Below are 115,343 nucleotides of genomic sequence, written 5' to 3' on the forward strand. Positions count from 1 at the left end.
AACAACCCGCAACATCTTTATACAAAAAGGTTGATGGCGGCCATTCCTGAAATGGATCCGGACAAGCGTTTGGAAAAGCGATATCTTCGTCAAATGATCCACGAAGCCTACCGAACAGAGTATGACCGTTTTTTCAATAAAGATGGACGGGTGTTTGATTTGAAGAAAGTATCAACTACACATTCCGTTGCATTGCAGTAAAGGAGGAGAACGATGACATGTTGACTTTTATGATAAGAAGATCATTGATGATGATTCCGCAGCTCCTCCTTCTCAGTATCGTCATCTTTGTATTAGCAAAAGCGATGCCAGGGGATGCGGTGACGGGTGCATTTATCGGCAATCCGGATGCATCCCCGGAAGAGATGGAAAAAATCCGTGACAAATTTGGATTGGATGAACCGTGGTACGTCCAGTATGGTTTGTGGATCGGGAAAGCGGTGCAAGGCGACTTTGGGATGTCCTATGTTCATCAGCAGCCTGTCACTTCGCTTTTGGGGAGTCGAATTGCCAATACGGTCCTGTTGTCGTTTTTCACATTGGTCGTCACCTATCTGATCGCCATTCCGCTCGGCATTATTGCCGGACGCTGGACGGACTCCTGGGCGGATAAACTCATTGTCACGTATAACTATTTTGCCTTTGCCACACCTACTTTTGTCTTTGCACTGCTCATGCTATTTTTGTTCAGCTTCGTGCTCGGTTGGTTTCCGACGGGCGGAAGTGTCGATATACGGGTGGAGGAAGGTACATGGGATTATGTCGTCAGTAAAGTGCAACATTTAGTGTTGCCGGTCCTATCGGGCGCCATTCTCTTTACATTCGGGACGATCCAATATTTACGCAATGACATGATCGATACGAAATTGAAAGACTTTGTCAAGCTGGCCCGAGCAAAAGGGGTGCCGGAATCAAAAGTGTATACACGTCATATTTTAAGGAATTCCCTGTTGCCGATTGCCGCTTTTCTCGGGTACGAAATTACCGGTTTGATTGCCGGTTCGGTCTTTATTGAATCCATTTTTAGCTACCCTGGAATCGGACAGCTTTTTATTCAATCCATCAGTTCACGTGATTTTACAGTCGTTACGGCTCTCGTCATGATTTCAGGTGCAGCGGCGATTGTCGGGACGATGCTGTCGGATATTATTCTGAGCATGGTCGACCCACGTATCCGCATTGATTGATGGAAAAGGAGGGGAAGTAGGAGTGGTTGCTGTAGATGATAAGAAAGTAATGAAAAAAGTAAAAAAGAGTTATCCATCTTTTATAGAAACAATTTGGCGTGAAATCAGGCATGATAAAACGGCACTCGTCTCTCTGATCCTGTTGCTCATCATCTTGTTTTTAGCCTATCTCTCTCCCTTTTTCATCGATATGGTCCAGCTGATGCGTATCGATTTTTTTAAAATGTACCAACCGCCCTCTGCCATACATTGGCTTGGAACGGACGACGGGGGAAGGGATGTATTTGGCCAGTTGCTGATCGGGACACGAAACTCCTTTACCATCGGCATTTTGGTAACACTGTTATCCGGCTGTATCGGACTCGCCTATGGGCTTATTGCCGGTTTCTATGGTGGCGTTGTCGATTCGATCATGATGCGGATTGTTGACTTTCTTATGGTGTTGCCTTCGTTGATGTTCATTATCGTTTTCGTTGTCGTTGTTCCGCATTATACCGTGTGGAGTTTTATCCTCATGATGAGCGCTTTTTCATGGTATGGGAAAGCGCGGCTCATCCGTTCCAAAGGACTGGCCGAGCGGGAAATGGATTACATTCATGCTTCCAAAACTTTTGGGACACCGAGTTGGAAAATCATGCTGTTCGAAATGTTTCCCAACTTAAGTTCGCTCGTCATTGTCAATATGACGCTGACACTTGCAGGGAATATCGGGTTGGAAACGGGGCTGACATTTCTCGGCTTCGGCCTTCCTGCAGGAACGCCTTCTCTCGGCACATTGATCAGCTATGCTAAAAATCCGGATATTGTCCAAAATAAGTGGTGGGTATGGTTGCCCGCGGCTTTGCTTATTTTAGTCATGATGTTATGCATCAATTACGTCGGACAAGCGGTGAAACGCGCTTCGGATGCCCGCCAGCGATTAGCCTAGAAGAAGGAGGTTTACAATTGAAAAAGCGACGAATGCTTCTTATGAGTTCACTTCTTGTTATCGTCGCGAATTTAGCTGCCTGTTCAATGCAACGGGGTCAAGCGGAAGAGAGACAGGTGGCTCCCGAATTCCCTTTGAAAGTGAGTAACGTATTGCCCGCAATGGAAGACGGTGAGTTAACGTATGCCCTCGTTTCGGACACGCCTTTTGAAGGAACGTTGAATCGCGTCTTCTATTCGGGCAGTCCGGATGCGACGGTGATGCAGTTTTTTGATGAAAGTCTGCTTGCGACGGACGCGGAATTTTTGATCACGAATGAAGGGGCAGCAACGTATGAGATTTCGGATGACAATAAAACAATCACATTGACCATTAAAGACGGCGTGAAGTGGTCGGATGGGGAACCGGTCAAAGCATCCGATCTCCTGTATACGTATCAGCTACTCGGGCATCCCGATTACGTAGGGACCCGCTATACGTTCATGGTGTCCAATGTCGAGGGCATGCCCGCTTATCACAATGGGGAGACGAAAGAAATTTCCGGCATTTCCGTGTCAGAGGATGAAAAAACGATCGCCATTACATTCACGGAAGCGACACCGTCCATGCTGTCGGGGATTTGGACGGTTCCGACTCCAAGGCATCATATTGGCGATGTCATGACGGGGGAAGTGACCATCGAGGACATCGTGTCTTCTGACAAGATCCGGAAAAATCCAATCGGTTTCGGTCCGTACAAAATTACGAAAATTGTTCCGGGGGAATCCGTCCTGTATGAGCGGAATGAAAGCTATTGGAGAGGACGACCTGCCTTGCAATCGATTGTCCTGAAAGTGGTCAGTTCCGCATCCATCCTTGAAGTGTTAAAAAAAGGGGAAGCCGATATTGCATCCATTCCGGCGGATCAATATGAGAACGCGAAAGCGATCGATAATATTGAAATCCTTGCTGATGTGGATACATCCTATACGTATATCGGGTTTAAACTCGGTAAATGGGATGCGCGTACAGGGGAAAATCGACTGGATCCAAATGCTAAACTGGCGGATAAGCGTGTCCGTCAAGCGATGTGGCACGCGATGGATACAAAAACGATCGGCGAAGTGCTATACCATGGGCTGCGTTTTCCGGCTACATCGTTGATCCTTCCGATCTTCAAAAACTTTCACGATGCCAGTGTGAAAGGTCGTCCGTACAACCCAGAAAAAGCAAAAGCGCTGCTAGATGAAGCGGGATTTGTCGATGTGGACGGTGATGGTTTTCGTGAAGATGCGGAGGGCAATAAGCTTGTCCTGCATTTCGCATCCATGTCTGGTGGGGAAATGGCGGAACCGATTGCCCAATATTATATTCAAAACTGGGCGGATGTCGGGCTGAATGTAAAATTGGTGGACGGGCGCTTACACGAGTTCAACTCGTTCTATGACCGAGTGCAAGCGGATGATCCGAAAATCGACCTATTCCAAGCCGCATGGGGAACCGGGACAGACCCCGATCCTGCAGGCCTATACGGACGGCAAGCGGCATTCAATTATAGTCGCTACACAAGCGCAAAAAATGATGAACTGCTTGCGGCAGGAACATCTGAAAAAGCATTTGACATCAACTATCGCAGAGACATTTACAATGAATGGCAACAATTGATGTGGGAAGATGTACCGATCGCTCCGACAGATTACCGCTATTCTTTGATTGGTGTGAATAAACGTGTCGTCAACTTCTCCATCGACCCCGCTTCCGACTATAGTCTGCCGTGGGTTTGGGGAGTAGCGGAATAAGTTCAATGAACAGGCGTCATCTGGGGAACCGGGTGGCGTTTTTTAGGTGAGTTCGCCGATAAGTGAACGAGGAACGCCGATATATAGGTGTTGAGCGCTGATAAAGGGGTGCCGAACGCCAATATTTACATAGTAACCGCCGATAAGTGATTAGCAAGCGCCAATATATAGAAAGGTGGGATTTACTTTGGTATTCGGTCCAAGGCGTGATTGATCTACTTACGATAAAAGGACTTCCGGGCAGAAGTAGAGAATGTATACAAAATGGGCTACTTTACAACGGACTAAGATCGAAAGGGTTGTGTATTAATATGAAAATAAGGCCACAGCGTTTGCAACAAGGAGATACGATTGGTATTATTGCGCCATCGAGTCCGCCGAATCAGGAAAGTCTCGAAAAATCACTCGCATTTCTTGAACAACTTGGATTGAAATGGCGTTTTGGGAAAAATGTCAAAAATGTACACGGCTTTCTTGCAGGAACGGATGATGAGCGCTTAGCGGATTTGCATGACATGTTTGAAGATCCGACGATTAAAGGCATCATTTGTGCAGGCGGAGGCTATGGATCTGCACGTTATACGGATCGGATCGATTTACAGCTCATGCAGGAAAACCCGAAAATCTTTTGGGGATTCAGCGACATTACGTTCCTACATACGGCGATGGGGCTTTATTCGAATTTGGTGACATTCCATGGTCCGATGCTTGCCTCATGTGTGGGGAAGGAGTCGTTCCATGAGTTGTCCGCGAAAATGTTTCAACAATTGTTCGAGCCGATGGAACTTCATTATACAGAAGCAATTACTCCTCTTGAAACAGTGGCGGGTGGCATCGCAAGAGGCGAACTCGTCGGCGGGAATTTATCCTTGCTCGTCAAAGGGATGGGGACGAAATTCGAGTTGGATACAAAAGGGAAGCTTTTGCTGATCGAAGATGTCGGTGAGGAACCTTATCGAGTCGATGGCATGTTGAACCAGCTGCGCATGGCCGGTAAACTGGCGGATGCTGCGGGAATCATCATCGGCGATTTTGCGGATGCGGAACCAAGGAAAGGAAAGGACTCTTTGACGCTTGCTGAAGTATTCGACCATTATTTTGGAAATCTAGGGATTCCTGTCGTCAAAGGCTTTCAAATCGGTCATTGCCAACCCCATTTCGCTGTGCCGCTCGGCGTCGACGCCCAGTTGGATGCGAATGAACGGACCTTGACCATTTTGCCGGGGGTTGAATAAACAAGCGAACTGCATCGTTGAAGAAACGGACTTTAGGATCCATGCGTAGTGGAATTGGATCCTAAAACCCTTCTTTGTTTGATAACCATTTTTTCAGGGTATTTTGTTATGGGAATAGATTTGATTTCAGATGGCAAAAATGGATGTATGATTATTGACTCGAAAAGAAGAATAGATGATTGGAAAACGAGTAAGACGATGCTTTGCAATGCATAAAGTTGAAGAAATCGGCGTCAGGCTATATAATAGATTAGTCATCGACAAACCTCGACAAACTCTTCTTAAGCCCGATTCCATAGGGTTCCAACCGACCGGACAACAGTTCCGAATTGCATGCTCATGCAACTATATAAAAAACATTAATTAAAAAAAAGAAAACGAAGTACGTGAATTATCTGAATCAAAAGAGATTTGGATTTTTTATCTTTATTCAACGGGTATCCAACCAATCCTTGAATAAGAAAAGGCAGGTTAAGTTCGCTACATCCTAAAAGGAAAGTGTCTTAATTTCTGCAAAGATCGCAGCAATACGGCAAATCGAACCCTTCACTGTTCGATTGGCAACGCCTGTATTTAGGCCTCAAGCGCAATGTTGGACGCAATGATGCCGTAGCATAATTGAATAAATAAAAAAGAGGTGCTTAGAATTGAAGTTATCGCCAGTTGAACAGGAAAAATTGCTGTTACACGTTGCAGGTGAGCTTGCATTGAAGCGTAAAGAACGCGGTGTGAAGTTGAATTACCCGGAAGCGGTTGCGCTCCTCAGCCATTACATCATGGAAGGCGCGCGTGACGGGAAAACGGTTGCGCAGCTGATGAGTGATACAAAGCATGTGCTGACAGTGGATGATGTCATGGAAGGCGTTGGCGATATGATCAGCGATGTACAGATCGAGTGTACGTTCCCGGATGGCACAAAACTCGTAACCGTCCATAATCCGATTCAATAATAAGGAGGTCATTTTTTTGATTCCAGGAGAGATTAGACCAGCAGAAGGCTTCATCGAAATAAACGTCGGGCGCCCGGTTAAGACAATCCGTGTGTCCAATACAGGCGATCGTCCGATACAGGTTGGTTCACATTTTCACTTCATCGAGGTTAATAAGTTTCTTGAGTTCGACCGTGAACAGGCGGTCGGGATGCATTTGAATATTCCATCGGGGACGGCCGTGCGTTTTGAGCCGGGTGAGGAGAAGGAAGTCGAGTTGACGGAGTTCGGTGGCAAGCGACATGTTTTCGGTTTGAACAAGTTGACGGAAGGCTCTACGCATAATAAGGATGAGATTTTGGATAAAGCGATTGAGGGTGGCTTTAAAGGAGCTGAGGATAGTAAATGAGAGTAACACATGATCAGTATGCAAAAATGTTCGGTCCGACAGTAGGAGACAAAGTGCGTCTTGCGGATACGGACCTGTGGATCGAAGTTGAAAAGGATTACACGACGTACGGTGATGAAGGCGTTTTCGGTGGTGGGAAATCTTTGCGTGTCTCTATGGGGCAAAACGGCAAAAACGTCCGGGATGAAGGTGTGCTCGACACAGTGATCACGAATGTAGTGATCATCGACTACACAGGGATTGTTAAAGCGGATATTGGCATTAAAGATGGCCGCATCATCGGCATTGGTAAAGCCGGAAATCCAGACTCCATGGATGGCGTGGACCAAGATATGATTATCGGGGTCGGAACGGAAGTGTATGCAGGAGAAGGGCTGATCGCGACAGCGGGTGCCATCGACACACATATCCACTTCATCAGCCCGGAGCAGGTCGAGACAGCACTTAACGCTGGAACAACAACGTTTATCGGCGGTGGAACCGGCCCGGCAGCGGGCTCGAAAGCGACCAGCGTCACACCGGGCGTGTGGCATCTTCACCGGATGCTACAAGCGGTTGAAGATTTGCCGATCAACGTCGGTCTTCTTGGGAAAGGGAGTGCATCCGTTCCTGAACCGATTGTTGAGCAAGTCCGTGCCGGCGCGATCGGCATGAAAATCCATGAAGACTGGGGTGCGACTCCAGCTGCACTCGACCAGAGCCTTTCGGTAGCGGATGAGTATGATATCCAAGTGGCCTTGCACTCCGACACGCTCAATGAGGCTGGTTTCGTCGAAAATACGATTGAAGCGATCGATGGTCGTGTCATCCACATTTTCCATACGGAAGGAGCGGGCGGCGGTCACGCACCTGACCAGTTGAAATTGGCAGGGCATCCGAATATCTTGCCGGCATCCACGAATCCGACAAAACCGCTTACGACGAATACGATCGACGAGCATTTGGACATGCTCATGGTTTGTCACCATTTGAAACATGATGTACCGGAAGACGTAGCGTTTGCTGATTCACGTATCCGTCCGGAAACGATTGCAGCAGAGGATATCATGCAAGATCTGGGAATCCTCAGCATCATGTCATCCGACTCACAGGCAATGGGCCGTGTTGGAGAAGTGACGATTCGTACGTTCCAAACAGCAGATAAAATGAAAAAACAGCGTGGCCCACTTCCACAAGATGAAGGAAAAGGGAATGATAATTACCGCGTTAAGCGTTATATTGCAAAATTAAATATCAACCCTGCGATTGCACAAGGGATCAGCCACGAAGTTGGTTCACTTGAAGAAGGAAAACTGGCGGATATCATCCTTTGGGATCCGGCATTCTTCGGCGTGAAAGCGGAAGTCGTCATTAAAGGCGGTATTGCTGTCTATGCGATGACGGGCGACCCGAACGCATCCATTCCGACACCACAACCGATGATGGGGCGCCGCATGTACGGCTTCCATGGTAAAGGGCCGCAAAACGCAGCGATGACATTCCTGCCGAAAATCGCAGTGGAGGAAGGTCTTCCTGAAGAACTCGGCTTGAAGCGGATGATCGGCACAGTGAAAAACTGTCGGAATATCGGCAAGAAAGATATGAAGCATAATAGCGAAACACCGGACATCGATGTTAATCCAGAAACCTATGAAGTGAAAATAGATGGCGAATTGGCGACTTGTGAACCGTTAAGCGTTCTGCCAATGGCGCAACGTTATTTCCTATTTTGAGCGAATTATTAATTACCATTTGAAGTAAAGGGACGCGAATCACCCAGAAAAGACAGGTGAAATGACAAGTAGAAGATTTCACCTTGTCTTTTCGAATATTGTTGTGAAGGAGAATGCACAATGCTGATTACAAAAGTCATTGGAAATATCGGTACGGAAGAAGAAGTTGCAGGTAAAAAGACAGAATGGCTTGAACTCGACTGGGAAGAGTTGAGTAAACGCATTTTGCGCAGGGAAACAGATCATGGCACGGATATTGCGCTGGCGCTCGAACAATCTCATGAAGATCAAGAACACGATCATGACCATGATGACCACGACCATGATCATGGAGACCAAGGTCACCATCATCACGAACGCCAAACCTTGCAATATGGCGATCTTTTATATGAAGATCACGAACGTCGTATCGCTGTGCGCACGAAAATGGAGCCGGTCATTGTCATCCGTCCGAAAAATATGACGGAAATGGGCAAGACAGCGTTCGAACTCGGCAACCGCCATACACCTGCACTTATTGAAGAAAATGAAGTGATTGTACGTGCAGACCATACGCTGAACAAATTATTGGACGAAGTGGGTGTCGACTATGAAACAACTGAAAGACGCTTCAAACAACCGTTCAGATATCGCGGACATTCCCACTGATTCCGCGTTGCTACGCCTGTTCCAAATTCATGATTCCGCCTTTCCAATTGGTTCGTACACCCAATCATATGGGATGGAAACGTATATCCAGGAAGATCGAATTCGAACGAAGGAAGATTTGATTAACTATTGTACGTCCTTTCTTTTCCATAACTTGGTATATGGGGACGCGATTTTAATCCAGGCGGCATACGCAGCAGCCGAAGAGCGGGATATTGAAAAACTGCTTGAACTGGAGCAGCTTTGCGGGGCAATCAAACTGGCGAAAGAATCACGCGATGCCAGTGTGAACCTTGGCAGGCAATTTATCCGGACGGTATCACCGCTTGGTACAGATGATTTCCTAGCTCAGTGGAAAGAACGGATGGAAACAAAAGAAATCAAGGGACATTATGCTGTCCTTTACGGCATATACAGCGCGACGACAGGTGTGAGTGTCCATCATGCGGTGTTGACCTATCTGTTTGCTTCATTAAACGGGCTCGTTCAAAATGCGGTCCGTGCGGTACCTTTCGGGCAAAACACAGGTGTCCAAGCGATGTATGAATTGATCGATCGCGTGACGGAAGCGGCTGATTTGGTGTCAACATTGACAGTGGATGACCTTAGCAATAACGCGCTAGGCATCGAGCTTGCTTCGATGAAACACGAGTATTTATTCTCAAGATTGTTTATCTCTTAATTTTGGAAGGAGTTTTTCAATATGAAACCAGTACGTATCGGCATCGGTGGTCCAGTAGGATCGGGGAAAACATCACTCGTCGACCAACTGACACGTGCGATGCATAAAGACTATAATGTGGCGGTTATCACGAATGATATTTATACACGTGAAGACGCTCAGTTCCTGATCAACAACGGTATACTTGAAGAAAATCGTATTTTAGGGGTTGAAACAGGTGGTTGTCCACATACGGCCATCCGTGAAGACGCATCGATGAACTTTGCGGCGATCGATGAATTGAAAAATCGTTTCAATGACCTTGATATTATTTTCGTAGAAAGCGGCGGCGACAACTTGTCCGCGACATTCAGCCCGGAACTCGTTGACGGTTATATTTATGTTATTGACGTGGCAGAAGGTCAGGACATCCCGCGTAAAGGCGGTCCGGCATTGACGCGCTCTGATCTGTTGTTGATCAATAAAACGGAACTTGCTCCGCATGTCGGTGTTGACCTTGAACTGATGGATAGCGACGCTAAAAAAATGCGCGGTGGTCGTCCGTATATCTTCACAGACGTCAGAACGCAGAAAAATATCGATAAAGTCGTCGACTGGATCAAGCACAGCATGTTATTGGAAGGTGCGGGCTCCGCTGGTTCCGATGATTAAGCCGTCGCGTGTCAACCATCACGGCAAGCTCGATATAGCATTTGAGCCAAGACGGGGCTACACGCGCATGCCGCATGTATACCAGCAACCCCCGTTGAAAGCGAGTCGGGAATTGTACGAAGGTAAAGACCCGACAGCTACCGTCTACATCATGGAATCATCAGGCGGGATGGTTGCGGGAGACCGCAATGATATTACAGTCAAACTCGCGCCGGATAGCCAGGCGCGTCTCGTTCAACAATCCGCATTGAAAATCTATCCATCCCATACAGGCGATACATGCTTCTTGACCATCGATGTTGAACTGGGAGAACGCTCGCGTTTGGAATGGATGCCGGAAGTGCTCATCCCGTTCGAAGATGCCAAGTTCCAGGTGGACACCACCCTTCGCATAGCGGGAGATGCCACGGTCATATGGGGTGAGATTGTCGCGCCGGGACGCGAAAAACGCGGCGAAATCTTCGCCTATCAATCATTCCGCTCCAATTTCAAAATCCTAGTCGAAAACGAACTACTCGCTTTTGACACGCTCCATTTTTCACCACGCGATGTGCCATTTGCAAGCATTGGCGTTTTGGAAGAAGCGATGTACGTCGGCTCCATCTGGCTCGTCTCCCCGAAAGCAGACGATATCGATGTGCGTGCACTACAAGAAACATTGCGTGTCGAAAAAGGCTTAAAAGCAGGGATTACACGATTGGAAGGAAACGCTATCCATTGCAGATGGCTTGCAGTGGATCAGTGGACGATGCAAGAAGAAATGAAACGGCTATACGCGCAATTGGCGAGTATGGTATGAAGGGCACTCCGGTTAGGGGTGCCTTTTTTGAAATGGTGGCGTTATGTTATTTAGTTTTTGGAAACGATCATTTTTTCCAGATTTTCATTAAAAAATTGGTTGCCCATCCATAGCAAGATGAAGCAATGAAAAGCACAACGATCAGATAAGCATAGCGTAGGAAAACTGGGATATGGTGTTCTTTCATGAAACTGGCCGAAGTCAGTATAATAATGACCAGCATCACAATCAATGGAATAAAAAGACCAATTTGTATAACCAACTGGCGAAAAGACGTAGCCCGGATGGTGTCCCGAAATTTCACTGCCTTAATTAAAAGAAAAGAAAATAAAACAATCGAAAGGTATTCCTTTGCTATAAAAAATAAGATAACCCCCAAAAATATGAGGAGCCAAGTAATTTTTTCATATTGCGTGTCGATGAATTTTAGCATGGAGGGCCTCCCAATAGGTATATACTATATCTACGGAATACTTTTGCTAAAGTTTCCTTTATCATCAAGAGATACTGTAATGCTACGAAGGAGAGAGTTATATGTCAGAAAGTAGACCGATGAGCCAATCGCGCACCATCCAGACAAAACTGGTTTTACCGCTGGATTCGAATCACTTGCAAACGATCTTCGGAGGGAAGGTGCTCGCCTATATTGATGAACTTGCCGCAATCACAGCCATGAAGCATTCTAACAAGGCAGTGGTCACTGCCTCAATCGACTCAGTCGACTTCCTCTCATCTGCTCATGTAGGAGACATCCTTGAACTCGAAGCAATCGTTAGTTCTACGGGCCGTACCTCAATGGAAGTGTTTGTAACTGTCCAGTCCATAAATCCAGTTTTAGGTGAAACAAAACGGACAACCGAAGCATTCTTAACGATGGTTGCGATGGATGAAAACAATAAACCGGCACCAATTCCTGCCGTTTTTCCTGAAACGGAATATGAGAAGAGTTTGTTCGAAACAGCTCCTGCACGCCGCGCACATCGGAAGTTGCGGGGAGAGTTGAAGCATTGATTTTAAAAAGCCTGCAATAAATTGTGGGCTTTTTAAATTTGCAGAGATTTAAGTCGAGTAATTTTCTTTTAAATTTTTAATTGACTTACCATTCTATTTGTCTTACAATATGATAAAGTGATAATTAGTAAAATACAGAAGATTGGAAAGGGTGGTTAGCTAAAAAAAGTGCGAAGCTAAAAGTGATATAAGCTTAGAGGGAGGGAACGCTTATGAATTATGAAGAAAAGCTTGAAAGTATGGGGTATAAACTTTCGGCACAAGCAAATAAACGTATATTTGAAGATGGCGTTCGTATTGGCAATTTAATTTTTATATCTGGCAACGCAGCAAAGGTAGATGGAGTCTTAAAGTATCAAGGAATTGTAGGAGATACAGTTTCGATGGAAGAAGCACAAGATGCGGCCAAAATTGCGTTTGTTAATTGTCTAGCTACCGTGCGAAATATGATGGGAAGTCTCAACTCTATTAAAAAAATAGTCAATATAAAAGGTTATGTGGCGAGCACACCAGATTTCATAGAGCAACCGGAAGTGATGAATGAAGTGTCCGCTTTTGCATTAGAAGTCTTCGGTGAAGTAGGGAGACATAGTAGAGTTTCGCTGGGCGCAAGTTCGCTTCCCGGAGGGACTCCTGTAGAAGTTGAAATCATTGTGGAAGTGGAATGACCGGCTAGAGGGAATGGATTTGAAATAAAAATGAAAAGGGGTATCGAATGATGGAAAATGTATTAACAAAAACGAGAAAAGAACTGTTGGAAGATTTACCACTAGGGATTAAACAGTTATTTACAAGCATCACGCATTTAAAAGAAGGAGAAAAGGTGCTTGTAATTACCGATGAAAATAAAAAAGAAATCGGAGAATTTGTTTATAAATATGCAAAGGAATTCTTTGAAACGACTATGATGGTAATGCCGACAAGAGAAGGCCATGGAGCAGAGCCGACTGAAGCTGTTCGGGCAGCAATGAATAATTGCGATGTGGCTTTCGGAGCGACAACTTATTCGATGTACCATTCAAAAGCGCGTTTGGATGCGAGTAAAAATGGGAGATTGCGTTGGGTTGGGCTACAGGATTACGCTCTTCATATGTTTGAAAAAGGCGGCCTTACAGCTGATTTTGACGAGGTTAAAGAGGTCATTGATCGAGTTTCTGAGTACTACCAAGGTAACACATTTAAACTGACTGCTCCTGGTGGTACTAATATGGTGTGCAGTGTTAAAGGGCGTAAACCTGTTTTCGATTATGGAACATCGAGAGAGCCTGGTTCAGCTTCATTTCCACCCAATGCAGAAGTGGCTCTTGGTCCAGTCGAAGGTACAGCAAATGGTGTATTAGTATTTGACGGAAGTATTCCTCATCCGCTTTTAAATTTACTTGATGAACCTGTTATATGCAAAGTTGAGAACGGTTTCATTACAGAGATTACGGGCGGGCGAGAAGCAGACATTCTCCGGAAAATTTTGGCTGATTTCAATGATCCGACGGTGTATAATATCGCAGAACTTGGCCTCGGATTAAATAAAGAAAATTATTTGTGCGGGCACATGGCTCCAGATGAAGGTTCACTTGGAAATATTCATATTGGGATAGGGAAAAACTTGAACTTTGGAGGACATGTAGATTCCCCGCTGCATCTTGATTTGGTCATTAAAGATGTAACAGTTGTAATCGATGATTGTAGCCTCATGAAAGATGGCGAATTATTGGTCTAACCGAGCTGTTTTGAAAAGCTTTTTATAGGCATGACGAATAAAGAGGCAGGAAGGGAGGGAGGCCCCCCTATATTGTAAGGGATTGTATTAAAAAACATCCATCCACATTGTTACAACGTAAAAATTCTGTCCATAGCTGGATAAATTAAGTTATGGAATAAAATTACTTGTCGGAGGGTAAGCGCTTACAGATGAGTGGTAGGCATTTTAGCCATATTAATATGTAAGGGACAACCTTAAAACCAATAATTCATTTTATGAAAGGAATAATGAATGAATGTTCATTATAAAAGGTGATTAAATGGAAAAGACGAAAAAATTGATCCCTCTTATGATAAGTATTGCCTTGTTGCTGTTGTTAATCGGGTGCTCTGCTACGGCTAGCACTGATACGGGTAAAGCTAGTGGTATCGGAGACAAACGGATTATCAGCATTGCAACTGTACAGACCGATGACCATTCAATTACTAAAGCTCTATACGAATTTAAAGATTATATTGAAGAGAATCTTGGGGATAAATTTGAAATTAGAATTTTTAACAATGCTGTAATGGGCGGAAATACAGAGGCAATTGAATTGCTACAAATGGGCAGTCTGGATATTGTTGCTACAAGTGGAAGCAATCTAGAGTCCTTTGCTAGTGAGTACAAGATTTTTGGTTTACCGTACTTGTTTAATGATGAAGCAAGTTTTCGCAAAGTGATGAATGATGAAGACTTTATAAAGGAAATCTACAACGCTACTATTGATGACGGTATTCTAGGTGTAGCCTGGTTTGCCAATGGGGTCAACAACTTTTACTCTTCTAAAAAAATTGAAAGACCAGAAGATTTGAAGGGGTTGAAGGTACGCGTACAGTCCAGTGAGGCAAATGTTAAGATGGTCCAAGCTTTCGATGCTGCGGCAGTTGTGATGGCCCATGGCGAAGTATATACTGCGTTGCAAAATCGTGTGATTGATGCCGGTGCTAACCCAGAGGTTGCGTTAGTAAGCTTGAAGCATGGTGAGGTTGCAGATTTTTATTCACGGACGGAACATCAGATATTTACAGACATGCTCGTAGTTAATTCGAAATTTATGGATTCTCTTACGAATGAAGAAAAAGAAATCTTTCAAAATGGTTTCAAGGCAACTACTCAAGTTCAAAATGAAGCATGGGATAAACAGATACCAGAATTGATAGAAGAAGCAAAGAAGATGGGGGTTGAGTTTGTTACCGTCGACAAAAAGCCCTTTGAAGAAATATTAAAACCGGTAAGTGAAGAGTTGCTAGATGTGTATCCGGAATTAAAGCCTTTGTATGACAAGGTTCAAGAGATCCAGAACTAAATTAAGGGAGAGAATAAGATGAAAAGGTTCAAAAAAACTCTGGATAAGGTACTTTCCGATGTATGTGTTGGACTTCTTGCTTTTATGACACTCATTACCATTTACCAGATAACGATGCGGTATGTATTTAATAGCCCAAGTACCATTTCCGAAGATATATTGAGTTATTCATTTGTCTGGGTTTCGTTGTTGGGAACAGCATTGGTTTTTGGTCAAAAAGATCATATGAGGTTATCTTTTTTTTCCGATAAGGTGAAAGGGAGAGGGCAAATAGCACTGTCCATTTTTTCCGAATTGCTTATTTTAACAATAGCGATTAGTGTCTTTTTAGTCGGAGGAAAAGCGGTGATGGGGGTCGGAGCTTTACAGATCTCTCCTACTTTGTACATTTCCATGGATTGGATTTATATTATCCTTCCTATTAGTGGAATTTTGATTCTTATTTATAGCTTGATTAACATTATCCAATCTATACAGGAATTTAATGAGAGTGGAAAGGGGGAATGGCAATGAGCATAGCACTATCAGCAGGTCTCCTAATTTTTGTTACGCTAATAATATTATTGTTGCTGGGCATTCCGATTGGAATCTCACTAATTATTGCATCCATTTCAGCCATTATTCACTCTTTAGGTTTTTCAGCTGCGATACCAGCATCGGCTTTAAAAATGTTTCAGGGGATTAATATCTTTACACTGTTGGCCATTCCTTTCTTTATTTTAGCAGGCAACATCATGAACAAAGGTGGTATTGCAGTCCGTCTTATCAATTTTGCAACCGCATTAACTGGAAGAATTCCAGGCTCATTAGCTCATACTAATGTAGTAGCTAATATGCTTTTTGGATCCGTATCAGGTTCGGGAGCGGCGGCCGCATCTGCAATGGGTACAATTATTGGTCCGATCCAAAAAAAAGAAGGATATGATGAGGACTTCTCGGCAGCCATTAACATTGCTACGGCTCCTACAGGGCTGTTAATACCACCTAGTACTGCTTTGATTACGTATGCCCTAGCAAGCGGGGGTACCTCCGTAGCAGCCCTATTCCTGGGTGGAGTCGTACCTGGAATCTTATGGGGCTTAAGTTGTATGGTTGTCATATTCTTCTATGCAAAAAAGAAAGGTTTTGTTGCTAAAAGCTCCATAACAGCCAAAGACTTTTTTAAAGTAGTCATAAGTGCAATACCAAGCTTGCTGTTGGTTTTTATCGTTATTGGGGGGATTGTGGCCGGTGTATTTAGTGCTACTGAAGCTTCTGCCATAGCAGTGGCTTATAGTTTATTGTTGTCCATGTTATTTTATAAAACGATAAAACTGAAAGATTTATATACTATTTTGCTAGACAGTGCCAAATTATCGGCAATTATCATGTTCTTAATTGGTGCATCCAACATAATGGCATGGGTAATGTCATTTACTGAAATTCCTTCTCTACTCGCTAATTCCATACTCGGAATTTCAGATAATCCAATTATTATTTTGCTGGTCATTAATTTACTACTGCTATTTGTGGGTACTTTTATGGACCTTACACCTGCAATTTTAATTTTCACGCCAATTTTACTACCTGTGTGTACAGCGCTAGGAATGACACCGTTACATTTTGGGATTATGCTCGCATTTAACTTAAGTATTGGGACGATTACACCCCCAGTGGGCAACATCCTCTTTGTAGGTATAAAAGTAGCCCAAAGAAAACTGGAAAGTGTCATGCCATACTTATTTAGATTTTATGTAGCGATTTTCGTTGTACTTATGCTGATCACATTTGTTCCTTGGTTCTCAACATTTTTGCCAAAGTTGGCAGGTTATTCATAATAAGAGTTGTTGAATTACTCCGCCATTCGTCTGAACGAAATAGGGTAAGTGAATAAGTGTTTTCAAGCTTTTAATTACAGATCACACTGTATTTTGAAATGGAAATACGATTTTCATTAAACATATAAAAGAAGTTTAACAAAAAAAAGAATTCAAATGAATATGTGATTTGAAGTCAAGGAAATGATTTTACTAGATTGCACAATAGTTAAGGAGGATTAGCAATGAATAAATTTAAAAAAGCGCTAGATAATAATCAAGTTGCTTATGGTATTTTTTCAGCTTTAAAAGATCCGGCAATTATAGAAATATTGGGATATGCCGGTTACGATTTTGCTGTCATTGATTTAGAACATTCTACAGTGGATTTGTCAACAATGGAGCATATGATTAGAGCAGCACAGGTTGCCAACATATCATCCGTAGTTAGAACTCCTCAGGACGATTACGGTACTATTTTGAGGGCTGTAGAGGCAGGGGCAGATGCAATAATGGTGCCGCATTTAATTTCAAAAGAACAAGCTGAACAAATAGTGGCAATGGCTAAGTATCAGCCAATTGGTCAACGCGGGCTCGATACTTCAACGAGGGTAGCTAAGTTCGGCGGCATAAATGTGAAAATTGAAGACCATATGCGAAGTCAGAATGAACGATTACTAGTGATCGGTATGATCGAAGATGCAGAAGCGGTTTTGAACATTGATGAAATTGTCACTGCAAAGGGTTTAGATCTACTATTTATCGGTGCAACTGATTTATCTGGATCCCTTGGTTATCCGGGACAAGTTACACATCCAATTGTCCGTGAAGCAATTCAAGAGGTAATCGATAAAGCAAATAATGCTGGAGTAAAAGTGGGCATTCCGGCTTTTAAACCAAATCAGATAGGAGAAGTAATAGATATGGGTGTTAGTTATCTTACAACACCCGCTGTAGATGCCTCATATTTAATGCAAAGTTTAAAAGCACATCTTGAATCTGTCAAATTAAAGACAAATACTAATAAGGGGTTGTCATAGTAATGGACATGAATCAGAGAGTACTAATGTTATTTAAATCCAATAAGATTGATAGCAGATATTTTGATTTAGATGCCTTTAATGAAGAGGCAACTATATTTACAAATAAGGTTCAGGATGTCAAAGCGAAAAATCCATTACTTAACTATGAGCCTATATTCTCAATTAATCAAGTTAGAGGTGAATCCGACAGATGAGCAAATTAAATTATTTAGAATGGAGTATCGATCAGCTAAGTGAAAGCATTAAGGAAAAAGAAATTTCCCCTGTTGAAGTGGTTGAGACAAGCCTAAACTTGATCTCTTCAAAAAATAAAGAGTTGAATGCGTTCGTTACTATAATGGAAGATGAATCAAAAAAAGCTGCTAAACGAGCTGAAGAAGAAATTATTAATGGTAATTATAAGGGGCCGCTTCATGGCATTCCTATTGGATTGAAGGACTTGATTTGCACTGCCGGTGTCAAAACTACATTTGGTTCTGAAGTTTATAAAGATTATATTCCTAATTTTGATGCAGAAGTTGTCACGAAATTAAAGGGAGCCGGGGCTATATTAATTGGAAAATTAAATATGCATGCATTTGCATATGGAACGACAGGAGATCGATCGTTTTTTGGACCAGTTAAAAACCCGCATAACATTCAGAAGATAACAGGAGGGTCGAGTTCTGGATCTGGGGCAGCCGTAGCTTCCTTTCAATGTTATGGTTCGGTTGGATCGGATACTGGGGGATCGATAAGAATGCCTGCTTCGATGTGTGGAATTATAGGAATGAAACCCACATTTGGAAGGGTAAGTAAGTATGGATCCATACAATTGTGTCCAACATTAGACCATTTAGGTCCTATGACCCGAACGGTTACCGATAATGCCCTTATGTTAAACGTATTGTCTGGTTTTGATAAAAAAGATAGCTATTCTGCTTATTCGAAAATTGAAGACTTTACCGAGGGGATTAATAGGGGTATTAAAGGTAAAAAAATTGGAATACCTACTAACTTTTATTTTGATATTATTGACACTGAAGTTCGGCGTGTATTTGATTCGACTGTCAGAAAACTCCGTGAACTAGGAGCTAACTTTGTCCCTATTGAACTTCCTGGCATGGACGATCTTCTAACGGCACAGCAAGTTTTATTGGCGACTGAAGCATATACATCATTGGAGAGAGATTTAATAAATAAACCTGAACAGATTGAAGAAGAAGTAAGGTCACGAGCGATTGCCGGGATGCTTACTCAAGCTAGTGAATATATTCAAATGCTGCAAATCAAACACAAGGCAATTGATATGCATAATGAGGCTTTAAAAAAAGTTGATGTGATTTTGACGCCTACTTTGCCAATGGTACCTACTAATATTGAACAAAGAGTGACAAATTCTTATGGCTTACAAGAGCATGTCCGTATTTTTGCACGATTAACAGGTCCGAGCAATACTACCGGTCTCCCTGCCATTTCTGTTCCGGGTGGTGTATCAGAATGTGGATTGCCGATAGGCGTACAATTTATTGGAAAGGCCTTTGCAGAAGCTGAACTTTATCAATTTGCTTACGCATTAGAACAAACCGAAATATACCGTTCAGCTCTGTCCTTAAATAGATTTGAAAATTCCAATTTAGAAAAGGTAATGGAGTAGGCTAATTAACTTTGTATTAACTTATTTTTTAAAAGAACATAGTCATATTTATAGAAAGCAAAAATGATTAAGCTTTTTGCGACAGAAATAGAATACCGAATTAATTCAAGAAGCATTGATTGTGCATGTATGGAGGAATTTTGTCTTACTTATGGTTACTTGATGGAAGGAGAAAATAATGGGGATTTTTATTCTGGGTGATAAAAAGTATCAGGTGAAAAGGGATTGGCTACAGTTGCCACAAAGTAAATTGTTAACTAATATTTCAGGGATTTCTACTGATAATAAAGGACGTATTTATGTGTTACAACGAAGCAATCCATTTATGCTAGCTTTCTCACAAGACGGTGAACTCGTTGATGAATGGTTCGATGAGACCCTCTCAGATGGTCATTATTTTAGAATAACAGATGATGGTAGAGTATGTGTAGTCGATAGAAACCATCATAGGATTGTAATTTTTAATAGTTCTGGAGAGGTTCTTCAAGTTATTGGCGATCAGCAGAATCCGGGTGGTTTAGGTGTACCATTTAATCATCCTACAGATGTAACGGTGAATGATAAGGGTGATTTCTTTGTTTCTGATGGTTATGGAAACTTTTCTGTACACCACCTAAATCCAAGTGGTGAATTAATCGATACTTGGGGAGGACCAGGAAAAGGAGAAGGAGAATTTACAGTACCCCACTCAGTTTTGGTAGATCAACAGGATCGTGTCTTAGTTGCTGATCGTGAAAATAATAGAATTCAAATTTTTAATCAAAAGGGAGAGTATTTGGAAGAAATCAAGAATCTTTATCGCCCGATGAGTATCTATGAAGATAAGGATGGTTTCATTTATGTAACTGATCAGTCACCAACATTGAATCTATTTAATCCGAATGGTGAACTTCTCGGCAGGTTCCTTACCTTGGGAACAATTGGACATGGTGTAACTGTTGACGAAAATGGTGATATATATATCGCTGAAATGTTTCAAGACATGATTATTAAATTTATACTTTTAAATTAAAGAACTTCAAAAATAGAGAGCCAGTGTGTAGAGCTATTTCATCGCTGACACATTGGCTCTTTTCTTTTCACTATAAGTAATAAGTTAGAGAGTTAAAAATGACGGATTGTTAAAATTTAGGTGGGAAATTGCTTTATTGGGTTCACAAAATTTCCGAAAAATTATGGTTCCGAAATCACTCACTGACGTGCCAGATCTATAGAGTTTGATAATTCTTTGATTGAATTCTATGTTATAACTTTTTTGTTTCATTCGGATGATGTTTTTTACTTCTTAGGATTGAGATGTTATAAATTTGCTTTATTCCTATATTTAGTAACTCTTGACATCCCTTAAATTCGTCGCTTGTTCATTGATATTACTATTTGTCTGTTACCTATAGCTTTTATTGAAGGGTAAGTGCATATAGATAAAAATTAATCCATCCCAATGGTCATTAAGAATCACCAGTCGGTGATGACAAAATTTTAGAAATTACTATACCAATAGAATGGAATTTTTACATTTGACAGAACTTTATAATTGTAATACAATAAGACATATAAATTGAAAGACTATTTTGAAAGGTGGAATTTACATGACGACAAATCGTAGGAAGGCACCAAAAGGGATTTTAGGATTTCCAGTTGCACCGATGGATGCTGAGGGGAAATTGGATTTAGAAGGACTGGGGAAGAATATCGAGTTTTTAGTTGAAGAAGGGTTATCTTCCATTTTTGTTGCATGTGGAGCAGGCGAGTTACATGCAGTCAGCAACGAAGAATATAGAGCGATGGTAGAAGTGGCTGTTGAAAAGACGAAAGGAAAAGTTCCTCTCTATACGGGTGTTGGCGGAAATATCACACATGCGTTGGAGCAGGCGAAAATTTCTGAAGAGCTTGGTGCAGAAGGGTATTTGATTTTACCACCGTATTTGATCGATCCATCACAGGATGGCATTTACAATTATTTGAAAGAAATCATTCAAAGCACGGACTTGAATGCGATCGTCTATCAACGTGATAACTGTATTTTTGAAGCGGAAACACTTCAGAAACTATGTGAACTGCCACAGCTTGTCGGCTATAAAGATGGCATCGGCAATATGGAAAAGAACGTGGAGTTTACACACTTGATTGGGGATCGGCTAGAGTGGATCAACGGGATGCCGTTAGCGGAAGTGACAATGGCGTCGTATGTGAACCTTGGTTTCACGTCCTATTCATCGGCGATTTCCAATTATATACCTCATATTTCAGCCAAGTATTACGAGGCATTGCTCAGCGGCAATAAAGCTCTGGTGAATGAACTATACGAAGATGTCATTTTCCCGATTCATCGTATTCGTAAGCAGAAGAAGGGTTATGCGGTATCGTTGATTAAAGCGGGCATGCAAATCGTCGGTCTTCCTGTGACGACGAATGTTCGCGCACCGATCGCACCGGTTGAAGAATCGCATTATGAAGAGTTGAAAGTCATTATTGAAAAGGCATTGGAAAAGTATCCTGCTAAAGTAGCAGCGGTTTAAGAGGAGGACATTATGGCAACGACAACTGAAGCAAGAACAACAACCTACTTGAATTATATTAACGGTGAATGGGTCGCGTCTGAAACAGGGAAAACAGGCGTCAGTAAAAATCCGGCGCGCAAGGACGAAGTGGTTGGAGCCTATCAACTTTCCAACAGCAATGATTTTGACAAAGCTGCTACGGCAGCAAGAAAAGCGCAAAAAGCATGGCGCAAACTGGCAGGGAATGTGCGGGGCGATTATTTGCTAAAAGCGGCGTCCATTATGGAAGAGCGAATCGATGATATCGCAACGGCGATGACGCTTGAAATGGGGAAGACTTTTCCGGAAGCGAAAGGTGAAACGGCACGTGGTGTAGCTATTTTACGTTATTTTGCGGGCGAAGGGATGCGTACGATCGGCGATGTGATCCCTTCGACGGACAGCGAAGCGTTGATGTTCACGACGAGAGTGCCTTTGGGGGTTGTCGGTGTTATCACGCCTTGGAATTTCCCGGTAGCGATCCCGATTTGGAAAATGGCGCCGGCTCTCGTTTATGGGAATACAGTCGTGCTAAAGCCGGCCAGTGAGACGGCTGTTACGAGCGCAAAAATCATCGAGTGTTTACATGACGCGGGTATCCCTGCCGGTGTCGTAAACTTGGTGACAGGTTCGGGTGCTTTGATTGGAACCGAAATGGCGAACCATAAAGAAATCGATGCCATTACATTCACAGGTTCGAATGCGGTCGGGAAGCAACTGGCGCAAATTGCTGTTTCAAGAGGTATTAAATATCAACTTGAAATGGGTGGGAAAAACCCGGTCATCGTTGCCAACGATGCAGATTTGGAGTTGGCTGTTGAAGCGACAATTAGCGGTGGATTGAAATCATCCGGCCAAAAATGTACCGCCACGAGCCGCGTCATCGTGCAACAAGATATTTATGAGACATTTAAAGAGAGATTGCTTGAAGAAGTGGCAAAAATCACAGTCGGAGATGGCATGGATGCAGGCACATGGATGGGACCGAGTGCAAGTCAAGGTCAGTTGGATACAGTCCTTTCCGCGATTGAAAAAGGAAAAGCAGAAGGTGCTACACTTCTCCTCGGTGGAAACGAAGTGAAAAGAGATGGTTTGAATGGCTACTTCGTGGAGCCGACTGTCTTTGAAAACGTGTCTGCTGACATGGCGCTTGCAAGAGAAGAAATTTTCGGTCCAGTGCTTGCGCTAATGAAAGTGGAGACGATCGAAGAGGCGTTGGAACTGGCAAACGACTCAGAGTATGGGCTAAGTGCTTCCATTTTTACGACAAATATTAGCAATATGCTGTCGTTCATCAATGAAATGGATGCAGGTCTGGTACGTATTAATGCTGAAAGTGCGGGGGTTGAACTGCAAGCTCCATTCGGTGGCATGAAGCAATCCAGCTCCCATTCCCGTGAGCAAGGGCAAGCAGCAAAAGAATTTTACACGGCAATTAAAACTGTGTTCATTAAATAAGATGAAGGAGCGGGAGTTATGCGATGAAAAGCTTAACTCCTTGTTTCGATAAGGGGAGAACCGTTGCAGGACAGACCAGCGAAAATCGTTGGTCTCTCTTCTGTTTATCTTCATTCAGCAAATGTTTTTGTACTGAAAGGAATGTGCCTTAATTTCTGCAAAGATCGCAGAAATACGGCAAATCGAACCCTTCGTCGTTCGATTCGCAATTCAAAATCTCGACGCAATCACGCCGAGGCGTGATTGATAATGATATTTGGGAGGAATTAAGATGCGTTTCATTGATGAACAAGAAATTAGAAGTTTGGTTACCGTGAAAGATATTATCGATATAATTGAAGAATATTATTTGAATGATGGCGAGGAAAGGTCGCTCGTACCAGAACGGTTATTCATCAATGATGCCGACAATTCTGCGCTTTTAATGCCTTCTTTTTATGAAGATTATTATGGGGCAAAAGTGATTGGGATCGCACCGGGAAATGCTGCAATTGGGGAAGCGACGTTGCGTGGCATTTTTCTGTTGAATGACAGGCAAACGATGAAACCGCTTGCGATATTGGATGCGCGGACGATTACAGCGATGCGGACCGGTGCTGTTAGCGGCCTGGGGATGAAATACTTGGCGGCCAATGATACGGATACCATTGGTGTGATTGGTACGGGCGACCAAGGATGGAGTCATTTGGAGGCGGCATGCGCTGTCAGACAAATTAAACGGGTTTTGGTGTATAATCGTAGTCAGGAAAGACTTCATCCGTTTATGGAGAAAGCGAAGAAGGCATTTCCATCGATCCGCTTTGAAATTTCAAATCCAGAAACGATTTTGACAGAAGCACAACTGATCATTACAACAACGACGTCAATCGATCCGGTCCTCCCTTATGATGGCAAGGTGGATTTGACTGGAAAGCATTTTGCAGGATCGGGAGCATTCAAATCGTTCATGCAGGAAATTCCCGACGCAATTATCAAAGAAGTGGACCATCTCTATGTTGATACGCACGCGGCATTTTCCGAGTGTGGTGAACTGATGAATGCCAGGGCATTTGGACATAGTGAGAAGACGGTTCCCGAACTGAAAAGCCTTGTACAAGGCGGGGAAAATGAGGAAATGAAGCGAAAAACGACCCTTTTCAAATCGGTTGGTGTCTCGATTTTTGATATTCTGACTGCGAAATTGGTCTATGAACGAATGACAAGCCGTATTCGCATGTAAAAACCAGTAAGAGAAGAAAGGAGGGATTGGATGAAAGAATATAAAATGGATACAGTCCGCAGAAGCACGCTTTCCCAACAAGTGTTGGAACAGATTGTTCAACTGCTTATGAGTGGACAATTGAGACCGGGCGATAAATTGCCGGCGGAAATGACGCTGATGGAGCAATTTGACGTGAGCCGACCTGTTTTACGTGAAGCGCTCAGTTCATTGGAAACATTAGAAATCATTACGAGAAAACCGCGCGGGGGTACATATGTCAATGAAAGAGTAGGTAGCAATCCATTCAAAGTGATGCTTGCCTTATCGATCAATAACGTTTCCGCCGTCATTGAAGCGCGTATGACGTTGGAGTTAGGGCTTGTTACGATTGCTGCCGAAAAAATATCGGACGACCAGCTGGAGCAATTGAAGGAAACGATTGATAGTATCCAAGCCAATCCAGACAGCGACTACGGTCGATTAGACAAGGAATTCCATCGCATCATTGCACAAAGCGCCAACAACCCAGTTGTTGAAGGGATGATTGAATCATTGTTGATTGCCCATGAAAAAACGGATAGTCTCATTCCTTTCCGTGAGCCTGGCGTCACCGTGGAACATCATTTAGGGATTTACGAAGCGCTTAAAAACAGAGATCCTTACGCAGCCTTTCAACAGATGTATAAGCATTTGAGCTTTGTTAGAAAGAAACTGCTGGATGAACCTGTAAAAGATCAGTGAAGGGAAAAGCTCGCAACTTGTGCGGGCTTTTTAACTTGATTCAGTAGAGGTTCACCACTTCCATAATTAGCAGGATGAATGTCAGTATTCGTTTCAACTCAGAGGAAGTCCAAATACCTGCTGATTCAAAATCTGGACGGAATTACGCTGAGGCGTAATTGATTGTTAGACCATTGTGAAGTTCATGCAAAATGGAATAGTCCAAACATTTATTGATTTCGATATTGACATTCTATTCTAGCACCTGTATTGTAGTAGTTATCAACCGAATACGTAACTTTCTTATCGAGAGAGGTGGAGGGACTGGCCCTTTGATACCTCAGCAACAGACTTCTATGAAGTACTGTGCTAATTCCAGAAGCTGTGGCATCTTGCCGTGGGCTTGAAGATAGGAAGAGAATCTAGCGAAATTGCCAAAACCTCTTCTTATCATGGAAGGGGTTTTTTTATATCCCTTAAAAAACAACTAGAAAGAAGGAATAGACAATGACAAACCAAACAAAGACAGTAGCGACAGCACCATTTAGAGCCGATCATGTAGGAAGTTTATTGCGACCGGCAAATTTACATACAGCACGCGCCGAGTTCAAAGAAGGCAAAATTTCTGCGGAGCAATTGCGCGAAGTGGAGACGCAAGAAATTAAGCGCATCGTGGAGAAGCAACTTGAAGTGGGCTTGGAAGTGGTGACGGATGGTGAGTTCAGACGGACTTGGTGGCACTTCGACTTTTTGGAGCATTTGAATGGCATAGAAGGCTATGTATCAGAGAAGGGTCGCCCGTTCCAAGGGATTGAAACAGAGCGGTACAATGTCCGCAATACCGGAAAAATTTCCTTCAATCCGGACCATCCTTTCATCCGTGATTTTATTGAACTCAATGAAATTGTCGGAGGACGTGCAGTGGTGAAGCAGACGATTCCGAGTCCGAATCAGCTGTTCCCGAGCGAAATTCGCAACAGAGAAATTTACCCGAATATCGAGGATTACGCGAACGATATCATTCAAGCGTACCGGGATGCGGTGAAGGCATTTTATGATGCGGGTGTCCGTTATTTGCAGTTTGACGATGTCTATATCGCGGGGCTTTCAGCGGAAAAACTACCACATAGTGACGATGAATTTACAAGGGAAGAATTAATCAATTTGGCGTTACGTGTCGTGAATGGCGTGTTGGAGGATAAGCCGGAAGATTTGATTGTCACAACGCATTTATGCCGTGGAAACTACAGATCGACTTGGTCATTTGAGGGTAGCTATGCGCATATTGCACCTACTTTATTTGCCAAAGAAAAGGTGGACGGTTTCTTCTTGGAGTATGATGACGACCGTTCAGGAGACTTCGGGCCGCTTGCACATATTCCGAACGGCGGTGCGAAAGTGATTCTCGGCGTTGTCACATCGAAAAACGGCGAAGTAGAAGACAAAGAATTGATCAAAACGCGTATTGAAGAAGCGACACAATACGTACCGTTGGAGCAATTATGCCTAAGCCCGCAATGTGGCTTCTCTTCCACGCATCACGGGAATGAGCTGACGGAAGAACAGCAATGGGCGAAGTTGAAATTCATCGTAGATGTCGCGAAGGAAGTTTGGGGATAACCGATAGACCAATTGAATAGATGATTTTCTTATCCAGAGGGGTGGAGGGACTGGCCCATTGATGCCCCGGCAACAGACGTTTACGAACTGTGCCAATTCCAGAATCATGATGTATGTGGTTGAAGATAAGAAGAGCGAAAAGCGATTATGCGGAAACCTCTTCTTACTACGAGAAGAGGTTTTTTATGGAGGAAATGAATGAAGGAGAGATACGTATGGCAAACGAATTGATCAATGCGATTCAATTATTGAAGGAAAAAGAGTGGGTCGATTTGACGCATACGTTCGGACCCGATTCACCGCATTTTTCAGCATTCGATGCGGCGGAATTCACGACATTATTCGATCATCAGGACGGTTTTTTTGCACAGCGTTTTGCATTTGCTGGGCAGTATGGTACACATATTGATGCACCGATTCATTTTGTACGGGATACGCGGTATTTGGACGAACTAGGGTTGAAGGAATTGGTATTGCCACTTGTAGTTATCGATAAATCGAAAGAAGCGGCTGCCGATCATGATTTTACGTTAGCTGTGGAAGATATTTTGGCGTTTGAAGCTCAGCATGGACGTATTGAGGAAGGCACATTTGTCGCATTGCGAACTGATTGGTACAAGCGTTGGCCAGATAACGAGGCGTTTTGCAATAAAGACGCCGATGGCAATAACCGCATCCCAGGTTGGGGGCTTGCCGCTCTCCAATTTTTATTCGAAAAAAGGCAAGTGAAAGCAGTCGGACATGAAACGTTCGATACAGATTCGGCCATCGACTTCCAGAAAAACCAAGCGCTGCTCGGCGAATATTATGTGTTGGACCAAGATACGTACCAAATTGAGTTACTGAAGAATTTGGATAAAGTGCCTGCAAAAGGTGCTGTTATTTTCAATATTGTACCGAAGCCCGAAAAAGCTTCTGGCTTTCCGGTTAGATCGTTTGCAATCTTGCCTTAAAAAGACAGTGTTCAATTGATTTCTCACAAAAATAGATAGGGAAAGAAGGAATTTACCATGACAAACAAACCGGCTACAGCCATACAAGCACCTTTCAGAGCGGATCATGTAGGAAGTCTCCTGCGTCCGGAAAACTTGCACGAAGCACGGAAGGAATTCAAAGAAGGCAAAATCACGGCTGAACAATTGCGTGAAGTGGAAACACATGAAATCAAACGCATTGTCGACAAACAAATTGAAGTTGGCTTAGAACTCGTCACGGACGGCGAATTCAGACGCACTTGGTGGCACTTGGATTTCATGGAGCATTTGAATGGATTTGAAGGCTATGTGCCGGAGACAGGTTACAAATTTGATGGTGTTGAAACGGAAAGATACAACGTTCGTAACACAGGCAAGATTTCCTTTAATCCAGACCACCCATTCATTAAAGACTTCATTGAGTTCAATGAAATCGTCGGTGGCCGTGCCGTAGCCAAACAAACAATTCCGAGTCCAAACCAATTCTTCAATGCAGGAATTCGTGATGTGAATATTTACCCGGATCTCGAAGAGTACGCAAATGATGTTATTCAGGCGTATCGCGATGCACTACATGCATTTTACGAAGCAGGTGTGCGCTACTTGCAATTGGATGATGTGTACATCGCAGGACTTTCTGCTCCGGACATCCCATTCAACGACGGTGCGTATTCAAGAGAGCAACTGATTGACCTAGCGCTCCGTGTCATTAACGGCGTATTGGAAGGCAAGCCAGAAGATTTAGTGGTCACAACGCATCTGTGCCGTGGCAACTACCAATCGACGTGGGCATTCGAAGGAAGTTATGCACTGATTGCACCAACGCTATTGGCAAAAGAAAAAGTGAACGGTTTCTTCTTGGAGTATGATGACGACCGTTCAGGAGACTTCAAACCGTTAGAATATATTCCGAACGATGGCGCCAAAGTCGTTCTAGGTGTTGTCACATCGAAAAACGGTGAAGTGGAAGACAAAGAAGCAATCAAAGCACGTATCCAAGAAGCAACACAATACGTCCCACTTGAACAACTATGCCTCAGCCCGCAGTGCGGATTCGCTTCCACGCACCATGGCAATAAACTGACGGAAGAGCAACAATGGGAGAAATTGAAATTCATCGTCGATGTAGCGAAGGAAGTTTGGGGATAAATCATAAGATGGGCAAAGCTTACGTTTGTAGGCTTTGCTTTTTTTTATGTTAACGCAAAGTTGTGGATAAGGTGGTGGATTGTTATTTTTCGTTTTCACTTACCCACATGTGGATAATTTGATAGTTGTTCCTTGAAACTTTAGGATGTGGATTGCCGTATATAGTAAAAAGGGGTGCGGACTATGAGACAGGATATACACAAACGGCAAATGGACTTGACGATGTTGCGGACGGAGCGCAACCGGGTAAAGCGTCGACTTGATGGCACGGAGGCGCAATTGAAGGATGCGCGTGCTTTGCGCGATCGGTTGCAGAAGCAATTGACGAAAGAACAGCAGGACGTGGTACAGCTTGGGAAATTTTCTTTTATGAATAAAATAAAAGAGTGGACGGGCAAATGGGATGAGCAGATGGAGAAGGAAATGGCCGAAGTGGCGGAAGTAGAACTGCAATATAATGAAGCGGAAAAAACGGTGACGGATTTGGAGGCGGAAGTCGGACGCCTACGTGAAGCGATGAAAAATCCGGAATTTGCTTATATCGATGAGGAATGGGCGGATTTTCTGCAGGAGAAAGAGACGTGGATTCGGCAGAATGATTCCGTTGCCCATGCGACGTTGCAAAAGATTGCGGATGATCGAGTACGCGTCCGGTCGATGCTACGCGAAATCGAGGAAGCTCGGGATGCAGGGAGCAAGGCGATCCGTGCGCTGAATGCGGCGCTCGATAAGCTTGGATCGGCGGAAGGAATGTCGATATGGGACACATTTCTTGGAGGTGGGTTGGTTGTATCGGCGTTGAAATACTCTGAAATGAATAGTTCAGATGATCTCGTCCATCGTGCGCAGCGCGCGCTTCGTCATTTTGAAACGGAGCTTATGGATGTTCAGAATGCGGCGACGGAATCATTTAAGGTGAATAACAATGATATTTTCACTTTCACGGATGTGTTTTTTGATAATATCTTTTCGGATTGGATGGTGCATTCGCGGATTACGGACGCCAAAAGTAAACTGAACGTTGTACTTCAGGATGTACGACGTGTTCAAGATCAGCTTGCAAGGAAGCGCGATGAGATGGAGCATGAATTGGGACAGCTTGATGTAAGGGAAAAAGAGATCATTGAAGCGTGAACACCAAGATGGATTTTTCTTGGTGTTTTTTGTGGGTGAAATTGCGGGTAGATAGTCCTGAGTTGCAATCAAATCTGACTTGAATGCAAGCAAAGGCGGTTTGAACGCAATCAAATCCATCGCAAGTGCAATCAAAACAATTTTATTCCCCGGAACTCCTCCCTCTGATGATTTTGCTTTACAACTCCCTTATCTATAGTGTACTATTTAACTAATACACCGGTACAGGAGGAGGTACGCTGATGAAACAATGGAATGGATTGGTGTGGAAAGAGTGGGTGACGATGAAGTGGCCACTTCTTGCGAGTGCGCTATTGGCAATTGTTGTCATGTTATTTTTTCCACTTCTGATTACTCGATTGATCGATGCTGACATGCATGTGTTTGAAGTTGCGCTTGTCATTTGCTTTCTATGGGCGGGTGCGAGTGTACTTGCACCGATTGTTGCTTTGCTTACGATGTTGGGCAGGGAGATGAAGCGACCTGATGTGTGGCTACATTCAAATGCGTCCATTTTCAAGTTAATTGGGACGAAAGTCTTTTTGGCAGCGATGATTGGGGCCGTCGGATTGCTCATTCCGACCTTGGCGTTGGCGATTCACTATATTTTTTCTAAATCAGGCATTTTTTCGTTCAATGAACTGCTTTTCTTCGGAATCATTTTCATCGTCATGCTTTTTGCAATTTCGCTCGTTTTTATGAGTCTCGGTTTTTTCTTCTGGGTGATCGATCGCTTGTTGAAGCCGTATATAAAGGGGTTTTCAATGGTTGTGACTTTCGTTTTGTTCGTGCTGTTGTCCCGGCTCTATGGAGAATTTATTGTCTCGGACTTCTACAAGCAGTTCGTGCGGATTGGTCCAATCGATTTAATGGCCATCAAAAACCCGATGATCACAACGGATTTTGTTTATTTCCAGCATACAAAGACGGTATTTTACACGGGTGAGATCCTGTTCGAGACAATCTTCACAATTGCACTATTCATCGTTGCAGCTGTCCTTTTTGAGAAGAAAGTGAGGTTGTAAAGCTTATGAAAAGATGGAGAGGTTTAGTGCAAAAAGAGTGGGCACATATGAAATGGAGACTTGTCTTCTTTGTGTTCTTGAATAATCTATTGCTATTCTGGGGAGTTTCTCATCTCTTTTTGGGCGCGCCGGAAGGGTTCCTCACTTCCATCCAACCGATGATTGGCATTTGTTTTACGTTGCACATGATCATGGCGATCACTTTGCTTTTCGATAGTTTAGGAAAAGAGATAGGTAAACCGGATATTTGGCTTCATTCGCCTGCATCGATACGACAGCTCGTGGGGGCAAAGTTTGTCCTCGTTACTCTGACGGTAGTCTGTTCGCTCGTCGTATATGGGATCGTTGCAGGCATTGCCTATGTTTTCGGCGGATTTGTTTTCCTTTGGGCTGATGTCGATCTCTTGTTGACCGTCGGCGTTGTCATTTTATTGAACGCGGTCTATGTTATGGCGATCGTGTTTTTCTTCTGGTCCATTTATCAAGTATTCCGTTCTCGGATTGGCTGGTTTTCGATCCTCGTCATGATTGTCTTAGTGAACGTCTGGCTTTATGGATGGGCGCTTGTCTGGTTCACGGAAGTGTTCCAAACAGTCATGGATATGGGACCGATGTATGGTCCAATTCAGACGGTGGATCTATTAATGTTTAACAACTACATTATTCCTGGTGGAACGATTTTAACGGTGGGTAGCCTTGTTCTCTATGGATTGCTGACCCTGTTTTATTTCGTTATGGGATCCATGTTGTTTGAAAAGAAAGTGAGGTTGTAAACGATGGGCATTGATTTTCTTCCAGATAAACCAATTTACCAGCAGCTCATCGACCGGATCACGGGAGCTATTATTCGGGGGACCTTGCAGCCTGGGGAAAAATTGCCGTCGGTTCGTGAATATGCGGTGGAAGCCGGGGTTAACGCGAATACGATGCAGCGCGTCTATAAGGAGCTGGAGCAGATGGAAATCACGGAAACAAGACGGGGGCAAGGATCTTTTGTGACAGGAGATGAAGCGAGAATTGCGATGCTTCGGGATGAAATGAAAGAGCAACTGGTGACATCATTCCTCCAAAACGTCGAAGCGTTCGGTTTTACGACAGCGGAAATCGTGGAACATCTACAGAAACGGGGTGACAAACGATGATTGAATTGAGAAATATTACAAAGAAGTATGGCACTCGCAAGGCGTTGGAAGACATTACATTGACGTTGCCGCATGGGAAAATCATCGGTCTTGTCGGGGAGAACGGCAGTGGGAAAACGACGCTGCTGAAGCTAATGTCCGGATTGTTGACACCGAATGCGGGGAGCGCGGTGTTGGATGGGAAGCCGATCACGCGTAAGGTAGCCACAAATATTGCGTATATGCCCGATGCGGATATGTTTTACCCGTACTTTACAGTTGGTCAGTTATTTGCATTTTATGAGTCGCAGTTTACCGATTTTAATCCGATAAAGGCAAAGGAAATTGCACAGTTTTTGAACTTGGATCTTAATTCGAAACTGAAGAATTTGTCGAAAGGGAACCGGGGAAGGGCAAAAATAGCGGCAACACTTGGAAGGGAAGCGGATTATTATTTGTTGGATGAACCGTTCTCCGGCTTGGATCCAATGGTTCGGGATGATATCGCGAAAGGGCTAATCCGTTTCACGGACCCGGAGCGGCAAACGGTCATCCTATCGACGCACGAATTAAAAGAAGTGGAGCCATTGCTCGATGAGATTATCGTACTAAAGGGAAGCCGTCTGATCGCGCATGAGGCGGTGGACGAAATACGGGATACGTATGGGCAAGATGCGACGAGTTGGATGGTGTCATTGTTTAGGGAAGGAAAGTGATGTGGGGAAGGATTTGACCAAAAAGAGTTCAATAGGGTTCAGTTTGTTTGCAGTTCTTTTATGGTGGGGGATCCTCTATTCATTTTCTTTTATCATTAAGTTAATGTTACAAGATGGTCAGTCTTCTACTATGTATATGATGTATTTTTATCTCTCCGTTTTGGTGTTTTTCCTAATTTGGTATTTGGCCTGTATACCTAAAATTTTGAAAGTAACAGGGGGACAATACTCATCTTATTTGAAGTTCTTGGGGCTAAAAGGGTCTAGGAAAGGGTATATTTATACGCTATTCTTCTTAGTTCTTTCAATAACTCAATATGTATTATTGCCATCGAATTTACAATCGCCTGTATCAGAGTTAATTTGGTCCATCCAGCCACCGATTGTGGAAGAAATTATATTTCGGGGATTCGTTTTAGGTGTTTTATTAAAAAGCTTTTCAAAACCTTTTTCAATCACAATTTCATTATTGTTGTTTATTAGTATACATTTCTTAAATGGCCCGATGGGGATGCTTAGTGCTACTATTTTTGGTCTGATTTTGATTGGAATAAGGTTACACACAAATAGTATCCTACCTGGAATAGTCATACATTACTTTGTTAATGAGCAAATTCTCGTATTAGCCTTGCCTATCGCTTTGTACTGTCTCTTTATCATTATAAAATCTATAAGAAGACAGATGATACAAAAGCAAAATAAAAAAGCTCATCCATCATGTTGAATAGGTGGGCTGAACGAGTACTTTGAAAAACGATAAGAGTCATTAATATATGGGAACTGTTATTTGATGAAATTGTGGTGTTAAAGGGTGAGCAGATCATCGCGAAAGAGAGATGACATGAGTTGGATGGTGTCATTGTTTAGGGAGGGAAGATAACGTGGAAATGAAACCAGTCGTGGAATTGAAGAATTTAACGAAAACAATTGGTCGGAAAAAGATTGTCGACAACTTGAATTTAGCGTTATATCCGGGGCAAATTACTGGATTTCTCGGTCCGAACGGGGCGGGGAAAACGACAACAATCCGGATGATGGTCGGGCTGATGGAACCATCGGGTGGAGATGTGATCATTGACGGAATTTCGCTGGCGGACGATTTCGAAGGAGGTCTGTCGAAAGTCGGGGTCATTGTTGAAAATCCGGAGATGTATAAATATATGTCGGGCTATAAAAACTTGGTTCACTTCGCTCGCATGCATGAAAACGTGTCGAAAGCACGCATCGATGAAGTAGTTCAGCAAGTCGGTATGCAAAATCGGATTCACGAGAAAGTGTCGACGTATTCACTGGGGATGCGACAACGTCTTGGGCTTGCGCAAGCATTATTGCATCGTCCAAAGTTTTTGATTCTAGATGAGCCGACAAATGGGCTGGATCCTGCGGGCATCCGCGAGTTTCGGACGTATTTGCGGAGCATTGCAGAGAAGGAAGACGTGTCGATTTTTGTTTCAAGTCATATGTTGTCCGAAATCGAACTGATGTGTGACCGGATTGCGGTTATTCAGAATGGTCAATTGATTGATATCCGCGATATGGCGGAGGCACGGGAGTCCCACTATTATATTGAGGCATTGCCGACGGAAGCGGCGGAGGAGATGTTGAAAGCGGAAGGGTTCGCAGTGGAAGCGTATAACGGAGGGTTTATTATCAATGCGGAAAGAGCCCGTATCCCTGGACTTATCCAGGAGATGACCGATCAGAAATTGCAATTGTTTGCGGTCCAGCCGCATCGGAAAACACTCGAAGATCAATTTTTGGAAATGACAGGGGGTGGCCAAATTGCCGAAGCTCATACAAAATGAATGGATGAAGTTATGGAGTAAAAAAGGGACATGGGTGATGACGGTCCTGCTTGTCGCCATGATTGCCGGGATGTTCGGGTTAACGAAATGGATCCAGACGATGAATGACTATGACAAACCGGACTGGAAAACGGTCGTGCAAGGCGAGCTGACGAACGTCCAAGAACAACTTGGGAATCCGATGTTGTCGGATAGCGATAAGGAACGACTGGAAGGCAAGGAAAAGATTCTCGACTATCGCCTCGCAAATTCCATAGCACCGCTGGACGATCATAGCCGGGAAAAAATGATTATGGACTCCTCAGGAATCGGATCCATCGTTGTGTTGCTGACCGTCATTGTCGCGGCGGGCATTGTGGCTGCCGAATTTTCACAAGGAACGATCAAGATGTTATTGTCCCGGCCGGTGAAACGATGGAAGATTTTGACGTCCAAATATGTGACGGTTATGCTGTTTGGTGCTTTACTGATGCTTGTCGGATTTGTGGTTTCCATCGTCTGCGCCTATCTTTTCTTTCAATCGGGCAACGGACAGGAACTTGTTTGGAATGGCAAAGAAGTTGTGGAAGCGTCGGTTTGGGGGAAAGGGCTTTACATGTTGCTGTTGTCATTTGGGAATGTCTTCATGACGGCAACATTCGCGTTTATGATCGGTAGCGTCTTCCGTTCCAGCTCGCTGGCAATCGGTCTGTCATTGTTCATTTACTTCATGGGCAATACGGTCGTCATGATTCTGTCGCAGTATGAAATTGTAAAGTATATTGTCTTCACGCATATGGATTTGACGATCTATGAATCGGATTTCCGAATCGTCGAAGGCATGACGATGCCGTTTTCACTCGCGGTGCTTGCGGTTTACCTCATTGTGTTTTTGGTAATCAGTTATACGACGTTTGTAAAACGGGATGTGACTGCTTAATGAAAAAGCCCTCCATTGGCGGAGGGCTTTTTTGTGATTATTTATGATTGCTGAAAGTCATTGCAAGTCCTGCAACTGTACCAACGATAACGAATGCGAATAAAGCGAACATAATGTATAGGAACCACATGAGCCAATCACTCCTTTTATACAATATCCTATCTAATATTGTACCATCTCGGTGTAGGCCAAGCAATGGCGGCTGACCGCGCAATTGTGACGGAGTTGGATCGGCGGGGAGGTGAAAGTCCTGAGTTGCCGATAAATTACCATCGGGCGTCGATATCTGATTGGTGAACGCCGATAAATGTGTCCCAAGCGCCGATATTCGACTTGTAAACGCTGATATCTGGATTTCATGCGCCGATAAATCCGAAAGCAAACGTCGATACTCGTGAATACTTTTTTGACATAAAACCTGCAAAATTGAAAATTGAGAAGTGGAAGGAAATTATTAAACTCACGCTAAACTTGCTTTACGCTAAAAATGAAGATATGGAAATGGAGATTTGCAGATTAAAAACAGTATAAATTCCAATTTTCAGATAATGTATAGGCATACCTACGAGTCTGTGATACGCTCGAATAAAGGAGGGGATAGGGTTTGATACTGCGAAAAGAGTCGATTCCATATAAATTATTCGGCTTAAAGGCATTGGAGAGAAGATTGCTTTCTAGTTCGGGAAAAAGAGAGTGGATTGTGGAAGAACTACGGGTTGTGCAGGCGGGGGTGAATGGAGAAAGAAAATTGAGATCGATTTTTGAGAAATATACCTTTCCATTTGAGTATTATGTTTTCCATGATCTCCATCTACAGTCAGCAGGAAAATTTCAAATTGATACGTTATTCTTATCTCGGTTTGGAGCAGTTATTCTGGAAATGAAAAACATTGGAGGTCAACTCCATTTTCCGGAAGATCGATTTCAAATCGTTCGCACTTTGGAGGATGGAAAAACCGATTCATTTGAATGTCCATCTGTTCAGCTCGAACGCAATAAGATGCTTTTGGGAGACTGGTTGCATGTTCGTCAGATCTCCATGCCAATTCAGGGTGCCGTTGTATTTGCAAGGCCACAGCAACAATTTGCTAATACACGTAAAGGTTTACGGATTCTGTTTCCATTAGAAGTGCCGGGTTATTTGCGAAGTTTGGAAAACTCTTCGAAATGCATAGATGCGACGGCTTTAAAAGAGACTGTCACTGCACTTTTGGCAGCCAATCGGGCGTATAACCCATTTCCAATCTGCTCTACGTATCAAATAGATCCACGCCATATCGCAACAGGTGTTTTGTGTAAGACTTGTGGTTTATTTGGGATGATCCGTATTTCCCGTGGCTGGGTGTGTGAATCATGCGGACATATTGACCGTCATGCTCATCGCCAAGCAATTGCTGATCGATTCATGTTGCTTGGGGGAGTGTTAACGAATCGGGAGTGCCGTCAATTTCTCCACATTCAAGATTCGGATGTAGCGAAGCGATTGTTGAAAGGCATGCCTATTTCTTATCAAGGGACGAATAAAGGAAGGAAATATTGGATGGAACTAAAGGATATTGAAGAGTGTTTATCGAAATGAGGGATGCTGAAAGTCCCGATTCGCTGATAAATGCTCGTTGAGCGCCGATATCCGATTGGTGAACGCCGATACATGTGCCTCGGGCGCTGATATCCAACACGGAAGCGCTGATAAACTCCATCACCTACGATAAGCCTTTCCTCCCTTTCTCCATTGGAAATGAAACCAAAAATAAGAAGATTTCGTATACATACGAATAGAAATGGGGGTGTTTTCGATGAAAAAAATCATTGCGATCCTGACAATCATGTTGTTTGCGATGTTACCCAATACGATTGCGCACGCGAAATCATTTACGATCGATGAAGTGCAAATCAAAGGGTGGGTTCAACCCAATGGCGATATGTTGGTGAATGAAATTTTCACGTATACATTTGATGGTGCCTTTACACAAGTGACACGTTCATTCCCGGAAAGGCATTTGGGGCAAATCGACGGTTTTGAGGCGCATCTCCTCAATGCGGAAAATCCGGTTGTTGGGGAAATTGAGGATTCGATGTTGACGCGGTTGAATGTGACGACGAGTGGTGAGACACAGAAGGCGGCAATAAGTGCAGAGAATCAAACGATGACCGTTTTTTACTTATATTACATGCGTGGTGCGGTGAAATCATACGATACATATAGCGATCTAGATGTGACATTCTTTGAGAAATATGACAACCACGATACTAATTTGAACAATGTCAGCATTACCTACCTGCTCCCGGGAGATGCCGGGGACCGCAATATTCATGGGTTCATGTATGACAGAATGGGCGGCATTGAAAAAGTCTATACGAACGGCATCATTTTCAGGACACCGACATCCGAAGCGTTTGGATTGACTGCAACTCGAGTCTTTTTCCCGTCTACCATTATGACTGAGCAGCAAAAAGGGGCGGCTCCAATTCCACTTGGCGAGGCGATTGAGCAGGAAGAGAAGCGCTTGGATGCATTTACTGCAAAGTTGGCGCTTCTTCCAACGGCGAAAGAAACGGTAAAGGTGATCGCGTTGGTTTTCTTTTTGCTGGCGGTATTCGTCTGGCTGTTACGCCAACGGTCCCTTCCGTTTTTCGGGAGTGTTCACCACGTTCTGCAAACAGATCCGCTTTATTTATCATTTGTAGATCGCAACGGTGCTCGGCAACCGAAAAACTTGTTGGCAGGCATTTTTTCTATGGTGGAGAAAGGATATGTCGATTTTCAGTTGGAGCCAAGTGCAGCACGATTTAAAAATCAACCCCAAGCACCTGAGAAGACATTCGCTTTTCATTTGAATCAATCGTCGCCATCATTATTGCCTTTTGAAAAGGAACTCGTCACATGGCTTTTTAAGCCCAAATTGACGACCCGTAAATTCCATTTGCACGATATCGCCGGTTCGGCGAAAAATGAGAACACAGGAAAGAAGACTTATGCAAGAAAACAACGCCAATTCGAACGGCAATATGAGGAATGGCATACACAAGTGAAGCAACTGATGACGGAAGCGGGAACTCTTTCGGATAAAGTACCGGGATTCCTCAAGCGAATCGTCTGCCTCGTACTCGCCTCGGCAATCGCCTTTGCATTGTATGCGGATGGGGGCGGCAATTTTGAAGTTGCGTTGCCGTTCATCGTAACGGGTATCATGCTGTACTGGAATTGGCGAAGACCTTATAAATTATGGTTGCCGATTGTTTATTTTATCGTCATGTTCTTTGTCGCGGGGCTAGCAGTGGATCAAGAATTGATAGATACGCTTCTTTGGCTCGTCATCGCCAGTGTAGTACTTTACTTCGTGACGCCGCACTCCATGATTACTTCCCTGAATGCTCTTTACACAAAAATGAGCATCGCAAAATTCAGGGCGCAAATCAGAAGTGGGTTCCCTTCACATTTAACACAAGAAGAGCAGGAACGTTGGCTGACGCGGGCGTATTTATTGAACAAATCGAAGTCGAAGCTTCCTCGCTTGCAAGGTCCATTGCCGACAATGCTGCCAATCGCTGCATTATTTGCGCTGGAAACGGACCCGCTCCATTTTGTCCAATCGACATGGGGACCGACCAAAATCGCCAAGGCATCCTCGGGAGGCGACTCCTATTATTCAGATAGTGGTGGCGGATATGATGGTGGAGGCGGATTCGACGGCGGCGGAGCAGGGGCGGATTGATCGAGAATTTCAAAAAGGACAACACCGATAAATATGGTGTTGTCCTTGTGCCTATCCTCTTATAGCTTTTTTTCTTCTTTCAGCAAATCGCGGATTTCCCTGAGCAGTTCTTCCTTCGTGTCGATTTCGGGCACGACTTCTTCGACCGCTTCTTCTTTCTTTTTGAACTTTGTCAATAAACGAATGGCCATGAAGATTGTGAAGGCGATGATGAGAAAATCAACAACGTTTTGAATGAATACACCATACTTAATTTCTGCATCCATCACTTTAATGCTTAGCTTGGAAAAATCATACCCGCCTAAAAGAAGTCCAACGAGAGGCATAATAATGTTATCGACGAGGGATGAAACGATTTTCCCGAATGCCGCTCCGATTACGACGGCAACAGCCAGGTCCACTACATTGCCTTTGAGCGCAAATTTCTTAAATTCTTTCCACATATCTTACCTTCCTTATCTATCCATATTTTCATTGTGGCTGCAAGGCACCGTTTGATAATACCCTCTTCCCGTCAACGATAAACCTATTTTTGTAGATTCATGCAAATGGTTTTACATCATAAGCGTCTAAAATGTACTTTGGCACGAAGAAGCGAGCTGTCATAAGTGGATCGACGACTTGGCTAATTTGTGTGTCGCCTGCTGCACTCATGAGCATCGTCAGTTCCGCAAGCGTCATATCGGTATGCGGAAGGAGGAAATCAATCGCTTCTTCTACAGCCGTTTTCACCGCTTCGTCGAGTGTCGCTGCGGAAACGATAAAGGCGATCCCTTCTTCATTTACAAGCACGGGATGACGTAGGGAAGTGCCTTTCACAATATCAAGCGTCACGGTTGTTTTGCCGGGAACTTCGATGCCGGACACACCGATCTCACCGTCGCCCATTGCCGCGTGGAAATCGCCAAGTGCAAACAATGCTCCTTCGGTAAATACCGGAAAATAGAGCGTCGCGCCTTCGGTAATCAACTTCGTGTCCATATTGCCACCGTGAGCACCTGGTGTCCCGCAAGACACAGGCTCATCTTCAGGAGCCACCCCAATGACGCCGATCATCGGATTAAGCGGTACCTTCACTTTGTCGTTAAATAAAGCAAAACCGTCTTCAATCGGGATGATTTTTGAAACGAGTTCATCAAGTCGATGTCCCATGACGCCTAGTTCCGGCCCCGTTGCCATTACACCTTGTGAACGGATTTCCAACTTGTCGATGGCCACTTTTAACACATCACCGGGTTGTGCACCATTGACAAAAATCGGTCCAGTGGCCGGGTTGATTCGATCCCAATCAATGCCTGCAATTTTTGTCTCCGCAGATTGTACTTGGTTTTCAAAGCAGTCGTATGTTTCAATTTCAATCGTTGTACCAGGCTCTACATGTTTTACGGGTGCATGATCTTTGCTGAATGCGTAAATGACGTCTTTGCATGTCAATGTTTGTGTCAATGTCGGTTCCCCCTCATTCATTTTGCTAATAGTCTACCAATGAAAACAGCTAGCCGCCAATAACTTGCTAGAGAGCGCCAATAAAGTAAGAATGAAAGGTTCACCATCCCTCCGCATCAGGCGAAAACCAGCGATAAACCTTCAAATCGATCTTTTCATTTTTAAAAAGGATCCCTTCCGCTTCCAGCAATTCGCGCTGATCACCGGCGGTAAACGAAATTTCCCCTTTGGCATTGATGATGCGATGCCAAGGCAACCCATGTTTAGCGCTCATCGAGTGAAGGATTCGTACGACTTGCCTCGCGCCCCGCGGATTTCCGGCCGCGGCCGCAACTTGTCCGTAAGTCATCACATGCCCTGCAGGAATTCCTTGAATAATGCGAATGACCCGTTCGGTGAATACGTTCAAAAGCGTAACCCCCTTGCATGAACTCATTGTATCAAATCATCAATTGTAAAGACCGTTGGACGTCAGTGAGACGTTGAACGGTCTGTTCCTTTCTCGCGTTTGTTCTGAAAATAGGTATCAATGACAATGGCAATGATTACCCAAAAACCGCTTGCTGCATAGCCTCCAACGATATCACTCGGGTAATGGACGCCGAGGTAAATTCGGCTCGTTCCGATCATCAGGATCATGAAGGCGGCGAATAACACAAGAAGAATACGATTCCCGGTCCTTTTTACATGATGCCAGAAGATAAATGCCATGATGCCATAAAGGGCAAGCGCCATCATGGCATGTCCGCTTGGGAAGCTGAACCCGCTTGCATCCGCGATACGGTAGATTTCCGGTCGCTCTCGCTTGAAAACGTGTTTCAGCACACTGTTCAAAATGATGGAACCGGCAACTGTGCCAATCAAAAGCCATGCCTGTTGGCGGTGACGCAGTCCGAAATAGAGGAAGGTAAACATGAGCATAGCAATCGGCGTAACGCCATAACCGGTACCAATCCATGTGAAAATTTTCATAACTGCAGTGAACCACGATGTTTCCCAACCTTGGACAACTTCAATGATGCGTGTATCAAACGGCCCCATCGGCTGATTGCCAATTGAGAAAGCGATAGAACCGAATGTAACGCCAAAAACAATAAGTAAAAGTAATACCGATAGAAGGCGAATTGATCGTCCGCGCATTGCGATTTCCCCTTTCGTTTGGACATTAGTGTATCCGATTTTGGAGATTAAAAATAGAGGGAAAGGAAACTATTTATCGAAGTTAATTTGTAGCAACTTATCTTATGTAAAAAGGATGAACTATGACGCTATTTCTATTATTGGCAGGCGTATATATGCTTGGAAATATATTGACAGCCCCTTTGATCAGTCAGCTGTTTTTCAAAGGGAATATTCGATCGGAAGGAAGCGGGAATCCCGGTGCGCGCAATGCGGGTAGATTGTTTGGCAAGAAGGCATTTGTGGCGACGTTTGTCGGGGATGCCTTGAAAGGGGTAATCGCGGTTGGGGTTGCAAGGTGGCTTGATTTCGGAGCGGCTATTGAACTGCTTGCGTTAGTTGCCGTCATGTTGGGTCATGTGTTTCCTTTGATCTTGAAATTCCGTGGGGGAAAAGGGGTTTCCACATTTATCGGTGGGCTTCTTGTCTTTAATCCTCTACTATTCGCTGTGTTTGTGGGTCTATTTTTGCTCGGTTATCCATTCCTGAAAAGTTTTACACTCGCAGGACTCGGTGCCATTGGCTTCCTACCGTTGATCGTACTTGGCTTTTCCTATGGGATGCCAGCGGTTAGCGTAGCTTGTTTAGTGACTGCATTGCTGTTTGTCGCCCACCGAAAGGACATCAGACAGAAACTTATGCCGGAAAAGAGTTGAGAAAATGACGTACCTGTATAAAATTGCGGACACCTCTGCAGAGTTCGAACAGATCCATGCACTCAATTACCGTACATTTGTGGAGGAAATTCCACAGCATGAACGGAATGACTCCCATAGGCTTGTCGACAAATTCCATGATGAAAATACATATCTCATTTGCAAAAAGGATGACCAGCTCATTGGCATGATCGCCATTCGGAGTAAGCGTCCCTTTTCATTGGACGGAAAAATCGGTTCCGTGGAAAACCAGTTACCGATGCAAGTTGATAATCCGGTGGAAATCAGGCTTTTGGCCATTGAGCCCGACTATCGGAACGGCCGCGCATTCCTCGGGTTGACGCAGGCGTTGGTGCAATATTGTTTAAAAGCGGGATATGATGCGGCACTTATTTCAGGCACAGTTCGGGAGCAAAAGTTGTACCGGCAGCTCGGATTTCAGCCGTTTGCACAACTGACAGGGACAGCTGACGCAGCATTCCAGCCGATGTATTTAACGAAAGCGACGTTCGAAGCGGGCATTGCAGGCCGGATTTCAAAACCGCCTGTCAATTTTCTCCCAGGACCCGCAACAATTGCCGATGAAGTTCGCGAAGCGATGATGGCAACGCCTTTTTCTCATCGTTCGTCCGCATATGCGGGGCTGTTGAAGCGTGTGAAAAATCGTTTGACGGCATTGACGGGGGCGAAAGACGTCCAATTGCTACAAGGGACGGGAACGCTCGCGAATGACGTTGTTGCCGCACAGTTAAGCACTATTGGCGGCAAAGGGCTTATTCTCGTCAATGGCGAGTTCGGTTCAAGGCTCACTGATCACGCCAACCGTTTTGGCATGGCTTTCGATACGATGGAAACGGAATGGGGCGGTACATTTGATGACAAGGAGATCGAAGAAGCATTAAGGTCTGGAAAATACAGCTGGGTATGGACCATTCATTGTGAAACATCGACTGGGGTACTGAACGACTTGGATCTCCTGAAAAAATATTGTTCCCAAGCGGAAACGGTGCTTGCTGTCGATTGTATCAGTACGATCGGGACGGTGCCGGTCGATTTGACTGCGATCGATTATGCTTCAGGCGTGAGCGGCAAGGGCTTATTAAGTTATTCAGGTCTGTCATTTGTCTTTCACAATGGGGAAGTAGCCAAAAACGATGCATTGCCGCGTTACTTGGATTTAGGCACGTATGCGGAAGCGGGCGGAATCCCGTATACTCAATCGTCCAACCTATTGTCCGCCTTGGAGGTGGCGTTACGGAAGTTCGAGCAGTCGGAGGAAGTGTATGCGCACATTGCAAAACGTGCTCTTCGGGTGAGAGCGGTGGCCGAACAGGCGGGCTTCATCATCGTGGCGCCGCATCAAGCGGCATCACCGACGATCAGCACGCTCTGCATGCCAGAAGGCTTTTCAGCTGTGCGTCTAGGGGATTATTTGTTTTTGAACGGATTCAATGTCCATTACGAAAGTGTCTACTTACGCGAACGGAACTGGCTCCAAATCTCCTGCATGAACGACATTGCCGACAAAGAGTTCGAAAGAATGCTACAAGTGTTACGTTCGTTAGCGCCTGCGTGTTTAGCGCAACCTATTTTAGGAAAATAAATAAACGGAGGAGAGGATAATGATGATAGAACTTCGATCTGTGAACGAATGGTACGATGTGTTGGAAAAGTCGAAAGAGGAACCGTTGCTCGTGTTGAAACATAGCACCACTTGCCCGATCAGCGCGGCGGCTTATCAGGCATTCGGCGCGTCGACAGCCGATGTCCCAAAATATTTCTTGAAAGTGCGGGAAAGCCGCCCCATTTCCAATGAAATCGAAGAAAATCTGGGCATACAACACGAATCGCCCCAATTATTTTTATTGAAAGACGGAAAAGCAGTCTGGCAGGCGACACATCACGCAATTCGACAATCGGAAGTCGACAAAGCCGTGGAAGAATTTGTTTGAGTTTTAGGGGAATACTTCGCAAATAGGCATTCCTTCAGCCTGATTGAAAACGCTTGTCAGCCTAGGCGCGAAGTCGAGCGAAACGCGAATAGAACTAAGGTTCATAAGCGGACGAGCGAGTAAGGAAGGCATCCTAAGGACGCCGCGTCCTAAAAGAAAGTGCCTTAATTTCTGCAAAGAGCACAGAAATACGGCAAATCGAACCCTCTGCTGTTCGATTGGCAACGGATGCATGACCTACTTCCTGTAGGCCTCAACAACGGATGCGAGCGTTTGTCAACAGGCTGAAAGCAGGTACTCCGTTTCGATGGAGTACCTGCTTTTTTAGAGTACTTGAAGTTCTCTCGGGAAGGAAGAAAGTACTTCCACTTTCCCTTCTTCATTAATATAAACAGTGTCTTCAATGCGCACGCCGCCATGTCCGGGGATATAAATGCCCGGCTCTATTGTGAAGACAAGTCCCGCTTCGGCAATTTGCTCATTGTTTTGATGGACGGAAGGCTCTTCATGCACTTCAATTCCTAATCCATGTCCTACGCGGTTATTGAAATACTCACCATAGCCGTTGTCACTAATGACATTGCGGGCAGCGATATCGAATGTTTTCAATGGTACGCCGGCTTGTACAGCGTTGATGCCCGCTTGGTTGGACTTGCGGACGATATCGTAAATCTTCTTCTGCTCGTCCGAAGCTTCCCCGACGATGAATGTCCGTGTCGTATCAGAACAATAGCCATCTTTCACAACCCCGAAGTCGATCAAGAGGTAATCACCTTTTTGAATTTTACGTTCGCCAGGCGACCCGTGTGGCAATGCCGCTTTTTCTCCGGTCAAGACGATTGTGGAGAAGGAAGGTGCGTCCGCGCCGAACTTCCGCATCAAGAATTCCAATTCGGCCGTCAATTCCGCTTCGGTCATGCCGATCTCCACTTTTTTAATTCCTTCCGCCAACACCTTTTCAATGATTTCAATCGCTTTTCGTAGGTGAGCGATCTCTTCTTTGGATTTTTTCATGCGTTGTGTGTTGATGAAGGGTTGGACATCGACGACTTCAACTTGCGGGAAAAATGTAAGCAAGCTGTTGTATCGGTAATAACTGAGCACTTTCGCTTCGATGCCGACCGATTTAGCTATGCTGTCGATCGTATTTTTGACGACTTCGAAAGGCTCTTCCTGATCCGAGATGGGAATGATCTTTGCGATATCGGAATCTTGAATGGCCGCGTCTTTATCCAATGCGGGAACGAAGAGAACCGTCTCATCAGCATTTGTATCGATAACGAGCGCCATGAAGCGTTCATGGGGATCAGAATTGAAACCCGTGTAATAGTAGACATTCGCCGGTGAACTGATCATCGCCGTGCCGATGTCGTTGTTTGTCAGATAAGCCTTTAACTGCGCCCGTCTTTCTTCATAAATGGAACTCAAATGGATCCCTCCATAATTTTAGTATGCAAGCATTATGTCATATCTTTCCCGTGTGTGAAAGGAAGCTACCTCTTTGTGAATTAATTCACAAGAAGTGACAGTTGTCATACGCGTCATCATGACATTTATGTCTTCTGCAAAGTTAGAAATTTCTTTAAGATGAATCTAACGAATAAAAGAACATGAGATTGAGGGAGGATAACATGAGTAAAGAAAAAACAAAGCAGTTGCATAAAGATGTTGCCCCATTTGCGAAGTCCGACCGGAAGAAAAGTATCATGCAACTTGTTAATACAATACCCCCGTTTTTCATTTTATGGTTTTTGGCTTATCAAAGTTTGTCCGTGTCCATTTGGTTGACACTTCCGATAGCAGTCGTCGCAGCAGGGTTTGTTGTTCGGATGTTTATCATTTTCCACGATTGTACGCACGGTTCGTTTTTCAAAAATAAGAAGGCGAATGACATTTTTGGAACGATCACAGGTGTTTTGACATTGTTTGCTTATGAAAAATGGAAACGCGAGCATTCGATTCACCATGCAACAAGCTCGAACCTCGATAAACGCGGTGTGGGCGACATTTGGGTGATGACGATCGATGAATATGTCGAAGCGTCCAAATGGCAACGTTTAGCTTACCGTCTATACCGTAATCCGCTCATCATGTTCGGTTTGGGCCCTCTTTACTTGGTCCTCATCTCAAGTCGATTTAACCGGAAAGATGCACGGAAGAAAGAGCGGTACAATACGTATTTGACGAATGTCTTGCTCGTAGTCCTCTATACGGGGATGATATTGCTCGTCGGCTGGCAAGCATTCCTGATCGTCCAAGGGTCTATCATGTTCGTTGCAGGCGCACTCGGGATTTGGTTGTTCTACATTCAGCATACCTTTGAAGATTCGTACTTTGAAGAGGAATCGGAGTGGGATTATGTTAAAGCGGCAGTCGACGGCAGTTCGTATTACAAGTTGCCGAAAGTATTGCAGTGGGTGACGGGTAATATCGGTTTCCACCATGTCCACCACTTGGCGCCGCGTGTGCCAAACTATAACTTGGAAATGGCTCATGAATCGACGCCACCTCTTCATCAGGCAACGACGATTACGATTAAAACAAGCTTGTCATCGATTCGCTTTCGTTTGTATGATCCGAAACATAAAACATTCGTGACGTTCAAAGAAGTGAAAAACTTATTGAAATCGGCACGTCCATCCATTGACCTTAAACCGAAACGCACAAGTTTTGAAGGAAAATAAATACAGAGGAAATGGCGTGGGTGCCTGGCACTCGCGTCATTTTTTGCTACAATGGAAATAACAGACAGGACGGTGAATGCACGACATGCATAGTTGGTATAGTATTTTTCCGAAAAATCCATGGCTTAGCATTTATGCATGGGTGATCTTTTGTTTATTGCCTTTCTTTTTCTTCTTCCGTTCTTCTTCGCCGCTTGAAATTGCTGTCGGCATTTCATTATTGCTCTTGTTTTTCCTGTCCTACCGTTTTTCATTCAAATCGAAAAGCGGACTTGTCTATATGTGGCTCAGTTTTGAAATTGTCATCAATATTGGGATGACATTGTTATTCGGGTACGTCTATTTGTCGATTTTTACGGCTTTCTTTATCGGAAACATTCGTAATCCGGTCGGTTTTTTCATCATGTATGGGCTACATATTGCATTTACGGTCGGTGCCATTGTCGGCGGCTTTTTCATTGAAATCGAATTGTTTCTTCCGCAAGTCCATTTCATTTTAGTCACGGTTATTGGGACGGTGCTGTTGCCGTTCAATTTGTATAACCGCAACAAGCGTGAAAACTTGGAAGGGCAGTTGGAGCATGCGAAGGAACGGATTTCGGAACTGATCATTGTGGAGGAAAGACAACGGATTGCCCGTGATCTCCATGATACGCTTGGTCAGAAATTGTCCATGATCGGTTTAAAAAGTGATTTAGCGAGTAAATTGGTCAAGCGGGATCCTGAAACGGCTATCAAAGAGTTGCAAGATATCCGTCAAACGGCAAGGACGGCTTTGAAGGAAGTGCGTGAACTGGTGGCGGATATGCGCGCTGTCAGGCTTGAGGATGAATTGGTGCGGATTCGGCAAATGCTGAAGGCAGCTGAAATGGATTTCACGATGGAGGGCGACCCTCAATTCACCAATATCCCGACCATTGTTGAAAACGTGCTAAGCATGTGCTTAAAAGAGGCGGTCACAAATGTGGTGAAGCATAGTTACGGAACGGCTTGCCATGTTTCGTTCGAACAACTGCCAAACGAATTTGTCATTACGGTTGAGGATAACGGAATCGGGATTACGCGGGGCGGAGAGACCTCGCCGGGAAGCGGTTTGAAAGGGATGCGGGAGCGGTTGGAATTCGTGAATGGAAATCTTACTGTAGAAGGTGGGGACGGGACGAAGTTGACCGTTCGTGTGCCTGCCGTTCTAACACATATAATGGAGTGATGGACATGATACGCATTGTCATAGCGGAAGATCAGGGCATGCTGCTCGGGGCACTCGGTTCGTTGTTGAACTTGGAAGAGGATATGGAAGTCGTCGGCAAGGCGAAAAACGGAGAGGAAGCTGTGGCGTTGGTGAAAGAGCACCAGCCTGATATTTGCATCATGGACATTGAAATGCCGGTCATGACAGGGCTGGATGCGGCGGAAGCATTGCAGGCCAGCGATTGTAAAATCATTATCCTGACGACATTTGCGCGGTCCGGTTATTTTGACCGTGCCCGGAAAGCGGGCGTGCGCGGGTATTTATTGAAAGATAGCCCGATTGAAGAATTGGTTAGTTCCATCCGGACGATTATGGACGGCAGGCGGATTTACGCGCCTGAACTCGTCGATATCGCGTATGGCGAAGATGACGAGACGGAAAATCCATTGACGGAGCGGGAAAGCCAAGTGCTCGGGCTGATAGCGGAAGGGAAGACGACGAAAGAGATTGCAGGCGAACTCTTTTTGACGCCGGGCACGGTGCGCAATTATATTTCTACGATTCTTGATAAGCTTGGTGTCGGCAATCGGATTGAAGCGATTTCGAGGTTTAAGGAGAAGGGCTGGTTTAAATAGGATTGGGGATGCCGACAGAAATGTCGGTTTTTTTGTGTGGTTGGAAAGTCCTGATTCGCTGATAAGTTGCATGCGAGCGCCGATATAAGGTCAATCACCGCCGATAAACGACTGGGAAGCGCTGATATCCGGTGTATGACCGCCGATAAAACAGTCTATCTCCCTATTCCTTGTATGGTATGCTTTATATAAATACTGAAAATTCATACGGATGAATTGGGTTGAATAGCATTGATTATGCAAAGGAAGTGGGCGCGAACGACGGCCTGACGAAGTAACGAGACGAGTTTTATTTACTAAAAGATACGACCTATATGGATGAAAAATTCGAGAATAAAAGGGGATTGGTCGCATGAAAGGGGAATGGATTGATATTTCACAACCGCTTTATAATGGCATTGCGGAATGGCCCGGAGACTCGCCATTTTCGTATGAAGTGGCGTTTTCAAAAGCGGAAACGGGCTCGGTTAATATCGGCAAGCTGACGACGAGTACGCATATGGGGACACATATTGACGCGCCGTTTCATTTTGACGATCAAGGGAAGCGAGTGCTTGATTTGCCGATTGACGTCTATATTGGACGCGCGCGTGTCATTGACGTGACAGGCGTTGAACGGATTGGGCGTGCGGAATTAGAAGGTATCGATTTCGGTGGGGCGGAACGTATTTTATTGAAAACTGGAAGGCACTCGGATACGGATGTGTTTCCGACCAGCTTCGCTGTACTGGGGGCAGATCTCGGTCCTTTATTAAAGGAGAGGGGGGTTCGGCTCATTGGCGTTGATACGCCGTCTGTCGATCCAGAGACGAGCAAATTGCTGGAAGCGCATCATGCACTCCATGACAATGATGTACTGATTTTGGAAAACATCGTGCTAACCGAAGTGGAACCCGGCGATTACGAGCTCATTGCCTTACCGCTCCCTCTCGTGGAAGGGGATGGCAGTCCTGTACGCGCGGTATTGCGGAGGTGGGAGGATGACTGAGAAAGGGATTCACACGGATTTTCGGGACAATATGACGTATGGGGAATATTTGCATCTCGATCAATTGTTATCGAGCCAGCAACGCTTGTCCGGACATCATGACGAAATGCTATTCATCATCATCCACCAAGTGAGCGAATTATGGATGAAACTGATTTTGCATGAGCTGCATACGGCAATTGATTTGATTGAAAAAGATGAACTGCCGGAAGCGTTCAAAATGTTGGCACGCGTCTCGAGAACGCAGTCGCAGATTATCCAAGCATGGGATGTGCTGGCAACCTTGACGCCTGCCGAATATATGGAATTCCGTGGGAAGCTGGGCAGGGCATCCGGATTCCAGTCCTATCAAAATCGCCTCATCGAGTTTGCACTCGGTTACAAACAGCCCCATATTTTAAAGATTTACGAGAAAGACGCAGCCCTTGCCGCTGAGCTTCAAGCCGCCTATCGGGCACCGGGCATCTATGATGTTGCCATCCAAGCATTAGCAAGAGCGGGCTTTCCGATCAACCCCGATTTGCTAATGCGCGATTTTTCCATCACATATAAAGGGGATCAGACGGTGGCGGATGCTTGGCTTGTCGTCTATCGCAACGTTGACGATCACTGGGATTTGTATCAGCTTGCCGAGAAATTGGTCGATATCGAAGACAGCCATCAGCAGTGGCGATTCCGCCATATGAAAACCGTGGAGCGCATCATCGGCTTCAAGCAGGGGACCGGGGGCTCGTCCGGTGTGAACTATTTGAAATCCGTGCTCGACCACCGTTTTTTTCCTGAGTTATGGGATGTGCGGACGGCATTATGAAAAGGACGCTGGAGAAATGAGAGACTGGATAAAATGGCTCCTCGTCGTCATATTGGTCGTTTCGGCATGTTCATTATTAAAAGTGTATACAGTCGGTTATGTGGCAGAAGCGCATCTTGCCCGTGCCATGCCGCTTGCAGTCGTCACGGGGCTAAGTGCCATTGCTTTGGCGATCCATTCTAAAAGATGAACCATAACAGAGGACACCTGTAAACTTCTTACAGGTGTCCTCTTCGATAGAGTTCTTGAATTATCCCCGCAACTAACCATTTTTTGTGCGGACGTAAATCGCGGACGCTATGTGATGCCAAAAGCAGTCAGTCCATTCCGCAAAGGCGGGTGTGCCGGCAATGAACCCGTCGATGTGATTGCCCATCGACAGTAGGAACGCCTCCTCGAACCGCTGTGGTTCATTGACCCAACAAGATTGTCGATCCTATGCAAAATCGGACCGCCAAGTACTGCGGGCAATATTATTTTCATCACCACCGTCTTTGAATCATTACTGTATACTATTCGCATAAAACGATTATGGTGTGTGCGGATGGAGGTTGGCATCTGCCCGGGTTCATTTGAACAGCGTTTGGTATTTGTGGAGAAAACTTAAGAAATTCTTCAGAAACACACTACGAGATTCTTCATGATTATCACGCATAATAAGCATTAATGACTAAAAAGGCGTGAGAACTATGAAGAAATTGATCTTTCTACTATTTATCATCGTGCTCGGTTTCACTTTCGTCCTGAAAGAAAAGGATTGGAAGACGGAAGCGATTGATCCACATGTCAATGCTAAAGCAGTGCTGCTGATCGAAGCTGAAACAGGCAACGTGCTCTATGAGAAAAATAGTAAAGAATCGTTACCCATCGCAAGCATGTCCAAACTGATGACGCAGTACCTTGTATTAAACGCTATCCAAAACGGAACAATGTCGTGGGAAAGTACGTATGAGCCGAGTGATGAGGTGCAGCAACTAATAGGTAAAGCGGCCGCAACGAAACTCGGTATGACAACAGGAAATACCTATTCAGTCCAAGAATTATTCGCCGCCATGACCGTCAACTCAGCAAATGATGCCGCAATGGCGCTTGCGGAAATGGTGAGCGGAACGGAAGAGGCATTTGCAAATTTGATGAATGAACAAGCTAGGGAATTCAAGTTAAAAGAGACGACATTCTACAATGCAAGCGGGCTTGATGGTGAATACATCGGAAAAGGAAAAGAACAAACGAATCGTGCCTCAGCACGGGACGTTGCGACGATTGCCCAAAAATTATTGGAAGATCATCCAGAAGTACTGGATTTCACAAGGTTGACAGACTTTACAACAGGGGATGGTGTGCGGGTATGGAGTACCAACCTGATGTTGCCGGGTATGCCGCAAGCTTTCCCGGGAATCGATGGACTAAAGACTGGCTTTACAGAGGAAGCAGGAGCCTGTTTTGTGAGCACAGGTATCTTTGAGGGGAAACGGATTATCACAGTCGTGATGGATGTCGAAGCGAACGGGACGGATACCGTCAACCCACGATTTGAACTAACCCGCGAATTGATTGAACGTGTTGTATTACACTAACAGCAACAAAATTCGGCATGTTATACTACTTGTACAACATTCTGAAAAAGAGGGATTTATCATGAATATAAATGAAGTGAATAAATGGAAAGCGGAACTGCCGCTTATCGGACCAATGATGGAACGTGAAGAAGTCCTTTGGCTGAATCCGCAGGTAGAATCAACAGCAACAGCTCTTCCCAAAACAAGCGTCACCGCAAAGGATGTGCAGGATGCGTCTGACCGGCTCAAACGGTTTGCCCCTTACATCGCGCATGTTTTCCCGGAAACGACAGCATCGAATGGCATTATCGAGTCGCCAATTACAGCGATCCCACAAATGAAAGCCGCCTTGGCGAATGAATATGGAGTAGAAGTTCTAGGGGAACTGCTATTGAAAGAAGACAATGCTTTGCCGATTTCAGGCTCCATCAAAGCACGCGGTGGCATTTATGAAGTGCTGAAGCATGCGGAAACGCTTGCGCTGGAACATGGCTTGATCACGGCAGAAGAAGACTATGCCAAGTTTGCACAACCGGAATTCAGTAATTTATTTGCCGAACATAAAATTGCAGTCGGTTCGACGGGGAACTTAGGCCTCAGTATCGGCATCATGAGTGCGAAACTTGGATTCGATGTCACCGTACATATGTCAGCAGATGCCAAACAGTGGAAGAAGGACATGCTGCGGGAAAAAGGCGTGACGGTTGTCGAATATGCCGATGATTACAGTAAAGCGGTGGAAGAGGGGCGCCGCCAAGCAGACGCGGATCCGCTGTGCCACTTTATCGATGATGAAAATTCACTTGACCTCTTTTTAGGATATGCGGTGGCTGGGGAACGAGTTGCTGCGCAATTGAAAGAGCGAGGCACACTCGTCGATGCCGATCATCCGCTATTCGTTTACTTGCCATGCGGTGTCGGCGGAGGACCGGGAGGCGTTGCGTTCGGCTTGAAACTGGCTTTTGGTGACCACGTCCGTTGCTTTTTTGCAGAGCCGACACATTCCCCATGCATGCTGCTCGGCATGATGACGGGCTTACATGACCAACTTTCCGTCCAAGATTTCGGTTTGGACAACAAGACCGCAGCAGACGGTTTGGCTGTCGGAACAGCTTCTGGCTTCGTAGGAAAGACAATGGAACCGTTCATGACCGGCTGTTATACCATTGGGGATGAAACGATGTTCAAACTTCTGAAACTGATCACAGATACGGAAGGAATCCGACTGGAACCGTCCGCACTTGCCGGAATGACAGGCCCCGTGAATGTTATTCGTGAGAACGTCGAGTATGCGGATTCCGCAAACGCGACTCATCTTGTCTGGTCAACAGGCGGCAGCATGGTACCTGAAGAGGAAATGGCTACTTATTATGCAAAAGGTGCTGGGCAATAATAAACAAGGAAAACCTCGTAGAGAGATGCGGGGTTTCTTTAGTGTGAGGGAAGTCCTGAGTTGCAATCAAATGGTGAGTGAATGCAATCAAACAAGGCATAAGTGCAACCAATTGCTTAATGAATGGCACCAAATACTGCAATTTGGTGCCATCAGGTTCAAAGTGGGAATATTCCGGGAAATAATACGATTATTTCCCGGGAAATCGACAAAAGGCGGGAAATAATGTGCGAAGAGTGGGAAATTTCATTGAAATTGTGTTTTTTTGTTGATGTGAGAGAACGTTATGAAGTAAGAGTGAACCGTTGTTTGCATGAGTAAAACATGGTTTTATTTCCCCAGTGCGTTATGAACTTACTAGGCATTCCACGTGAAAAAGCCGCCCACAGTGGACGGCATTCATCTCATCTCCTTATGCATAAACGGACATTTTCCTACAATCGGTTTTGCATCATCTCCGATGAAAAACTGTTTCCACTCATTATGAGTAGGATCGCCAAAATGGCTGATATCGGGATGTTTCGGCAACTGGTCCCAGACGGCAACGCGTTCGCGGACTTTTTCACGCGACATGATACCGCCTTTTTCAGTCCCTTTTAGCCCTTCAAATATTCGACGTGGTTGAAAGCCGAGCACCATCGCCTTTCCCAAGTCTCTCGTTTTCCGTTGCTTATAAGCCGGTGCATTGCCAAAAACGAAAATGGGCTCCCCGTGAAAATGGAAATCCCATAGATAATGATCGGGGTCTCTTGGACTTTTCAAAGGCCACTCCACTTCATCTACTTGATGCAAATACTGAAGAATTTCCCAAAATTGCTGTCGATATTCCTCCAAAGAACCTTCCACTTCAAACGGTTCCACAAAGACAAAGAGCCCGTGACGTTTATGGGCAGGATTATCGAATAAGGCTAAAAAAGACTTCAACGCCTTCGGTAAGTTTGACCAATCATCCTGTGTCACATAACCATAGCGCAATTCACCTTTCAATTGACCTCCCATTCCGAAATAACACGGAAATGTTTTATTCGTCACTGTCTCATGAAATGTTTGGTATGCATCCAATAACCAATCCGGTAAATCTTTACGCTGTGCAAAATCCTCTTTTGTCAATAAAGCCTCACCTGTTTGAATCATCGTTTTGCCTCCTAAACTTTTGTACTTCCATTCCCTTTTAGAGAGAGGTGAAACAGTATAGTTTGAGATGATAAAAATTGAATGTTTACATCAATTGAAACAGGGGATTATAAAGAAGATATCAACTTGATTCAGCAAATCTTTTTGTACTGAAAGCGAAGCGTCAGCTACAAAAGTCCCCACTTCCATAAGTGGCGGGATGAATGCCAGAATGCATTTCAATCAGAGGGAGTCCAAACTCCCCGCTGATTCAAGTTGAGCCTCCGGCGGATGTCACAGATTTTGAAAGGAGTTAATTGCGCTTGTCTAAGTGCCTTAATTTCTGCAAAAAAACGCAGAAATACGGCAAATCGAACCCTTCGCTGTTCGATTCGCAACTCAAAATCTGGACGCAATTACGCCGAGGCGTAATTGATAAAATGGAGGTTGAAAGATGGATTTCCCTATGAAAGAAACAGCAATCACCCAATGCGATACAGAATATGATACGCTGCGCCGTGTCATCCTATGCCCGCCGAAGTTCATGGCGATTGAAGAAGTGATCAATGATGTGCAGAAAAAGTATGAAGATGAAAATATAAATGTGGAACTGGCGATGAAACAGCATGAAGAATTTGAAAGAACGTTGAAAGAACACGACGTCGAAGTGATCAAGTTGCCGGCATCCGAGCAGTTTCCAGAGCAAGTTTTCACCCGCGATATCGGTTTCACGGTCGGGGATGAACTTTTTGTTTCCGAAATGGCGAGCGAGATTCGTCAAGGGGAGGAAGAGGTACTGGAAGACTGGTTGGAAGAAGAGGATATCCCGTTTCAAACGACAACGGATCGGGTAGAAGGAGGCGATGTCATCGTCGACCGCCAGACCGTCTATGTTGGCATTAGCAGTCGGACTTCGGAAGCGGCGGTCCGTCAATTGAAACGCGATCTACCTGATTATGAAATTGTCCAAGTCCCTTTCGATGAAAAATATTTGCACCTGGACTGCGTATTCAATATTCTTTCGCCGGAAGTCGGGCTGATTTTCCCGAAAGCGCTAGATCCAAAAACGATTGACATGCTTGCAGATCGAAAATATAAATTGATCGAAGTGTCCGAAGAAGAACAGTTTACTATGGGCACAAATGTCTTATCGATCGGTGACAAAAAAGTGTTCAGTTTACCTCAAAACAAAAACGTCAATGCAGCAATGCGCGCTCACGGATTCGAAGTGATCGAAGTCGATTTTTCCGAAATTATTAAATCGGGCGGATCCTTTAGATGTTGTTCGATGCCGGTCGTTCGGGAATAGAGCGGATCGAAACCTCACGATACAGTGGGGTTTTTTCGAGTTGAAAAAGATCATTGGCTTTGAGCCGGTCATAATGTTTTCCAAGCCAGTCATAAATTGAAAAAGCACCCCTCAAGGATGCTTTAGTCTACAAATACTCCGTTCAACTCAATCGCTAATTCCGAAAAAGTGAATGAGGATAACGTATCTTCATGTCCGAAAACTTGCCGTTTCCGGTACTTGTCATCCGCCAATCCGTATACTTCAATCGTTCTATTGAGGGGATCGACTAGCCAATATTCGCCGACACCCGTTCGCTCGTATAAATTGAACTTTTGATTACGATCTTTCAGGGCAGTAGCCGGAGATAACACTTCTATTATGAGATCGGGTGCACCTTTTGCACGCTTTTCACCAATTTGATCCGGATTGCAGAAAACAGAGATATCAGGCTGGACAATCGTGTATTCATTCGTTTCATCAATTTGGACATCGTATGGAGATACAAATACAGAACAGCGATCCCCCAAAAAATGTGTACGAAGTGCGAAAAAAAGTTCCCCGACAACGTGTTGATGCGCTGTGGAAGGAGCCGGGGTCATATTGTAAGGAATCCCGTCAATTAATTCCCAATTACCATCCCATTTGCTCATCTCCGAAATCGAGATTCGTCGGTTTGCTTTTGATTCTGCCATCAAAATCCCTCCAAATCCTTTTCCTTATTATAGCATAGAAGGGTTCTTACAACGTTTCCTCACACGGTAAACCGAGCCATATCATTCTGCAATGTTTCCGCAAGTTCGGCGAGGGTCTGCGCGCTTGCCAATATTTCTTCCGTTGTGGCCAGTTGTTCTTCTGTGGCGGCACTTGCTGATTGGGCTTCCGCAGATGATTGGACGGCCAGTTCTTCAATGACGTTTGCTTCGCCCAACACGTTATTGGTAATGGTTTGAATATGGGCAATGGCAGCGGACACGGTGGCTAGCTTCATGCGCATATCTTCTGTAGAAGATTCAATCTGACTGAAAATGGTGCTTGTTTTTTCGGTGACGACAAGCCCTTCATTCACTTGTACGTTGCCTTCTTCGATGCTTGAAACGGCTTTGTCCACATTTTGCATCATGACATCAATCATCCGACCGATATCTCCAGCGGATTGCTTGGATTGTTCGGCGAGATGACGCACTTCTTCTGCGACAACCGCAAAACCTTTCCCGTGTTCACCGGCTCTTGCAGCTTCAATTGCCGCATTCAAAGCCAATAAGTTCGTTTGTTCCGCAATCGCCGTAATGAGTGAAGTCACTTTGCGAATTTGTTCAGATTGCGCCGCCAGTTGACGGATCGTATCGGAAGATTGCCCGATTGTAGAATTGATCGTCTGCATTTGATGGGTGGAATAGTTCATCAGTGTGGCACCGTCCTTGACGAGCTGTGCCACTTCTTCAGACGACTGAAGCAAGGCATTGTTGTCGGTCGTCATTTGAGTAATTCCGGTACTCATTCCCAGGATGGAAGCCGCTGTTTCTTTCACAGAAACGGTTTGGTGCTCACTGGCTGTCAAATTGCGTTCCGTAATCGCAGCAACCGTTTCGGAAGCGGCTAAGCTTTCCTCCGAACTGGCGGCCAATTCCTCTGCCTGCACAGCGAGTTGGGTCGCAGACTGTCTCGCATTTGTAACAATGCCGCGAAGATCGCCAAGCATGGCATTGAAAGCATTCGCCATCGTGCCAAGCTCGTCGTTGCTCCTAATATGCACGGGTTCTACCGTAAAATTCCCCCTTGCAAGTTGCTGGAGGGCCATTGTCATTTTTCTGACAGGGCGCACAATACTTCGGCTCATGGCAGTAGCAATGACAACCGTAATAAGGACGGCAATGACAATGAGCACCGCGATGACTGTTTGAATGCCCATCAATACTTGCTGCAGCTCATCTTCAGTCTTGGCTTGCTCGCTTTCTTGAAGTTCAATCAATTTGCGGATGTTTCCATTAATGGCTTCTTCGTAAATTTCCCCTTCAGCCGCGATTTTTGCTGCGGTTTCAAAACTGCCCTCCTGGACATCCCGTATGACAATTTCGCTAATATCCTGATAACTGATAGAAGCCTCTTTCACCGCTTTTAGCATGTCGCGTTCAGCGTCCGTCTGCACTCGCTTCGTCATTTCATTCAATGTCTGTTTGAATGAAGCAAGAACAGCCTCGTGGTTTGTTAGGTAAGATTCTTCGTGGTAAATGATAAAACCATGGACGTTTTTAGCATTTTCATTCTGGCTGGCTAATAATTGTTCGAGCAACAAAACGTTATGCATATTTTCATCGATGAGGTGTCGGTATTCCGTATTCAATTTGGTTGAGGCCCATAAGCCAGAAGCACCAACCATCAATAAAATAACGAATATTAAAGAGAAACCTGCCCATAATTTCCTGCCAACCGTGAGTTTCATGTCGAAAGTCCCCCTATGCAATCTAGCTAAATCTAATTATAGGACGTAGGTGAAAAGTTTTATGTAATAGTATTGTAAAAATTGTAAAGGGAATATGAAGGGATTTCCTGAAGCGCAGAGATTGACATATGGCGCCACCTATATTAAAATTATCTTGAATTCGAGATAAATGATTTTGGGTATAGATACGAATAATGAGACCAAATTGAATATAAATAGGAGGAATACACATGAATCATTTAAAAGGAATGCACCACGTAACCGCGATTACGAGCAGTGCAGAAGAGAACTACAAATTTTTCACGTATGTATTGGGCATGCGTTTAGTGAAGAAAACGGTGAACCAGGACGATATTCAAACGTATCACTTATTCTTTGCTGATGATAAAGGGAATGCCGGGACGGACATGACATTCTTCGATTTCCCGGGCATCCCGAAAGGCTCGCATGGTACAAACGAAATCTATCGGACCGCTTTCCGTGTGCCGACGGATGCAGCATTGGACTATTGGAAGAAACGCTTTGACCGTTTGGACGTCAAGCATGACGGCATCCAAGAACAGTTCGGCGTCAAAGTGCTCTCCTTCGTCGATTTCGACGACCAGCAATACCAACTGATTTCAGATGAAAACAACAAAGGCATCGTATCGGGCACTCCGTGGCAAAAAGGGCCGATCCCATTGGAATACGCCATTACGGGGCTCGGACCGATCCATATCCGAATTGCTCAATTCGATTACATGAAAGAGGTTTTGGAAAAGGTTCTGCTATTCAAAGAGATCAGTCAAGAAGGGGACCTGCACTTATTTGAAGTCGGAGAAGGCGGCAATGGCGCACAAGTTATCGTCGAAAAGAACGTCGTACTCCCGCAAGGTCGCCAAGGCTTCGGTACTGTTCACCACGCAGCTTTCCGCGTGGAAGACCGTGCCGTACTCGACGAATGGACGAAACGCATCGAAAGCTTCGGCTTCCAAACATCCGGCTTCGTCGACCGTTTCTTCTTCGGCTCCCTATATTCTAGAATGGCACCGGGCATCCTCTTCGAATTTGCAACCGACGGACCGGGCTTCATGGGAGACGAACCATACGAAACACTCGGTGAAAAACTATCGTTGCCACCATTCCTCGAACCAAAACGCGAACAAATCGAGAAAATGGTCCGCCCAATCGACACGGTCAGAAGTACGATCGAATTTGTAAAAGAGTAAAGGGAAGGCCTTTCATACGTCCAATGGGCGTGTGGAAGGTCTTTTGTTCGCTGACTATGAATATGATCCATTTCATTTGCACAAAAAATAACCCATCCTCGCGTTGACGGCTGAGATGAGTTATTTCTTTTAGTTAAACTTATTTTTTTTCGGCAATTACACCATCGAAAGCTGCTTTATAAATGGTATAAATGTCTTCTTTGCCTAAAGGCATTGGGCTACGTGCTAAAATACGTTTTTGCTCAATCGCATCATTCGTTAGATTTTCCAATGCTTCCACAGGAATGTTAAAGCCTTTAAGCGTTGATGGAATGTTGACATCTCCTACTAAGCGTTCTAGCTCTGCAACACATTTATATGAAGCTTCTTCTTGTGAAAGGTTTGCTGAGCTAAAGCCCATCGCATCATATATGTCTTTCATTCGTTTTTCACAGCTTTGGCGAATATAACCCATTACATACGGAAGTAATACCGCATTTGAGTCACCGTGTGCAATATGGAATTGACCGCCAAGCGGGTAAGCTAGGGCATGAACGCCAGCTACACCTGCATTGAAAAACGCAAGGCCGGCAAGATAACTTCCATAGCTCAAATCTGTACGGGCTTGTCTATCGTTCCCGTTCGATACGGCTGTGCGGATCGAGTTACTAATTAAGCGAATAGCTTGTAAGGCAAGTGCATCGGAAACAGGACTCGCATTTTTAGAAATATATGCTTCTACCGCATGTGTGAGCGCATCTATCCCCGTTGCAGCTGTTACTTTAGGTGGCAATGAAATCGTTAACGCAGGGTCGACGATGGCAACGTCTGCTAATAAGTAATCATGCGTGACAACATCTTTTGTTGTTTCCAATGATAATACGGAAATATTGGTCACTTCCGAACCTGTACCTGACGTAGTCGGGATTAAAATCGTAGGAAGTCCTTTTTCCGTAATTTGCTTTGTGCCCGTTAAGTTTAAGTAGTCTGCAACAAGCCCTTCATGCGAAGCTAATACCCCTGCAAGTTTGGATAAGTCTAGCGCACTACCGCCGCCAACCCCAATGACCATATCGAATGCATTGTCGCGCGTGTATGCAACTAGTTTTTCCCCAATTGCAAGCGGCGGTTCCGGTACTACTTCTGTATACAGTTCAGTAGAGTATCCCGCATTTTCCAGAGGCACGGCGACTTTATCAGTCAACCCGATCTCCTTTAGTAAAGGGTCTGTCACGATAAGAATTTTTTTCACGTTAAAACGATTTACCTCATCTAAGAGATGGGATAGTGAATCCCATCCTGTATAGCTAATCGGTGTGAAAGTAATTTTTTCAGACATGCTGGTCACTCCTTAATTGTTATTCCAAACGACTAATTTGGTTTCGGTCATTTCATGAATGGCATATTTTAAACCTTCTTTACCTGTACCACTTTCTTTCACGCCACCGTATGGCATTTGGTCGACACGGTATGTTGGAATGTCGTTAATCATAACGCCACCAACTTCTAATTGTTTAGAAGCAGTGAAAGCTGTTTGGATGTCGTTCGTAAAAATTCCCGCTTGAAGCCCATAATTGGAATCATTAATCGCTGCGATCCCTTCTTCAATGGAAGAAATACGGTTAACAATAACAATTGGTGCAAATACTTCTTGGCATGAAACTTTTAAAGTAGGGGATACATTCGTTAAAATGGTTGGCATGAAAACCCCGTTGTCGATTGAGCCACCTACAACAATTTCTGCTCCTTGCTCGACAGCTTCATTGACCCAATTCACGGCACGCTCCTGCTCACTGGGATGAATCATTGCAGAAATATCCGTCGTTTCTTCCAATGGGCTTCCAACGACTAATTGCTTAGTTAACACAGTGAATTGTTCCAAAAACTCTTCAAATACATCATCCATAACATACGCACGTTGAAGGGATATACAAACTTGCCCTTGGTTTGAGAAGGCTCCCATGACACATTTAGGTACAATGTCGGACAAATCGACGCCCTTGTCGATAATTAACCCAGCGTTTGATCCTAATTCCAATGCTACTTTTTTCAAGCCCGCCTTATTGCGAATACCAATGCCGACAGCAGGGCTACCGGTGAACGTGATCATTTTCACTTTGTCACTTTCTACTAACGCATCGCCAACTGTTCGACCACTACCCGTAATGACATTGAAAGCACCTTTCGGTAAAGCGGTTTGGTCAATTAATTCAGCTAAAAAAAGTGCTGACAGTGGCGTTTGTGATGCTGGTTTCAACACAATCGTGTTTCCAGCTGCAATTGCAGGTCCTACCTTATGTGCGACTAAGTTTTGTGGGAAGTTAAAAGGTGTAATGGCACCGATTACCCCAATTGGTTCTTCTATTGTATAGCCGAACCGATTCGCTCCATTTTTCGCGGCATCCATCGGAATCAGTTCACCCGTTAACCGTTTTGCTTCTTCCGCAGCAAATTTATAGGTTTCGATTGTGCGATCGATTTCGCCTAATGCATACTTCATCGGTTTTGCTGCTTCCAAGGAAATAATTTCCGCAGCTTGTTGACGGTTGTCGATAAAAAGTTGGGCAATATGCTCTAAAATAGCAGCACGCTCATAGGCAGTGAGCGTAGCCATTTGTTTTCTTGCGCCATCAGCAACCTCAATGGCTTGCTCTACTTCTTCGCGAGTAGCTTGCGGAATATGCGCAATGACTCCCTTCGTGTGGGGAGACTGAAGTTCCGCAAAATCCATAGAAGACTTCCATTCACCATTTACGTAATATTGTTTGTTCATCGAATCATCCTCTCCAGTTATACTTTTTCAGAATCTGCTTGCTGATCTTTTACAAACGTTTGATCAACTTCACCTTTGAAGAAATCTTTACCGAAAACTAAGAAGCAAAGTATGATTCCTACTGCAAATCCCCATGCAGCACCTTTAATGCAAAGGATAGCCCCGATAATACCCGCGATTCCTAAATCACGTTGGCTACGTGCTTCCAAAATACCAACTTTTACGCTGACATATCCTTGGATTAACATTGTTAAGGCCAAAGCCACCCCTAAAATGGGTTCCACTAAGCTCACTACAGGTAATAAAAGTAAGCCTGTATTCGTACCCCAACGGAAGGAACCAACACCACCAAAGAAAGAATCCATCGCTTTACGGCCTTTTTTGAAACGTTCAACCATGACCACTTGCATAGCGGACCATAATGGACCACACATCGTTACGTCCGGTCCTAAAATACTCATGGCACTGTTACGTATTCCGAAAATCAAGTGTGCACGACTTGGATTGTACTCCACTTTTTCATCAGGACGTGTTGCTGCCCCGTCTTCCACTAAAGCTTTGGTTTGTAGTACATCACCGAATAATACGATATATGCGGCTAGTACAGTAGGCAATCCTGTGATGAACATCATAATGGGTGGGAATCCTAACCCAAAAATTGTGTATTCATTCCACAACGTAATGAAATCCGGAGACGAGAAGCCCCATTGAATCGTTGGCCAAGCTGCCTCGCCAAATAATGGTGCAACCACGACTGCTATAATAATGACTGGGAAAATCCCCAATTTAGCGACTGTCCCCCAAAAGGGATTGCGATTTTGGAAAGTTGCAAAATGCTTGGAGAATAACAGATAGAACCCAATCCCGATTGCAATCGTAATGGTCCAAGGGAAGCTATCAAATCTCCCTCCTATTTGAAAAACCGAAATGACTGCTGCAAGACCCGCACCAAGAATAACCCCTGACTTGATCGCAGAAGGGATTAACCCGACAACTTTTGCGGCTAAGCCTGTGGCACCCAAGAGAACTGAAAGAATTCCGAGTGTCATCTGGAATGCGATAAGCGCATGTACGCGTTCAGGTCCTTCAGGGAATTGCTGACAATACAGCATGATTAACGGAATTGCTGGTGTAATCCATCCTGGTACAGCCGGGTCACCAAGCAAATGATGTAGCAAATAAAAGAACCCGTTTAGGATTACAATGGCTAAAGCGACTTCAAATGGCATCCCTAAAAGCTCAATTAAAAGTGGAATTGCCGACAAATCGACTGCACACATAAGTAGACCTTGGACATAGTCCGGCCATTCAAACCGATAGTGAATAAAAGGTAAGCGAATTTTAAAAGGTCCAGCTGGTATGTATGGTGATTCTTCCCCGTATTTCCTGTCTTTCCATTTCATAAACTTTTTTCTCCCCCCTGCTAATAAATGCAACCCCTTACAAAACTGAATAGAAAGATATACCTGGATGCCAGGCGAAATGAATACGTAACCATTCGTGGATAAAAAAATACTTTTAAAAAATGGTTACGTATTCATTTTGTTGGAAAATATAAAACAAACCGTTTAAAAGTTTGTTTATATTTTCCGTGTTGTTCTTCTATCGAACACTTTAACAGATTCGGTAATTTGAATGCAACTGTTTTTTTTGTTTTCAATCATTTCAATTAGTTTTTGGATCGCTAAATAGCCAAGATTTTGCTCAGAAATGCTGCCAACAGTCGTCAGTTGGATTAAGCCATGACTACTCAACTCTACGTTATCAATGCCAATGATACTAATATCTGCAGGCACGGAAAACTTATTTTGAATAGCATCGTCTATTAAAAATAGTGCAAGTGAATCTGCTCCCGCACAAATGGCAGTAGGACGTTGTTCAAGCGCCATGAGTTCCTGAAAAGCACTTGAAATGGCTTGCTTGGAAGTATCTGTATTTATAAGATAAGGTTTTGTGTAGGGGATCTTATAATCTTCCATCGCTTGAAGAAATCCAAGATAACGGTTGTTGAAGGTACTAACGGTCAAATGACCGCCAACCCATGCAATGGCTGTATGACCTTGTTCGATTACATGTTGTGCTGCTAAATAGCCTGCTTTGAAATTATCAATTTCTACAAAGTAATCATTGTTTTTATGTTTTCGATTATAGGTAATGAATGGAATATCCATGCGGATAAGCTTTTCAAATATAGGATCATCGAGTAAGATACATGATAAAATGACGCCGTCTACTTTGTGTTCAATAGCGGTTGCATATGCTTCATTTAATTTTTGATCATTGACGAATTGAACGTTCACGCGGTATCCCATTTTAGTGGCATAGTTAACAATAGCTGATGTTGAATCGACAAAAAAGGGGTTGTGCAGTGGTCCTGATAGAAGAGCAATCGTATTCGTTCGATTTTGAACAAGGGAACGTGCATGTCCATTCGGTATGTAATTTAAATCGTTGATCGCTTTCATAACCTTGTCAATCGTAGCTTGTTTAACAGATTCCGGAGTGTTCAATACACGTGAAACAGTCGTTTGGGAAACGCCTGCATGTTTTGCGACATCTTTCGATGATACCAAAACGATTCCTCCTTTTGTGTATAGTCACGTTAAGTCGATCATACATCATGTGAAATGAAGTTGCTATATTTGACTACATATAAAGAGGTGCTAGGATCTTCTGTTTACTTAGAGAGACTTGAAAATACTTCCATAGTTGCACTAATTTTAGCTTGTGTCTCAATCACTTCTTTTTGAGATTTTTCGGTGATGTCACTAACGACAACGACTTCTTTCGCGATACTTTCTGCATTCGAATGCACTTTTTTAATCGCCATATCCACATTGCTCGCCAATTTTCGAACTTCTTCCGCCACAACTGCAAAACCGCGTCCATGTTCGCCGGCCCGAGCCGCTTCAATTGCCGCATTCAACGCTAAAATATTGGTTTGCGAAGAAATATTCCGGATCGATTTAGCCGTATCACTGATGACATCCGTCTGCTCCTTCAAGGTATGAAATGCTTTCATATTCTCCACCGAGTTCTCATTTACCATGTTCCCAAAACTTAAAGACAATTCCTCTAACTGCGAAACGATATCTCTCACTTTATTTTCCCGTACCGTAATATCCGTGGCAATTTTAAGGATGCCATTGACGTGACCACTATCATCGAGGACAGGCATATAAGTCGCCTCAAGCCAAATTAAATTCCCTTGCTTATCAACCCTCTGAATTTTTCCTTCGAACTTGATTCCCTTTTTGAGATTCACCCATAACGCATCGTACTCTCTACTATTTACAAACGCTTCGGTGCAAAAATGTTTATGGTCCTTATTTTTAATCTCACTGACCGTATATCCCAAGGCTTTCGCAAAATTGTCATTCGCCCAAATAACCTCTTTGTTAAGATTGAATTCAATCATTGCCAAATTCGCCTCCAAGGCGGCCAACACAGATGATCCATTCAATACTTGCGTGCTTTTATCCATACCTGAAGAACTTTTCATGTTAAAAACTCCCTTTTACTTAAGAATGTACTTCTTCTCATTGTAGAGGGTATTTTGTCCTTTGTTAAGATATAAAGGGTTATGTCTAAATACTTTCTATCATATATTAATAAAAATAGTCATTAAGAACTACGTATGGAAAGCTTTTACATTAATATCTGCTTTAAGGACAATTGTTTAGTTCGTTTTAAAATAATTTACCTTTTGGAATATTCGAAAATAGGATATGATTAATGAAAATACTAACAAATTAGGTGAACGCTATGAATATAGAAGATTACCCCAATAACTCGCCTTGGTTAGATAAGTTACCATTTGATTGGTCTTTGCTTTTAACGGAAGGTGAATTGACACGGGTAAAGAAGAATACACATTTATATCATGTGGGGGAAATAATAGATGTCGTATATATCGTGCTAGAGGGACGAGTTCGGTTATATTTGATCAATGAAGAAGGTAAAGAAAAGACAATTGCAATTATCGGAGAAAATGGCCTACTCGGAGAGTATAAAATGCAGAATAGAAATGCTTATGTGACGAGTACAGTTACTGTTTCAGAAACAAAATTATTAAAAGTGAAGAAGACCCATTTTGAAGATTTACTGCTCCAACATCGACAACTTGCTAAACAGCGTATCGAAATGCTTTCAATGAAAGTGGAGTTACTGGCTCATTCATCCCTGCATTTGTCGTTTGGGAATTCTCAGGAGCGGATTGTTCAAACATTTTTGCAGCTGGCGTCAATGTATGGAGAAATAGAAAACCAAAAGGCTGTAAAGATTTCAATCATATTCACACATCAAGAAATTGCTGATCTTGTAGGGACGACACGTGTAACAGTTGTAAATGTTGTGAAAAACTTGATGGAATTAGGGTTGATTGAGAAGAAGGGACGTTATTATTACATTTCTGATGTACAGAAATTACGTGACTATCATTGAAACTACCCGCATTCCACATAATCGGAAGCGGGTAGTTTTTCATATTGTGTTGTATACAAGTTCGCCTTGTTTATAAACTTGTTCGACTTTCCCATGTTGCAGGATGGTGATATCATCAAGTGGATTACCATCTATTACAATAAGGTCGGCTATATAGCCTTCCTTGAGCATCCCTTTATCCTCAAGTTTCAGCGCTTCTGCTGCCACTCGGGTCGCGGCATGAATGGCTTCCATCGGAGTCATCCCTGCTTCAACGAGACATTCGAGTTCATATGCATTTTCTCCATGCAAGTTGAACGGTGTCCCAGCATCGGTACCTGTAATGACTTTCACACCAGCATCCAGTGCTTTCCGCAAATTGATAAAGTGGGCATCTTTAAAGGCTTGTACTTTTTTTAGATGGTATTCTGGAACACCACCTTCTTTTCCATACTTTAATGTTTTGAACGCTGCAAGGGTAGGGACGAGATAGGCTCCGGTTCTGTGAATGATTTCGATTCCTTTGTCGCTGATATAGGTACCATGTTCAAGCGTCCTCACTCCGGCCTCTAGTGCATTATTGATGCCTTCTTCTCCTATGGCGTGCGCGGCTGTAAGCTTCCCGTATTTTTCGGCTTCTTCTATAGCAACCCGCATTTCGGCAATTGTTAGCTGAGAAATTCTAGCGTCACCCGGTGACATTCCGCCACCGGTTGCCATGAGCTTAATATTATCGACCCCTAGTTTTAACTGTTTTCTAGTTGCAGTTCGTACCGCGTCTTCACCGTCTACAATCGTTGCAATACCGTCAATCTCAATATCTCCTGGAAACATGTCACCATGGCCGCCAGTGATCGTAATTGCTTTGCCGCTCGCCAAAATATTGGGACCGACGATCACGCCTTCTTCAATCGCCTTTTTAATGTATACATCGATTTGCCCTTTTTCACCAAGGCAGCGAATCGTTGTGAATCCAGCATTCAAAGCCTTTTTAGCTCGCTCAATGCCTTTAATAACCGTTAACTTCGCATCTTCCATAATTAAGGTGTGCAAGTAGCTCGGTTCCCCAGCTAAAGTTAAATGGACATGTGCATCGATCATTCCGGGCATGATCGTTTTCCCACTTAAGTCGACTACCTGTGCATCCTGATAATGTTCCAAAATCACTTCATCCATTTTACCGCTGTAGACAATCGTCCCGTTATCGATAACGACAAGTCCGTCTTGCAAAGGCTTATCTTGATACCCATCAATTACTCTTCCATGTTTAAAAACTATTTTTTTCATCAAAATCCTCACCTCTATTTATGAAATCAAAAAGGTCCCCATTGAATTGCCTGAGCAATAACTAAGAATATACAACCCAGAACGGTCCAAATAATAAGAAGTGGCATGATGAATTTCACCCATGTAAAATAAGGGACTTTAGCATAGACCAAACTGGCCATCAGCACGCCGGACACTGGGAATAAAATATTCGTAATTCCGTCGCCCAGTTGTGTTGCGAGTATAGTTGACTGTTTCGTAATTCCGACCATCTCCGCGACTGACGACAGGATTGGCATTGTAATCATGACTTGACCGCTTCCAGAAGGAACGATCAGATTGAAAATGGACTGTGAGATGAAAATCCCGATTACACTAATTGCATGGGGAAGTCCGTCAATCATAGCGACTAACGCCATGACAATCGTATCGATGATGCCGCCATTTTCAATAATAATTACGATACTTCTTGCCAAACCAACAACAAGAGCTGCTAATAACACGGATTTAGCCCCTTCAATAAAATGATCCGTGATCGTATCGAGCGACATTTTCGATAATAAACCGCTTACAATTCCAACTATAAGAAAAACCGCGCCAATTTCAAACATGAACCATCCTAATTTTAAAACTCCGTAAACAATTAATGCAAAAGCGACAATGAGAAGAGCCCCAATATATTTATGTTCTTTTCGATGCTCTAGCACTTCACTTTCTTTATACGTTTTGATGAAATTTAAATTTTCTTCATAGACAAGGCTCTTCCTTGGATCTTTTTTCACTCTACGTGCATAGAGCAGCACGTAAAGAATACCTACGCCTAGAAAAACCGTCAGCACAATCAGTCTGTATCCGATTCCTGAGTAAAGCGGAAGACCTGCAATTTGCTGAGCCAAGCCAACAGTGAAAGGGTTTGTCAACGAAGCTGCAAAAGCGCCTCCGACCGAAACTAGCGAAATTCCTACAGCCGTCAACACATCTAGACGCAATGCCAGACACATCGCAATCATGATTGGAATATAGACGATTGCGAGTTCCATTGCCCCAATGAATGCAGCGATTGAAGCGAAAATAAGCATCATGATCGGAATAATAATGACTTCTCTTTTACCAAGCTTTGTTACCATATTTTCGATTCCTGCTGAAATGGCGCCTGTTGCATGCAAAACCTGCCATGTGCCTCCGATAATTAGAATCGCCCAAGCGATCATTGCCGCTTCTGTTAATCCTTGAGGAACTGCTATGAACACATCGAATATGCCAACTGGAGTAGAGTCGGATACCGTATAGGAATCCGGAACAACGACCATTCTGCCGTCTGGACCCTCAACACGATCATAGGATCCCGACGGAACAACCCAAGTTGCAATCATAGCCATAAACATCATCGCGAACAAAATGACAAATACGTTTGGCATGGACAGCTTCAGTTTGGATTTCGCTTTTTTCTCGGAAATAACATTTTGCGTCATGTAGGAACACTCCCATCCTTGGTTTTAGGAGTAGTATATAAGAGGCAAATTTTAAAAACAGTAAAGTTTTTTACTTTTCCAAAAAATTATTAGTTTTACTAGTAAATATTATGTAAAAACCTTTACAGATTTTAGAACTTCTAGCAACTATACTGGACAAAAGCGGTCAGAAAGGGGAAAGATGCAGTGGAAAACATACGTGAAATTAGGGAGCAGTTCCCTTCGTTGAAAAAGAATATTCAACTGTCAAGCTGTTCGCAAAGTGCAATTCATATCGATGTAAAAAACAGCGTGCAAGACTATATGCACTCATTGGAAGAACGTGGAACGGACTGGGGATACTGGATGGATGCGTGTGAAGAAAGCCGGAGGAAGTTTGCGGAAATGATCAATGCTGACGTAAACGAAATAGCAATCGTTTCTTCCGTCTCACATGCCATTTCTGCAGTTCTAACAAGCCTTGAACCACACGCATTGAAAAACGAAGCTATCTTATCTACATCAGATTTTCCATGTATCGGGCACGCAACACTTTCTCAAGGCAAGTATGACGTGAAGTACATTCACCCGTCCACAAATACTTATGAAAGAAATATTACCGATAAAACACTTTTAACATCCGCGCCACATGTATCCTTTTATAATGGAGAGCGACTCGATATTAAAGGAATCACGGAGATTGCACATAGAAATGATAGTCTAATGTTCGTCGATGCTTATCAGTCTGCAGGTCAGATCGATATTGATGTGAAAGAACTCGGCGTTGATTTCCTCGCCGCCGGAATGCAGAAGTATATGCTCGGAATGCCTGGAATTGCATTTCTTTATGTGAGAAAAGAGATTGCAAATCATCTAGTTCCAAGAATTACCGGTTGGTTCGGTCAATCCAATCCATTTGCTTTTAACAGCCAGGAAGTGGAATATGCGGAAGGCGCAAGAAGATTTGATTCAGGCACATTTCCGATGATAAATGGCTTCGCTTCAAAAAGCGCCATTTCAGTCCTGTTAGACGTGGGCATCCCGAATATCGAACGCTATCTTCGTGAGCTGTCCGCATACACATTGGATTATTGCCGAGAAAAAGGCTTAGAAGTTGCAAGCCCCTTACAAGCTGAACTAAAAGGTTCTAACACGGCAATCAAGGTTCCAAATGCAAACGAAATCGAACAAAAACTGAAAGACCGCCAGATCATTATGTCAGCAAGGAACGACGTTATCCGCATCGCACCACATTTTTACAACACGAAAGAAGATATTACACTAGCGATCGATGAACTGGCTAAGCTAGTTCCAATTTCATCTCGGTAAGGGTTTTTTCTGATAGGTATCTAGTTCTGAAACGACTTTGAGTTGTCAAGAACTAGATACTTTTTTATATGGTTTAATCGGATACATAAGTAGAAGAGAAGACGAGCGATTGTGCTCGGAATACGGCATACCGATATTAGAAGTATTCTACATAATCTAAACCGTAGATTACTTATTCGCGTTGAATATGACTTGATTGAACACATTCTCCGCTACGGGCTATTCCAATCATGCAAACAAATCATTCAATGCTTCGCTCATCGATGGATGTGTGAAGATAGTATCTCGTAAAAATGTGTAGGGTAATTTCGCTTCCATGGCGACGCGAACAATATTAATCATCTCACTCGATTCTGCACAAAACAGTGTACAACCTAAAATTTCTTTGGTTTCAGGATCCACGAGTGCTTTTAACAAGCCATCTGTTTGCTGAACAACCCGTGCACGTGGAATGGCTGCCGCCGGAAGGGAAACCACTTTGTAGTCGATGCCTTGTTCCTTCGCCATGTTTTCATTCAACCCCACATGCGATAAAACAGGATCAATGAATACGGAGTACGGCACATTGCTACGTTCTTTCCGTGTATAACGCCCATCTCCAAATAGCTGGTCTTTCACAATCCGGAAATCATCCAACGAAATATATGTGAACTGAGGGCCGCCATTGACATCCCCTAACGCCCAAATGTGATCAGCTGTCGTTTTCAAATTATCATCGACTATAATGGCCCCTCGCTCATTCACCTCAACGGACGTATTTTCAAGGCCAAGACCTTCCGTATTCGGCTTTCTCCCCGTGGCTAATAACAGCGCATTTCCGTAGGCTTCTGCATGCTTAGAATCGTTTGATTGATAAGAAACAACTACACCGCCATCGCGATTTTCAACAGATTTTACTTTGCTATTGACGACAAAGGTGATCTTTTTCGCATCCAGCACTTTCTTTACTTCCTCCGCAATATCCCGATCTTCTCTCGGTAAAAACTCCGGAGAGCTATCAATGACCGTAACTTCAGATCCGAAATTCGCATAAATCGATGCAAACTCCAGGCCGATATAGCCTCCACCAATGATCACCAACTTTTCAGGGAGCGTCACCAGCTGTTGCAACGTCGTCGAATCATAGACAAAAACAGCGTTCTCCAGTCCATCGATCGGTGGTGTAATCGGCAAGGAACCTGTATTAATAAAGAATTTATCAGCTGTTAACTCAAGCGTCTCATCAGCCGTTTTCACCTGAATCCTGCGGTCATCTACAAAAGTGGCCATCCCGGTAATGACCGTCACCGCCTCCTGATCATCCAGCATATGAAAATTCTTGTTGCGCAAAAAAGCCGTCAACGCATTCTTTTGCGCAATCGCATTCATATAAAATTCCTCTTTTGGAGTGCTTGATAATTTACGTTCATTCGATTGATGAACAAGTGATTTCGTTGGGATACAAGCAATGTTAATGCAAGTTCCACCATACATATCCGCCGATTTTTCAATCACTGCGACACGCTGCCCACTCTTGGCAAGCGTTGAAGCCAATGTTTTACCACCTTTACCAAACCCAATAATGATTGCATCAAACTTCTTCATTTGTTCAACCTCCTTGTTCATCTATTTCCTTGATGGGGGAAGTGTAAACGGAGTACGTCTGTTTACTTATAGGCCGCAAAGGTATTCACTGAATGGATTGAATAGTCAGTTATAATGGTTGGATATACGGAATTTTTGTTCTGTAATGAAGGAAAAGAAGCGGCGGTGCATACATTGGTCTCTATTGTACGCGAGGAACAGAATATCTACGGTGCCGAACTTTTGGATCTTCGAAATGATTTTGTTTTCAAAGCTTTTTTTACAGATGAGCGAAACAATGGTTTGCTACTTCAGTTTCTCAAAGCAGTTTTAGGAAATACAATTACTTCGGTCAAGTTAACAGATTCAACAATTGAAATTGCCCACGCTAAGGATAAGCTACCTGTGATGGATTTGCGTGTCATAACGAATGAAGGAGAACAAATTAACGTTGAGATGCAATACCAAGGACATTAGGCGTTTCCAGAACGCATGCTAATGTATTGGGCAAAAATGTATGGCAGTCAAGATAAGGCGGGTAAATCATATCGGGAATTAAAAAAAGCCGTTCAAATTGTAATTGCCAATTTTGAGCTATTGTCAAAATCTCACTATCATAGTATGTTTCAATTAATGGATCCGGAAGGCGGTACAGCCTTTTCATCTCATTTAGAAATGCATGTATTGGAGCTACCAAAGTTACGGGTGGAATCGTTGACAGAAGCAAATGACTTGGAAAAATGGCTGTTGTTCATGAAATGCGATAGAAAAACAAAGGAGGCGTTGGCGATGGACAGTTCAACATTGAGAGAAGCACTTTCCGAGATTGAACGACTAAGTCAGAATCCTGAAACCGTTAGAATGGCAATTTCTCGAGAAATTCACTTAAAAGACCAGCTACAGCGTGAAGAGGATGCGGAGTTTAGGGGAATAGAAAAGGGAATAGACGAGGGGAAACATTTGCAAAGCCAAGAAATCATCCTCAATATGCACGCGGAAAATGTACCTGCAGAAACCATTGCGAAACTAACCAAAATCCCAATTGAAAAAGTGATGAGGATCATTGAATTGAATGGACAATAACGAATATAGATACCTAGTTTTGAGACAATAAATGAAGGTAAATGATTTTGCCGACAATCCGAATCTTATTAATGTAGCGGTCTCTCGGGCCGTGAATCAATTGATTGTTGTGGTCGCTGAAGGTAGTGATAAATGGCATGGAACCAATATAGGGGATCTAGTAACGTACATTAGATATAATAATTTTGAAATAGTAAACAGTGAGATTCATTCTGTTTTTGACTTACTTTATCGTAGATATTCAGATAAATTGTTAGAGGTAATAAATAACGCAAATAAAGTTTCCGTATATCATTCCGAGAACCTTATGAATATTGTTGTTAAAAAAGTATTGTCTCAACCCGCGTTTAAAGACCTTAGCTACATACTTCATCAACCTTTGCGAATGCTGATAAAAGATCCTAGTAAATTGACAAATGATGAACGCAAATATGTAATGAATGTCTTAACACACACAGATTTTGTTATTTTTAATAAAATGGATAAGCAACCTATCCTTGTTGTTGAAGTAGATGGACATGCGTTTCATGCCAATAATCCAGCCCAACTTAAACGTGACGAAATGAAAGATCAGATATTGGGTAAGTATGGAATACCTGTTCTGCGAATGAAGACTACAGGGAGTCAAGAAGAAAAAGTACATCAAAAAAAGCTATTAGCAGTGATGAGGTTGTGAGTAAAAAGCATTTTGGCTTATGTCCGATAGACATAAAGTCGGGTTATAACTAGATTTTTGTTGAATTTGCAAGTTCAGTTCAGATGTTAAAATGAAGTGTGTATTGTTTATCCGTTCATGAAGCAATTACTAGCATAGGATTTTTATAACCTAAAATAGATACTTCACGGTGAGCTGTATCATAAGTTTGCATGGAAGGTTTTCGGAAGTTACCGGATTACTTCATTATCAGGAAAATAAAAAATGTATTCTCAGATCAAATTTTCCTTCTAACTCCCCTCTAACTTCCTATTAACCTTCCTCTAAATCAGTCCCAAATCCCCAGAAACCCTTCCTCTCCGTCCCACGTAAATAATAGATACAAAAAGTACGCAATCCAAGGGGGAGGGGAAGATTATGTTCATTCATAAGAAAATCCAAACAGCATTCTTACTACTCTTCAGCTGCATCATCCTGGCAGCCTGCTCAGACCAGGCCAAACCGGAAGTTACAGCCGAAGAAGAAACAGCAGAAAAGACAAAAGGGAAAGAAACAGCAACCGAAACCGATGAAATTCCAAAAGCATCACTAGAACTAGAAGGAATAATCGCCCAGAAGTCCGGTAAATTGGTGGAGCAGCATATGGCGCCTGAAGTTGAAGCGGCGGAGACGAAGAATTTTTGGACGTATCATAATTTCTATGAGGACACGTTTGAGCCGATTATGCAGGAGGAGCTATCGAATTATTTCCTGGAAAATAATAAGCTGGATGCGGATCAGATCTATGATTATCTGGTGTATCAGCTTGGTTCGGGACAATATCAATCCTACTATGACCAGCTCGTTTCCTATCATCATGGTTATGAGATGCCAGAGTTGCCGGATGGGAAGGATGAGATTGAGGTTGCGAAGGCGCGGAAGACAAATATTGTTATTTTGATGGATGCGAGTGGCAGTATGAAGGCTGAGGTGGCGGGCGGTGTGAAGATGACGCTGGCTAAAGAGGTGATTGAGGCGTTTACGGGTGAGTTGGAGGATGGTGCACATGTTTCCCTTCTGGCTTATGGTCATAAGGGAAGGGGCGTTGAATCCGAGAAGGAGCTTTCTTGTAGTTCGATTGATGAAGTGTATCCACTTGGTGCGTATGAGGAGGCTACTTTCCATGAGGCGATGGATTCGTTCCAGGCAAGCGGATGGACGCCGCTTGCGGGTGCGATGGAGAAAGCGGGGGAATTGCTTGCTCCTTACGGGAATGAGGAGTACCGGAACGTTGTGTATATTGTGAGTGATGGGATCGAGACCTGTGGAGGGGATCCTGTCGAAGCGGCCAAAAAGCTGCATGAAGGGAATATCGAGGCCAAGGTGAATATTATTGGTTTTGATGTGGATGATGAAGGTCAAAATCAGCTACGAGAGGCGGCGGAAGCCGGGGGCGGCAAGTATGCGACTGTGCGTGATAAGTCAGGGTTTGAGGATGTTCTGTTGAAGAAATGGAAGCCGAGCCACATGCAGGTGTGGAGTCAGCAAGGGGTATCCCTAAGGAATTTGGTCGATCAAATGGAGGAGCTCCAAGAGATTTATGGCCGCCTTTCGAATGTTTCAGACCGGGAAGCGGGTCGTGTCTATTCAGCGGCACGTTTTCTCAGGGGAGAGAAGCTGATCAGCGATGAGGATGCGCAGATTGTCATGGATCGTGTCGAGGAAATGAAGGAATTGAGAGGGAATCATTTCAGAGAACTGTATGACGAGAAAAGTACAGAAGCGAAGCAGGCGAGAGATGACATCGATGCGGCGGTCCAAGCTTGGAAAGATAAGTGGTATGAGGAGTTGGAAAGTGAGTAATCGACATAGGTACCTAGTTCTGAAGCAATCTACATTCGGAGCGAAGAATTGAGGAGCTTGTCTTTGAAGTATTAAAAGCGATAGAAGCTTCAGGATCCTCGTAAAAGCTGACTAATTCATTCAGCTAAAAGTTTGCATGCATGTAGCGATAAACGAATTAGATAGACTGCCATACTCTGAAAATTAACGGAGTATGGCAGTTTTTTGAATGAATTTTTATAGGAATTTAGAATAATTAGTTTGAAAAAAGGATATAATGACTTTATAATTAAAAAAACACCTGATTTTTAAAAAATGAAGAGGTGATTTTATGAAGTATGAGAGATTAACTAAGCTTTTTTATAAACTGGATGATGTTGCTTATCGGGATGAAGTGATTAAAAGGAAAAATAGTTATGGAAGCTATTCAACATCGTTAATGATTCGTGGTTTCCGAAAAGAGCATCTTACAGACGATTCGTTTGAATTATTTTATGTAAATACCCATGATTTGATGAATTTAAATAACGAAGTACTATTAAATAGTTCCAAAATATCCTCACTTATTAGTAAACTTCCCGACTTTGTTGTACAACCTTATTTCAATAAGTTAATTATTAATGAGGCGCAAAGTAATAACGAAATTGAGGGGATTCGTAGTACGAAAAAAGAACTGAAAGAAGCCCTTAGTGAATCAGAACTGTCGGAACCTAAAAATAAGCGATTTGTCGGTTTGATGAAGACATATCATTATATAGAAAAAGTTAAGCTGTTTGAAAACGTTCAGGATTTTAGAACCTTATATGACAACTTAGTGGCAGATGAAGTTAAATCAGCAGATGCTCCAGACGGTAAAATGTTTAGAAAAGGATATGTAGAAGTGAATGATGGTAATGTGACGACTCATATTGGAATCAGTACAGAAGAAAAAATTATTGAGGCATTAGGGGCTTTAATAAAGTATCTACAAGATGAATCGCATCCTGCATTATATCGTTATATGGTAGGTCATTATTACTATGAATATATTCATCCATTCTATGATGGTAATGGTCGAACAGGGCGTTTGATTGTTGGGAGTTATTTATCGAGGTATCTAGACAAATATTCGGCTATCACTTTTTCCTATGCGGTAAATAAAGATAAAGCGAAGTATTATAAGGCGTTAGAGGAAATACCATCGCCTTTGAATTTAGGAGATATGACATTCTATTTAATAAGCATGTTAGAGCTACTTTCGACGGGACAAAGAGGAATTATTGAAGATCTTGAGCTTAATCTAATGAAGCTGGAACGAATAAAACAGTACATTCAAAAAGAGAAATGGGAAAAGAATAAAGAAGAACGTGACTTATTGTATTTAATGATTAGTATTAATGTCTTTGTAGATGATCAAGTCATTTTGTCTGTGCAAGAGCTGATGAGATTATCAAGTAAATCTAGGCATATTGTTAATAGGGTGATGGATTATTTAGTGCAGGAGGGATATGTTGAGCTTGTGAGTAAAAAACCGAAAGCGTATAAAATTTGCGATGATTGTTTAGAAAGTATATTACCTTCTTAAGGCTCACTTAGCACAGTTATCGAGAGTCAAAGTTATTTTTAGCAAACTTCTGCGGCGGTCCAAGCTTGGAAGGATAAGTGGTATCAAGAACTAGGGGAAGAGTAATCAAAAAAGTACCTGGTTCTGAATGATTTAGAACCAGGTACCTTCGTTTAAAGGTATACTTACTATTCAAGCTCTACCCCTTTTGTTTCCGGTATTAAAAAGATAAAAGCAAGAGCTGATAACAGATAGACCCCAGAGATAAGGCCTAGTGCATAACTTAAAGAATGGGCTAAAGAAAGATAACCAATAATTAATGGAGCAAAACCAGCGATTCCTCTACCAATATTGAAAATGACGTTTTCAGCTGTCGATCTAACTTCTGTAGGATAATGTTCAGCAAGAAGTGCACCGTAACCCCCCATCATGCCATTTACAAAAAAGCCGAGAAAACCAGCCAGAATTAAAAGACTTGTTATTGAAGTTTGCTGAAAGTAAATCCAAACAATAGCGGATGCGGCCACCAAAAACATGATGTACGAAGGTTTTCGTCCGATTTTATCACATAGGAAACCAAAAACCATAACCCCTATAAGCATCCCTACGATTGTGATGACCGTCCAAACGGTAGTACCATTTAAACTTAAACCAAGTTCCATTGCGAGCATAGTAGGCATCCATGTCATAATCCCATAAAACCCGAAGTTCTGGACGCTGGTAGCAATGATGAGTCCAATTGTTGCCTTCTTGGTTTTTGTTGATGAAAAGAGCTTACCAATAGCAACTTTGTTTTTATTTTCACTTTTAAGCTTCTTCCAGACATCCGGCTCTTCAAGGTTCCTTCTTGACCAGTATGCGAAAATTGCTGGTAGGACTCCAGCCAAGAAAACCCCCTGCCAACCAAACTTTGGTGCTAAAAACAAAACAGTCAAGGTAGCTAATACGGTACCGAATTGAAAGCCTGTTGCAACAAATGCAGTGGCTCGAGCTCGATATTTACTATGCCATGCTTCACTTACAAGTGTCATACCAATTCCGAATTCTCCTCCAAGCCCAAGTCCAGCCAGAAATCTAAATAGAGCAAAGGTTTCCATGTTTGGTGCGAATGCACAAAGACCGGTGAAAACAGAGAATATTAAAATAGTCCAAGTAAATACTCTTACACGTCCGTATTTATCAGCCATAACCCCAAATACTAATCCTCCGATGACTGCTCCAAGGAGTGTAATAGTTGATAGACTACCAGCCTCTGCTGCATTAATTCCATAGAAGGCAATAATAAGCGGCATTGTGAAGGCTAAGATCATCATATCCAGTCCATCCATTGCATACCCAATCATTGAGGCCCATAACGTTTGCCATTGATACTTTGTTATTTTCGGTGCTTCTTCTTCAAAAGTAACACCTTCTGCATGTTTCTGCATTTTGTTACCTCCCTTTTACCATTTTACAACCATCAAATGCAAATTCCACATACGTCCAAATGAAAAAGGTGGAAGTGTGAAAGGGCTTACAATACGAACTCTTCTGGTTGCTAGAATAATCATAAGTTTGTTTTTAGAAAATTGGAATACCTATTAGTTACAATATAATTCGTTTATTTATATCCGAATCGACAATTGATTTTTTTAAGACTTCATTTTTGGGAATTGGTAAACGTTATTCAATACATATAACCGGAAAAGTATTTCCACCCTACTGATTATTCTGATAAGCTAATAAAAAAGGAGTGATAGGGTTTGGATAAAGAAAAAGCTTTTGTAGATTTGTATGAGCTATTGATTTTCTTTTCGGAAAATAGGGATTTGCCTGTCCCCGACGGTTTTCGTTTCCATGATGAAATCAAAAAGAATTGTACAATTCTCGGATTGGACTATGAAGTAATTTCCAAAGAATTTAATCTTCGCTAAGAGGTTAGCTAGCACGTTATAGGGAGGAGAAGCTTGTGGGGATTGAATTACGAGATGTGCTGAAATTAGGGGGCTTCTCTGAGTGCCGGGTAATTGCTGGACATGGAGGATTGAATCGTGAAATTGATAGTATTACTGTGCTGGAAGTCCCGGAAGTCGCGAAGTGGGTGAAGGGAAACGAATTAATTCTTACTTCCCTATACGCTGTGAAAGAAGATCTAGAAGCACAAAATACCTTGATCGAACGTTTACATGCTGCAGGAGCCACTGCTTTAGCCATAAAGCCTTCCGATTTTCTGAGGGAGATTTCCAAAGAAATCATCGAAACTGCCAACCGCTTGAACTTTCCTATAATAGAAATACCGAATCATATTAAATATGTGGATATTATGGTACCGGTGATGCATGTTATTTTTGATAAAAAGGTTGTCTTGCAAGAGGATTTAGAGTACGCCATGAAAATTTTAAACGAGCTATCCCTTGTAGAACAGGGGATAGAAGTGTACGCGAAAAATATCGAATTGATCATTAAAAATGAAATAACAATTGAAAGTGAATTGCCGACCGTCGCTTCCTATTCGATGGGAGTAGACATAGATTTGCTGGATACTGAAAAGAAAAGAGAGCTTTCTATCATTCAAAGACCACTTCAGATGAAGCGGGTTTACAAGGGACAAGATGTTTCCTGTGTGGTCGTCCCAATCATTGTAGAAGGCGAATACTTAGGAAATATTACGAGTTGGGGTCAATATGACCAACATTTGTCGGTAGATTTAGCGATCCTTGAGAAAGCGGCAACATTGCTGTCGTTTGAGTTTTTAAAGATGAAAGTCAAGATTGATATTGAGCAGCAATATGAAAGTGATTTTATCAGAGAGCTACTATTTAGCCACAGTATTCGTGAACAAAGTGTCATCGAGTGGGGTGGCAATTATCGCATTACAAAGAACAGCCAATATGTCTGCCTGCTTTTTAGTGTACAAGATAGTAAGACATCTTCTAAACAGTATCAACTATTGAAGAATTATAAACTGACCAATATTCTTAAAAGCATTGAATCAACGGCTTTGATCGGTTCCATTCAAAATGGCATCTGTATCATTCTTCCGGTTCCAAATGGCGAGGACATGAGTCGGCTCGCAACCGAATATTATAACAAAATTGCGGGACAAATCGGCAGCACGTACAAATTGTTTTTAGGGATCGGTAGGGTTGAAACTGGCTTAAAGGGAATTCAGGAAAGCTTTTTACAAGCAGAGAAAGCTCTCTACTTTAGCGAAAAAGCGATTGTGTCAAGCCGGATTGTTTCTTATGACGCACTTGGCGTCTACCGATTGATTTATTCCATCAATAATGATGTGGAGTTGGAAAACATTTATAATGAAACGTTGGGAGAATTAGTTAATGCGGATGGTAGCAGTGAACTTTTGCATACGCTCAGGACGTTTTTTGAGTACAATGAGGTGTTGAAAGACACATCAGAAGCCCTCTTTATTCACGTCAATACATTGAAGTATCGTTTAAATAAAATTGAAGAGTTGACAGGGTATTCACTGAGAAAGTCGGAAGAGAAACTAAATTTGTTCATTGGCTTAAAAATTTATGATCTATTGCAACCAGAAAAAATGGAGTTCTAGGTCGTAAATCAAAATGGGACATTCTATATAAGATGAATAATTTCAAGACCTTGTACTTTTGGGACTCCACGGTAACGCGCATAGCGCAAACCGTGGAGTCTTTTATCTTCATTCAGCAGAATACTCCCACCTCACAGGTGGCGAGATGAATGCAGTTTTGTTTCCTGTTCAGCGGGTGTTCAAACACCAGCTAAACGAAGATAAAGCCTCCGGCGGATGTCACAGATTTTGAGGGGAGTGAATTGAGCCTTGCTCAATTCAAAATCTGGACGCAATTACGCCGAGGCGTAATTGATTATGTGCAAAATGTTGCCAGCCATATAGGGAGTTGTCTGAATAGACGAGGAAAACCTTGAACTACTGTCTTTATCGCCGTAAACTTTCAGACCCTTCCTATAATACAATAAAGACAAGATAAAGCTTGAGTGAGGGGGAGTGTACTGTGAATTTAAAACGCTTACAACAATCCATCGAGAAAATTGCAACTTACTCAGACGCAGGAGTTGGCATTAACCGACTTGCATACACAAAGGCTGAACAAGATGCGAAACGCTATTTGATCCGGCAATTTGAAGACGAGGGGTTAACGATACGTGTAGATGCGGTTGGAAATGTCATTGCACGCAGAGAGGGGCTCCGTACAGAGCTTCCAGTTGTTGCAATGGGTTCGCATATTGACTCGGTCTATGATGCGGGAAAATACGATGGTGTTATCGGTGTGATGGCGGCACTCGAAATCATCCGTTTGTTGAACGAGGAATCGATCCAAACGCTTCATCCGATTGAGGTCATTATTTTTTCTTGTGAGGAATCCGCACGCTTTAGTATCGCTACAGTGGGGAGCAAAGCGATGGCAGGTGTGCTACCAGCAATCGACCTACATGCTTTAACGGATCGGGATGGGATTACAATGGCAGAAGCCTTTCGAGAAAATCAATTGGATCTTGAACAAGTCGAACGAGCGGTTCGGCGACCTGCATCCTTTAAATCATATGTGGAATTGCATATTGAGCAAGGGCCGATTTTAGAAGGTGAACGGCTTGATATTGGAATCGTCTCTGCCATTGCGGCTCCGACTCGTTACCGCATATCCATTTCAGGACGCGCTTCCCACTCCGGTACAACCCCGATGAATTATCGAAGTGATGCACTACTAGGGGCTGCAGAAATTGCACTGGAAATTGAAAGGGCGGCGAAGGCTGAAGCGCATAAAGGCACAGTTGGAACAGTCGGTGTGCTCACAATTCAGTCAGGTAGCATGAACACGGTTCCTGGTGAAGCATATTTAGAAATTGATATTCGCGGGACGGATGGTTCGTCCAAGCAGATGGTCATTGAGCGGCTTCAGGCTGTCATTAGCCGAGTTGAACAGGAAAGGGATTTACAAATTTCATGTACATTATTGTCGCATGAACAACCGGTTCATATGCATCCCGACATCGTTCATGATTTTGAAGAAACCTGTGAGGAAAACAATATCCGCTATAAAGTGATGCCAAGCGGAGCAGGGCATGATGCTATGAATATGGCAGGTCTATGTCCAACGGGCATGCTGTTTGTACCTTCGCAGGATGGCTTGAGCCATAATCCAAAGGAATACACGTCCATTGAGCAAATTGGCATCGGTACACGACTACTAAAAGATTTCATTCTGAAAAGTGCTATTGTCACAACGAACGCTTTGCAAAATAAATGCTTGCGTTCAAGCTAAAAATACAACTGGATCGTTTAATTGAGCAGAGGAGCTGAACGCAACATGGAATTAAATAAATTAGCTATTCTATCCAATATTCAGGTAAGTGCAAGGTATTGGCATATGATCGTAGCTGCACCTGGTCTGGTCAATCGAATTGAACCTGGTCAATTTTTTAACATCTTATGCGAAACAACTTTCCCTTTTTTAAGAAGACCCTTTAGTATTTACCGGATTAATAAGGCGGAAGAAACCATTGAATTTCTCTATCTTGTTCAAGGAGCAGGAACGAAAAAGATGACCGAATTCAAAGCGGGAGAGCGGCTTGATGTATTTGGTCCGCTCGGTGTTAGCTTTACGTTAGAAGAGGATTGGGAAACGGTCCTCCTTCTAGCGCGAGGCGTGGGGATCGCAACGCTGACAGCACTTGCACAAGAAGCGGTGTATAACAACAAAAAGTGCATCGCCATTCTAAGTGCTAGAAGCCATAATGATTTGTTGGCAACGGAGGCGCTACAAAGCATGGGCGTTGAAGTACACAAGGTAACCGAAGAGGACGGCACAAGTGATGTGAAAAGTGTCGAAAAGTTAATTGAGCAAATCATTTCTAAGCAACGGGTAGATGCAGGTTTCACATGCGGTTCCAAGCGCTTGTCGAAGCTACTGCAAAACGTTGCAAGTAAGCATTCCATTCCATCACAAATTGCTCTTGAAGAAAATATGGCTTGTGGAATGGGTGCCTGTTTTGCCTGTGTGTGTGATATTCAGAATGAAAATGAAACCTTGTCCGTCCGTGTATGTACTGAAGGACCTGTGTTTGATTTGGAAAAGGTGGTTATGGCATGACAAATACCCAAGTGAAGTTAGGCGTGGATATTGGAGGACTCAAGATCAAAAATCCAATTATGCCTGCATCTGGCGCATTCGGTCATGAAATGGAGAAAATTTTTGATTTTAATAAATTAGGAGCGCTCGTTCCGAAAAGCATTACAAAATACCCTCGTGGGGGGAATTTAACGCCAAGAGTCTGTGAAGTTTTCGGGGGGATGATTAACTCCATTGGGATTCAAAGTAAAGGGTTGGACTATTATCTGCAAGAGATCATTCCTGCTTACAGTAAATATGAGGCACCACTCATTGCAAGTATTTCTGGCGATACCATCGACGAATTCGTTGAAATGTCTCAAGTGATTGGCGGTCATCCAGATGTAGCGGCGATTGAGCTGAATATTTCCTGTCCGAACTTGGAGCACGATGGAAAAGCATTTGGGATGGATGCCGGCATGTCTTATGAGCTGATTAAACAAGTGAAGGCTGCGACAAATGTGCCAATCATTGCTAAACTCACACCGAATGTCACGAGCATCCAAGAGATTGCGATTGCCTGTGAACGTGCGGGAGCAGACGCATTAACGGTGGCAAATACGATTTTAGCTATGGCGATTGATATTCACACAATGAAGCCGAAAATTGGTAACGTCATGGGCGGTATTTCGGGTCCAGCCATTAAACCCATTATCGTACGTATGATTTACCAAGTTCACCAAGTGACAAACCTGCCAATCATCGGTTGTGGTGGTGTCATGAATGCGGACGACGCCATTGAAATGATCCTTGCGGGGGCAACTGCTGTGCAAGTAGGAACGGCAAACTTCATTCATCCGAATGCCATGATTGAAATTATTGAGGGCATTGAGCACTATATGCAGAAAAAGGGCATTGCAGATATTCAAGAGTTAGTTGGTGCGGTACAAGTAGAGCGACCTGTCAGTTTATGTTAGTAAGCACAACTCGAAAGGGTGACCACTATGATATGGGATCATGTAATTGTTAATGGCAATATTGTGACGGAGGATCAAAGCTATCCCGGGAATATTTACATTAAAGACGGAAAAATTGTTGCTGTTACGAATGAACAATTAGCGGGAGACGCAATGAAGACGACAGATGCGACGAATTTGTTTGTTTTACCGGGTTTAATTGATACGCATGTGCATTCGCGTGACGGCGGCGCGACGCATAAAGAGGATTTTTACCATTCGACGCAGGCAGCTGCCGCAGGTGGAATTACAACCATTTTTGAAATGCCCAACACGAATCCGCCGATTAGCAACAAAGCCAATTTCGAACAGCAGGTTGCAAACTTCAGTTCAAAGGCGAATGTCAATTTTGGTGTGTGGGGGATATGTCTCGGTGATTTGAATAACGATGATTTACAAGAACTCAATGAGCTTGGGGTCATCGGTTTTAAATACTTCTGGGGCTACGCGGTGAACAAAGAAAACTATCAACTTGTCTACAACTATGAGGTAGGAATGGACAATATCATCCCTCCTTGTGATGATGGCGAAGTCTATAAAATGTTTGCGGAAGTGGCGAAAACAGGCAACATCATTGCAATTCACGCAGAGAATAGCGAGCTCATCAATCATTTGACGGAAGAAGTGAAGGCGGCAGGGGGGAAATCCTATGAGGATGCTCTACGGGCTCGACCTGCCCTGGCGGAAGAGTTAACGATCGGCACAGCAATTGCGTTTGCAAAGGATACGGGCGCACGCCTCCATATTTTACACGTTAGCGCTGGTTGTAGTGTAGATCGGATTGCACAAGCCCAACAAGAAGGGGTGTCGATTACAGCGGAAACTTGCCCGCATTATTTATTTTTAACGAATGAAGATTTTGAAACGAAAGGTTCGATGATGAAGGTCTATCCTTTAGTGAAATACAAAGAGGATCAGGAGCGGATTTGGGCTGGTCTTGATGAAGGTGTCTTCAGCTTGGTCTGTTCAGATCATGCACCGCATACGCCGGAGGAAAAACAGTTAGATATTTGGAATGCGCCTGCAGGTATGTGCGGTGTGGAAACCCTTGCACCGCTTATGCTGAACCAGGTTTCGGAAGGTAGACTGAGCTTGCAACAAGTTGTGTCGTTATTGTCGACGAATCCAGCGAAGCTATATGGAATATATCCTCAAAAAGGGTCCATTACGGCGGGTGCGGATGCTGATTTAACGATTGTTGATATGGACAAAGTGCATACAATCCGAACGGAAGAGTTGCACAGTAAAAGTAAAGTGACGGCGTATGACGGGGCGACTGTCAAAGGAATGCCTGTCATGACGATTGTTAACGGCGTGACAGTAATGAAAGACGGAGAAATTACTGCGGAACCGATGGGGAAACTGGTCACTCCAAATCGCTAAACGACGAAATACATGATAAGTAGAGAGGTGAAGGGAATTGAATAACTATCAAAACGCATTGGCGCTTCATGAAAAATGGCGTGGAAAACTCGAAGTGACACTCAAAGCCCCGATTGAAAGTATGGAAGATTTGAGTCTTGCCTATTCTCCAGGTGTAGCAGGCCCGTGCATTGAGATTTCACAGGAAGAAGAACTCATTTATAACTACACGATGAAAGGAAATACAGTTGCTGTCATTAGTAACGGTACGGCTTTGTTAGGTCTAGGAAACATTGGCCCAGCGGCTTCGCTTCCCGTGATGGAGGGGAAATCAGCATTATTTAAACGTTTTGCGAATATTGATTCCATCCCTCTTTGCCTTTCAACGAGTAATGTTGAGGATTTTATTCAAACTGTGAAAAATGTTTCGACTAGTTTTGGGGGCATTAATCTGGAGGATATTGCGGCTCCAGATTGTTTCATCATTGAGGAGCGCTTGAAGCAGGAGCTTGACATTCCAGTCTTTCATGACGATCAGCACGGAACGGCAATCGTAGTTGCGGCAGCTTTATTGAATGCGAGTAAGCTTGTTCAAAAAGAGATTGAACACATGAAAATTGTCATTAATGGGGCTGGTGCGGCAGGTGTTGCAATTGCCAAGCTGCTACATTCGTTTAAAGCGAAGAATATTATCGTTTGTGATACAGTCGGAGCGATTTACAAAGAACGGACAGAACGCATGAATTCCGTGAAGGTAAAACTTGCCCAATTTACAAATAACACGAGTGAAAAAGGAATCCTTTCCGACGTCATTCAACATGCGGATGTCTTTATCGGAGTATCGGTAGCGGGAGCACTGACAACAGAAATGATTGCCACGATGAAAGAGCAGCCAATCGTCTTTGCGATGGCCAATCCGGTACCGGAAATGATGCCCGAGGAAGCAAAAGCGGCAGGTGTACGTATTATTGGAACAGGTCGTTCGGACTATCCGAATCAAATTAACAATATACTCGCTTTTCCGGGCATTTTTAGAGGAGCGCTTGATGTCCGGGCTTCAAGAATTAATGAGGACATGAAACAAGCTGCAGCGATTGCAATCGCCGCGCTTGTTGGTGAAGAGGAACTATCGGAAGACTATGTTGTTCCGAATCCGTTTGATAGCAGGGTGGTGGAATCTGTATCACAAGCTGTTGCCCAAGCAGCCCTTGCTTCAGGCGTAGCAAAAGAACGGAAACAAGCTATCTTAAGTTAATGGATAAGGGAGTCGAACCACTGATGAATCAAGCAAATAGACGCGTAGAAGCAGATTTCATAGGGGAGAAACAAATTGATGTTGAGGCATACTATGGCATTCAGACGTTGCGGGCAGTCGAAAACTTCCCGATTACAGGTTATCCCATCCATTCGGAACTTATTCGATCCATTGCAATGGTAAAGAAGGCCGCGGCTCTTGCTAATAAAGAGACAGGTGTACTGTCCGCAGATTTAACGGATGCTATTGTCCAAGCGGCTGAAGAAATTATGGAAGGCAAGCTGCGTGATCAGTTTTTGGTCGATCCAATTCAAGGTGGAGCTGGGACTTCTCTAAATATGAACGCCAATGAAGTCATTGCAAATCGTGCGCTTGAGCTTTTAGGAAGAAAAAAAGGGGATTATGCCTTTGTTAGCCCTAATTCACATGTAAATATGTCACAATCGACAAACGACGCATTTCCCACGGCAATCCGTATTACAACGCTTTGTTTGCTGGACAAATTGCTCCATACTATGACTCTTCTTTGTGAAGAATTTCGCCGAAAAGCCATTGAATTTGATCATGTGATAAAAATGGGCAGAACCCATTTGCAGGATGCTGTTCCCATTCGACTAGGTCAAGAATTCGAAGCGTATGCGCTGGTGTTGGAGCGGGATATAAAGCGAGTGGCGAATACAAAATATCACTTGATGGAAGTAAATTTAGGTGCCACGGCTGTAGGAACAGGCTTAAATGCTAACTTAGACTATATTGAACGAGCGGTCTTCCATTTAGGACGAATTAGTGGATATCCATTGCTTAAAGCCGGGCAGCTTGTCGATGCAACGCAAAATACAGATTGCTATACAGAAGTTTCCGCCAGCCTGAAAATTTGTATGGTCAATATGTCGAAAATTGCCAATGATCTCCGACTGCTGGCATCGGGTCCACGGGCAGGCTTAAATGAATTGAACTTACCGTCGCGCCAACCAGGCTCGTCCATTATGCCGGGCAAGGTGAATCCGGTTATTCCAGAAGTCATCAATCAGATTGCTTTTCAAGTGATCGGCAATGATCATACCATTTCCTTGGCTTCCGAGGCAGGACAGTTGGAGCTCAACGTCATGGAGCCAGTACTGGTCTTCAATTTAATCCAATCGCTAAGTATGATGGAGCGCGGACTCAATGTCTTTCGTGAATATTGCATAAGGGGAATTACACCGAACGAAGTTGTCATGCAGGAATTTGTTGATAAAAGTATTGGCGTTGTAACGGCAATTAACCCGTATATTGGTTACGAACAAGCATCGGAAATCGCAAGGGAAGCGTTGTTGACCAATCGTCCAATCCGACAGATTTGCATAGAGCGCCGCGTCATTGCAGAAGAAAAACTCGAAGAGATATTGAATCCATATAATATGACCAGACCGAATGCACACGTGCCTGAACTGGTAGTTAAGTAGTATTTGGCGTAATTGCATGAGTGACAGTCACTCACACACCGATGAAGAGAAAAGTGCAGAAGCGAAGCAGGCGAGTGATGAAATCGATGCGGCGGTCCAAGCTTGGAAAGATAAGTGGTATGAGGAGTTAGAAAGCGAGTAATCAACATAGGTACCTGGTTCTGAACTGTTTAGAACCAGGTATTTTTCAATTGTAGTAGTTCGAATGTCTTGATTTGTTTTTTGGGGAAATGGGAAGCATCTATACCTATTGACTCTATTTCTGGAACTATCTATTATTTATATCTGTATGGAAAAACTTTACTTTGAAAGGAGGAATATACCTTGAGTTCAAAATCTTTGACGTCTAGCAAGGAAACACCATACTTCATCTGTAGTGTCATTATTAGTATTTTTATCTATCTTATCGCTGCGTTCAGTCTTATTGGTATTGCGATAGCGTTAGTTATCTTTGCATTTATATTACTTTCAAATGCAATCATGCTCGGAAGTGTACGGGGCAACGGGGTTCGAGTGAGTGAGCAACAATTTCCTGATATTTATGACCGAGTTGTTGATTTGGCGGGGAAAATGGAGCTTGAAAAAGTTCCAGATATATTTGTTCTCCATTCTGAAGGTGCTTTTAATGCCTTTGCCACACGATTCTTTGGGCGAAACATGGTTGTTATTTATTCGGAAGTATTCGAATTGGCTCGTGAGCAAGGTGAAAAAGAACTTGATTTCATTATCGCACATGAATTGTCTCATATTAAGCGTAGGCATGTGTGGAAGAGTATACTCGTTATACCTGCCGCTTTTGTTCCTTTTCTCTCGCAAGCTTACAGTCGTGCATGTGAATATACATGCGACCGGGAAGCCGCCTATTACATACAGGACGGGGTAGCTGCGAAGCGTGCGCTCACAATTCTGGGTATCGGAAAAGGTCTTTACAAAGAGGTTAATGATTTCGCCTATCTTGAACAAATACATAGCGAATCCAATGCTGCTGTCTGGGTTGCCGAATTATTATCTACGCATCCTTTATTGCCGAAAAGAATCCAGGCCGTGGGTCAATTTATGGGTGTGGAAGGAACGCCAAACTTCGAACCGAATGCGGGGAAAATAGCGATAGGTGCAACAGTTTCTATCGCGGTTTTGAGCTTTCTTTACGTGGGCTTAATCGTTCTAGCTGTCGTTGGTTCTGTATTTCTCACATCCATCTTCCCAACCGACGCAGAGTCTGCTGGTCACGAAATGTTGGAATCTGATTTCTATCCCGATGCGACGACGCCACTTATGATTTCGGCAGCTAATGGCGACATTTCAAATGTAGAAAAGTACATTTCTGAAGGAGCCGACATTCATGCGAAAGATGAGGAATCAACAACAGCACTTCATTATGCAGTCTATAATGATGAATTTGAAGTGATCCAGTTGTTACTCGATAATGGGGCAAATCCTAACGATTTTGATAACTATTCCACTGCCCTTACTGCAGCGCTCGCAAACGAATCGTATGAAATTGCCGCGCTATTATACAATTCAGGTGCAAATCCGACTGTAAAAGATGCTTATGGTGATTCTGCACTTGATTATTTAGAAGTGGATACACAAGAGGAATTTGAGTATTTGTTGAAGAGTATGTATTAATGTTTTGATTGTTGCTGTAATATACAAATGTCATAGAGAAAGAGGAATGTCTTATGTCAGAAAAGAGTTTTGTTGCAACGTTATTGCTTAGTTTCTTTTTAGGTAGTTTAGGTGTACATAGATTTTATGTTGGTAAAATTGGTACAGGAATTTTAATGCTACTTACATTAGGTGGATTGGGAATATGGACGTTAATTGATTTTATTATAATTGCTGTTGGAAAGTTTACAGATAGTGAAGGTAGATTAATCAAGTCTTAAGTATTGATTTTACAATAATAAACAAACCAAACTAATTATCATTTTATCAATGACATAAAAATAAATTTACGAAGGTGAGTTCTGTATTGTACAGGATTCATCTCACCCATTACACCTGTACTTAAAAAAAGAGGAGTCAGGACCATGAGCCTGACTCCCCAACCCTAGCAAAATGTTATTAAGATAGTTTGTTATTAAATATCTTAACGCCAGCTTCCGCAACTTGAACGTCATGAGGCATTGTACTTCCACTGACACCTATTGCTCCCACTACTTTACCGTCGTTGACAAGAGGGATTCCTCCGCCGAAGACGACAAGGCGTCCATTATTCGTTGTGTTTAACCCATAAAGTTCAGCTACAGGCACAGTCGCCTCCGCCAGGTTTGCTGAAGGCATTTTTAAAGCTACGGATGTCCATGCTTTGTTTTGTGCAATGTCAACGCTTGCTAGCCATGCATCATCCATCCGGTGAACCGCAACCAGATTTCCGCCATCATCCCCAACCGAAATGACCATAGAAACCCCGATTTTCTTTGCTTCTTCTTCCGAACCTGCAATGATTTCTTACGCCAGATCCAATGTCACTTTGTTCATAAGAATGACCCTCCTTGTTTTTTCATACATGTATAGGAAAATATCTTACTTATTAAATACGCCGTGGGGATCGATGACAAACTTTTTGGAAGCTCCTTGATCAAATTCAGCATATGCTGCCGGTGCTTGGTCTAAGGAGATTAAAGTGGCGTTTACCGCCTTCGCAATTTGTGCCTTACCACTTAAAATCGCCATCATCAAGTCACGATGGTATTTCATGACCGGTGTTTGGCCTGTTACGAAAGTATGTGCTTTCGCCCAACCAAGTCCTAATCGTACCTTTAAGGTTCCAATTTTTGCATCTTCATCGACGGCACCTGGATCACCGGTTACATAGAGTCCAGGTATGCCGAGACGTCCCCCTGCACGCGTGACATCCATAATGGAATTCAGCACGATAGCCGGAGCTTCACCGGCTCCTGCACCATGGCCGTGGGCTTCAAAACCAACGCAATCAATGGCGCAATTACACATAAGGTATTAACCACTCAAATTAGGGAGTTAGAAGAGGACGGGATTGTACATCGGAAAGTATTTCCTGAGGTTCCTCCGCGGGTGGAGTATTCATTAACAAATCTAGGAGAAAGCCTAATGCCCATCGTTTTAATGATGTATGAATGGGGAAAGAAAAATATAAAATACTATATTCATTAATTTTGAGGTGCAGGATAATTATATAATTCGGACGCGGTGGTCCGAGCTTGGAAGGATAAGTGGTGTGAGGAATTTGAGGGAGAGTAATCAAAATAGGTACCTGGTTCTAAATTATTTTAGAATCAGGTACCTTTTTGAAGCATCCCCACTCATTTCAAGACTTTAAACCGCACTGTAGTCCCCTCGTTAAGCAGACTCACTATCTCTAGCCCTTTCCCATACAACTTCTTCAACCGCCGATCTGTGTTGGTGATGCCGATGCCGCCGGTTATGCTGGGGGTGTCTCTCAAAATTTCTTGTACGCGTCCTTGCTCCATTCCTACGCCATTATCCAAGATGGTAATTTCGGTATACATTTCGTAGTTTTTTATTTGAATACGGATGGTTCCGCCCTCTATGCGTTGAAGAACGCCGTGTCTCACTGCGTTTTCGACAATGGGTTGAATAGACAAGGGAGGGACTTGGACATCTAAATCATCGTCTATTTCCCAATCGACGTGTAGTCGTTCACCAAATCGCTCTTTTTCGATAAATAAATACGAACGGGTGAGGTTTAGTTCATCTTCTATAGGAATTAGAGCCTGTGTGTTGTAAACATTGAAGCTTCTCCGTAGATAATTTCCAAATTCGTGAAGCAGTTCAACCATTCTTGATTGATCGATTTCGGAAAGGGAAGCAATGGTGTTTAAGGTGTTAAATAAAAAGTGTGGCTGTATTTGTGCTTGGAGCCAAGCAGCTTCCATCCGGAGTTGTTCATGGATCGATTGTTTTAAATGGGTTAACGCTTTCACACGGGATTTTAGTTCCAATGCATCCATTGGTTTTGCAACATAATCATTGGCACCGGAATGAAATCCCGTATAGATATCTTCGAGTTGGTTTCGAGCAGTAAGTAGTAAAATGGGTAATTCTGAAATTGTAAATTGCTTACGGATGGTTTGTGTTAATTCGTAACCTGACATGTTGGGCATCATGACGTCAGAGATGACTAAGTCCCATTCTCCCGTGTCGATTAGCGCTAATGCTTCGCGCCCACTCGCCGCTGTGCTGACTTCATACTCCGCAGTTAACATGGTTCTTAAAATTCGTAAGTTAACAGGATCATCGTCTACGATTAGTATTTTGGATCTGTTTTCCTTTGTTTCGGACGCGGAAGGTGCAGTACGATCGTACGCACCGATCTTTTCTTCTGACTGAATGGAAGTGGCGATTTCTAGGTTGCTTTCTGTTTCATCTATAGAGACGTTGGCTAATGGAAGTGTAAACGAAAAAACAGCCCCCTTACCAAGGGAGGATGCTACGGAGATTCTCCCACCATGCAATTCTACGAGCTGTTTGCAAATGGCCAGTCCCAGTCCAATGCCGCCTCCCATAGCTGTCATGCTTGCATCTCCCTGTTGATAGCGTTGGAAAATCTTTTGCTGCGTTTCCTCGTCCATTCCAATACCCGTGTCCTTTACATAAATCGTTGCGATACCATTTTTGTGAGAGGCGTTAATTGTCACGGAACCTTCATTCGTAAATTTAACGGCGTTATGAAGGATGTTTAATAAAATCTGAATGAGTCGATTCTCATCGGCATCTACCTTCGGGAAAAAGGTTGGGATTATTAAATGTATCTGCAAGTTTTTCCCTTCCGTCATGAAGTGAATCATATCAAGTACCCCAGCAGTGACCGCATGCAAGTTTACAGGTTCTTTATACAGACGAATTTTCTGCTCCTGTAATCGTGTAATATCAAGAAGATCGTTCAGGGTAAAGGACATCTGCTTCCCTAAACGCACAAGTAGTTTCAAATTTTCCTTGTTCTTCATTGTTAAAGACTCGGCTTCATCCTGTAAAACGGCCTCTGTGATATTAATCATTCCGTGAAGTGGATTGCGTAATTCATGAGACGTGTTCGCTAGGAAATCATCTTTCATCTTATCTGCTTTTTGAAGTTCCTTTGTTTGTTGGATATTTAAGTTAACGACACGGGTATGCCGCTTAAATAGAAAACCAGCGAAAGCAGCGATGGCTATTAAATAATCAAACGGATAATAAGGAATTTCTAACAGATTTGCATTGATTGCAATCCCCCATAAAATATTAAATAAATTAACCATATTAGCAAGCAATATATAGATGGCATCCGTATTGCCGTTTTTGATAATGGTTAGGACTTGGAAGAAAATATAGGAATAAGAAAACGCATTTAACAGCATGATACTATAGCCGATATAGCCGATGTATTCAAACGGAACAATCAATAGGGAAAGGGTAAATATTCCATATAAAATAAAAAGTGAGCGGAAAATGGGGCTTTTCAAGTCAAAGACATATTGAATGAACTTAAGAATGAAAAACACCGTTCCAGCAAAAGAAAAATAGATGAGTTTAAGAGACCATGTTGCATTGATAGGTAATAAACTACTCAAAAGTTTATCCTCATCTACCAATATGGAAAAAGCAGCAAAAATAAGTAAAAGTCCGAAGTAAATGAGTTCTTTTTGAAGTTTATGTTTGCTCATAAAATATAAACCAAGGGCATACAAGCTATGTACGAGTAAGATCATCGCTACTAACAACTGCATGAATTTGGATAGATCAACTTCCTTGCTGATTGCTTCTTCCGTACCTAATTTAATGGAGCGCGTCATGCCTCCCTCATGCGCATTGTCGTAATTCGCTACATGAATGGTCATGTCGATTTCTTGACGATCTGTATGAAAAAACGCTTTGTATGTCCCCAATTTACTTTTATACTGATCGGCAGATTCCGTCGGATGTCCCACTTTAGCAATGAGCTGTCCATCCACATAGACACTAGCGGCCGACGAAATATCTTTAATGCGTATGCCATAGAGTTGGTCATGACGAGGGGGAAGTAAGATTTTCACCCGATACGTCCCATAATGAACGGGCGTATCGTCATTTGAGAACGCATCCCAGTTCCCGGGTAAAGAAATATAAGCTCGTTTATGATCCTTATGTCCCACTATGGGATCTAATAGTTGATTCGGATAGAACTCCCAATCTCCATCAAGGGTAATTGTTTGACGCCCACTAAACTCCCACCCTCTCAAATCAATCACACCACTTTCTACTTCTGGATGGTTAGGTATTTGATGATGGATGATCCAGCCAATTCGAAAAAGGGTCAATACAAGGATCACCAAGCTAATTAGTAGGAAAATCTTTTTTTTGTTCATCGGATGTTGATTAACCACGATCGATTTCAGCCCTTTACTAGAAAATAAAGATGAAAAGACCGAGTACTGCACCATCTACTCTGTTTTTTCACTTTTCACACTTGTATTCTATCATATCGAAAGTGTCGATCCATGTCTTCCGTATAATGGAAAATGGGTATCTTATGCATTAAGAGATTCATATAAAAAATTACAATCCATTAACACCCCCTTAACAATAGACAACTAGAATTAATACATAAGAGAGTATAATTTTGGGGGTCAGATTGATGAAGATGAGAAAGAAAGTCATTGCAGGGATTGCGGCAACGGGAATTCTATTTGGGGCGAGTCAGCCGTACAATGTGTTCGCGGAGCAACCTCCCTTTTTTCAATATGAAGGGGAAGATTTGAAGATTACGCAAATCGGTCAATATGACAGTATGGCAGGGATTGGCGGTACTGAAATTATGGCATATGATGAAGCGTTGAAACGGGCTTTTGTCACGAATGGTGCCGTGTCCGGGATTGACATCCTTTCTTTTGAGTCTTTAAAATCGGGTCAGTTTACAAAAGTCCGGTCGATAAAAAGAGTGTTTTTATCGGAATTCGGCATTGAAAATGTAGCCGATATTACGAGCATCGCATCCCATCCGACAAAAGATTTAGTGGCGGTTTCGGTTGTGAGTAATCCAAAAACTGATCCGGGCTATATCGTCTTTTTATCCAAAGAAGGGGAATATATCACGCATGTGCAAGTCGGTTCGTTGCCGGATATGGTGACTTTTACATCGGATGGAACGAAGGCTGTCGTGGCGAATGAAGGGGAGCCGAGCGATGATTATGCAGTTGATCCGGAAGGGACGATATCAATCATTGACGTCATGAAAGAGCCAGCTGATTTCACGGTCAATACGCTTACTTTTGAAGGTGTAGCGCTCGACGATAAAGTGCGTGTGAATTCCAAAGGGACGGTCCTTCAGCAATTGGAACCGGAATATGTAGCGATTTCTGCCGATAGCAAGTTGGCGTATGTCGCGATGCAAGAAAATAATGCGGTTGCAACGGTTGACTTAGTGGCAGAAAAAATCTTGCATGTCAAAGGGCTGGGGGTGAAAGATCACTCGCTTCCGGGGAACGAACTCGATGGAAAGCGGAATGATGAAACGAAACTTGAGCGTCTTCCTCTGCTCGGATTTTATATGCCTGACGCCATCGATACCTTTACAGCGGGTGGTAAAACATATATTTTAACGCCGAATGAAGGGGATGCCCGGGATTACGAAGCGTATTCCGAAGAGGCGGAAATCGGTGATATCGCCGACAAGATTCAATTGAAGGCTGAGCATTATGGAGGCTTCACGCAAGAGGAATTAGACCAATTAGTGGCGGACGGCCTATTCGATGAGATGAAGAAAACGAAGATCACACTCGAACAAGGCATGGCGGCGGATGGTTCGTATGAAGCGCTCTATTCGTACGGTGGACGCAGCTTCTCCATCTTTGATGCCGATACGATGGAGCTGGTGTTTGATAGCGGAAGTGAATTCGAAAAAATTACAGCTGAAGCACTCCCAGAGTTCTTTAACACAGATAATGAAGAAATTGCCTATGACAAACGGAGCTCCGCAAAAGGTCCAGAGCCGGAAACCGTTGTCGTTGGGGCAATTGATGGTAAAAACTATGCCTTCATCGCTTTGGAGCGAGTGAGCGGGATTATGGTGTATGATCTTACAAATCCATCAAAGCCTGAATTCGTCACGTTTATCTCGAGCAGGGACTACAGTGAAGACATCAAAGGGGATGTCTCGCCTGAAGGATTGCGCTTTATTTCCGCGGATCAAAGCCCGACAAGTCATGCGTTGTTAGCGGCGACGCATGAAGTATCCGGGACGGTTGCGATTTACGAATTTGGTGGAAAAGAGATGAACGAGCCAAGCCGTTTTGAAGACGTCAATGAGAATCATTGGGCATCTCCTTATATCCACGATTTGTACAATCGCGGTGTGATTCAAGGAAAAACGGAAATGACATTCGCGCCGCAAGATGAAGTGACGCGCGTTCAGTTCGTGACGATGTTGGCGAGTGCTCTTAACCTGCAACCAACTTCCGCAGATCGTCAATTCGACGATGTTCCAAGCGCAGCACAAGACGCGGTGCAGGCTGTGTTTGAAGCGGAAATTGCGACCGGCGTATCAGAAAAATCATTTGATCCAAATGCAAAACTAACACGTGAACAAATGGCAGTCATGGCCGTCAACGCTTATGAGTATGCAACAAAAACAGCAGTGAAAGTTGAAACAAAACAGCGCTACAGCGATCTACAAAGCGTAAGCAACGATGCGCTGGAAGATGTGCAAAAAGCCTATGCGCTCGGTATCATGCAAGGGGATAACGGTAAATTCCAACCGCAAGGATCCTCTACGCGTGCCCAATCCGCAAAAGTCATGTCTGTATTGCTTCAGCAAATTGAAAATGAACTGCAAGAATAAACTTGAACAGTGCCTGCTGCCCTATGGTAAGCGGGCACTGTTTTTTATTCAAATTAAAAATAGATTCCTTGTTACTACACTGTGAGTCAGTAATTGCTGTCAGGTAAATAAAATCCTTCCACGGAGATATCGTATTCCTGATAAATATCACTGAACAACGCCTTGCCAATAAGCTCGCGTAATACACCAGAGAAGTAGCCAGGTAGGTTCTGGATCTTCTTGTGTTTCGTTGCCTGCAGGGCGATCTGGAGGGCTTGTAAGGCCAATTGTTCGAACAGTTCTTCCTTGTCGGCATGGATGCTGAACTTGAGCATCTGGGAAGATTGTTGGCGGTAGACACCGAAAAACTTTCTTGCCAAGGTAGTCTCTCCGATCGTTGAGGAAAGAAGTGATCGCATTCTTCCGTAAAGTGTCGTCGAGAACTTTTCCGTAGGAGACGTTATGTTTAGATCTTTAGGATTTATAGATTTAGAAAGTGATGGTTCAGTTTCCGGATTCGATGGCTTGTCCGCGTGGTGATCACGTTTTGGAGCATCGTCCCGGCTGTTCATTTCCCCCTGGTCATGGAAAGGTTTAATGGCGTAAATGTTGGCGCCTAGACCGCTCATGATGGGACGGATGAAATGGATGCGATCAATGATGTTGAGATTTTCCAACTTGCGGATGGCGCGACGGATTGTGGCGTTTGATTTTCCCAAGGCTTTTTCCATCGTTTCGTGTTTCAAGTGGGCTGCACCGTATTTGACGGAGTAGCAACGGATCAGATTGAGAACAGCCCGGTCTGTGTCGTTCATAGTGTTCCAGTTCGCGGAAATATGTTGTTTCACTGCCTGGTCCATGTCATCCTTGTTGGTGAAGTATGCATAGTCTGTTAAGTATGTCGTCATAGGTAATATCCTCCTTTACCCTTTATATAGAGAGGTGGAGGGAGAAAGTGGACAGCATTTGAAAATTAATTTTTTAATTTGATAGATCATTGTTGTTCCATATGGTTTCTTTCTTCATTCACCTTTCTCCAAGCCTTCTTTCTTGGCATAATAGAGTTAAGAAGTTTGGGAGAAAGGAGGAATCGGCGTGAAAGGAATTCCTATGCTGCAAATGACATTGGCGATGGCGATTTTTGGGTCGATTGGATTCTTTACTGGAAAGACCGGGATCCCTGCGGCAGAATTGGTTTTCGTACGATGTATTTGTGCGACGCTTTTTTTAGGGTTCTGTTGGCTCATCACAGGTGGGCATAAAGTGGAAGTGTGGAGAAAGCGGGAAGTTATGCAGACGGTCGTTTGCGGAGTTTTTTTAGTGTTGAACTGGGTGTTTTTGTTCAAGGCGTTTGAAGAAATGTCGATTACAGTTACCATTACGCTTTATAACTTAGCACCGATTTTCGTTTTAATTATTGGCAGTCTGTTTTTGAAAGAAAGGATGACGTTAACCGGATTATTGGCAATTGTCATCTGTTTTCTTGGAAGTGTCTGCATCATCGGGTTTCAAAACTTCACTTCGTTATCCGATTTTGTCGGTTCAGGCTTTGGCTGGGCCATCTTGTCGGCACTTTGTTATGCGATGACGATGCTGGTTGGCAAAGAAATCAGGGGGATGAGTGCATATGCGATGACATTTATCCAAACGGCGGTCGGGATTATCATGTTATTTCCGTTCATGGATTTCACCGTGTTCAACGGGTTAAGTGATTCAAATTGGCTGTACATCGTCGGGACAGGCCTCATCCATACGGGGTTTGTCTATTATTTATTTTTCAACAGTCTTCGGCAATTATCGACGGTTGTCATTTCCGCATTGGTGTTTGTCGATCCGGTTGTGGCTATTTTGCTTGATATTCTTATTTTAGATTTTCAACCGACACTGACTCAAATGGCCGGCATTCTGCTTGTTTTTGGTGGAATTATCTCTACAATTGTGAAGCAAGAGTAGGCAATTGCTGTCTATGTGGTTGTTCAAAGGGGTATACTAGTAGCGGGCGAATACTATGATGCCTATAGGAATTGTACAGATTCATTGATTTGGACACAAAGTTGTAAAACCTGTCAACGGAAAGTCGATGTACGATATACATAACTAGAAAAACAATGACCGTAGAATAGGGGACTATAAATGAGGACCGTAACGATAGAAGAAATTACAAAAAAGTTTTCACTGGAAGTGTTAAGCGGACATGACCAATTGCATCGTGTGCTTAAAAAGACGAAAGTGAGACGTCCGGGATTGGAGTTTATGGATAAATTCGATTTTATCGCCACAGAACATGTCCAAATCCTCGGCAAAAACGAAATCAATTATTTACATACCTTGTCGACGGAGGAGAGCAAGTTGCGCATCGGGAATATTGTTCAATACGCGCCACCTTGCATCATCATCACTTCGCGGCAAGAAGAGCCTTTAGGGCTGATCCAGTATTGTACGGAAGAAAAGATTCCAGTATTACGTACGCCTGATTCCACGAGTGAACTCAGTGCGAAATTGGATGCCTATGTCATTAAAGCGATGGCTCCAGAAATTGCGATACACGGCGTCTGCATCAATGTCGCAGGGATGGGTATTTTGCTGCGCGGCAAGTCCGGGGTAGGGAAGAGTGAGACCGCCCATACGCTGATCGGACGCGGACATCGTCTAATCGCAGACGATATTGTCGTCTTGAAAAAACTGAGCCCGCAAACGTTGCTCGGTACATTTGATGAAAAAAATAAGGAATTTCTCGCTTTGCGCAGCGTCGGTCTGTTAAATGTCGTGCGCCTTTATGGAAGAGCCGCATTCCAAGAGGAAACACGGATTGCGCTCGATCTCGAACTGACCGAATGGAAAAAAGATGACCTGAACAATGAGTTGGAAATGGAAACAAAGTTTGTGGAATATATGGACGTTAAAATCCCGCATCTTAAAATTCAACTTCAGCCGGGTCGTGACATCGCCGGATTGATCGAAGCGGCTGCGAATAACTGGTATTTGAAACAGCAAGGGTATAGCGCTGCTGAGGAATTCATGAAGCGGATTGAGTCGGAGTTTGAGGGGAATTAAACAGTTCCTTAAAAAGAAAGTCCTTGTACAATCGAATTACTAGATTGTACAAGGATGATGGATAAGCAAATTAGTTACGAACGAGGTAATCAAAAGCGCTTAATGATGCTGTTGCGCCTGAGCCCATCGCAATAATGATTTGGTTATACGGACTTGTCGTACAGTCTCCCGCAGCGAATACGCCAGGGATGTTTGTTTCGCCGCGATTATTTACGACAATCTCACCGAAACGATTACGTTCAATTGTATCGCCTAACCAATCCGTGTTCGGTACAAGGCCAATCTGAACAAAAGTACCTGACAGTTCAACATGATGTTCTGTACCGCTCTCACGGTCTACATATGTGATGCCGTTTACGCTATCAACACCCGTAATTTCTTTTGTTTGAACATTTTTCAGGACATTGACGTTCGGCAGGCTATGGACACGCTCTTGTAGGACAGAGTCCGCTTTGAGTTCTGGCATGAATTCTAGAACTGTTACATGGTTGGCAATGCCTGCAAGGTCAATCGCCGCTTCGATACCGGAGTTACCGCCGCCGATAACAGCCACGTCTTTTCCTTCAAATAATGGACCGTCACAATGCGTACAATACGCTACGCCTTTATTTTTAAATTCAGCTTCGCCCGGTACTCCGACATTGCGCCAGCGTGCGCCTGTAGCGAGGATGACTGTTTTACTTTTTAGTACTGCGCCGTTTTCAAGTTCGATTTCGACGAAGTCTTTTTTCTCTAAACGTGTAGCACGTTGTAAATTCATGATATCTACATTGTACTCTTTCACGTGTTCTTCTAGACTTGCTGCAAGCTGCGGACCTTCCGTATGCTTGACACTGATGAAGTTTTCGATAGAAGCCGTGTCTAAAATCTGACCGCCGAAACGTTCAGCAACAATGCCCGTACGAACACCTTTACGCGCCGCGTAGATCGCCGCACTTGCAGCTGCTGGACCGCCGCCGACAACAAGCACATCGTAGGGCTCTTTATTAGCAAATTCTGAAGCGTCTGGTGCACTGCCTAGCTTCGCAAGGATTTCTTCCAGTGTTGCACGTCCGCTACTGAATGATTTACCATTCAAGAAAACAGTTGGTACAGCCATGACTTGCTTGCTTTCTACCTCTTCTTTGAAGGCAGCGCCGTCGATCATCGTATGCGTGATATTCGGATTCAGAATGCTCATCAAATTCAACGCCTGTACAACTTCTGGACAGTTTTGACAGCTGAGGCTAATGTAAGATTCAAAGCGAAGTTCTTCTTGAATAGCTTTCACTTGGTCGATCAATTTTTGCTCGACTTTTGGGGCTCTACCACTCACTTGCAAGAGTGCTAGCACTAGAGACGTGAATTCATGGCCAAGCGGAACACCTGCAAACGTTACGCCCGTGTCTTCACCGACGCGGTTGACACTGAAGCTCGGCGTTCTTTCGAGTTGTGTATGCTCGACTTTGATACGGGAGGACATCGTTGCTAATTCCTCTACAAGACCTAGTATTTCTTTGGAAACTTTATCTGAACCTGTGCTTACTTTAAGTAATACATCGCCTTCCATCATTTCTAGATACTGGGCGAGTTGTGCTTTTATCGTTGCATCTAACAAGATTATCTCTCCTTAACATATAGTACTTCGCCAAACACACCTCGGCGTGTACGCGCCAGATCTTGAATAGCCTTCCTTAGATTCAAAATCTGGAGCATCCGCCGAAGTTTGAAAAGTTAGCGGGGACATGCCCCGCCAACTCGTCCACTTAAATTCGGATTATTAGATTTTACCTACAAGGTCAAGGCTTGGTTTAAGTGTTTCAGCGCCTTCTTCCCATTTAGCTGGGCATACTTCGCCTGGGTTGTTGCGCACGTATTGAGCTGCTTTGATTTTACCTACGAGGATGCTTGCATCACGGCCGATACCGCCCGCATTGATTTCTACTGCTTGTACAACGCCGTCTGGATCGATGATGAACGTACCGCGATCTGCAAGACCTGCTTCTTCGTCTAGAACGTCGAAGTTGCGTGAAATTTGTTGTGAAGGGTCACCGATCATGATGTATTCTAGCTTGCTGATCGCTTCTGAGTGATCGTGCCAAGCTTTGTGTGTGAAGTGAGTGTCTGTAGAAACAGAATATACTTCAACGCCTAGTTCTTTTAGCGTTGCATATTGGTTTTGAAGGTCTTCGAGTTCAGTTGGGCAAACGAATGTGAAGTCTGCAGGGTAGAAGCACACAACGCTCCATTGACCTTTTAGGTTTTCTTCTGTAACGTCGATGAACTCTCCGCTACCGCTATTATAAGCTGATGCTTTGAATGGTAGAATTTCTTTTCCGATTAAAGACATGATTTAATTTCCTCCCAAAGTATGTTTTTTAGAACTTATAGTCGTTAGTTTGAGCGATTAAGGCAAACCTCAAACAACCATATATTTTTTATTATTGGTTAACTATAATAATTCTAATTCAATATTCATTATTGTATAAAGCTCTAAAAATGTCAAGAGTAACGCTTCAATTTAAACTAAACATTAACTAAACGTTTTCAAAGCTGATAAAAATGAATATTGGTAAGTACTTTTTCTCAATTACTTTTATCCTTTCTCAACCGTACAGTAATTTCTGAATATAAAAGCTATTATGATTTTTCATTTAAAAGTAATGTTATGCCAATACAAAAGAAGTACCTGATCGGAATGATTTCCGACCGGGTACTTCTTTATTCAATAAATGAAGGGAAAAATTCCTAGTCTTCTAATCGTCAAGATAGCATTCATTTTCGCTCGTTTTCCTACTATAATGGAAATAGGCATCATGCATGCCCAATGATCGAGAAATTAAAGGAGATGGAGAGCGATTCGAATCAATTGGAAGAAGATCCTGCTCCTTTTTATTGCGGTTTTCATCGTCAGCCAAATTGCCGGCAGCTTTTTTTTCTATGGTTTGGCGGTCAAGCGTGGCCCGAAAGATTTCTTGCAGAATAACGCTGATTTAGAAGTTTCGGATCAGTCGATGGAGCTGTATTTGAACGGGGATTGGATCGAGTGGGTAAAGGATCAGCCCTTTGAGCACCTTACATTAACATCACGCGATGGACTGAAACTGTCCGGTTACTATTTGCCAGCCTCCCAGCCGACCGATAAATTGGTCATCCTGACACATGGCTATTTAGGGAATGGCAAGCAAATGGGGTTATACGGACAGCATTATCATAATGAATTAGGCTACGATATTTTCATGCCTGATGCACGGGGGCATGGAAAAAGCGAGGGAAATTATTACGGTTTTGGCTGGCCAGATCGGCTTGACTTGATCGATTGGACATATTTATTGGTGAAGAAACTCGGACGGGATACGAAAGTGGTTTACCATGGGTTATCGATGGGAGCGGCAACCGTCCTGATGGCTAGTGGGGAAGAAGAGCTTCCTTCTCAGGTGCAGGCCATCATTGCGGATAGTCCGTATCAGTCGGTTTACCAGTTGTTTACGTATCAAATGAATCGGATGTTTCACTTACCGGCATTTCCTTTGCTGGATAGCACGAGTTTGTTGACGAAAATTAGAGCCGGTTATTCCTTCAGGGAAGCTAGTGCAATGACAGAAGTGGAGAAGACGGATGTCCCGATACTCTATATTCATGGGGAAGGTGATACATTCGTTCCGACGGAGATGGCGGAGGAGTTGTTTCAGCAAACCGCTAGTCATGCGGAACTCTATCTCGTTCCCGATGCGAACCACGGTGAATCTTTTGCTATAGCGGGTGACGCCTATCTGGAAAAAGTGGAACTTTTTCTTGATCGGATGATTAATTAGCGTTTGTCAACAGACTGGGGAGGCAATCATTTTGTGATTGCCTCCTTTTATATTTCCCGTCTTAGCCGACTACCAATCTGTGTTCGCTGTAATCGCGCAACGAGCACCAAGCCTAAAATGGCGCCGCTGACACTGGAGACGAGAAAGGGAGGGACGAAAAAGAAAGCCGTGAATGCCGTCCCCATCAATAGTTTGGCATAGGGGACAGCGAGTAGGGAGGCGATGACGCCTGTTCCGATGACTTCCCCGACAGCTGCCAGCCATGTCTTTCTGAAATACTTATAGAAGACGCCCGCAAGAAAGGCGCCGATCATACCTCCTGGAAATGCAAGCAAAGAACCTGTGCCTGTCAGTATGCGGACAAGACCGGTTAAGAAAGCGATCATAACGGCCGGAACGGGTCCAAGCATGATCGCGGCGATGACATTGACGGCATGTTGGATCGGGTAGGCTCGTGCAATGCCGGCCGGAAAGTAAACGAATGTCGAGCCGGCAACCGCGATGGCGACGAACATGGTCATGATGACCATCTTTCGTGTGTTCATGACAACGTCATCCCCTTGTCATTCCCTTGAGGTTGTCGAATGAATTGACAATCTTGAATAACGTCTTCCTCCAATGCATAAAGGGCATTCAGGAAATGAATTTTAAAATCGCCTGGACCTGAAGCATGCTCTGCAGCTTTTTCCCCGGCTTTCTTGTAAAAGGCCAATGCAGTGGTTACGGCGTTGAATGGATCTTCTTCTGCCACAGCCAAGAAAGCGCCAGCGACGGCGCTGAGAAGACAACCTGCACCTGTCAGATGGGACATAAGCGGATGCCCACCTGTCACGCAACTCGTTCCATGCTGATCCGCTACAATATCCCAAGGACCGGTGACTGCAACGACACAGTTATGCGTGCGAGCAACTTCCTCTGCAAGGGCAGTAATATCCGCTTCGCCCTCTCCTGCATCGACGCCTTTGAAACGCCAGTCGACTCCGGCAATGGCAGCCAGTTCCCCTGCGTTGCAACGGATGAGCATCACATCCACTTCCTTTAAAATCCTTAAAATGGCCTCTTTCCGGAAAGCAGTTGCGCCCGCGCCAACCGGGTCTAGGACGACAGGAATTCCTTGTTGATTGGCACTTTTCCCCGCCAATAACATTGATGTTACCGTGTCCTTTTTCAGCGTTCCGGTATTCAATACGGTACAGGATGAGACGGCTGCGATTTCGGCAGCTTCTTCTATCGCGTCTGCCATAACGGGGGAGGCCCCGAGAGCCAGCAAGCCGTTCGCTTGGAAATTGGCGACGACAATATTCGTTATACAATGAATAAGCGGGCGTTCCTCACGCAGTTTCTGTATCAAAGTTGTCATAGTGTATCCTCCTTTAGCATACGGTTTCTTTTCAATGAAGAATTTGGATTTGTCGGGTTCTAAAGGCCTGTAATGCAAGCAATCGACAATAAATGCAAGTAAACACTTTGCAAATGCAATCAAAACCTGCACAAGTGTAAGCAAATAGGGCAGGGTGCAAGCCAATGCCCAGCCTCATAACTGGCGGATGAATATGCAAAAGCCGCTCCCTCATTGCAGAATTGGAAGCGGCGGTAATCATTGTTCAAGCGTTTCCACTTCCCTACGCTGGTTTGACCCAGATCAGGTTCCAAGGGTCCGCATAAATGCGTCTCAGTCTTTCACAAGACTCCCCTAGCGGTAGATCCTTCTATTTTAAATTAACAATAACATAATATGACGAACGGCTCAACGTGCGCAAAGGAAGGAGAGGTACAATCTCCTACATTTAATATGACGGGCACATATTTCCTGAATTGGGGCTTGATCGACTTATCCGATACGTGGGGAATTTAACTTGCTTCAGCAGAAGTCCCGCACTTCTATAAGTGGTGGGATGAATGCTAGAAATGCATTCCATTCAGTGGGGGTTCAAACCCCGGCTGAATAGAGGAACTCAGGCTAAGGTCGCCGCGCCCTGAATGAACGTGCCTTAATTTCTGCAAAAAACCGCAGAAATACGGCAAATCAAACCCTTCGCTGTTTGATTGGCAACGCCTGAGTGACCAACATCCTGTTGGCCCAAGCCTCCGGCGGATGTCACGGATTTTGAAAGGAGTGAATTGAGCAAGCTCAATTCAAAATCCGGACGCAATAACGCCGAGGCGTTATTGATTTACGACCTTTAGAGGGAGTATCTATTGTAGTTCCGTCTAAATAAAGAGAAAAAGCTCCCCGCAACAATAGGCAAGAAGAGGAAGTTGTGCTTGCCGTCAAAAACGAAATTTTACTATTGAAATCGATGTATACAAACATAGTAGTGTTGTAAACGTAATTGTATACATTAGTAAACAATTACGTTTACAAGTATACAAATAAGTACACATCCTTTATTTATATGGGTATACGGAAATGTATACATGTTTACGCCTGCGCACACAACATTACAGTTGTGTGATAAATGAAGGGATAGTATTGATTTGTCTAGAAAACTCCAGTACCATTTTAGTGGAAAGAAAGATTAAGGGAAGGGTGATTGGATTGACGGAATCTAGAATTGCAGCAATTGACGTAGGAAACGATTCATTGAAAGCTATTTTTGGAAAGTTGGAAACGGAACTCAATATCCCGAATGTGATTGCGCAGGATGTTGCAGATCGTCCGATTATCGGTATTGAGGAATTGGACAATCAAGACCCTACAGAAGGTATCCATATCCGTTTGCACTCTCCTACACTACATGACAACAATGCCATTTACCGTGTTGGGAAATTGGCGACAAAGAGCGGGAATTCTACGGAGTTGGACCCGGGAAGTAACAAATCTGAGGAAGATCAGACACTTGTGATGTTGTTTGCTGCTTTGGCATTGGATGCAGCCCGTGAAGAAAACAAAAGTGTTTTTAAACGTAATAATAATGTAATTGAGGCGACATATACGCTTGGGACAGGCCTTCCGCTAAGAGAAGTGAAGGAAGGGAAGGACGTAGGCTATCGTTCCCAACTACTCGGTTCGGTCCACCAAGTCGAATTTTTAGTGACTCCTAAATACCAAGGATTGAAAGTGAATCTGAAATTCGATGAAGTAAAAGTGTATCCGGAAGGGTTCGCGGCATTTATCAATCTTGTAATGGACAATAACTTGAATATCATCAATAAAGAGCTGATTGACAAACGGATTCTGATCCAAGATATCGGGGGATTATCGACGGATGTGGCGGTTATTAAAAACCGTAAAGTGGATGACGATAAGGCACAAGGCTTCAATTTAGGTGTTTCAGAGTCTCTGGATAAGATTCGTGAAGAGATTTACGCGCGTCATGGTGTTGAGCTAGATAGCCGTTCTGATGTGGTCGATATCATTACGAAGAAAAATGACCGTAATCATATTATGGTGCGGGGAAGCCGGACAAGCGTGCATGACATCGTCGATCGGATCCTGTTAGACTTGGCGAAAAAGCAGTATCGTCATTTGCGCAACATTTGGCAAAGAAACTCGCAAACGGAAATCTGCTATTTCATCGGCGGAGGTTCCATCGTATTGAAAGACTATCTGAAGACGTTGAATAACAGTTTGGATGGCTATAATATCGATTTCTTCGAGGATGAAAAAGAGAGCGTTTGGATGATGGCCAACGCATATTACAAACTGATTTCCGATTTTGCTCGAAAAAGCCAGCCGGTGAAGCCGAGGGAAGAAGAAAAGTTAGCGAAAACAAAATAGGTGATGAACCATGAGTGAAACTGGTTTGAAAAGGGGGCAGCCGATTACATTCCGGCTGCCTTCCGATACATCTGACCATACATTAAAGCAATTGCAGAAGCTAAAAGAAGTGGAAAGAAGGAATTTTTCCAGTAAGATCGCCCAGTTTGTCATTGAAGGGGTGAATGATTCCCTTATCAAGCAGCGGGAAGCCATTACGATTCCATTACCGAAAGGCTTAACGAAAGCCCAACGTGATTGGTTGCGGCATGAGCATTCTGAAGCGCTTTTAGGGAGCATCGTCTATCAGCTGATTGCCGATCCAGTCCGTACAGCGGCACTCTACGCCTCATTGAACAGTAACGCCATCGATGTCGATGCAGCTCTTTATGTGCAGCAGGAGACGACTGCGGCGTTAGATGAAACCGCAATACCGGCAATACCGGACAATCCATTGCCGAGTACTGTTATCGACGATGGCGATGACTTGGACAATTTTGATTGGGATCAGGTGGCGATGACAGAAGCATCTGTTGAGGTGGAAGAAGAAACGGATCCTTTAGCGGATTTTCTGGCTCAAATGAATAAATGAAGCGGTGTCTGTGCAAAGAACTGTCGTGAAAGGTCAACTTTTGCGGGGGATTGCACAGACTTTTTTGTTTAGACGAAAAAAGCATGGCAGTGGCAATCTGTATGCCACTGCCATGCTGTTAGTCAAGCAAGCCGACCATTTTTAAACCGTTTAAAATCCCATCTTCGCTGACATTTGTTGTGATATATTTGGCTGCATTTTTTGCATCTTTATGTCCATCTCCCATGGCGACACTGTTCGCAATGGTTGTTAGCATTTCGACGTCGTTCAAGCCGTCGCCGAATGCGTAAATGTTTTCTGGATGAATGCCCAATTTGTCTATAATTTGCTGAATACCGATCGCTTTGGAGCCGCCGACAGGGACGACGTCAACCGCCAAAGGATGCCAGCGAACGAAATCGAATTCGGGGAATTGTTGTTCATATTCTTTTTCGACAGGATCTTTACAGAACAACAAGGATTGGTACAGATCGTTATTTTCGTGATAGCCTGGATCGTAATTGGGAAAATAATCGATTTTCAATGAATGAATTCCGGCAGAGACGTGTTCGTGGTCGGGGGTATTGGCTTTCATATCCTCGTGATTCATGTAGACGACTGGGTGTTCGCGCTCTACTGCGACTTCTGTTAGGCGGACGAGCGCTTCTTTATTGAGCGAGTTTGTGTAAATAGGCTCGCCTTTGAAGACGACATATTGACCGTTATAGCTGACGAATGTGTCAATTTCTAGTTCGTCCAATAGGTCATTGAACATAAATGGTGCGCGTCCCGTTGCAATGGCCACGATATGTCCTTTGTCCTTCAAGTCGAAAATCGCCTGTTTTGTAGAGGGCGGCAGTTTTTTGTCGTGATCGTATAAAGTGCCATCTATATCGAAAAAAATGATTTTTTGAGTCATGGAATCCTCCTTTATGCTGTGCTTATTCCTTATTATAGCATGACAGTTGAAGAGGAGACCCGTTGCACAAAGGAAGGTACACGCTTTTTGAGTTGCCCGTTTGTTTATGGTATACTATTCAGTAACTTTATTGAGGAAGGAATGACGGGTGGACGATGGATAACTAATCTCTTGATTCCGAGAAATTAAATTTTTTCTTTACACGGAAAACAGGATTAGTCTGTCCATTTTTAAACCATTTCCTTCCTCTATGCACGGGCAAGAGGTTTTTTAGGGTACTTTAAATTTGGCAACAATACGGCTAATCCTTCCGATACTACTTCGGAGGGATTTTTTTGTCCCTCCGTTTCTGGAGGAATGCACATGCTGATAGGAACGTTGAATGAGGTAACGGTGGCATATGGAGAAACAGTGATTTTGGATGGGCTGTCGGCGGATATTCAGGCAGGGGCTTGTATCGCGATTGTCGGAGCAAATGGTGCGGGGAAATCGACACTTTTGTCGCTACTGGCAGGAGAAATCGCTCCGACTTCGGGTTCGATGAATTGGACCGCCAAAGCACCGTCCGTTACGTATTTCAGGCAGGAACAGGAAGAGGCAGGCGATGCCGACTGGGAACGGGCGGAAACGCATATGTATCGGCAAAGATGGCAAGTGCCAAAGTCGGTCGACTATGCAGTAGCAAGCGGAGGCGAACGGATGAAGATTCGACTTTCTGCCACGCTTGCGGAACACAGTGGACTCGTTCTGTTGGATGAGCCGACCAATCATTTGGATAGTGATGCGTTGGAGGAATTGATCCGGATCATTCAGGAAGGGGAAAGTACGTATTTGATCGCTTCCCATGATCGGCATTTTATCGACAAAGTGGCAGACTTTGTATTTGAAATCGAGTACGGGAAATTGACGGTATATAAGGGGAATTACACAGATTATCGTAAGAAAAAGGAGAAGGATCGGGAAATTCGACAGAAACAGTACGAGCAGCAACAACGGAAAATCGCACATGTCGAAGAACAGATCGAAGCATTGGGAGATTGGTCCGCCAAAGCACATGCAGAATCGACAAAAAAAGGCGGAAGGATGATGGGGGCAAAAGAATACTTCCGTATGAAAGCGAAAAAGCGCGATGTCCAAATTCGCTCGAAGCGGAAACGGTTGGAAGCTGAACTGGAAAAAGAGCGTATCGAAAAGCCGGAAACTGAAATCACAGTGTCATTCGATGTGAAAGGGCGGAGGAAGAAAGGGAAACGGGTACTGGAATTGAAAGAAGTGCGGAAAGACTTCGACGGTCGGAAATTATTTGCGGATGTATCATTCACTGTGCAGGCCGGCGAACGAATTGCTTTTATTGGCCCGAACGGTGCAGGGAAATCGACGTTATTCCGGATGATGCTCGAAGAGGAAGGGTATGAAGGGAAGCTGTGGAAAACGGAAGGGATGACGATCGGCTATTTGAAACAAACGGTGCTCGATCTTCCGGATGTGACGATGGCAGAGTATTTCGATGTGGCAACTTTTCACGAGCAAGGCATGATCCGGACCAATTTGACGAATCTTGGTTTTACGCAAGCGCATTGGGATTTGCCGTTATCCGCGCTTAGCATGGGCGAACGTGTGAAAGTGAAACTGATGCAATTCATCTTGGAAGGGGCGGATGTGCTGCTGTTGGATGAGCCGACCAACCATTTGGACCTTCCTTCGCGAGAAGAACTCGAAAAGACATTGGAGTCATTTCCCGGAACATTGCTATTCGCTTCGCATGACCGTTATTTCACAGAGCGGATGGCGGATGGATTGCTAGTTTTTGAGAAAGGGACAATCAGGAAAGTGCCGATGACCTATGCGGAGTGGAAAGCGCGTGAGGATGCAATTCAACCAGAAAAGTCCGCAGAAGAACGATTGCGATTGGAAACCGAATTGCAGGCAGTGCTAGGACAGCTAAGTTTGCTGAAGCCGGGCGATAAAAAGTATGCGGAATTGGATCGGGATTTTCAAGCGCTGAGCAGGCGATTGAGAGAGTTGGATTGATTGTTGCCAAAGTTTAGGTGCAAGAAGACGCATGGTCCAACGATTTAAGATGGGAAGAAAACAAGATATTGGCGTTTATTGGGCCTATATTGGTGTATGGCGACCTGATATCAGCGTTTGTCGGGCGTTTATTGGCGTATAACGTCTTGATATTGGCGCTCAACGCGCATATATCGGCGAATTAATACTTTATACTTGATCAGGTGCCGTAAACACGAAACAAACCAGCATACCACACCAACTTATGCTACACTAGTTGCAAAGCCGAATAGTTGAACAACCACTGGGGGAGCCTTTTTTAAAGGCTGAGACGTGCATGGGTGCACGGACCCTTGGAACCTGATCCGGATGATACTGGCGTAGGGAAGTGGGCGCACCTTTGACAAACCTACAAATGGTAGCCGCTTCCCACCGTCACCGGGAAGCGGCTTTTTATCTTTATTCAGCAAATGTTTTTGTAATGAAAGCGTAGCGTCAGCTACAGAAGCCTCCCACCTCTATAGGTGATAAGTGCTTGTGGTGTTGGGCTTCTGTTCGATGGGTGTTCAAACGCCCGTTGAACGAAGATAAAGCCTCCGGCGGATGTCACAGATTTTGAAAGGAGTTTAAATGAAGGCAGGCTAAGTGCGCGACGTCCTAAAAGGAAAGTGCCTTAATTTCTGCAAAGATCGCAGAAATACGGCAAATCGAACTCTTCGCTGTTCGATTCGCAACGCCTGCATGACCTACATCCTGTAGGCCTCAAGCACAATTCAAAATCTGGACGCAATTTTGCTGAGGCGTAATTAATTAAAAAGAAAAGGGCGGGGAATCGAATGGTACATGTGGCTTTGACGATTGCAGGATCGGATAGTGGCGGCGGTGCGGGGATTCAGGCGGATTTGAAGACGTTTCAGGAACTCGGGGTGTTCGGGACGTCTGCTTTGACGGCGGTGACGGCGCAAAATACGTATGGGGTGTCGGCAATCCAGTCGATGGAACCATCCATCATTACCGCGCAGATTCAGGCGGTGAAAGAAGATTTTGCTGTACAGGCGGTCAAGACAGGGATGTTGTTTTCGGCGGAAATCATTCAGGCGGTGGCAGCTGAACTGCGTGATAGCGGTATTCCACTCGTCATCGATCCGGTGATGATTGCGAAAGGGGGCGCCTCGCTGTTGAGAGATGAGGCGGTTGACGCATTGAAGTCCGCGCTTATTCCTCTTGCGACTGTCGTGACGCCGAACATTCCAGAGGCGGAAGTATTGACAGGATTGGAAATAAAGTCGGAATCAGACATAGAAAGAGCGGCGGAACATATAATGGCTTTAGGCGCCCAATCGGTTGTCATCAAAGGGGGCCACTGGAAAGAAGCGCCGTTTGCAGAAGATCTGTTTGTTGGATCGGAAGGTACGCGTTTTTCAGTCCGCTCGCCATGGGTGGACACAAAAGACACGCATGGGACAGGGTGCACGTATTCCGCTGCCCTTGCCGCTTTTCTTGCGGATGGGGAGTCGTTGCCGGAAGCGGTCATTTCTGCGAAATGTTTCATCCATGCGGCCATTGAAAATGGCTTGGGTATCGGAGGCGGTCACGGTCCGACGAATCATTGGGCTTACAACCGTAAAGGTGGAAATCTAATGGAAGGGGTTGCGGTGATTGGATAAGAAGAAACTCAAATTGTATTTCATTCTCGGGACAGTGAATGTGGCAGGGCGCGACCCGCTTGTCGTATTGGAAGAGGCACTTAAGGGCGGCGTAACATGTTTCCAACTTCGAGAAAAAGGACCGGGAGCACTGGAAGGGGAAGCGTTGCGGTCATTTGCAGAAGCATGTAAAGAACTCTGTCATCGTTATAACGTTCCGTTTATCGTCAATGATGATGTCGCACTTGCGTTAGAGGTCAAAGCGGATGGCGTCCATATTGGCCAGGAAGACGGTGATATTTCAGCTGTTCGCCGTCAAATAGGTCCGTCGATGTTGCTTGGCGTGTCTACTCATAATGTAGAAGAAGCGCTAGCGGCAGCTGAAACAGGGGCCGATTATATTGGTATTGGTCCGATTTATAGCACAAAGACTAAAACAGATACACAGCCTGTCATCGGTCCGGAAATGGTTCGACGAGTGGCATCATTGCTACCGGGATTGCCGATCGTCGGTATCGGTGGTCTATCGGAAAGAAAAGCAAGGGCGGTCATTCAAGCGGGTGCTTCGGGAATAGCGGTTATTTCCGCTATTGCGGGGCAGGATGATCCGTTGGAAGCGGCACGCCGATTGAAAGGTGCAGTCCGTCTGTCATTGACGGGCGTGGAGATGTAAAGGTTAATAGTTAAAAAGGAGAGCCGTGACCCAGTTTGAAATGGGCCGGCTCTTTTGGCTGTAAGAGATGTTTAATGAATCCTCAAGTGTGCCACACTTTTATAAGGAGGGAGTGTGGTTTATCAATGAAAGAGACGGCGGTATTTGAAATTAAATCGGTCATGCATCGGCCAGATTTGATCTATTTTACGTGGAATGATGTTGGAGGACGATATCATGTTTACAAAGACGGTATCCATCTTTACGAGGGGACGGTGCCGGAATTTAGTGACGGCGATTTCAAGCATGCAAAACTCTATAATTATTCCATCGAGCGCGTAGTTGGCGGGGATGTGGTGGATGTCATCGCATTGCAAACATCCGCGTTCGCGGAAGAGAAGAATAAGGAAAATCCGCTGCAATCACTGGTAATGACAACAATTGTTGCAAAGACACAAATCGCGCTCGCTTGGGAGGAGATGAGAGACGTTCAGGAATATGATATCTACCGAAATGGGGTGTTTCTCCAAACGGTAGATGTGAATCGCTATATCGACCGGGATTTTGCGCTGGATGAGTCGTATACATACACTATCCATTCCAAGCGTCCGCTTTTGAAGTCGGAAGAACGGTTGAATGTCAGTAAATCGATCGCGTCTACGCTCTTTGACTGGTTGAATCGAGCGTCTTCCAAAGAGGAGGCAGCGATTGAAAGTTTCTCGGTGACAAAAGTGATCGCCGAACCCAAGAGATTGTTGACATCTGTCAGGGAAAGGGAAAATCTAGAAAAAGTTGATCGTTGGGCATTCCGCTATACGACTTTTTTGGCGGATGAGTGGGTGATGAATCCCCATCCGTTGACGTTAAACCGCTATTTCAAAGGGGATGACCGGGATTTCGATCCGAACGGTGAAAGCTTTCGTACCCGTGTTGATATTGAACTGGCCTATGATCTTGAACGGTCACCGCTTTTCTTCACGAAAAATATCGGTCCATCCATCGCCTACAACCGCTTGAAGCATTTTAGAGAAAAGGCGACCGCCTCTTTCGACGGGATTTCTGTGCAACGGAA

104 protein-coding genes, 4 pseudogenes and 4 riboswitches (2 of these 112 running past the window's edge) are annotated in these 115,343 nt (G+C 43.8%); of the genes and pseudogenes, 80 read left to right on the plus strand and 28 right to left on the minus strand.

Going from position 1 to position 115,343, the window contains the following annotated elements; all coding sequences use genetic code 11:
• The 12 genes from ACFPRA_RS14220 to ACFPRA_RS14275 form a co-directional block, all read left to right on the plus strand.
• Positions 1–201: the end of an ABC transporter ATP-binding protein gene (locus ACFPRA_RS14220; RefSeq protein WP_381435905.1), read on the plus strand. The gene continues 726 nt to the left of window position 1, outside the view; the window shows 201 of its 927 coding nt (coding positions 727–927); the start codon falls outside the window, past its left edge; its stop codon occupies positions 199–201.
• A gap of 17 nt (positions 202–218) precedes the next feature.
• Positions 219–1,187 (plus strand): oligopeptide ABC transporter permease, encoded by a 969-nt coding sequence (gene opp4B, locus ACFPRA_RS14225; protein ID WP_381435908.1) that lies wholly within the window; start codon positions 219–221, stop codon positions 1,185–1,187.
• Between the two features lie 22 nt (positions 1,188–1,209).
• Entirely contained in the window at positions 1,210–2,115 is a 906-nt protein-coding gene (locus ACFPRA_RS14230) for an ABC transporter permease (RefSeq protein WP_381435910.1), read from the plus strand.
• Positions 2,116–2,132: 17 nt separating this feature from the next.
• Entirely contained in the window at positions 2,133–3,893 is a 1,761-nt protein-coding gene (gene opp4A, locus ACFPRA_RS14235) for an oligopeptide ABC transporter substrate-binding protein (protein ID WP_381435914.1), read from the plus strand.
• A 311-nt stretch (positions 3,894–4,204) separates the two neighbouring features.
• Positions 4,205–5,128, plus strand: a complete 924-nt coding sequence (locus tag ACFPRA_RS14240; RefSeq protein WP_381435917.1) for a S66 peptidase family protein — start codon at positions 4,205–4,207, stop codon at positions 5,126–5,128.
• A 647-nt stretch (positions 5,129–5,775) separates the two neighbouring features.
• Positions 5,776–6,078, plus strand: coding sequence for an urease subunit gamma (gene ureA / locus ACFPRA_RS14245; RefSeq protein WP_239390080.1), 303 nt, complete (start codon positions 5,776–5,778; stop codon positions 6,076–6,078).
• Between the two features lie 16 nt (positions 6,079–6,094).
• Positions 6,095–6,466 (plus strand): urease subunit beta, encoded by a 372-nt coding sequence (locus tag ACFPRA_RS14250; protein WP_381435921.1) that lies wholly within the window; start codon positions 6,095–6,097, stop codon positions 6,464–6,466.
• Positions 6,463–8,178 carry an urease subunit alpha gene (ureC, locus tag ACFPRA_RS14255; protein WP_381435923.1) on the plus strand — a complete coding sequence of 572 codons (1,716 nt, stop codon included), beginning with the start codon at positions 6,463–6,465 and terminating at the stop codon, positions 8,176–8,178. Before ACFPRA_RS14250 ends, ureC begins: the two co-directional genes overlap by 4 nt.
• Before the next feature lie 120 nt (positions 8,179–8,298).
• Positions 8,299–8,826: an urease accessory protein UreE gene (locus tag ACFPRA_RS14260; protein ID WP_381435926.1), complete on the plus strand. Its 528-nt coding sequence runs from the start codon at positions 8,299–8,301 to the stop codon at positions 8,824–8,826.
• Positions 8,768–9,508, plus strand: a complete 741-nt coding sequence (locus ACFPRA_RS14265) for an urease accessory protein UreF (protein WP_381435928.1) — start codon at positions 8,768–8,770, stop codon at positions 9,506–9,508. The genes ACFPRA_RS14260 and ACFPRA_RS14265 overlap by 59 nt, the downstream gene beginning before the upstream one ends.
• 21 nt (positions 9,509–9,529) lie before the next feature.
• Positions 9,530–10,159, plus strand: coding sequence for an urease accessory protein UreG (gene ureG / locus ACFPRA_RS14270; RefSeq protein ID WP_381435930.1), 630 nt, complete (start codon positions 9,530–9,532; stop codon positions 10,157–10,159).
• Positions 10,152–10,958 (plus strand): urease accessory protein UreD, encoded by an 807-nt coding sequence (locus ACFPRA_RS14275; RefSeq protein WP_381435932.1) that lies wholly within the window; start codon positions 10,152–10,154, stop codon positions 10,956–10,958. Before ureG ends, ACFPRA_RS14275 begins: the two co-directional genes overlap by 8 nt.
• Before the next feature lie 67 nt (positions 10,959–11,025).
• Here ACFPRA_RS14275 and ACFPRA_RS14280 read toward each other — a convergent pair whose 3' ends face one another.
• Positions 11,026–11,391, minus strand: a complete 366-nt coding sequence (locus ACFPRA_RS14280; protein ID WP_381435935.1) for a hypothetical protein — start codon at positions 11,389–11,391, stop codon at positions 11,026–11,028.
• A 101-nt stretch (positions 11,392–11,492) separates the two neighbouring features.
• Here ACFPRA_RS14280 and ACFPRA_RS14285 point away from each other — a divergent pair, with 101 nt between their 5' ends.
• The 27 genes from ACFPRA_RS14285 (at position 11,493) to ACFPRA_RS14415 (ending at position 39,589) form a co-directional block, all read left to right on the plus strand.
• Complete coding sequence (locus tag ACFPRA_RS14285) at positions 11,493–11,969, plus strand: acyl-CoA thioesterase (protein WP_381435937.1); 477 nt, start codon at positions 11,493–11,495, stop codon at positions 11,967–11,969.
• Positions 11,970–12,181: 212 nt separating this feature from the next.
• A complete protein-coding gene (locus tag ACFPRA_RS14290; protein ID WP_381435939.1) occupies positions 12,182–12,637 on the plus strand; it encodes a RidA family protein in 456 nt (151 codons plus the stop codon).
• 50 nt (positions 12,638–12,687) lie between these two features.
• Positions 12,688–13,686 (plus strand): aminopeptidase, encoded by a 999-nt coding sequence (locus ACFPRA_RS14295; RefSeq protein WP_381435942.1) that lies wholly within the window; start codon positions 12,688–12,690, stop codon positions 13,684–13,686.
• Between the two features lie 301 nt (positions 13,687–13,987).
• Entirely contained in the window at positions 13,988–15,016 is a 1,029-nt protein-coding gene (locus ACFPRA_RS14300; protein ID WP_381435945.1) for a TRAP transporter substrate-binding protein, read from the plus strand.
• Between the two features lie 18 nt (positions 15,017–15,034).
• A complete protein-coding gene (locus tag ACFPRA_RS14305) occupies positions 15,035–15,529 on the plus strand; it encodes a TRAP transporter small permease (protein ID WP_381435947.1) in 495 nt (164 codons plus the stop codon).
• A 2-nt stretch (positions 15,530–15,531) separates the two neighbouring features.
• On the plus strand, positions 15,532–16,833 hold the full coding sequence (locus ACFPRA_RS14310) for a TRAP transporter large permease (protein ID WP_381436446.1): 1,302 nt from the start codon (positions 15,532–15,534) through the stop codon (positions 16,831–16,833).
• A 224-nt stretch (positions 16,834–17,057) separates the two neighbouring features.
• On the plus strand, positions 17,058–17,852 hold the full coding sequence (locus tag ACFPRA_RS14315) for an HpcH/HpaI aldolase family protein (RefSeq protein ID WP_381435950.1): 795 nt from the start codon (positions 17,058–17,060) through the stop codon (positions 17,850–17,852).
• Positions 17,853–17,854: 2 nt separating this feature from the next.
• Positions 17,855–18,049: a hypothetical protein gene (locus ACFPRA_RS14320; protein WP_381435952.1), complete on the plus strand. Its 195-nt coding sequence runs from the start codon at positions 17,855–17,857 to the stop codon at positions 18,047–18,049.
• Positions 18,046–19,491 carry an amidase gene (locus ACFPRA_RS14325; RefSeq protein WP_381435954.1) on the plus strand — a complete coding sequence of 482 codons (1,446 nt, stop codon included), beginning with the start codon at positions 18,046–18,048 and terminating at the stop codon, positions 19,489–19,491. The genes ACFPRA_RS14320 and ACFPRA_RS14325 overlap by 4 nt, the downstream gene beginning before the upstream one ends.
• A gap of 178 nt (positions 19,492–19,669) precedes the next feature.
• Positions 19,670–20,503 (plus strand): NHL repeat-containing protein, encoded by an 834-nt coding sequence (locus ACFPRA_RS14330; RefSeq protein WP_381435957.1) that lies wholly within the window; start codon positions 19,670–19,672, stop codon positions 20,501–20,503.
• 577 nt (positions 20,504–21,080) lie between these two features.
• Complete coding sequence (gene kdgD, locus ACFPRA_RS14335) at positions 21,081–22,010, plus strand: 5-dehydro-4-deoxyglucarate dehydratase (protein WP_381435959.1); 930 nt, start codon at positions 21,081–21,083, stop codon at positions 22,008–22,010.
• Positions 22,011–22,022: 12 nt separating this feature from the next.
• Positions 22,023–23,489 carry an alpha-ketoglutaric semialdehyde dehydrogenase GucD gene (gene gucD, locus ACFPRA_RS14340; protein ID WP_381435962.1) on the plus strand — a complete coding sequence of 489 codons (1,467 nt, stop codon included), beginning with the start codon at positions 22,023–22,025 and terminating at the stop codon, positions 23,487–23,489.
• A gap of 271 nt (positions 23,490–23,760) precedes the next feature.
• Entirely contained in the window at positions 23,761–24,708 is a 948-nt protein-coding gene (locus ACFPRA_RS14345) for an ornithine cyclodeaminase family protein (protein WP_381435965.1), read from the plus strand.
• 30 nt (positions 24,709–24,738) lie between these two features.
• Positions 24,739–25,431, plus strand: coding sequence for a FadR/GntR family transcriptional regulator (locus tag ACFPRA_RS14350; protein ID WP_381435967.1), 693 nt, complete (start codon positions 24,739–24,741; stop codon positions 25,429–25,431).
• A 279-nt stretch (positions 25,432–25,710) separates the two neighbouring features.
• Positions 25,711–25,826: riboswitch (SAM riboswitch) on the plus strand.
• 91 nt (positions 25,827–25,917) lie between these two features.
• A complete protein-coding gene (locus ACFPRA_RS14355) occupies positions 25,918–27,030 on the plus strand; it encodes a 5-methyltetrahydropteroyltriglutamate--homocysteine S-methyltransferase (RefSeq protein ID WP_381435970.1) in 1,113 nt (370 codons plus the stop codon).
• A gap of 26 nt (positions 27,031–27,056) precedes the next feature.
• Positions 27,057–27,162, plus strand: a riboswitch (SAM riboswitch).
• 83 nt (positions 27,163–27,245) lie between these two features.
• Complete coding sequence (locus ACFPRA_RS14360; RefSeq protein ID WP_381435973.1) at positions 27,246–27,983, plus strand: cyclase family protein; 738 nt, start codon at positions 27,246–27,248, stop codon at positions 27,981–27,983.
• Positions 27,984–28,040: 57 nt separating this feature from the next.
• A complete protein-coding gene (locus ACFPRA_RS14365) occupies positions 28,041–29,153 on the plus strand; it encodes a 5-methyltetrahydropteroyltriglutamate--homocysteine S-methyltransferase (protein WP_381435975.1) in 1,113 nt (370 codons plus the stop codon).
• A 183-nt stretch (positions 29,154–29,336) separates the two neighbouring features.
• Positions 29,337–30,287 carry a hypothetical protein gene (locus ACFPRA_RS14370; RefSeq protein ID WP_381435978.1) on the plus strand — a complete coding sequence of 317 codons (951 nt, stop codon included), beginning with the start codon at positions 29,337–29,339 and terminating at the stop codon, positions 30,285–30,287.
• A 242-nt stretch (positions 30,288–30,529) separates the two neighbouring features.
• Complete coding sequence (locus tag ACFPRA_RS14375; protein ID WP_381435980.1) at positions 30,530–31,312, plus strand: hypothetical protein; 783 nt, start codon at positions 30,530–30,532, stop codon at positions 31,310–31,312.
• 5 nt (positions 31,313–31,317) lie between these two features.
• Positions 31,318–32,085, plus strand: coding sequence for a hypothetical protein (locus ACFPRA_RS14380; RefSeq protein ID WP_381435983.1), 768 nt, complete (start codon positions 31,318–31,320; stop codon positions 32,083–32,085).
• 3 nt (positions 32,086–32,088) lie between these two features.
• Complete coding sequence (locus ACFPRA_RS14385) at positions 32,089–32,454, plus strand: GntR family transcriptional regulator (protein ID WP_381435985.1); 366 nt, start codon at positions 32,089–32,091, stop codon at positions 32,452–32,454.
• Complete coding sequence (locus tag ACFPRA_RS14390) at positions 32,451–33,149, plus strand: ABC transporter ATP-binding protein (protein ID WP_381435988.1); 699 nt, start codon at positions 32,451–32,453, stop codon at positions 33,147–33,149. The genes ACFPRA_RS14385 and ACFPRA_RS14390 overlap by 4 nt, the downstream gene beginning before the upstream one ends.
• Before the next feature lies 1 nt (position 33,150).
• Positions 33,151–33,873 carry a CPBP family intramembrane glutamic endopeptidase gene (locus ACFPRA_RS14395; RefSeq protein WP_381435990.1) on the plus strand — a complete coding sequence of 241 codons (723 nt, stop codon included), beginning with the start codon at positions 33,151–33,153 and terminating at the stop codon, positions 33,871–33,873.
• 163 nt (positions 33,874–34,036) lie between these two features.
• Positions 34,037–34,954, plus strand: coding sequence for an ABC transporter ATP-binding protein (locus ACFPRA_RS14400; protein ID WP_381436449.1), 918 nt, complete (start codon positions 34,037–34,039; stop codon positions 34,952–34,954).
• The gene (locus ACFPRA_RS14405) at positions 34,923–35,873 is read left to right on the plus strand and encodes an ABC transporter permease (protein WP_381435993.1); all 951 of its coding nucleotides are present in this window, start codon (positions 34,923–34,925) and stop codon (positions 35,871–35,873) included. The genes ACFPRA_RS14400 and ACFPRA_RS14405 overlap by 32 nt, the downstream gene beginning before the upstream one ends.
• 604 nt (positions 35,874–36,477) lie before the next feature.
• Positions 36,478–37,452: a nuclease-related domain-containing protein gene (locus tag ACFPRA_RS14410; protein WP_381435995.1), complete on the plus strand. Its 975-nt coding sequence runs from the start codon at positions 36,478–36,480 to the stop codon at positions 37,450–37,452.
• A 217-nt stretch (positions 37,453–37,669) separates the two neighbouring features.
• Positions 37,670–39,589 (plus strand): DUF2207 domain-containing protein, encoded by a 1,920-nt coding sequence (locus ACFPRA_RS14415; protein ID WP_381435998.1) that lies wholly within the window; start codon positions 37,670–37,672, stop codon positions 39,587–39,589.
• 59 nt (positions 39,590–39,648) lie between these two features.
• Here the strand turns inward: ACFPRA_RS14415 and mscL are convergent, their stop codons facing one another.
• The 4 genes from mscL to ACFPRA_RS14435 all read right to left on the minus strand — a co-directional run bounded on the left by mscL (position 39,649) and on the right by ACFPRA_RS14435 (position 42,175).
• Entirely contained in the window at positions 39,649–40,032 is a 384-nt protein-coding gene (mscL, locus tag ACFPRA_RS14420) for a large conductance mechanosensitive channel protein MscL (protein ID WP_381436001.1), read from the minus strand.
• Between the two features lie 97 nt (positions 40,033–40,129).
• Entirely contained in the window at positions 40,130–41,035 is a 906-nt protein-coding gene (locus tag ACFPRA_RS14425) for an acetamidase/formamidase family protein (RefSeq protein ID WP_381436004.1), read from the minus strand.
• A gap of 100 nt (positions 41,036–41,135) precedes the next feature.
• The gene (locus ACFPRA_RS14430; RefSeq protein WP_381436007.1) at positions 41,136–41,471 is read right to left on the minus strand and encodes an MGMT family protein; all 336 of its coding nucleotides are present in this window, start codon (positions 41,469–41,471) and stop codon (positions 41,136–41,138) included.
• A 35-nt stretch (positions 41,472–41,506) separates the two neighbouring features.
• The gene (locus ACFPRA_RS14435) at positions 41,507–42,175 is read right to left on the minus strand and encodes a phosphatase PAP2 family protein (RefSeq protein ID WP_381436010.1); all 669 of its coding nucleotides are present in this window, start codon (positions 42,173–42,175) and stop codon (positions 41,507–41,509) included.
• Between the two features lie 122 nt (positions 42,176–42,297).
• Here ACFPRA_RS14435 and ACFPRA_RS14440 point away from each other — a divergent pair, with 122 nt between their 5' ends.
• The 3 genes from ACFPRA_RS14440 to ytxJ are packed head-to-tail and all read left to right on the plus strand — an operon-like array spanning position 42,298 to position 44,822.
• The gene (locus ACFPRA_RS14440; protein WP_381436013.1) at positions 42,298–42,870 is read left to right on the plus strand and encodes a glycerol-3-phosphate acyltransferase; all 573 of its coding nucleotides are present in this window, start codon (positions 42,298–42,300) and stop codon (positions 42,868–42,870) included.
• A gap of 4 nt (positions 42,871–42,874) precedes the next feature.
• The gene (locus ACFPRA_RS14445) at positions 42,875–44,473 is read left to right on the plus strand and encodes an aminotransferase class V-fold PLP-dependent enzyme (RefSeq protein ID WP_381436016.1); all 1,599 of its coding nucleotides are present in this window, start codon (positions 42,875–42,877) and stop codon (positions 44,471–44,473) included.
• A 22-nt stretch (positions 44,474–44,495) separates the two neighbouring features.
• Positions 44,496–44,822: a bacillithiol system redox-active protein YtxJ gene (gene ytxJ, locus ACFPRA_RS14450; RefSeq protein ID WP_381436019.1), complete on the plus strand. Its 327-nt coding sequence runs from the start codon at positions 44,496–44,498 to the stop codon at positions 44,820–44,822.
• A gap of 324 nt (positions 44,823–45,146) precedes the next feature.
• Here the strand turns inward: ytxJ and ACFPRA_RS14455 are convergent, their stop codons facing one another.
• On the minus strand, positions 45,147–46,250 hold the full coding sequence (locus tag ACFPRA_RS14455; RefSeq protein ID WP_381436022.1) for a M24 family metallopeptidase: 1,104 nt from the start codon (positions 46,248–46,250) through the stop codon (positions 45,147–45,149).
• A gap of 203 nt (positions 46,251–46,453) precedes the next feature.
• Between ACFPRA_RS14455 and desA the strand changes: the two genes are divergently transcribed.
• The 8 genes from desA (at position 46,454) to ACFPRA_RS14495 (ending at position 54,084) form a co-directional block, all read left to right on the plus strand.
• Complete coding sequence (gene desA, locus ACFPRA_RS14460; RefSeq protein WP_381436025.1) at positions 46,454–47,506, plus strand: Delta(5) desaturase DesA; 1,053 nt, start codon at positions 46,454–46,456, stop codon at positions 47,504–47,506.
• Positions 47,507–47,591: 85 nt separating this feature from the next.
• Positions 47,592–48,716 (plus strand): sensor histidine kinase, encoded by a 1,125-nt coding sequence (locus tag ACFPRA_RS14465; protein ID WP_381436029.1) that lies wholly within the window; start codon positions 47,592–47,594, stop codon positions 48,714–48,716.
• 5 nt (positions 48,717–48,721) lie between these two features.
• Positions 48,722–49,333 carry a response regulator gene (locus ACFPRA_RS14470; protein ID WP_381436032.1) on the plus strand — a complete coding sequence of 204 codons (612 nt, stop codon included), beginning with the start codon at positions 48,722–48,724 and terminating at the stop codon, positions 49,331–49,333.
• Positions 49,334–49,685: 352 nt separating this feature from the next.
• Positions 49,686–50,321 carry an arylformamidase gene (gene kynB / locus ACFPRA_RS14475; protein ID WP_381436035.1) on the plus strand — a complete coding sequence of 212 codons (636 nt, stop codon included), beginning with the start codon at positions 49,686–49,688 and terminating at the stop codon, positions 50,319–50,321.
• Entirely contained in the window at positions 50,314–51,132 is an 819-nt protein-coding gene (kynA, locus tag ACFPRA_RS14480; protein WP_381436038.1) for a tryptophan 2,3-dioxygenase, read from the plus strand. The genes kynB and kynA overlap by 8 nt, the downstream gene beginning before the upstream one ends.
• 16 nt (positions 51,133–51,148) lie before the next feature.
• Complete coding sequence (locus ACFPRA_RS14485) at positions 51,149–51,322, plus strand: hypothetical protein (protein ID WP_381436041.1); 174 nt, start codon at positions 51,149–51,151, stop codon at positions 51,320–51,322.
• Between the two features lie 499 nt (positions 51,323–51,821).
• Positions 51,822–52,709 (plus strand): D-alanyl-D-alanine carboxypeptidase family protein, encoded by an 888-nt coding sequence (locus tag ACFPRA_RS14490; protein ID WP_381436043.1) that lies wholly within the window; start codon positions 51,822–51,824, stop codon positions 52,707–52,709.
• A gap of 67 nt (positions 52,710–52,776) precedes the next feature.
• Positions 52,777–54,084 carry a D-serine ammonia-lyase gene (locus tag ACFPRA_RS14495; protein WP_381436452.1) on the plus strand — a complete coding sequence of 436 codons (1,308 nt, stop codon included), beginning with the start codon at positions 52,777–52,779 and terminating at the stop codon, positions 54,082–54,084.
• 399 nt (positions 54,085–54,483) lie between these two features.
• Here the strand turns inward: ACFPRA_RS14495 and ACFPRA_RS14500 are convergent, their stop codons facing one another.
• Entirely contained in the window at positions 54,484–55,218 is a 735-nt protein-coding gene (locus ACFPRA_RS14500) for a YqcI/YcgG family protein (protein ID WP_381436046.1), read from the minus strand.
• A 433-nt stretch (positions 55,219–55,651) separates the two neighbouring features.
• On the opposite strand from ACFPRA_RS14500, the gene ACFPRA_RS14505 reads away from it, so the two are divergent.
• The gene (locus ACFPRA_RS14505) at positions 55,652–56,506 is read left to right on the plus strand and encodes a dimethylarginine dimethylaminohydrolase family protein (protein ID WP_381436049.1); all 855 of its coding nucleotides are present in this window, start codon (positions 55,652–55,654) and stop codon (positions 56,504–56,506) included.
• A gap of 122 nt (positions 56,507–56,628) precedes the next feature.
• Here ACFPRA_RS14505 and ACFPRA_RS14510 read toward each other — a convergent pair whose 3' ends face one another.
• Positions 56,629–57,180 (minus strand): Uma2 family endonuclease, encoded by a 552-nt coding sequence (locus tag ACFPRA_RS14510; RefSeq protein WP_381436051.1) that lies wholly within the window; start codon positions 57,178–57,180, stop codon positions 56,629–56,631.
• A gap of 59 nt (positions 57,181–57,239) precedes the next feature.
• Positions 57,240–58,928 (minus strand): methyl-accepting chemotaxis protein, encoded by a 1,689-nt coding sequence (locus tag ACFPRA_RS14515; RefSeq protein WP_381436054.1) that lies wholly within the window; start codon positions 58,926–58,928, stop codon positions 57,240–57,242.
• A gap of 230 nt (positions 58,929–59,158) precedes the next feature.
• Between ACFPRA_RS14515 and ACFPRA_RS14520 the strand changes: the two genes are divergently transcribed.
• Complete coding sequence (locus tag ACFPRA_RS14520; protein ID WP_381436056.1) at positions 59,159–60,136, plus strand: ring-cleaving dioxygenase; 978 nt, start codon at positions 59,159–59,161, stop codon at positions 60,134–60,136.
• Positions 60,137–60,275: 139 nt separating this feature from the next.
• Here the strand turns inward: ACFPRA_RS14520 and ACFPRA_RS14525 are convergent, their stop codons facing one another.
• The 6 genes and pseudogenes from ACFPRA_RS14525 to ACFPRA_RS14550 all read right to left on the minus strand — a co-directional run.
• Positions 60,276–61,454, minus strand: a complete 1,179-nt coding sequence (locus tag ACFPRA_RS14525) for an iron-containing alcohol dehydrogenase (RefSeq protein ID WP_381436058.1) — start codon at positions 61,452–61,454, stop codon at positions 60,276–60,278.
• A gap of 12 nt (positions 61,455–61,466) precedes the next feature.
• The gene (locus tag ACFPRA_RS14530) at positions 61,467–62,888 is read right to left on the minus strand and encodes an aldehyde dehydrogenase family protein (protein WP_381436061.1); all 1,422 of its coding nucleotides are present in this window, start codon (positions 62,886–62,888) and stop codon (positions 61,467–61,469) included.
• Positions 62,889–62,905: 17 nt separating this feature from the next.
• Positions 62,906–64,291 (minus strand): hypothetical protein, encoded by a 1,386-nt coding sequence (locus tag ACFPRA_RS14535; protein ID WP_381436063.1) that lies wholly within the window; start codon positions 64,289–64,291, stop codon positions 62,906–62,908.
• A 177-nt stretch (positions 64,292–64,468) separates the two neighbouring features.
• Entirely contained in the window at positions 64,469–65,461 is a 993-nt protein-coding gene (locus ACFPRA_RS14540; protein WP_381436066.1) for a LacI family DNA-binding transcriptional regulator, read from the minus strand.
• A gap of 104 nt (positions 65,462–65,565) precedes the next feature.
• Complete coding sequence (locus tag ACFPRA_RS14545) at positions 65,566–66,066, minus strand: methyl-accepting chemotaxis protein (RefSeq protein ID WP_381436455.1); 501 nt, start codon at positions 66,064–66,066, stop codon at positions 65,566–65,568.
• A pseudogene (locus tag ACFPRA_RS14550) lies at positions 66,049–66,390 on the minus strand (PAS domain-containing protein); the annotation flags it as partial. The gene ACFPRA_RS14545 and the pseudogene ACFPRA_RS14550, both read right to left, overlap by 18 nt.
• A gap of 263 nt (positions 66,391–66,653) precedes the next feature.
• Between ACFPRA_RS14550 and ACFPRA_RS14555 the strand changes: the two are divergent.
• A complete protein-coding gene (locus ACFPRA_RS14555; protein ID WP_381436070.1) occupies positions 66,654–67,331 on the plus strand; it encodes a Crp/Fnr family transcriptional regulator in 678 nt (225 codons plus the stop codon).
• Between the two features lie 39 nt (positions 67,332–67,370).
• On the opposite strand, the gene ACFPRA_RS14560 is transcribed toward ACFPRA_RS14555, so the two are convergent.
• Both ACFPRA_RS14560 and ACFPRA_RS14565 read right to left on the minus strand, forming a co-directional pair.
• A complete protein-coding gene (locus tag ACFPRA_RS14560) occupies positions 67,371–68,597 on the minus strand; it encodes a metal-dependent hydrolase family protein (RefSeq protein ID WP_381436073.1) in 1,227 nt (408 codons plus the stop codon).
• Positions 68,598–68,623: 26 nt separating this feature from the next.
• Positions 68,624–70,048 (minus strand): YfcC family protein, encoded by a 1,425-nt coding sequence (locus ACFPRA_RS14565; protein WP_381436075.1) that lies wholly within the window; start codon positions 70,046–70,048, stop codon positions 68,624–68,626.
• A 186-nt stretch (positions 70,049–70,234) separates the two neighbouring features.
• Here ACFPRA_RS14565 and ACFPRA_RS14570 point away from each other — a divergent pair, with 186 nt between their 5' ends.
• The gene (locus ACFPRA_RS14570; protein ID WP_381436077.1) at positions 70,235–71,356 is read left to right on the plus strand and encodes an aminotransferase class V-fold PLP-dependent enzyme; all 1,122 of its coding nucleotides are present in this window, start codon (positions 70,235–70,237) and stop codon (positions 71,354–71,356) included.
• Between the two features lie 228 nt (positions 71,357–71,584).
• On the opposite strand, the gene ACFPRA_RS14575 is transcribed toward ACFPRA_RS14570, so the two are convergent.
• Positions 71,585–72,940, minus strand: a complete 1,356-nt coding sequence (locus ACFPRA_RS14575) for an FAD-containing oxidoreductase (protein ID WP_381436080.1) — start codon at positions 72,938–72,940, stop codon at positions 71,585–71,587.
• Positions 72,941–73,054: 114 nt separating this feature from the next.
• Between ACFPRA_RS14575 and ACFPRA_RS14580 the strand changes: the two are divergent.
• The 4 genes and pseudogenes from ACFPRA_RS14580 (at position 73,055) to ACFPRA_RS14595 (ending at position 78,042) form a co-directional block, all read left to right on the plus strand.
• Positions 73,055–74,002 (plus strand): annotated as a pseudogene (locus ACFPRA_RS14580) (Rpn family recombination-promoting nuclease/putative transposase).
• Between the two features lie 31 nt (positions 74,003–74,033).
• Entirely contained in the window at positions 74,034–74,678 is a 645-nt protein-coding gene (locus ACFPRA_RS14585) for a DUF2726 domain-containing protein (protein ID WP_381436082.1), read from the plus strand.
• Positions 74,679–75,074: 396 nt separating this feature from the next.
• Positions 75,075–76,499: a vWA domain-containing protein gene (locus tag ACFPRA_RS14590; protein WP_381436085.1), complete on the plus strand. Its 1,425-nt coding sequence runs from the start codon at positions 75,075–75,077 to the stop codon at positions 76,497–76,499.
• A gap of 310 nt (positions 76,500–76,809) precedes the next feature.
• Entirely contained in the window at positions 76,810–78,042 is a 1,233-nt protein-coding gene (locus tag ACFPRA_RS14595) for a Fic family protein (protein WP_381436088.1), read from the plus strand.
• 167 nt (positions 78,043–78,209) lie between these two features.
• Here the strand turns inward: ACFPRA_RS14595 and ACFPRA_RS14600 are convergent, their stop codons facing one another.
• Positions 78,210–79,448: an MFS transporter gene (locus ACFPRA_RS14600; protein ID WP_381436091.1), complete on the minus strand. Its 1,239-nt coding sequence runs from the start codon at positions 79,446–79,448 to the stop codon at positions 78,210–78,212.
• Positions 79,449–79,763: 315 nt separating this feature from the next.
• Here ACFPRA_RS14600 and ACFPRA_RS14605 point away from each other — a divergent pair, with 315 nt between their 5' ends.
• The 11 genes from ACFPRA_RS14605 (at position 79,764) to ACFPRA_RS14655 (ending at position 91,035) form a co-directional block, all read left to right on the plus strand.
• Positions 79,764–79,934 carry a hypothetical protein gene (locus tag ACFPRA_RS14605; protein WP_381436094.1) on the plus strand — a complete coding sequence of 57 codons (171 nt, stop codon included), beginning with the start codon at positions 79,764–79,766 and terminating at the stop codon, positions 79,932–79,934.
• A gap of 35 nt (positions 79,935–79,969) precedes the next feature.
• Positions 79,970–81,571: a PucR family transcriptional regulator gene (locus ACFPRA_RS14610; protein ID WP_381436096.1), complete on the plus strand. Its 1,602-nt coding sequence runs from the start codon at positions 79,970–79,972 to the stop codon at positions 81,569–81,571.
• 442 nt (positions 81,572–82,013) lie between these two features.
• A complete protein-coding gene (locus tag ACFPRA_RS14615; RefSeq protein WP_381436099.1) occupies positions 82,014–83,282 on the plus strand; it encodes a Zn-dependent hydrolase in 1,269 nt (422 codons plus the stop codon).
• A gap of 45 nt (positions 83,283–83,327) precedes the next feature.
• Positions 83,328–84,110 (plus strand): dihydroorotate dehydrogenase electron transfer subunit, encoded by a 783-nt coding sequence (locus ACFPRA_RS14620; protein WP_381436101.1) that lies wholly within the window; start codon positions 83,328–83,330, stop codon positions 84,108–84,110.
• Entirely contained in the window at positions 84,107–85,045 is a 939-nt protein-coding gene (locus ACFPRA_RS14625) for a dihydroorotate dehydrogenase (protein ID WP_381436104.1), read from the plus strand. Before ACFPRA_RS14620 ends, ACFPRA_RS14625 begins: the two co-directional genes overlap by 4 nt.
• Positions 85,046–85,072: 27 nt before the next feature.
• Positions 85,073–86,467, plus strand: a complete 1,395-nt coding sequence (gene allB, locus ACFPRA_RS14630; RefSeq protein WP_381436107.1) for an allantoinase AllB — start codon at positions 85,073–85,075, stop codon at positions 86,465–86,467.
• 37 nt (positions 86,468–86,504) lie between these two features.
• Positions 86,505–87,701 carry an NAD(P)-dependent malic enzyme gene (locus ACFPRA_RS14635; protein ID WP_381436110.1) on the plus strand — a complete coding sequence of 399 codons (1,197 nt, stop codon included), beginning with the start codon at positions 86,505–86,507 and terminating at the stop codon, positions 87,699–87,701.
• A gap of 23 nt (positions 87,702–87,724) precedes the next feature.
• Positions 87,725–89,146 (plus strand): aspartate ammonia-lyase, encoded by a 1,422-nt coding sequence (aspA, locus tag ACFPRA_RS14640; RefSeq protein ID WP_381436113.1) that lies wholly within the window; start codon positions 87,725–87,727, stop codon positions 89,144–89,146.
• Positions 89,147–89,162: 16 nt separating this feature from the next.
• Positions 89,163–89,288 (plus strand): hypothetical protein, encoded by a 126-nt coding sequence (locus ACFPRA_RS14645; protein WP_381436116.1) that lies wholly within the window; start codon positions 89,163–89,165, stop codon positions 89,286–89,288.
• 182 nt (positions 89,289–89,470) lie between these two features.
• On the plus strand, positions 89,471–90,775 hold the full coding sequence (locus tag ACFPRA_RS14650; protein ID WP_381436119.1) for a M48 family metallopeptidase: 1,305 nt from the start codon (positions 89,471–89,473) through the stop codon (positions 90,773–90,775).
• 53 nt (positions 90,776–90,828) lie between these two features.
• Entirely contained in the window at positions 90,829–91,035 is a 207-nt protein-coding gene (locus tag ACFPRA_RS14655) for an NINE protein (RefSeq protein ID WP_381436122.1), read from the plus strand.
• Positions 91,036–91,213: 178 nt separating this feature from the next.
• On the opposite strand, the gene ACFPRA_RS14660 is transcribed toward ACFPRA_RS14655, so the two are convergent.
• Both ACFPRA_RS14660 and ACFPRA_RS14665 read right to left on the minus strand, forming a co-directional pair.
• The gene (locus ACFPRA_RS14660) at positions 91,214–91,597 is read right to left on the minus strand and encodes a GlcG/HbpS family heme-binding protein (protein ID WP_381436458.1); all 384 of its coding nucleotides are present in this window, start codon (positions 91,595–91,597) and stop codon (positions 91,214–91,216) included.
• A gap of 78 nt (positions 91,598–91,675) precedes the next feature.
• A pseudogene (locus tag ACFPRA_RS14665) lies at positions 91,676–92,098 on the minus strand (formaldehyde dehydrogenase, glutathione-independent); the annotation flags it as partial.
• Here ACFPRA_RS14665 and ACFPRA_RS14670 point away from each other — a divergent pair.
• Positions 92,096–92,284: pseudogene (locus ACFPRA_RS14670) on the plus strand (winged helix-turn-helix transcriptional regulator); the annotation flags it as partial. The pseudogenes ACFPRA_RS14665 and ACFPRA_RS14670 sit on opposite strands and share 3 nt — an antisense overlap.
• A gap of 149 nt (positions 92,285–92,433) precedes the next feature.
• Here the strand turns inward: ACFPRA_RS14670 and ACFPRA_RS14675 are convergent.
• Positions 92,434–95,493, minus strand: a complete 3,060-nt coding sequence (locus ACFPRA_RS14675) for a hybrid sensor histidine kinase/response regulator (protein ID WP_381436125.1) — start codon at positions 95,491–95,493, stop codon at positions 92,434–92,436.
• Positions 95,494–95,744: 251 nt separating this feature from the next.
• Between ACFPRA_RS14675 and ACFPRA_RS14680 the strand changes: the two genes are divergently transcribed.
• Complete coding sequence (locus ACFPRA_RS14680; protein WP_381436128.1) at positions 95,745–97,946, plus strand: choice-of-anchor I family protein; 2,202 nt, start codon at positions 95,745–95,747, stop codon at positions 97,944–97,946.
• 86 nt (positions 97,947–98,032) lie between these two features.
• Here ACFPRA_RS14680 and ACFPRA_RS14685 read toward each other — a convergent pair whose 3' ends face one another.
• Complete coding sequence (locus ACFPRA_RS14685) at positions 98,033–98,833, minus strand: helix-turn-helix domain-containing protein (protein ID WP_381436131.1); 801 nt, start codon at positions 98,831–98,833, stop codon at positions 98,033–98,035.
• A 202-nt stretch (positions 98,834–99,035) separates the two neighbouring features.
• Here ACFPRA_RS14685 and ACFPRA_RS14690 point away from each other — a divergent pair, with 202 nt between their 5' ends.
• Positions 99,036–99,878: a DMT family transporter gene (locus tag ACFPRA_RS14690; protein ID WP_381436461.1), complete on the plus strand. Its 843-nt coding sequence runs from the start codon at positions 99,036–99,038 to the stop codon at positions 99,876–99,878.
• Positions 99,879–100,058: 180 nt separating this feature from the next.
• Entirely contained in the window at positions 100,059–100,979 is a 921-nt protein-coding gene (gene hprK / locus ACFPRA_RS14695; protein WP_381436133.1) for an HPr(Ser) kinase/phosphatase, read from the plus strand.
• A 70-nt stretch (positions 100,980–101,049) separates the two neighbouring features.
• On the opposite strand, the gene ahpF is transcribed toward hprK, so the two are convergent.
• Both ahpF and ahpC read right to left on the minus strand, forming a co-directional pair.
• Positions 101,050–102,579: an alkyl hydroperoxide reductase subunit F gene (ahpF, locus tag ACFPRA_RS14700; RefSeq protein WP_381436464.1), complete on the minus strand. Its 1,530-nt coding sequence runs from the start codon at positions 102,577–102,579 to the stop codon at positions 101,050–101,052.
• A gap of 159 nt (positions 102,580–102,738) precedes the next feature.
• The gene (gene ahpC, locus ACFPRA_RS14705; RefSeq protein ID WP_381436136.1) at positions 102,739–103,308 is read right to left on the minus strand and encodes an alkyl hydroperoxide reductase subunit C; all 570 of its coding nucleotides are present in this window, start codon (positions 103,306–103,308) and stop codon (positions 102,739–102,741) included.
• A gap of 625 nt (positions 103,309–103,933) precedes the next feature.
• Between ahpC and ACFPRA_RS14710 the strand changes: the two genes are divergently transcribed.
• Positions 103,934–104,773, plus strand: a complete 840-nt coding sequence (locus tag ACFPRA_RS14710; RefSeq protein WP_381436139.1) for an alpha/beta hydrolase — start codon at positions 103,934–103,936, stop codon at positions 104,771–104,773.
• 47 nt (positions 104,774–104,820) lie between these two features.
• On the opposite strand, the gene thiW is transcribed toward ACFPRA_RS14710, so the two are convergent.
• Together thiW and thiM are read right to left on the minus strand one after the other, a co-directional pair.
• The gene (gene thiW, locus ACFPRA_RS14715; RefSeq protein ID WP_381436142.1) at positions 104,821–105,318 is read right to left on the minus strand and encodes an energy coupling factor transporter S component ThiW; all 498 of its coding nucleotides are present in this window, start codon (positions 105,316–105,318) and stop codon (positions 104,821–104,823) included.
• Entirely contained in the window at positions 105,315–106,133 is an 819-nt protein-coding gene (gene thiM / locus ACFPRA_RS14720) for a hydroxyethylthiazole kinase (protein WP_381436145.1), read from the minus strand. The genes thiW and thiM overlap by 4 nt, the downstream gene beginning before the upstream one ends.
• 242 nt (positions 106,134–106,375) lie before the next feature.
• Positions 106,376–106,478: riboswitch (TPP riboswitch) on the minus strand.
• A gap of 834 nt (positions 106,479–107,312) precedes the next feature.
• Here thiM and ACFPRA_RS14725 point away from each other — a divergent pair.
• Both ACFPRA_RS14725 and ACFPRA_RS14730 read left to right on the plus strand, forming a co-directional pair.
• Complete coding sequence (locus ACFPRA_RS14725) at positions 107,313–108,494, plus strand: Alp7A family actin-like protein (RefSeq protein ID WP_381436148.1); 1,182 nt, start codon at positions 107,313–107,315, stop codon at positions 108,492–108,494.
• 10 nt (positions 108,495–108,504) lie between these two features.
• Positions 108,505–109,065 carry a hypothetical protein gene (locus tag ACFPRA_RS14730; protein WP_381436150.1) on the plus strand — a complete coding sequence of 187 codons (561 nt, stop codon included), beginning with the start codon at positions 108,505–108,507 and terminating at the stop codon, positions 109,063–109,065.
• 118 nt (positions 109,066–109,183) lie between these two features.
• Here the strand turns inward: ACFPRA_RS14730 and ACFPRA_RS14735 are convergent, their stop codons facing one another.
• Positions 109,184–109,963, minus strand: a complete 780-nt coding sequence (locus ACFPRA_RS14735) for a Cof-type HAD-IIB family hydrolase (protein ID WP_381436153.1) — start codon at positions 109,961–109,963, stop codon at positions 109,184–109,186.
• A gap of 363 nt (positions 109,964–110,326) precedes the next feature.
• On the opposite strand from ACFPRA_RS14735, the gene abc-f reads away from it, so the two are divergent.
• From abc-f to ACFPRA_RS14755, 4 genes are all read left to right on the plus strand, one after another.
• The gene (abc-f, locus tag ACFPRA_RS14740; protein ID WP_381436156.1) at positions 110,327–111,994 is read left to right on the plus strand and encodes a ribosomal protection-like ABC-F family protein; all 1,668 of its coding nucleotides are present in this window, start codon (positions 110,327–110,329) and stop codon (positions 111,992–111,994) included.
• Positions 111,995–112,269: 275 nt separating this feature from the next.
• Positions 112,270–112,377: riboswitch (TPP riboswitch) on the plus strand.
• Positions 112,378–112,809: 432 nt separating this feature from the next.
• Positions 112,810–113,640 (plus strand): bifunctional hydroxymethylpyrimidine kinase/phosphomethylpyrimidine kinase, encoded by an 831-nt coding sequence (thiD, locus tag ACFPRA_RS14745; protein ID WP_381436160.1) that lies wholly within the window; start codon positions 112,810–112,812, stop codon positions 113,638–113,640.
• Entirely contained in the window at positions 113,633–114,292 is a 660-nt protein-coding gene (gene thiE / locus ACFPRA_RS14750) for a thiamine phosphate synthase (RefSeq protein ID WP_381436163.1), read from the plus strand. The genes thiD and thiE overlap by 8 nt, the downstream gene beginning before the upstream one ends.
• A gap of 125 nt (positions 114,293–114,417) precedes the next feature.
• Positions 114,418–115,343, plus strand: partial view of a DUF3238 domain-containing protein gene (locus tag ACFPRA_RS14755; RefSeq protein WP_381436165.1) — the 5' portion only. Its footprint extends 286 nt past the window's final position; only the first 926 of its 1,212 coding nucleotides appear in the window; the start codon lies at positions 114,418–114,420; its stop codon lies off the right edge, out of view.

The organism is Sporosarcina soli, assembly GCF_042655805.1.
GTDB classification, from domain to species: domain Bacteria; phylum Bacillota; class Bacilli; order Bacillales_A; family Planococcaceae; genus Sporosarcina; species Sporosarcina soli.

Bases quoted from the DNA above. Each gene is read 5' to 3' on its own strand.
- ACFPRA_RS14325 (WP_381435954.1), top strand. From the start codon at position 18,046: ATGAGCAAATTAAATTATTTAGAATGGAGTATCGATCAGCTAAGTGAA.
- ACFPRA_RS14350 (WP_381435967.1), top strand. From the start codon at position 24,739: ATGAAAGAATATAAAATGGATACAGTCCGCAGAAGCACGCTTTCCCAA.
- ACFPRA_RS14285 (WP_381435937.1), top strand. From the start codon at position 11,493: ATGTCAGAAAGTAGACCGATGAGCCAATCGCGCACCATCCAGACAAAA.
- ACFPRA_RS14280 (WP_381435935.1), bottom strand. From the start codon at position 11,391: ATGCTAAAATTCATCGACACGCAATATGAAAAAATTACTTGGCTCCTC.
- thiD (WP_381436160.1), top strand. From the start codon at position 112,810: ATGGTACATGTGGCTTTGACGATTGCAGGATCGGATAGTGGCGGCGGT.
- ACFPRA_RS14490 (WP_381436043.1), top strand. From the start codon at position 51,822: ATGAAGAAATTGATCTTTCTACTATTTATCATCGTGCTCGGTTTCACT.
- ACFPRA_RS14275 (WP_381435932.1), top strand. From the start codon at position 10,152: ATGATTAAGCCGTCGCGTGTCAACCATCACGGCAAGCTCGATATAGCA.
- kdgD (WP_381435959.1), top strand. From the start codon at position 21,081: ATGACGACAAATCGTAGGAAGGCACCAAAAGGGATTTTAGGATTTCCA.
- ACFPRA_RS14530 (WP_381436061.1), bottom strand. From the start codon at position 62,888: ATGAACAAACAATATTACGTAAATGGTGAATGGAAGTCTTCTATGGAT.
- ACFPRA_RS14295 (WP_381435942.1), top strand. From the start codon at position 12,688: ATGGAAAATGTATTAACAAAAACGAGAAAAGAACTGTTGGAAGATTTA.
- ACFPRA_RS14355 (WP_381435970.1), top strand. From the start codon at position 25,918: ATGACAAACCAAACAAAGACAGTAGCGACAGCACCATTTAGAGCCGAT.
- ACFPRA_RS14645 (WP_381436116.1), top strand. From the start codon at position 89,163: ATGAGTGACAGTCACTCACACACCGATGAAGAGAAAAGTGCAGAAGCG.
- ACFPRA_RS14305 (WP_381435947.1), top strand. From the start codon at position 15,035: ATGAAAAGGTTCAAAAAAACTCTGGATAAGGTACTTTCCGATGTATGT.
- ACFPRA_RS14365 (WP_381435975.1), top strand. From the start codon at position 28,041: ATGACAAACAAACCGGCTACAGCCATACAAGCACCTTTCAGAGCGGAT.
- ACFPRA_RS14685 (WP_381436131.1), bottom strand. From the start codon at position 98,833: ATGACGACATACTTAACAGACTATGCATACTTCACCAACAAGGATGAC.
- ACFPRA_RS14565 (WP_381436075.1), bottom strand. From the start codon at position 70,048: ATGACGCAAAATGTTATTTCCGAGAAAAAAGCGAAATCCAAACTGAAG.
- hprK (WP_381436133.1), top strand. From the start codon at position 100,059: ATGAGGACCGTAACGATAGAAGAAATTACAAAAAAGTTTTCACTGGAA.
- ACFPRA_RS14510 (WP_381436051.1), bottom strand. From the start codon at position 57,180: ATGGCAGAATCAAAAGCAAACCGACGAATCTCGATTTCGGAGATGAGC.
- ACFPRA_RS14400 (WP_381436449.1), top strand. From the start codon at position 34,037: ATGAAACCAGTCGTGGAATTGAAGAATTTAACGAAAACAATTGGTCGG.
- thiM (WP_381436145.1), bottom strand. From the start codon at position 106,133: ATGACAACTTTGATACAGAAACTGCGTGAGGAACGCCCGCTTATTCAT.
- ACFPRA_RS14730 (WP_381436150.1), top strand. From the start codon at position 108,505: ATGAGTGAAACTGGTTTGAAAAGGGGGCAGCCGATTACATTCCGGCTG.
- ACFPRA_RS14415 (WP_381435998.1), top strand. From the start codon at position 37,670: ATGAAAAAAATCATTGCGATCCTGACAATCATGTTGTTTGCGATGTTA.
- ACFPRA_RS14360 (WP_381435973.1), top strand. From the start codon at position 27,246: ATGGCAAACGAATTGATCAATGCGATTCAATTATTGAAGGAAAAAGAG.
- opp4B (WP_381435908.1), top strand. From the start codon at position 219: ATGTTGACTTTTATGATAAGAAGATCATTGATGATGATTCCGCAGCTC.
- ACFPRA_RS14265 (WP_381435928.1), top strand. From the start codon at position 8,768: ATGAAACAACTGAAAGACGCTTCAAACAACCGTTCAGATATCGCGGAC.
- ACFPRA_RS14345 (WP_381435965.1), top strand. From the start codon at position 23,761: ATGCGTTTCATTGATGAACAAGAAATTAGAAGTTTGGTTACCGTGAAA.
- desA (WP_381436025.1), top strand. From the start codon at position 46,454: ATGAGTAAAGAAAAAACAAAGCAGTTGCATAAAGATGTTGCCCCATTT.
- ACFPRA_RS14330 (WP_381435957.1), top strand. From the start codon at position 19,670: ATGGGGATTTTTATTCTGGGTGATAAAAAGTATCAGGTGAAAAGGGAT.
- mscL (WP_381436001.1), bottom strand. From the start codon at position 40,032: ATGTGGAAAGAATTTAAGAAATTTGCGCTCAAAGGCAATGTAGTGGAC.
- ACFPRA_RS14560 (WP_381436073.1), bottom strand. From the start codon at position 68,597: ATGAAAAAAATAGTTTTTAAACATGGAAGAGTAATTGATGGGTATCAA.
- kynB (WP_381436035.1), top strand. From the start codon at position 49,686: ATGAAAGGGGAATGGATTGATATTTCACAACCGCTTTATAATGGCATT.
- ACFPRA_RS14515 (WP_381436054.1), bottom strand. From the start codon at position 58,928: ATGAAACTCACGGTTGGCAGGAAATTATGGGCAGGTTTCTCTTTAATA.
- ytxJ (WP_381436019.1), top strand. From the start codon at position 44,496: ATGATAGAACTTCGATCTGTGAACGAATGGTACGATGTGTTGGAAAAG.
- ACFPRA_RS14435 (WP_381436010.1), bottom strand. From the start codon at position 42,175: ATGCGCGGACGATCAATTCGCCTTCTATCGGTATTACTTTTACTTATT.
- ACFPRA_RS14595 (WP_381436088.1), top strand. From the start codon at position 76,810: ATGAAGTATGAGAGATTAACTAAGCTTTTTTATAAACTGGATGATGTT.
- ACFPRA_RS14240 (WP_381435917.1), top strand. From the start codon at position 4,205: ATGAAAATAAGGCCACAGCGTTTGCAACAAGGAGATACGATTGGTATT.
- ahpC (WP_381436136.1), bottom strand. From the start codon at position 103,308: ATGTCTTTAATCGGAAAAGAAATTCTACCATTCAAAGCATCAGCTTAT.
- abc-f (WP_381436156.1), top strand. From the start codon at position 110,327: ATGCTGATAGGAACGTTGAATGAGGTAACGGTGGCATATGGAGAAACA.
- ACFPRA_RS14575 (WP_381436080.1), bottom strand. From the start codon at position 72,940: ATGAAGAAGTTTGATGCAATCATTATTGGGTTTGGTAAAGGTGGTAAA.
- kynA (WP_381436038.1), top strand. From the start codon at position 50,314: ATGACTGAGAAAGGGATTCACACGGATTTTCGGGACAATATGACGTAT.
- ACFPRA_RS14315 (WP_381435950.1), top strand. From the start codon at position 17,058: ATGAATAAATTTAAAAAAGCGCTAGATAATAATCAAGTTGCTTATGGT.
- ACFPRA_RS14485 (WP_381436041.1), top strand. From the start codon at position 51,149: ATGAGAGACTGGATAAAATGGCTCCTCGTCGTCATATTGGTCGTTTCG.
- ACFPRA_RS14555 (WP_381436070.1), top strand. From the start codon at position 66,654: ATGAATATAGAAGATTACCCCAATAACTCGCCTTGGTTAGATAAGTTA.
- ACFPRA_RS14445 (WP_381436016.1), top strand. From the start codon at position 42,875: ATGACGTACCTGTATAAAATTGCGGACACCTCTGCAGAGTTCGAACAG.
- ACFPRA_RS14505 (WP_381436049.1), top strand. From the start codon at position 55,652: ATGGATTTCCCTATGAAAGAAACAGCAATCACCCAATGCGATACAGAA.
- ACFPRA_RS14620 (WP_381436101.1), top strand. From the start codon at position 83,328: ATGGAATTAAATAAATTAGCTATTCTATCCAATATTCAGGTAAGTGCA.
- ACFPRA_RS14380 (WP_381435983.1), top strand. From the start codon at position 31,318: ATGAAAAGATGGAGAGGTTTAGTGCAAAAAGAGTGGGCACATATGAAA.
- ACFPRA_RS14440 (WP_381436013.1), top strand. From the start codon at position 42,298: ATGACGCTATTTCTATTATTGGCAGGCGTATATATGCTTGGAAATATA.
- ACFPRA_RS14545 (WP_381436455.1), bottom strand. From the start codon at position 66,066: ATGCCTGTCCTCGATGATAGTGGTCACGTCAATGGCATCCTTAAAATT.
- ureC (WP_381435923.1), top strand. From the start codon at position 6,463: ATGAGAGTAACACATGATCAGTATGCAAAAATGTTCGGTCCGACAGTA.
- ACFPRA_RS14500 (WP_381436046.1), bottom strand. From the start codon at position 55,218: ATGATTCAAACAGGTGAGGCTTTATTGACAAAAGAGGATTTTGCACAG.
- ACFPRA_RS14590 (WP_381436085.1), top strand. From the start codon at position 75,075: ATGTTCATTCATAAGAAAATCCAAACAGCATTCTTACTACTCTTCAGC.
- ACFPRA_RS14525 (WP_381436058.1), bottom strand. From the start codon at position 61,454: ATGTCTGAAAAAATTACTTTCACACCGATTAGCTATACAGGATGGGAT.
- ACFPRA_RS14585 (WP_381436082.1), top strand. From the start codon at position 74,034: ATGAAGGTAAATGATTTTGCCGACAATCCGAATCTTATTAATGTAGCG.
- thiW (WP_381436142.1), bottom strand. From the start codon at position 105,318: ATGAACACACGAAAGATGGTCATCATGACCATGTTCGTCGCCATCGCG.
- ACFPRA_RS14655 (WP_381436122.1), top strand. From the start codon at position 90,829: ATGTCAGAAAAGAGTTTTGTTGCAACGTTATTGCTTAGTTTCTTTTTA.
- ACFPRA_RS14600 (WP_381436091.1), bottom strand. From the start codon at position 79,448: ATGCAGAAACATGCAGAAGGTGTTACTTTTGAAGAAGAAGCACCGAAA.
- aspA (WP_381436113.1), top strand. From the start codon at position 87,725: ATGAATCAAGCAAATAGACGCGTAGAAGCAGATTTCATAGGGGAGAAA.
- ACFPRA_RS14690 (WP_381436461.1), top strand. From the start codon at position 99,036: ATGCTGCAAATGACATTGGCGATGGCGATTTTTGGGTCGATTGGATTC.
- ACFPRA_RS14375 (WP_381435980.1), top strand. From the start codon at position 30,530: ATGAAACAATGGAATGGATTGGTGTGGAAAGAGTGGGTGACGATGAAG.
- gucD (WP_381435962.1), top strand. From the start codon at position 22,023: ATGGCAACGACAACTGAAGCAAGAACAACAACCTACTTGAATTATATT.
- ACFPRA_RS14370 (WP_381435978.1), top strand. From the start codon at position 29,337: ATGAGACAGGATATACACAAACGGCAAATGGACTTGACGATGTTGCGG.
- ACFPRA_RS14680 (WP_381436128.1), top strand. From the start codon at position 95,745: ATGAAGATGAGAAAGAAAGTCATTGCAGGGATTGCGGCAACGGGAATT.
- ACFPRA_RS14535 (WP_381436063.1), bottom strand. From the start codon at position 64,291: ATGAAATGGAAAGACAGGAAATACGGGGAAGAATCACCATACATACCA.
- ACFPRA_RS14625 (WP_381436104.1), top strand. From the start codon at position 84,107: ATGACAAATACCCAAGTGAAGTTAGGCGTGGATATTGGAGGACTCAAG.
- ACFPRA_RS14390 (WP_381435988.1), top strand. From the start codon at position 32,451: ATGATTGAATTGAGAAATATTACAAAGAAGTATGGCACTCGCAAGGCG.
- ACFPRA_RS14290 (WP_381435939.1), top strand. From the start codon at position 12,182: ATGAATTATGAAGAAAAGCTTGAAAGTATGGGGTATAAACTTTCGGCA.
- ACFPRA_RS14465 (WP_381436029.1), top strand. From the start codon at position 47,592: ATGCATAGTTGGTATAGTATTTTTCCGAAAAATCCATGGCTTAGCATT.
- ACFPRA_RS14470 (WP_381436032.1), top strand. From the start codon at position 48,722: ATGATACGCATTGTCATAGCGGAAGATCAGGGCATGCTGCTCGGGGCA.
- ACFPRA_RS14260 (WP_381435926.1), top strand. From the start codon at position 8,299: ATGCTGATTACAAAAGTCATTGGAAATATCGGTACGGAAGAAGAAGTT.
- ureG (WP_381435930.1), top strand. From the start codon at position 9,530: ATGAAACCAGTACGTATCGGCATCGGTGGTCCAGTAGGATCGGGGAAA.
- ACFPRA_RS14320 (WP_381435952.1), top strand. From the start codon at position 17,855: ATGGACATGAATCAGAGAGTACTAATGTTATTTAAATCCAATAAGATT.
- ACFPRA_RS14520 (WP_381436056.1), top strand. From the start codon at position 59,159: ATGAATCATTTAAAAGGAATGCACCACGTAACCGCGATTACGAGCAGT.
- ACFPRA_RS14430 (WP_381436007.1), bottom strand. From the start codon at position 41,471: ATGAGTTCATGCAAGGGGGTTACGCTTTTGAACGTATTCACCGAACGG.
- ACFPRA_RS14385 (WP_381435985.1), top strand. From the start codon at position 32,089: ATGGGCATTGATTTTCTTCCAGATAAACCAATTTACCAGCAGCTCATC.
- allB (WP_381436107.1), top strand. From the start codon at position 85,073: ATGATATGGGATCATGTAATTGTTAATGGCAATATTGTGACGGAGGAT.
- ACFPRA_RS14300 (WP_381435945.1), top strand. From the start codon at position 13,988: ATGGAAAAGACGAAAAAATTGATCCCTCTTATGATAAGTATTGCCTTG.
- ACFPRA_RS14735 (WP_381436153.1), bottom strand. From the start codon at position 109,963: ATGACTCAAAAAATCATTTTTTTCGATATAGATGGCACTTTATACGAT.